This window comes from Acetobacter malorum, assembly GCF_001580615.1.
In the GTDB taxonomy this organism is placed as follows: Bacteria; Pseudomonadota; Alphaproteobacteria; order Acetobacterales; family Acetobacteraceae; genus Acetobacter; species Acetobacter malorum.
Window position 1 is genome coordinate 1 of the sequence record NZ_LHZC01000046.1, and the last position, 113276, is coordinate 113276.

The following is a 113276-nucleotide window of genomic DNA, read 5'->3' on the forward strand; positions in this document are numbered from 1 at the left end:
CATCCAGGCGCACGCCAAGGTTAACTTCTAAAATTTGGACGGCTTCTCTTACTTACGTGGGGAGCCGTCTTAACCACTGCCATGGAACCGTTATTCCTTGATATAGCAAGGCGCTACTTTATCCTTGCCGTTTTCTTAGTGGAGTTGTTACGTTGCAACGTCTTGGTAAAATCGAAACTTCATAGGATGAATGATTGTGTGTAAAAATATGAAAGCAAAAATAGAAAAATGCCCTTGTTGCGAAACACAGGATAGGCTTTCCCTTGTCACGGTCGAGGGAAAGCTGGCGGTTGAATGCAGTTTTTGTTCGCATAGAGGTCCAGAAGTGAATTGTGAGGAATTCCCGTTCCCCTCAAAGTGTTCCTCAGCAGCCACCTCAGCGTGGAACCAAGACTCAATTCGGCGTTTAGCCTTAATTCCGGAAATCCCATTATTTGGCCTCGCTGAGCCGCGCGCCTCAATGCAACCTATAAAGCGCCAAGCACTTTTGTGATTCCATGAGGCAGACGTCCCTGTGATAACAGGGACGTCGCTGGAGATAGGGTGCTGTATCGATTTCTGAGCGAACGAGTCATAAAAAAACGCCGCGAGAAGCGGCGCTTTAGTGACATGAGAGAATTAATACTGAACTTTGTACAGGATTTACGAACAGTATATCTCAACCTTCCATGAGTTGTTCTCTCGGGGTCAACATATCGCCCCTTTGTCGTTGAGAGGCTTTTTGCCAGCGACAGCATGGTCTGTCAACAGGTTATTAAGACTTTTCCTTGTGATTTGGCCTTGCGCATTTTCTTCAGCGCTCGACCGGCGCAATTTACCGGTTCGGACCAATCAAATGGAGCGGGTTGCTGGAATATGCGCATGGTCTCATACCATGGTGTCTCGACCTTGCCGCGCAACCAGCGCCAGCATTGATCGTAACGGGAGAGCATGATTACTGGCTTGCCCATGGCCGCTGCAAGATGCGCAGTAGAGGTGTCAACAGCGACGACGACATCCAGATTAGCTATCAGCCCAGCCGTATCGCTGAAGTCCTGTATGTGCCCGGTAAGATCGATCATTCGCATCTTGGCAGGCGGGGAGAGTGCCTGATCTGCTTTGTCACCAACCTGAAGACTGTAAAACACTGAATCTGGAACGTACTGCGCGAGCTTGGTGAATGTAGAGAGATCTGTTGAGCGCCGCCTATTGGCCAGTTCGGCTTCCCTAACCTCGCTATGCGCGCCTCCAGCCCATACCAGGCCGATATGCAGAGATTTTTTGAGCCTTTCCTCCGCTTCAGCTCCAAATTCTTTAAGCAAAGCCTCAGCCTGCAGCTTCTTCCATTCTGCTATGACAACGGGGGGCGGGGCTAGATACCCTCCGGCCATGGGGATGGAATCAATCGTTGCGCCCAGGGCGAAAGGCAGGCTCATTACGGACACTTGCGCCAGAGATTGACCCATGCCCGACTTTTGCCCGTGGGCAGGTTCTATATCACCTTTCTCTTCAATGATCGTAAATGTCGGGAATGAGTGTCGCAGCAGAGAGAGAAGTTCCGCGCGCGCGGTGAGAACCACATTCCCAGAACTGACTATTTCAGCCTGAGGCAGGAAGCGACAAAACTGAATCATGTCGCCGTAACCGCCCTCCGTGGTCACGAACAGCGTTCCACCGGGCATGCTTTCGCCCTGCCATGTGGGCACAGTGAGGCCAAGGCGCTTTCTGTAGGTTGTCCAGCGCCACTCGTATTCTCTGAACCCCTCCAGATAATTACCTTCTCTCAGAAGTGAGAGGGCGTTGTTGGTCCTGGTCTGCTCATTCTCCGGGTCGAGCCTGACTGCCATTTTATGGAGTTTTCTGGCGAGGGCAGGGTTGTCCCCAAGCTGGTCTATAGCGAATGCCAGATTGCTGATCGCTAGTGGATGGTTGCCATTCAGCTTGACGGACTGCTGATAAGCCTGGACGGCGCCGCGATAGTCCTGGAGGTGCGTAAGAGTGTTCCCCAGGTTGCACCAAGCGTCTGCCATTTCCGGGGCCACCCTCACTGCACGTTTCAGTGCAGTGAGGGAGCCTTGGAAATCGTTCGTTTCAGACAGGGCCGCGCCATAGTTGCTCAGGATAAGAGCATCATCAGGGTTCAGTTCCAGCTCAGACCGGTATAGGCGAAGAGCCTCCGTCATATCCTTTGCTCGATGGGCCTTGATGGCAGCCTCTGCAGCCGGTGATCTGGCTGTAGATGTTTTCCCTGTCATGCCGTAACCATTTTTGGGTCCGAGAAAACTGCATCTGCAAAGATGCGCACTTCCCGGCTAGACAGTCCGTTCTCCCTAGCCATATCGAGGACCTCAGGACGGGTGAGGCCCGCGTTAACGGCAATCTCTGTGATCAGCCGAACAACACTCATCTCCTGCCGGGAGAATGTATGAGCATAGAACGCATAATCCTCCCAGGCCTCATGCACATTAGGCGCCCATGCCATAAGAATTTTCAGGATAACCTCAGCATAAGCACGGATCTCAAATTGAGCGTGACCATCCACACGCAATCTGAGGAAGTGCAGAAGGTTATGGAGGTCGATCTTCCAGTACCATTCTGTGTAGGTGTTCAGAGTGAGATTGATCCTTGCGAGTTCGCGTGCAAGCTGCTTGTCGCCTTCAGGATTAATCATATCCTCGTAGTTCTTGTAATTTCGCTCAGCGTCAGCTTTGAGGAGGTCGATAACCTCCAGAGCCACTTCAGGCGCAACCCTTTCACCACGGCCCTGCTTGTTGCTCTTGCTCTGAGTGGCGATGTGCTCCGGTGCAGGCAGGTAGAATTCGTTGGCAAGGATTGAGTAGCGGGCCGAGTATTCATTCACGCTGGCCATTCTGTGCCGTATCCACTGCCGGGCAATGAAGATCGGCAACTTGATGTGGAACTTGATTTCGCACATCTCGAATGGACTGGAATGGCGATGCCGCATCAGATAGCGGAGGAGGCCGCGATCTTCGTAGACGCTTTGCGTTCCTATGCCATACGAGACGCGTGCAGCCTGCACGATTGCACCTTCATTACCCATATAGTCGACGACACGCACAAAGCCATGGTCGAGCACAGGCCAGCCAAGGCCGAGGATATCGTCCATTTGCGGGGAGGATACGCGAGCCTGGTGTGCGAATTTTTCACCCTGAATGGGGGTAAGGCCAAGATTTTTCATGACCGTGACCCCATCCATATCTCCAGTGATGGATGGTGCACCTTCTCTGCCGACCTTTCCGCCTCCTATCGGCGTAAAAATCGCACCGTCGTGGACAACGGGGGCCGCATCTGTTTGTTGGGCTGCGCCCGCGGTTACGTCGAGATTTGAAGGCGACTTAAGACCATTTCGGGGCGCAACGCTCCCACCATCAGTCACTTCGTTTGACAGGTCAGGGGTGCAGGCCCCTCCGCCGATATAAGATCCATCGTCAACCTTTTGAGCGGGGTTAATCCCTATCCCTCGAAAATTGGCATGTTCATTCAAGACATACTGTCCTTTTGGATTTTGGAAGATCTAAAGCCATACATTCCGCCCTCGCCAGCCTAGGCGCGAAGCAAAACCAACATGTCCATATCAAGGAAAATATGGTTTTTGTCCATCATGTGATGATTGGAACCATGGATAAAATTCATGGTATTCAAGGCCAGAGCGGCCGCCGGAGAGATAGGCAGGCGCATCTAAAGCCTCATCTCAAGATAAGGATCAGATTAATGGAATATAGTCAGCACTAACATCGTAAGGGCCAGAGCGGGCCCCAATGGGAGACCTTCCGGGTTTGCCTCACCTTTCTGGTCAGCTCCAAATTTATATGAAAGGAGGCAGAATGCGAGGTGAGACATTCCAACCAGCCCTACGAAGACGGCAAATTTATCAATACCAATCCATGCGCCACATGCTGCTGCCATCGTCATGTCCCCACCGGACATGAAGTTACGCTTGGCGATGATGGAATGAATGACCATTGTCAGTGTTATGCCAAACCAGAATGCCATAGCACCATAGATGGAAGCGCTGGTGATCTCACTGATCTGCGCGCTCAGAAGGCCAAGAAGAAGCATGGGCACGGTGAGATATCCGGGCAACCATCTGTCCTGTAGATCAAGCAGGGCAAGCGTGAGAGCGAACGTTAGCCCGATAATCTCCATACAGACCACTAAGGAGGGGGCAGACATCAGGAAGGCACGAACCCCTCCGGTAATGGCTATGGTCACTATGCCTAAGAAAATCAATGTTCTCTGGCCCGCCAGATGCATGGGGGCCGGCCTGATATCACCCACCACAGGAAGCCAAAGAACGGCAGCATTGATCATAAACGGCGCGAAAAGTGCCCAGAAGAATGTGAATATAACGAGTGTTGTGTGGTCGGTTATCATTGTTCACCATGCGGTCTTGAGGGAGGGAGGTGATTTGCAAGCGAGCGCGCTTATTCGTCGTCATCATCTCCGAACAGAGAAAGCATTCCGCCCTCAGCATTGGCGGTGACCTCCACCTGTTCCTCAGTCTTCTTCTGCTCAACTTTGACAATCGGCTCTTTCCCGGCGGGAGTAGATGGCTGGGCCGGGCTGTCTGTCCCCTGATGTTCACTGGCGGGATCTTCTTCGGATGCACCAGTGTCCTTGGAGGTGGTCTCCTCTGAAGAGGCTACTCTTTCCCCATCCTCTGCCTGATCTTCATCTGATTCAGGCTCATATTCTTCCTGATATGTGTCCGATTCAGAGAACCCTGTATCCTCATCTTCTTCCTCCGGCGGAGGATACTCAGCCGCGCCACTCGCACTCGGATGGTCCTCAATTTCCCCTTCGCTCTCTCCCGGTGCCTCGCCGAAATTACTCGCGCCCTGCTCAGATGAGAACAGGTCGTCGAGCATTGAAGAGCCACCATCGCTATTGGTCTCCGCACCTTCTTCAGTCGCTGCCGAAGTGCCGCCCCAGGCAAGGTCTTCGTCCGGATTTTCCGGGACGCCAGTCACGTCGCCGCTCTGGCTTGTCTCGGCGGCCGCCTCCTCTTTGTCTTCCTGATCGTCGTCCCGCAGCAATTCTCCAATCCTGTTGGCGTCTGCCAGGCCCTGCATGATTGATGGGTTGGCCGTGAGTTTGCTACCGTCGTCGAAAGGAATATGTTTCTCGTCGACCGTAGCCTCATGAGGCGTATTGGGTTTTGCCGTATCAGCCGCAGTTTCCCAGGTGTCAAAGCTAGGTGGCGGAGAATAATGGTCTGTGCCCATACCCCCGCGACGTGGTGGCATATCACCGTAGCCGCGTGAGGTCTGACGATCATAGCTGCCCATGCCCCGGCTGCTCCGTCCAGCGCTCGTCCAGTCTCCACTGGCAACGGGCGGCGCAGCTACGGCTGTCTCATCAGGAGCGCCAAAGGCTTCATCGCGCTTCATGACCATATATGCGATAGCCGAACAAGCGATCTCGATAAGAGGGCGGCTGGTACCACCCTCCGGGTTCACGGCGCATGCGAGGTCCAAGATATCGTCACGCATGAAAGAGCTGGACTCATCCTGACCATCATCTGACTGATCTTCAGGGTCATCAGAAGTGCGGAGGTCTTCTTCTCGATATCCCTGCATGTTTTGCAGGGCCTCTCGGGAGGCTTCCTTCATCTTGCTGATCTGATCATCAGCAAGCAGTTGAGCAAGGATTTGCGGGGAACGGATGTTTATCTGCAGATCTGTAGGGCTGGGGCGTGGGACCGGTATGAAATAGTTCGCAGAGAGCCGGATTTTCTTCAGATCAACGGTTCGTTCGGGAGCCGCGTAAAATGCCCGCATACGGATAAGCTGGCCGAGGTGCGTCAGATGCCCTTCGCCTGCTCCCTGTGATACGAGATCAATCATGTCGACGCGGCTGATGTCTTCATAACTGGACGTGTCGCCCATAAAAAACTGGTCTTTAGAGGGGTCGCGTCGATCAAAGGTCTGGGCGCGCGCCCTTGTAATCTTGCCGCCACGCTTAATGGCAAGATCCGCAGTCGAATTCGGATCTTCAATTTTCATGAAGAATTTCGTGGAGGTGTTGCCGATTACCGCGTTCGCAATTTTCTGGTCGATACGCCCCATGGAGTCCAAGTCCTGACTGGCGTAGATCAGGCAAAAACCACAGCCTCGGGCCTGCGCAGCGATCAAGTCCATGCCAGGAACCAGGTAATAGCCGACCTCATCGAAAACAACGACAACTGGTGAGTTCGATGTGGTTACCCGGTTTTCAACAACCTGGTCCCATGAACCCTCCACCACAGACCCCAGGGTCGCTGCCATCATCCCTTTCATAGTGGCGACGACGATCTTACCTAGAGCAATGATCTCTTCCATGGCTTTGCCGAGTGCTGGCAGCATGATGATCAAAACGCGGCGGTTAAGCACCACGTCATACATGTCTACTTCGCCGTACTGGGTCTCAAAGATATACCCGTAGACTTTGACCAGTGTGCCAAGCACCTTCTGGAACTGCATCAGAAGGTAAGTGTGCTGGTCTTTAGGCACCTTCTCCTGATCCATGGCCTTTTTGCGCATGTCGACGTTGATCGAGTTGAGGTATGTCTGGACACCTTTCCGGATCTTGGGCGGCATGTCGGGATAGTTGTCGGGACTGGCCAGCTCCATGAGCTTTTCCAGCGTCATGAAGTCCGAGATAACACCCGCGTCCAGTTCAATGATCCCGCGGTCGCGCAACCAGCAGAGAGCATCCATTTCGCCAGTAAGCATGTCGATGGCACGCGATTTCCACGTGGCGCCGTCACCACCCGCATCATCCATGAGACTGGCGACCATCTGAGTAAGGTCGGCCGCGCTTCCGGAGGCAAATGGGTTCGTCGTATTGGAAGATTTCCTTCTATAACCCGTCTGCCCTGGAAGGCTTGAGTTCATGAAATTCATGATTAGAAGGTTGTCTTCGAGACCTAACTTCCTGAGCATCACGAACGTCTTGGCAAAGAGGGAGACGTCGCCCTTGCCATCGACGTAAATGAAGCCAGACCCCCAGGATAGCGCGTTCGCCCCGTAACCGATCAGCGTCTCGGTTTTGCCGGCGCCTGTGGTGCCGATTACCGTAAAATGCTGCCGAGCATCGGAGTTCGTAAGCCAAACTTCCTCGCCGGTCAGAATGTCATTCCCGAGATAGAATATCCCGCCTGCTTTTCGCGCTTTCCCGCCGATAGTCTCTCTGGGATCTATTTCGCCAGACTGGATGGGCTTTTTCAGCGGAAGAACGCTTCTCTTTCCGCATGACATAAAATAGAGGACCAGGGAAAATAGCATGCAGGCCACCCCTGTCTGGGGCACAAAAACCAGCATCAGAACCGTGGCAAACTGCAGCATCTGCAGATTGCTGATCTGCCCCCACCATTTTCTCCGTTTTTGGGAAGCGGTCTCGATATTGATGGTTGTCAGGTCTGGAAGGATTTCCTGACCATCAACTGCGCCTCTGAAATCTTTCCTTGCCATTATTCTGCGCCACCCGCCGGGAAAGAATCTTCGTTTTCTGGATCATCCGCGAATAGCCCCCAATGATCCCCCCACATGGCGAATGATTCCATCAGGGGCGTCATATCGAGGGATCGGCCACCATCACCCCCGAACTGAACGCACTGCTCAAGAGAGGCGGCGATCGCCATCAGAAATGTTTGAGGGGATGAAAGCTCTAGGGCAGTAACAACGAACCCCAGAAGAGACGGGCCGTCTTCTTCCTGCGCGGATCGCATAGAAAAAGAGAACCCACCTTTCCCCTTTGTTTTAAGGACAAGTGGGCATGCCCACTGAGCAGCCGATACGAGTATGACGGGGAGCATGCCGCGCGCATCGGTCAGATCATGGATTGAATACTCGACGCCACTGAACATACAGGGGCTGCCGCCAATGATCGCAGACATAGTCGCCGCCATAGCCATAATTATCGCATCGGATGACGAGAGAGGGGGCGCGCCGCCTGTCGAGAGTGTGGGGATGCCAGAATTTACCGTGACGCTTTGTCCGGCGGGGATCGACCTGGAGGGGGCGTCATTTGGCATGGATGGGAAAGAACCCATGGCCGGAAGGCCGTCGTCTTCCTCATCCTCCTCTTCGGAATAGTCTTCTGGCTGAGTGTCCGGGTGGTGGCCCGCCTCAGGTTCATCCGCATCAGCTATCCCGTGCTGGCCTTCATCCGCATGAGAGGTAGAGACAGTGCCCTCATGAAGTGTGGTCCCCCTCTCTTCAGCTTGAGGAACTGCTTCGACTGACGGTGCGAAATGCTGTTCCTCCATAGGGGAAGGCGCAGGTGTGGGCGTCACAGGCTCAGTCTGGGACGCATCAGACGTTACTGACCGAGTTGCGCCGCCCTCTTCCTTCTGCTGGTCGTACGGGGCTATGCCGGGGAAGGTCTCCTCATTTATCCCAGAAGGTTCAACATCATCTGTCGGAAGATGAGAGGAGGTGTGTTCCGCTGTTTGCTCGACCGGCAGGCTGACGGCGTGATGTTCCTGCTCTGCGGACCTGTCGTTTGCATCCAGTGGCTGAGCAGCGGTGCTTTCGGTTTCTTTCTCCCTATCGTCACTTGTCTCTGCAGCTTCAGGGTGCGGGGTGCCTTCGCAGTCTGTGGTTTCGGCTTGCTGCGCGTGTAGGGGAGGGATGGTCTCCAGGGGTGGCAGATCGGGTTCTGACGGGGGCGATGTATTATCCCCCCCCGTCTCAATATCTTCCCCATGCGCATGGCTATGACCAACATCTGAGCCATCAGCCGCTTGTAACGGATTAGATACTGGTCTCTCGGCCATATCCCGGCACGGGACGGCAAGACCCTGAGCGATAATGTCTGCCACCTCTTCGAATGTTCCGCTGACCCATTCTGCGTAGGTTGCGCTCTCAGGAGAGGGGAGCGGGGTCTCATCCTTGTTGAATGATGACAAGAGGAAAAATTTGTGCCGGAGGGTGTCATCACCTCCGATTGTATCGAGTAAGGCCTGATGAGAAGGAGGCGGAGTATCTGCCGTCTCCTGCAGCCAAACACAAACCACCATATCCTGGAATTCAGCGTTCCGGGGGCGTATGGCCAGGATCATAGGCATTTCGGCTGATCCGGAAATATCCTGAACAATGTCAGTTTCCAGGACCTTAGATCTCAATGATGAAAGGATCTGCTCTCTCAAACTGGTCATCAGCCTTCACACCTAGCGCATAGCCCTTGAAACACCCCCCGCCAGACCATTACGCTTCTCTTCAGAAAGGCCTGTTGCTCGGGTATTTCGCCGTTATCCTTGAGAGTGTAGCGAACGGAACCTTGAGTATTTAGGGTAAAGTGATGGTTAGTTATAAAGTCATGAAAATGACCTGCTTTTTTTGCAATATTTCTTGTGACGGGGCCTGATAATGGACGACAAAACGATCTCAGCAGCAGTGTCGGGCTATGTTGAGCCAGCACCTTCTCGTGCAAATTATCGTCCGACAGTAAGGAGTATGCCGCGCATCAGGACATCCTCTTCTCATGAGGCAAATGATGTCGACAATCCTTTGGTTGTGTGGATTGCGGGACTGGATCAGATGCGGGGCTTAGAGGTCGTCAGGAAAGATACCTACGACGTCATCTACGCGAAACCGTCCGTTTCTAAGCGGTTCTCGCTTGGCGATGACGGGGCGGTAATGGAATTGGGGGTTCAGGAACAGGACTGCCCAGCCTTCTTGTCCGCAGGGTGGAGTTCAGCCGGGTTCGTTCGGAAATCCGGCGATTACCCATGGCTGGCGCTGTCTTCAGAAGGCGTGGTTGGCATGGCCGGACAAAGAATGTCGCGCGGTTTGAAGCTTTGGCTTCCCGTTCAGCCTGAACTTGCCAGATTTTGGGATAAGCCTCGTTCTGATGGGGCGCCACAGTCTTTGAGGGTGATAGGGATCAGTGTCACGCGACGCCGCATTTATACAGGCGAAGAGCTTGTTACGGTCCCTCTCTCCCTCATTGGCGGGTGGGGGTGCCTTTGATCACCCCTGATCGCGTCCCAGTCAAAGGTGGAAGTCTACGCCGATAGTCAAAGAAGCGTTGGCAAGCTAGTTAGGCAAGATCTAATAGTTCTTGTTTGACGGCCTCAGTTACAACCTGGGCTAATTTGCATGGTACTGCATTGCCAATTTGGGTGAATATTTTTGATTTAGGCCCGATAAATTCATAGTTCTCGGGAAAAGTTTGTAAAATTATTGCTTCATCTATTGTTAGTCTTCTAAGACGCGAAGGAACTTCTTGGTATTCCCGTATGCCTCGCCCGTCTAGTAAGGACTGGTGGAGCCCTTCAACCCAACTTGGCATGCCGAGATATAAATGGTCCTCGTCCACAATTGGCGTCCTGTTGCCCCCCATACTGGCCGGTAACGTGCTGGACCAAGTGTCAGGATTCAGAGGCCTACCTTGTCCGTTGAACAGCATTCCGGCGTAAGGTGACTTCCTGAGAATGGGGCTTTTGGCCAAGGTTATTTTTGCTTTAGTCGTTCTCGGATTTGTGGGGCAACCCGCTGGCCCCAGATGCATGATCGCCTCCCGCACGCAGACCGCTCTCTTTTTTCGGCCCTCGAAACTCTTTGCCGTCACAATGCGGGTTTTGGTTAAAGAGCCAATTATGAACATTCTCTCTCGGGATTGAGGAACGCCAAAATCCCTGGCATTAAGAATAACCATGGAAATTGTATATCCCAGAGAAGACATTCTTCTGAATATTTCTTCTCTTATGCTTCGGAATTTCTGAAAAGCGCCAAGAGCTTTGACATTCTCCATTATGAACGCCCTTGGCCTAACCAGATCAAGAGCATCGCAATATGAAAACACAAGCCTGGAGCGAGGATCGCTCAAATCCATTCTGCCGGCGACCGAGAAGCCTTGGCATGGCGGACCTCCGATCAGAAGATCGATGCCACTATAATTGGACAGAGCATTAAGGTTTTCGTCGAGACCTCCCTCATACAAGAGGGTTCTCTTATGGTTCGCCTTGTAGGTCCTGCACGCGTATGGGTCCAGTTCGTTGGCGGCCACAACCTTAAAGCCCGCATTTTGCACCCCAACGTCCATGCCGCCAGCGCCGCAAAAAAGAGAAATAGCTCTCATGGGGCCTCTTCAGATTTCGCAGGCCATGAATTCCAGAGTGAATTTTAGATGATTTCCGCTCTATAAACCCATGCACAGTCAAGGATAGACTGGTTCCACAAGGAAACGATATGAACGAGAAATCGATAGTCAAGGACAGTTTGAAATAACTCTGTTTGAGTCAAGTAAATGTCCTTGAATATGCACAAAGCTTCTCGCTTGCATGCACAAGGAATAAGATGAGTTCATCACTCAGGTATTGTGATGGGATTGGAATGTCTAGGGCTGTGGAGCAGGGAGCTCGTTTTACCAAGTTACCAGAGCATCACTCCAGAACTGAACCGGAGCATGACGTTTTGTCATCCCTGACCTCATCATCGCTCAAAAAATAAGGAGAGCGGCAACATGTCGCAGCACGAGAACCCATCTCAACCTCTTCCGCGTATTGAACGCCCGGAGCACCCGCTGTCTTTCCGACCGGTTCATGATGAGCGGGGGCGCCTGACGGTCCTGGAAGGTATCGGCCGCCTCACTGGCGGAGAAGAGCAGGTCCTTGTTGTGGGGCGGCCACAGGCAGCAGGAGATCTCACTGGGGTCTGGGAGATCCTGGACGCCGTTTCACCACGTTCACCCAAGAAGCTGGAAAGGGCGTGGGGCATGGATCTTTTGCCTCACGATACCCTGAAGCGGAGAATGGGGCAGGTTGTCGCAGATGTTGAACACTCGATACTTCACCCTGAAGTTCTGGGGCGGAAGCTCAGTTTGAAGGAAATCCGGGCTTCAGAACTCCAGAACACTCCGTGGGGCAAGCCGGATCATATTACCGTTTTCCGCGTTGATCCTGAATCTGGCGCTCCAGACATCATGTCCGTTTCCACTCCCGGACATGGTGGCTTCGTCCTGACCGCGAGGGCGCAGGCGGGCATGCCGCCCAGCTTGAGGCTGGGGGCGGGGAATGTTGGCTTCTACGAAGAAGACAGTGATTGGACACGAGTGGCCCTCGCTCATCCGGAACTCTTTGTGCCTGGCGATCTGGCAAAAGCTGAAGAAATCATCCGGCATTGGGATCCCCAGGCATGGGAGCAATTTTACGGGCAGAAGCTACAGCCTGGGCAGTCAAGCGTGAATGACCGGGCCAACTTCCTCTCATTGCACGAACATGATCTGATTGCTGTCTCTGCTTGTTTGGCTCCAGGGGATGAAAGCAATGTCCTGGTTACTGCTGTGCCCGGTGAAAACCGGAACCTGATGGGCACGGACAAAGAAAAGCAGTTCATTATTCCCTATGACGAATACCGAGCGGGCCAGGTCGATCCCGTCTCAGGTCGCAAGCTCGGGATTTTCGTGATCAATCCTATTGTTCATGCGGAGTATGACCCCGAGCCTTCTCACGCACCCGTTCCGGGAATGTGACTAACTTTAAGTCGCCCCTTGAGGGCAGGAGCAAAAGCTATGCTTAACGCGAAAAATAAGGCTTCTTCTAACCAGTTGCCGGAGCACCCTTTGTCTTTCCGATTTTCTTCCGGCAGTGGGAGAAGGTCTCCGACAATTGAAGGCCGGGGACGCCTCGCGGGCGGAGAAGAAAGGGTTTTGATAGTGGCCCGGCTCTTCACCCAAAGACCAGAAAGCTCACAGTTTTGGTCCATCACCGGGCTAGTAGCAAAAACCGGAGAGGATGAGCTTGAGCTCAACACGTCCCTTCACAGAAGGTTCGACCCCACTGAGCAGGGGGTCGGTCAACTGAAGCGGGAAATGAGCCAAATTATCGCTGATATCGAAGCCCAGATTACGACACCTGAATTCAGAGGCCATTCTCTCACGGCAGATGAAATTTCTGATATGGGACGCGAAGCGACCTGGGAGGGCGCGCAAGAAAGAATGGATGAGGTTCGCATTATTCGTGTGGATGCGAACTCTGGGAGACCCGACATTTTATATGCAGCTACAGGAGGTGGAGGAGGCTATATTTTACGGGGTTCAGCCCAGAAAAACATGCCAGAATATTTGCGCCTCGGGGACATAAAAGAGGGATTTTACGAGATTGGCACCGACTGGATGAGAGTTGCGACAATCTATCCCGATTATTATACGCCTCGACAGCAAAAAACAGCGGAATCTGGCCTTAGAAACCTATTCCCCTCTGCATGGGAGACTCACTACGATCAAAGGCTTCTCCCTGGGGAGTCTTTCGCGAGAGACAAAGAAGATTTCCTGATTGCTCATGCTGATGACCTAATAATGATGCAGGCAAGAGCCTCCCCAGGAAATGACAGTCTAATGATTGTGACGGCCGTTCCTGGGGGAGATCTAACCCTTATGGGCACAGATCAAGAGAAGACATTTGTGATGCCCTATTCAGATATATACGATGGTGGTGAGGCGGCGTCTCCTGGACGTGACCTGGGAGTGGTACTGGTCGATCCAACGAAATATCCTGAATACGTCCCGGAAGGAGAGCCTTCTCCCGGAATGTAATTCTGATCTCCGGCTTATGATGAAATGGGGCCTCTCCAACTCAAAACAGAGAAGCCTGCTGGCCACGGAGTTTGCTCTCCCTAATCTCCTTGATTGTGGCCAGCTTATCTTCGTGCCGTTTAATCCTGTCTTGCACCTTGGCTTTGTCAGCGTCATCAGAAGCTTTCAATGCGTTCAGCCTTCTGATGGTGGTGAACTCTACAGGGCCATATTTGTCGGTCTGAATGGCACCAGCCTTAACGGCCAGCGATCGCTTGCTGACGCAGATGTCAAAATGGACCCAAGACGCCTTGGGAGGAGTTTGTATCCACTTCCTAGGCACTCCAATCTTATCGGCCATGTCCAGCAGCTCAGCCTCAGTGTCTGCCCACATATGGCACATTAACATCCTGCGGTATGGAATGCGGACATCATCAACAAACACGCTCATATCAGTATATCCTCTCTGTCGTTGCCGCTGCGGCTTACCAATCACTCATCTCTTGCGGCGCAGGCCTCAAGGTCGATAGTCAAATGCGAGGCTGGCGAAACACAGACAGCCTTGTCTTTTCGGAGTTTTTCTCTTCCCAGCTCTTTCGTGACGGCATGACGGAGGGCGCTTACCGCCTCCCGAGCCAGATCAGCGTCGATATCGGCGGAGGTAAGGGCTTCCTTTAATGTCGGTTTCCCGGACATCCGACGGTTCCACACTCGGCAATATAACCGCAAAGCGCCATCGGCCTCATCGGAGAAGATCTGTTTAACAAGAAGAAGCCGCTCCAGAGCGGCCTGCTTTGGCGCATACGCATCAGATTGGAGCCAAGAATAAACTTCGCGCCTCTCGACCAGACCGACTTCCGCGATGGCAGAAATCGGCATTCCTGCATTTCTAATGTCAACAATGACTGCCCTTAAGGAAGGGAGCGTAGTGGCAAGAGTGGGCAATTCATCCCTCCGGTGAAGGAGGAAGGGCAGCATCGTCCTTCGCTGGCAGCGAGGCCTCGCCGACATCTGATCCGGGATGACTGCGGAAAACATTGGGCTTCTGCATCGCAAACCCTCTGCGCAGCATACTACCGGCCACGGCGATAAGTAGCGGAAGGTTGCGTTGACTGAATGTGCGGCGGAGCAACATGTTCATGTTGACACAGTCAAGCCTCTCGATCCCTCCGGGAATTTCGGCTCCTGGCGCAGCCATCGCTTCACGCTCAGACAGCCTTCCGCGCTCCTCTGCATGCAGCAGGGCGCGACGCAGGATCTCTATCTGCCGGTCAGACATATGCCCTTCCCAGGACTTTATGATCCGCTGAAGCTGCTCATGGCTTTCATTAATTCGTTTTTTTGTCATGAAAAATGCCCAATTTGAAAATTCGTTTCTGCAGGGAATTTGCCAGATGTGGCGTAAGGTCACGGCTTTCAGGACGGCATCCCGTTTTGCCGTGGCAGGGCGCCTTGGTCCTTGGATTAGACGATGCGCCCATATCTTTGCTCGTATCGGGGGGTCATGAGGCGTTTCCGGAAATCTGAGGGGGCTTAATCTCAAGGTGAGACCCCCAATAGTCCACACCATCCACTCTAACGCAGACCGTTTTTAACGACATCGTCTGACGATCGAAAGATCGGACGCCTCCCAACCTGCCGATGATATCGGAGGGGAACCCTTCTCGGCGCCCTCCGTAGGATATGATTAAGGGCGTTTTCGGTTTCGCTATTTCCACAAGCTCTCCAATCCTGAAGCCATGGAACTTGCCCTTGCCGATATCCGGCGAATAATGTGCCGCCACGCACTGAAGGCATTCTCGGATACTGTCGCCCCAGAAATCTTTCCCATCTGGTGCTATTGCACCGACCCCCCGTTCGTTCGCGGTGATGTTTAGGCTCAGGCGGTCAATAAGGTCGAGATAATCGCTGTCAGTCATATTCTGTTATTCCTGATTGGTTTTGGCGGTATCCGGTCGCAGTGAACTGCCCGCTTCCGCGATTTTATTTACTTCACGTGCCGTGAGAATATGCCCTTCGCGCGGGGTTTTGGACACAGCATTGATATCGGTCGTATCGAGATCGGCGGGGGTGCTGAGCGCATATCCGCTTACATCCGGATAGGCAAAAGTTTCCATCCGGATACCAAGCGAAAAACCAATGGGGTGCGCACCGGAGAGGAAGCCGAACGGCACGATAGGAGGCCCAGCCTCAAGAAACATCGGTCCCTGATCTGTTTCGATGAAATCCAGAGTGCAGTTATAGCCTCCAGGTGGAACCTCGCCTAAATAAGCCTCAAGGTCATTAAAATTCGGATGGTGCCGAACCGGCATATCTGCTCCCGCTGCCAATGACTTCCAATCGTCGACATCAAAGAAAGCAGGGCGCTGCTGGCGTAATTTAGCAGTATCAATGATCTTTTGTGCGGCACGCTCCACAGCAAGAGCCATGCAGGCATCTTCTTGCCCTCCGTCATGCGCCCAGGAGTAATACGACGAAACCCCCGTTACGATGCCGTCTTTGATGAATGCGCGCCACTCGGCCGGCCATGCGCCGGGGCCGGGTACTGGCGTATTCCTGCGGTGTGGATCAGATGCGACCATCCAGCGAGACGTCTTCACCCATGGACGCGCAACAAAAACGTGCCTGTAGTTTTCTGGGGTCATAGCAGCGCATTGAATAATCCTCTGATCGTGAACGTCGATGCGCCTCCGGTTCCCGTTTCGTATCCAGCCCGGCCCAGTTTCCAGATCCTGAGAGAAAGTGACTGGCGCAGGAGCAGGGCCAGCCAGTCCTGCCCCGGCCAGAACCTTGAGACCAGTTGCGCCACAGCGCACGTATCGGACCATTTCATTATCAGACACGGTATCCATCGCGTCCGTGATCTTTTGGATAGCCCGCTCATACAGCCGGTCAGAGTGTTCGCCCGTGGCGATGGAGAGGGAGCCTCGCCATCCCATTTTTTCAGCAACATCGGAAATCATTCTGAAAATGCGCAGTCGTTGAAGAAGTGACTGAGGAACTTCACCCGAAAGCGCGCCCATTTCGGCGGCGCTCAGATCAGCAATCGCACGGGCCGGGACGAATGGCACTCCAGAATTCTCAACGATGGGCATCCACGCAAGAAGGTTCATGCAATCGAAATCGCCATGGTGGCCTTCTGAAATATCCTCCGGAGAGAGATAGCTTCCTGCTACGGCTTCATAGTGAAGTGCTAACTCCTCTATCCCCTCAAGCTTTTCTCTCAAAGATGGGCCGCCAGCTCTCGGCTTCAACATCCAGGAGAGCCGTGCCAGGGCTTTGCGGGTCTCCGAATAAACAATACGATCTTTGACGCTCAAAGTCAGTGCAGACAGGGCCTTCCTTGTCGCAATCAGATACTCATAGAAGGTCATGCTCTTTCCAGGCTCTCTACAGGTTCGGCTGGCGGCATGAGGGAAAAGAGGCCAGGAAACGCCATTCTGACCCATTGAATGGGAAACCTGACCCGGATCTCACTCATATCATCTCTGTTTAACATTCTCGGGTAAGACATGATGATACTTGCCAGAGATGACCAGTCATCCGGGGGGTCATAGCTTGAAGGGGTGCCAGAGAGTTCTCTGTTAAGCTTATTCTCAGCCAGGGCGCATTCCGGGTGGTGACGGCTCTTCCAAAAAGTTCCGCAGTAACGCCCTCCACAAAGCATGGCCTTCTCGCCTTTCGCTATAGGGCCATTACAGCTTTCACAGCGATAAGTTTTTCGGCAGATAACTTCCTGGGGGTTTCTCCAAAAATCTCTCATTGGGGGGCCTCACAAACATGCTGGGACATGGATTGCATTCTATCCGACGCTTTCCACCCAAGGGGCGTATGCCGTTGGGATTTGCCGCATTTCTTCTTCAATGATCTTCTTTCCTGTCGCGCCAAGTTGCCCAACATAAACGCCTTGATTGTGAAGGAGATTTTTGCCCCCGTTGCGGCAATGATATCGCTCATAGTCTGCACTGCGATATCGCTGGCCTTTTCAGTTGTTAAGGAATTGGCCTTGATCCAATCCATTGCCACCAGTGAACAGGCATTGATGTCGGCATCCCAAGGCTCTTCAAGCCATCGTCTGATAGCGTAATCCATAGCATCCCCGCACAGAATGTAATTCAGACTAGCAAGGACCGTATCACCTGCCTTGCAGCGTGCAGTGAAGTCTCCACCGCCTGGCGCAAGAGACTTCAGCTCGGCTGATCGAGCTGAAGTTCTGCGGAGGGCAAGGTAGTCAGTCCTAACGGAAGCCATCTTCCGGGCTGCGTGAACGTCTTTCGTCAGGGCCAGTGTCAGGGCCATGCTAAAAGCGTCGCAGTAACCTTCTTCCAGAACATCCTGCCCGCTACCGCCACTCCTACGATTTTCCTGAGAGTGCTTGAGCAGAACATGGGCCATTTCATGATGCACTAACATCATCTGACCGAATTCCTCCTCAGAGGTGGAGATGGGGCAGCCCACGGATTGTGAGAAAATACTTGTGTCGTCATCCTGCAAAATAAGAGTGAAAGGCCTTGAATCTCTTTTCAGAAGGTTGCCCCACATCATAATTCTGGAATGCCGCCTACGAGAGCGGTTGAGATCACCTGCCTGCCGGTAAGCTTTGGGGATGCGACCGCCAGAGCTATGAACGACCTCAATATATACGGGCCATCGCACCGTGCGATCACGCCCTCGCCGCAATGGTCGCCATGTTGTTCCCATGGGGATTTCTATCAGTTCGAGTTTCCCGTTACGGTCGTAATGATAAGAAAAACCAGCCATGCTTAATTAAGAAACCCATGATTTCGACAAGGTAAAAACCTAACCTTGATCATGGCCATGGACAAGGATAAAAGCTGATGCCCGGCACAGAAAGTTTCTTTCTATATCTTTGATCGATATGGAAAGAGGCAATCCTTGCTAAAAACAGGCCGCGACTGATGCCACGATAGCGAAGGATACGGAAAGTGCAGATCTGGCGAAGTTGGGGATGCAGGAGGGCATCGCCTGTCGCGCCGGGGAGGGCCCGAGATCGATAATCGTTTCTTCCCCGCCTTCTGCGATGTAATCATCAAATGCCCCGTCTTCAGGGGGGGGGCAAGGATAAGCAATGATATTTCATTGCCAAAAGAAAGGATCTGTCAGAATGAGGAAGGCTATGAAGAAGCTAGGGATGTCTTTCCCTTTCGCGGTCGTCGGAGCCGTTGCTGCGTCTCTTCTCGTTAGAGGGGCGCTGGGTGACGTTCGGACGTTCAATTCATGTCAGGGTGGGGTATGCCGCAACAAGAAGTGCGAATAGCGAAGGTTGGGTGAATCTGCAAACAGAAGAGGGCTTCGCCATAAGCATCATCCCATCCACCAGAACATTTTTTATGCCCCCCCGAAATCTGATGACGTATGCATCGCCTGTGCTGCGCAGAGACGCATCCCTCATTCATCCGTATTCGGCGGAGGGATATCGGGGAAGATGCCCTTTTCAATGTTAGCTGCAATTCGGTCCAGGGCTTTGCGTGCGGCCACTTTAGCGGCCTTGAAGTCCTGCTCCTCGCCAACTTCAATAGCTTGCCCACGCTGGGCCGGATAACCATAAATCCCCCAGCTTTTGCTTCTCCCTCCGTTATAAGCGACTGCAACGCGGTCAGACACAGCGCATGGAAGCTCGTAAGAATCCATCCACTGAGAACTATGTCGTAAACGCCATCTGCGTGATGGAGGCTTATTCGCAGACATGATTTAACCTTCCATTCAACAATACAATCCTTTTTAACCGAGAATTTATCCATGTGCAATGCATGAAAATACATGCTATAATTAGGTATAAATTGAAATTAAGGATTAGGATAAAGTCATGTCTTCCCATGATGTAGATGACCAGGTTGTCATTCCCGGACTCGCGCTTGAGGCCGGTCTTTCACCGAAGGATGTGAAGACATCGTTTTTTGATGCTCCCGATATCGACCTCTCAATCTACGACAACATCATCGTTTGCATGTCAGGCGGAAAAGATTCCATCGCTTCTCTGCTCAGGATTTTAGAAATGGGCGCTGACCGCGATAAAATCGAGCTTTGGCACCATGAAGTTGATGGCAGAGAAGGCAGTTCCCTGATGGATTGGCGCTTTATGACATCCTACAACAAGGCGCTCGCGGCAGCCTTTGGATTTCCTCTTTACTTTTCGTGGCTCGAAGGCGGTTTTGAAGGGGAAATGCTGAAAAACAATAGCTATGGCCGCCCCCACAAGGTTGAAACCCCGGATGGCCTGATCACCCTTGAACGAGACACTACGCGGGCCAAGCCCTCGACCCGTCTGAAGTTCCCGCAAGTCTCTGCGAACCTCCAGACGCGCTGGTGCAGTTCTGCTCTCAAGATCGACGTGGGCCGTCGTGCGCTCAATAATCAGGCGAGATTCAACGGCAAGAAGGTCCTCTTCATCACGGGGGAGCGTCGGGAGGAGAGTGCCAACCGGGCGAGATACAGCCAGTTGGAGCGACATGCTTGCGATAGACGGGAAGGAAGACTGGCGCGGCACGTCGATGCCTGGAGGCCTGTTCTCGCGTGGTCTGAGGAGCAGGTATGGGATATCATCGCCCGTCATAATGTGATTAGCCCAGTCCCATATCGCCTCGGCTGGGGGCGCTCATCCTGCATGAAATGCATCTTCAACGACGCGACGATCTGGGCGACCATCAATAAGTATTTTCCCGGTGAGCTTGACGCTCTGGATGCTTATGAGGTGTCGTTCGGCACAACCATTCGTCGGGACAAAAAGGGGATCATGGACGTCGCTAAAATGGGCGTTCCTCTGGAGATCACGGACCTCGCCGCTCTCAGACAGGTCACCCAAGAGGATTACACCCTTCCGATCTTCTGTGGTGACGGAGAATGGGTGCAGCCTGCTGGCGCGTTCCTGCGCACTGGGTGTGGGCCTTCCTGACGGCAGACGGAGAGCGGGCTGCTATGATATTATCCCCGCCCTTCAGGGCGGGGCTTTGGGCGCATCAGGCTGTGAGTAAAAATCAGCCTTGAGGGGGGTGATCGCCTAAGATTTTACCACTGCCTTTTGCGGTAATCTCTCCTTTGAAATCCAAAATTTCGGGGAGATCTCGTATCTTCGGACAATTACTGATTGCCACACCTGTCGTAAAGGAAAGGCGCTGCGGAAGAGAGGTCAGATCCGGGCAGTCAATGAGGGTTAGTTGACAGACATCCACTTCTTCTGGAGGCACCATAAGAGAAGGGCAGCGGATGACTGTTAAGGTTCCGCCTCTCACAAACTTTGGAAGGGTAGAGAACTTATGGCAGTCCTCGACGTATATGCTGGCCGCTCCCCCCGCAATATCTCCTGCCTGTTTACAGGCAGGTTATGCTCCGCCTGCTCCCGATTAAGGACTGAGAGAAGTGTCCTGATCGGGGGCGGGCGAGACTGCAAAATTGTCTGGGTAGCGAATGTCTATGCCAGTGCTCTCCAACGCCTGCGGTATTTCAATGCCGTCGCAGTCTTCAATATAGATCGTCTGCCCCACCTTCAGGTCATCAGGAAGCCTGCGGATGTTTTGGCAATCATTAACCTCCAGATCCCCGCCAATACTGAAATTTTCCGGGAGAACAGATAGGGCAGGACATGAGGATAGTAGCAGGGACCCTTTGATGGTCCATCCTTCAGGGAAGGACTTGAATTCGCTGCATTCGCTGACCACCAGAACTTTATTAACGTTTACCCCACCCTCAATCGTCCTGAGCGAATTGCAGCCCACTATTCTCAGGTAATCGACATCAAGAGCGGTCGGCAGCTTCCCCAGAGACGGGCAGTCGGAAAAGCTCATGCCTTTGGGAGAATGAATTCCGTCAGCGATCTGCTTCAAAGAGTGGCAGGAGATCACTTCGATACGCTCAGCGACATGCAGATCAGCCGGAAGAGATTCCAGAGCGCCACATCTGTTGATCTCAAGGCGACATGGAACGGAGAGGCCTGCCGGCAACGCCTTAAGGCTTTTCAGGCCTGTGAGATATAAGCTTTTTTCCAGCTTCCAATTGTCTGGGAGCTGGGTGATGAACTCCGCCCCGGCGATTTTGTCGAATGACACCGAACCATCCGGCTTGAAGGCTTCTGGGAAGTTCCGCTTCAGTTCGTCAACGGTTTTGAACGCTGTTTGGGTCATGAAAAATACTCAATATCAGGGGGTTGGAGAACTTGCCTCAGGCTCGGGCGACCGCGCAATTTCATAGTCCGTATGAGAGTAGGCGATGATATTCGGGCAGGCAGCCGCAACATGCTCAGGGATTATCACCCCCTTGCAGCCGCGCATGATTAACGCTCCGCCTATCTCTGCTGTTGATGGGATTTCCTTAATCCCCGAGCATTTGGATATATCAAGATTTCTGCCCACACGAAGATCGACTGGCAATTCCTCTATCTGTGAGCACCCCGACATGAGAAGATCATACTTGAGATTGAGGCCATCAGGTATCGAGCGGACTTCCGGACACTCTGCAATGCACATCCATTCCCCCACATAAAGATGCTGGGGCAGGGACAGTAAAGCCGGGCAGGAACTGACCTCGAAATTCTTACGGGCAACCACTTTGTCCGGAAGGCTCCTCAGGGAAGGGCAGTTGCTGACAGTCAACCATTCAACATCCAGGGATGATGGGAGCCGCGCGAATTTCTCACACCCGAAGATAAAGAAAGAGTACGACGGTGATACGCCATCAGGGATAGCCTCGAAGGAAGGACAGTTTATCACCCGGATGCTTCTGCCGACAGAAATGTCCGCTGGAAGGGTCACGACTGAACGACAGTCTTCCAGCTCAAAATTTCTTCCGACTGACAATCCTTTTGGGATCTCGCGGAGGGCAGTTAATCCTTGTAGCTTAAGGTCACCATTTACCGTCCAGTTTTCTGGCAGTTCGGCGATGTCTGCAGCGCCGGGAACATTACCGAAATCAACGTTGCCAGTAGATTTGAAGGCAGTAGGGAAATCTTTCCTTAACTCTTCGACCGTCAGGTAGCGTTTCATCGCTTCAATTTCCTTTCTAGCAACATTCGCAGCTTCTCTTCTTATTGCCTAAGCCGCATAACACTTACGGTCAAAAAATAAGGTAAAGCGAAGGAGACAATACTGAAATCGAGTAATAACACGCAGGTGGTGCAAGGGACCACTACCAATTCAATCCCCGAATAGGGGAACGTATTTCTGCAAACGACAGAAGTTTTATATAAGGGTCATCCCCGGAAAATCAGGGTTATTTCTTAGTCTTTATTTCTTAGTCTTTAGCACCTCTACGCTCTAAACGAAGACGGGCGATCTCCTTGGCAGTTTCTTTTCGGCGAACTTTGTTTTCATTCATGTCTTTGTGAATTTTCGCCAGTTTCTCTTTGAGGCGTCGATCTTCTATGACGAGATGCTCCGCCCAGGACTGCGCGTCCCGCAGGGCCAATTCTATGATGTAAGCGCGATCTGGAGAGAAGGTGTTCTCGCTCATGAGCTCACCGTCATGCGTAACATTCGGCCAGCCTAGTTGCTCGCATGACTTTTCAAGTATGTCGCCGCCAGAGTATGTATAAACCTTGATATTTGAACCGAATGTGTCTTCGGCGGCAATAGCGGCTACGATCTCTCTCTGTGAAGCAGCCGCGAGCGCAGGCAGGTTCTGTTCCAAAAAGGAGAGAAATGCCTTTTTGCCCCTAATGCGCAGAGCGCTTCGCATCTCTCCCTCCGTCGTAACCCGGATCAGGGTCGGGTTCACGGGAGAGCCAATGCAGATATCGCCACTTTCTACTGACACGATGTAATCGCTGTTGCAGAAACGGTCTTTAAAAGTTTTCCAACCCATAACTAATTACTTTGCTCCTAAACGGCTCTACTCATCATCAGGAAAGCATTCCTGAGCTGGTATTGCTTCAAGATCTAATTTTGATACAACATTAGTGACATTATGCCATACGCAAAGAAGAAGAAGAACTATCGCAGCGAAGCCTTCTCCGGACCTGTATCCTCTGGCGCGTTTAGACCACAAAAAGAGGGCAACCAAAGAAAGAATCAAGAAGTAAAAATCGATAATCAAAGTGATCATACTCACTAATAAATTACCCTTTGAGCTAAGAATGGATCACCCAGGCTGTATTGGCCTTGCCAAACTGAGATAGTCAAAAAATAAGGCGAGGCCCCCTTCAGGAAGGCCTCGCCTTTATTCCGTGTTCCGTCGAAATTATTCTTCGTCGGATTCCGCTGAGGCGTTTTCTACAGTACCTTCATCATCGGTTTCAGATGCCTCCTCGCCCTCAGCCTCTGTGGCTTCGAGATCATCCTCATCTTCAAATTCGCCAGCGGTGGAGGCCTCAAGGATGCAGAGAGAGGCGATCTTGTCACCAGGCGGCACCTGGAAGAGAATCACCCCCCTTCCAGAACGCGCTATCCGACGGATACCCTTACAGCCAGTCCGGATAGCCTGGCCTCCACTCGTTACAATCAGAAGCCCATCAGTGTCGCCGGAGGGCAGAAGGCCCACCAGCCCCCCAGTCGCAGGAGTGAATGTCCCAATCGACACACCCTTGGTACCACGAGAACTGACCCGGACTTCGTGGCTGGAGAACCGCTTGCCAATCGCGCGTTCTGAGACAGTGATGAGCGTGACATCTGTCGCCGCCATGCTCTCCATCTGTTCCTGGGTGAGCTTGACGGTGAATTCGCTATCACCCTCTTTGATGACCTTCTCACCGCCAGCCAGGTAAGCCTGCCTTTCGTTCGGTGTCGCGTCCGAGTGATGGACGATACAGGCACTGACACACCGCTCAGCCGGGCCGAGCGTGATGCCGCGCGTTCCGGCAGAATCACGGGAAGCAAAGACGCGAATATTCTTGGCGTTGATCTGGAAGCGCACCGCGCGGCCAGAGCTTGATGCCAAAATGAGATCCTCAACGTCTTCATGACAGGGAAGGACGGCCAGAAGATTGATGTCCCCGCCATCCTGGGACTTCATAGCCTTTTTCCCGTTGCTGCGAATGTTCATGAAGTCTGACATCTTATTGCGGCGGACGCTGCCGGCAGATGTCACGAACATCAGATATTTATCCTCAGCTTCGGCCGTCGTTGCAGGCATCTTGATGACCGCAGCGATCTGCTCGCCGTCTTCGAGTTCGATACCGTAATTCACGATAGGACGCCCGGCAGAGCTGCTGGCAGTCATCGGGAAGCTACCGGCGCGCACCGCGTATGCTTTGCCGTAAGACGTGAAGAAGGTCAGCATGTCATGCGTCATGCAGGGAACGGTATGCGTAACGAAGTCTTCATCGCGCGGCACCGCACCAGCCTTGCGCCCTTTGCCACCCCGGTTCTGTTCGCGGAAGGAATCCTGCTCAGTGATACGAACGTAGGACCGGTGTGTGACAGACAGAACGACCGGCACGTTCGGATACAACTGGAAGTCCTCGACCTCATCGACACCACGCTGCAGCTCGGTGAGGCGAGGGCAGGAGCCATAGCCCTGAAGGAATTCCTCCATCTCTGAGATCATGACCTCATCCAGCGCGGCTGGGGTCGCGAGAAGGTGCAGGTTCCCTTCCATGGAGGCTTTGAGCTTAACCGCCTCATCCGCAATGTCGTTCAACTGCAGCTTAGTCAGGTTGATGAGGCGCATTTCCAGGATGGATTTTGCCTGATCTTCAGTGAGGCGGAAGACCTCCGGCAGATCATCGTCTGGCTCCACAGCTTGCAGATATTTTGCCAGATCAGCCTCTACTGGGAATTTCATTTCCAGAAGGGCGAGTTTGGCAGACGGGCCATCCTCACTGTCCTGAATGATTTTCACGACGTCCCGGATCTGAGTTCGAGCTGCGAACAGGCCTGTGAGCGTGCGGAGGCGCTTCCGCTCTTTCTCCAGCAGGAAGTTTGTGCGACGCCACAGCACCTCTCTGCGGAAGTCGATGAATTCGTCCATCACCTGACGGACACCCAGAAGCAGAGGCTTTCCGCCTGGACCGCGGACGGTCAGGTTGTAGTTCACGCTTCTGGAGAACAGAGTGCGTGATTCCAGATTTTTCAGGATCAGGTCAGCGTTGGCATCTTTCTTGAGATCGAGGACGATGCGGATGCCTTTTTGCGAACTTTCGTCCCGGATTTCCTGAATATCGCCAAATCCGAAGGATTTTTCACCCTTCGTGTTTTTCATCTCGTTGATTTTCGCAACCAGTCCGGATTTGTTGACCATGTATGGGATGGAGGTCAGGATGATCTGCTGACGACCGGCCTTCTTGCCGCTCTCGAATGTCTTCAGCTCGTGCGTCCCGACAAGGCGGACAGAGCCATTACCGGTCGCGAATGCCTTGGCATACCCTCCGTTGTCGACGCAGACGGCCCCGGTGGGGAAGTCCGGACCAGGCATGATCTGTCGGAGGGCTTCATCGGAGATGGATGGGTCGCGGATGACGGCAATCGTCGCCTGTATAACCTCTTCCGGATTGTGAGGCGGAATGCTGGATGCGAAGCCTACGGCGATCCCCTCCACACCGTTAATCAGCAGAAGAGGAATCCGCGCCGGCAAAACGGAGGGTTCCTGCTCGGATTCATCGTAGTTGGGCACGAAATCAACCGTGTCGAGGTCGATATCCTTCATGAGCGCGATATGCGCCTGCGGCTGAAGCTGAGCTTCAGTGTATCGCATCGCAGCGGGGGAATCCCCATCAATCGAGCCAAAGTTTCCCTGCCCAAGAATGATCGGGAGGCGCATCGTCCAGTCTTGCGCCATACGCACCAATGAATCATAGATCGAAGCGTCACCGTGTGGGTGATATTTACCCATCACATCACCGACGATACGCGCCGATTTGACGACGCCCTTGGAGATAAAAGGCGCTGCACCGTAAACGACCCGTCGATGCACGGGCTTTAGCCCGTCTCTTACGTCCGGCAGTGCGCGAGAAGCGATGACGGACATGGCGTAGTTCAGATAGGAAGTAGACATGCTGTCTTCCATCGGAACAATATTTACTGCGCCAATATCCTTGCCTTCGACTTCGTCGGCCAGTGTTTCATCGATGTCGTTCTGGTCTTCGATCATGTTATCAGAATTGCTCATAATGCTTTTTGGGCCTGCTTTTGAGTAAGTGATTGTGCGTTTGGAAGGAGGGCAGTGCTCAGCTACCGAGGTCGAGGATCGCCCGGTCGGCACCTTCCACGATGAACTCCTTGCGTGGCGCCGGGGAACTTCCCATCAAGCGAGTGACAAGGTCATCGGCCTCAATCGCATCGGCGATGGATACCCGCACAAGCGTGCGACTTTCTGGCTTCATGGTTGTGTTTGACAGATCCGCATAGTTCATTTCCCCCAGCCCTTTAAATCGGCCGATTTTCACGCCAGAGCGGCCACGATTAGTGATCGCGAAAGCAAGATCGGAGGGCGTGTGGAGAATGATCTTGTCTGTCAGTTCCCCATCTTTCCCGTAGATTTCGAGGTAGGAAGATGCCCCTGCTTCTCCATCGGAGTAGAGTTTAAGGATTTCCTCACGTGCTCCAGCAAGGTTTTGACCTGCGGGGGTATTCAGATCCAAAGCAGACACAGTGGAATTTCTGGTCACGTTGCGTCGTGACCACTCAAACTTCATCTCGCCATTTTCAAAATGGCCAGCGAATTTGATACGTGCGTCCCCAAGACGCGTCGGCATGCTCTCTGAGACTTTAGCGATGATGCCCTCAGCCCGCTCAGCGTCTTCAAATACGGAAGCGTCCCACCCGCCTGTTACGACCAGGCATGTGGTCAGTTCTGGTATTCCGATAGGTTCGTCAGCCTGTTTGATCATACTGGCAAGCCAGATGGCACGCTTAGCAGTGGCTGCCAGCGCGTCACCTTCAATACGCTCACCATCCCTTGTCACGAGGGTGCAGTTGACGATGCCGTCTGCAATAAGCTGGGTGCTGAGTTCATCATCATCCAGAACATAACGGTCCCGCTTGCCCTTCCGGATACGGTAAAGCGGTGCCTGCGCAACATACAGGTATCCGTCATTGATGATGGATGGGAAACAGCGATAGAAGAACGTGAAGAGAAGAACGCGGATATGTTCGCCGTCCACGTCTGCATCGGTCATGATGATGATACGCTTGTAGCGTAGTTTTTTGATGACGAACGCGATCCGCCCTTCTTCATCCAGCTCAAAAGAGCACCCGAGTGCAGACATCAGCGTGCCGATCTGTTCGCTGACGATGATCTTTTCCATGGAAGCGGATTCCACGTTCAGGATCTTACCGCGCAGAGGCAGAACGGCCTGGAAGGCTCTGTCTCGACCTTGTTTGGCAGATCCGCCTGCGGAGTCACCTTCCACGATAAAAAGTTCGGCCTTTTCCGGGTCTTTGGTCTGGCAATCTGCCAGCTTACCAGGAAGGTTGGCCAGCCCGATTGATCCTTTCTGCCGCACCCCATCACGAGCCTTTTTGGCGGCCAGTCGCGCCTTTGAGGCCTCCTCTGCTTTCGCAAGGATATCCTTGGCAGGGCCGGGATTTTCTTCCAGCCAGGCCGTCAGAGAGTCCAGGACCTGCGTGTAAACCGGGTTCTGCGCTTCATTGGAGATCAGTTTATCCTTCGTCTGGGACGAGAATTTCGGATCCGGCATCTTGATGGCGACGACAGCCGTAAGTCCTTCGCGGAAGTCTTCCGCAACGATTTCATCGGCTTTCTTTTTGCTCTGGTTGTTAGCCTGAGCATACACAGTCAGAGCGCGGGACAGTGCCTGACGGAAACCAGCGACATGAGTGCCCTGTGATCCGTCACCGGCCGTTTGCCGGATGTTGTTCGTGAACGCCAGAACAGTTTCGCTGTGTCCTTTGTTCCATTCAAACGCGACGTTGACCTCGACCTCGATATCCTTGTCGCCCTGCTTGGACGGCCGCGTCCCACATGCAACAATGGGTGCCTTCAGGATAGACTGGAAATCTCGCTGCTGATCGGTATAGGCGACGAATTCCGCCACGCCTCCGGTCGAAAGGTATTCCCGAACCACCGGCTCAGCACCGCGCAGGTCGGACAGGGTGACTTTTACGCCGGGGTTGAGAAACGACAGCTCCCGGAAACGGCGCTCAAGCCGTTTGAAGTCGAACGTAATGCTGGGAAACACTTCGCGAGACGGTAAAAAAGTGACTGATGTGCCGGAGGTGCCTGCGGTCTCAGGGGCGTCCTCTACCTTGGTCGGTGCATCGGTCTCGCCGTCATGGAAAGAAACGCTCCCGCGCTTCCCGTTACGCCATGCAGTCACAGAGAGGGTGGCTGACAAGGCATTCACCACAGCAGACCCAACACCGTGCAGGCCGCCTGATGTCTTGTAAGCGTTCTGATTGAACTTCCCACCCGCATGCAGCATCGTGAAGATCATTTCGAGAGTGGAAATCCCCTCTTCGTCATGGATGCCGAAAGGAATGCCGCGCCCGTCATCGGCGACTGTAACAGATCCGTCTGCGTTCAGAGTAATTTCAATTTTGGTAGCATGGCCGGCCTGAGCTTCGTCCATGGAGTTGTCGCCGATCTCAAACACCATGTGGTGGAGACCTGAGCCGTCATCTGTATTGCCGATATACATGCCTGGGCGGAGGCGGACGGCCTCCAGCCCCTTCAGCGCCTGGATACTTTTTTCATCATAATCAGAAGGGGAGGGCGGAGCGCCGTTTATTCCATCATTCATGGAAGGTGATGACCTTAAGTGGGATGCAAGGATAAAGCATCGGGCTGCAAGGATAATTGGGGGCACCAAGGTGAACGCATAGCGAGCACGCAAGGACATTCCCAACGATTACAGGACGGACCATAACCCCGTGATTTTATCCTTGCAAGCACCACCAGCCAGATTGACTGTGAAGTCAAGAAAAAAATAATGGATTGAAGGACAAGGAAAAAATTGATCTTATTTTTCCCTCCGAGATCTTGGAGGGCTTGTCAATATGCTGGAGTTCCCGGTTGATCCGTCAGGGGGAGGGAGCGTCTTCCTCCGCAGGCGCATTCTCCATAGCGAATGCCACAGCCTCGTCGTGCTCTTCCAGCGCTGACAGCTTTCCATGTCCACTCATGTAAGAGTTTTCAGTCCTTGGGATAGCGTCGTTCTGGATGAGCTGGCGCGTGGTGAGGCCGCCCCCGGCATTCGGGTAATCATCCCAGCGGATCGACTCAAGGCAGAAGTTAAGAGTTTTCCATGCTCCCCAGGTTTCGAGGGGTTCTCTGCCGTCCTCACTATAGCAATCGAGCCGGATCACCTTTTCCTCGGGATAGACGGATATCTCAGCGCCGTCGAGATTGCGCATGCAACTGGCCGATCCCAGCGCCCCGGCGACTTCATCATGAGACGTCGCCTTGAAAAGACTATCAATTGATCCGCCACGCGATTTCATCAGGTCACGTGCCACAGCAAGTGCCAATTGAGCGAGATCCGTAGTCTTCCAGCGATTTCCGGTCTGTGATGAATGTGGAGGGGTATTGTCAATTGCCCCAACAGCCTTGAGGCCGTTTTCGGTGACTGAGAATTCCAGGAAAGCAATCTTGACAATCTCAGGGGGGATCTGGCCAGAAGGGGATGTCGGAGCCTCTTCTGAATGGCTGAAGACAGGGCCTTCTCGGAAAGCCTTGAGCAACGCGTTGACACGCTGCGTGCTGTTTTTGACGCACGAGTCAAAAGACAGAGAAAGAGCCTTCCGGATCTGCTCGAAGGACGGTTCTGGGATCACCCACCCGCCGTGCGCGGAAAAAGAGTTTGTAGGCATTGATAAGGTGTGCTCCTGATGGCCCTGCGTTTGATCCCAGACCTAACTTGGGATCATGCAAGGAACCAATCAGGCTCTGGCGATCAGGTAATCTCTAATGTTCGGGCGACGTAATTGGCCACATCCCGCATTCCCATGGAGAATGGGGATGTGTCGGAGTTCCCACATTTCTCCCGGACATAATTGACGCCGTTATCAGAAAGACGACCTATAAAGGGATGATAGAGAAGATCACTGCTTTTGAGGACGTGATCGGTCTGACGGTGTCGATCTATTGCCCCCATCACGAACGAAAGAAGTGCAACTCTCCCAGCAAAATAGCTCCAGACATCTATCTCCGCGATAGATGCAAGAGAGGCTGTGCAGTTCCCAGCTTCAGCATGACTGCTGTCCTCGAAAGCCTTCAGCAAGATATTGCCTGTCATAATTGAGATGATGACGGGCTTCTTACTACGTTCAGTCATTTAATCATGTCCTCGTTTCAGCCTTTTTATCTGCAAGATGGTAGGAAATAGCCCAAGATAGAGCATCTAATTTCTTCCGGGCACTTTTTGTGTATATGTAGATACTTGTTCCCTCCAAATGTTGTGGGTTTAGGTTTTCAGGCTTTGCCTCGATCTCCTGCTTCATCTTCACGAGTTCTGAGGTGCTATAGTTCTGATAAAGTTTGACGGGGTCCCATCCGAAGACCCCTCGCTTTCTCTTTTTTCCGTCAGCCGTCGGAGTTTGTTTGGCCTCAATGTCAGACATGAAAAGCGTCCTCATAGGATGGACGGCGCCCACATGTGTAGTGATAAGGCCCAATGAGACGGTCTTTCTCAATGGTATGCTGGTAGAAGGTTTCACGTCTTTCGACGATCTCACCTTTCTCGTTAATTTTGTCGGAAAATATCCCGTTCCTGTTCTCGGGCGTGATCTCAAGACGGGGTTCTGAGGAGGCCGGTGACCACTGAGCCATGATATCAGGAAGCCGGGAATCATACCCTCCGATTTCAGGGCAGGTCGCATAGCAAAGTGCCAGATCTTCAGTGACAGCATCACGCTCTTCGTCAAGAACGATGTGATCGATAATATGTGTAGCTGTTCTGTCGCAGTCGATAACCCAGCGCGTGATGGACGTGTAATTTGTAAGACGCTTCTCGCACTCGACCAAAAAACCATTTACCGCAGCCCGTCCCTTATTCCGGCATGCAACCAGAAACCGCTTGTTAGGGTAGGGCCGTCTTGTGGTCAGATCCGCACCTTTTACATAACCGTCACCCAGCAATGTAATGCCAAGCTCAGGACAGGAAAAATCTATCAACCCACAATCTGGATGCTCTTTTCTTTCTGCGAACAATTTTGGATTGAAGTGATACAGCATAACGTTCTTTCCACAGACTGACTTCCAGGCAAGGCATTGAAAAGCCATTGCTGTGATTGCGAAAAATCGATTTCTTTGATATTACTCCATCAAACCTATCCTTGCAACCTGACTTTGGATCTTGCGAAAGGCCATTGGACAGTCCTTGAAAGCTGTATCATGAACAGTTCATCAGCCGTTTACTCTTGTTTCACGATTGATTCCGCTGGGTCTCTCGATTTGGATGATGCCTTCAGTGTTACGCGTGAAGAAGAAGGCTGGAGAATACGCTGCTGCATTGCTGACGTGTCATCCATCGAGAGAGGATCGCCATTAGAGGCGGCTGCGCGCAAAAACGTCGTTTCAGTCTATTCTGGCGATGCACTGCGAAAGGCCATGTTGCCCGATGAAAAGGTGGCCGAACGACTATCCTTGCTCCCAGAGAATTCTGGCCAGTCCGTAATGGGCGTCACATTCCTTCTCAAGTTAGATTGCAGTGGGAATGCGGAGTGCTCTGATGTGGTGGTTGAGAGAGCATCCCTGTCTCACCGTGGACGATTTTCTCAGAAGGACATTTCCAAGATCCTGAAAGATGCGTCACACTCACTTCATGTGGAAATAAAATCCTATTACGACCTTGCTATCAGGCTGATGCGCCAGCGCATGAGCAATCTTGGCGTCAATGTCGACCAGAGAAGCGATGTCTACGTTGATTCGTCCGGGACGTTCCGACCGATGCGCCCCCAGGACGAGGATGTATCCGGTTACATCATTGTCCAGGAAATCATGATCGCCACCAACATGGTCCTGTCCATCTGGGCATTGCGACAAGGCGTTCCTGTGCTCTTTCGGAACCACATTGAGAGGCGGGACCAGACGGGGGACGTCGTTAGCCTGGCTGATATGCCCTTCACCAAGCTTCATGATATGGGGCAGGCATTCCTTTCGGCCACGAACCAGGGGCATATTGCCCTCCAGGCCCCGGCCTATGGTTGGTTCACTTCCCCGTTGAGGCGTTTCGTCGATTTCGTTAATCAGCACAACATCATGGCTTATCTTGATGGGGTCGTCGTGTTCCCTTACGCCGGGGGCAAGCCCATGCGTGAACTGGCGGCCGAAATAGAACAGCACCTCGGTTCTGTAGACGATCATTATAAGCTGCAGATGAAAAAGCGGGTCGCCAGAATCCTGGAGAATGATAAGCCCCAGGGGTTCCGCCATCTCACTGATAACGTTCTTCTGAGGGTGGTAGATGAAGCCTTTAAGGCCGAAGTCTACCCGAAAGGCCTACTTGAAGAATGCGCTCGCCGTATGAAGTCGGATAACGCTTCATTACGGTTCCATCATGCATGCTTGGCGGGCAGCCCGGACTGGCAGCTAGTGGCGATGAAAGATATTGCGATGCGGCCAGTCCGCGCTGTATCCGTCGTCTCTTCCATCGGGGTGAACGACTCAGTATTGGATGTCGAATTCCACGACATCCCGTCTAATCCTGAAAATGGACTCTTGGGGCAGTCTGTGACGCTCTTGAGTGGACCTATCACCAAAATCGAACGACAAGGGTTCGGCAGGTCAAAAGCTATTGCCAAGCAGTGTGCAGCGATGCGCATGGTCGTCGAATACTATGACGTTCCGGACGGTGTTGGCGTCGCCAGCGGCGTGGCTACTTTCATCTCCCAAGCTGAAGCTTCAGGCAGCCAGAAACAGGCCAACAGAACGCCTGTGAAGAAGGGCTTCCTTGAGATGCCCTCCGATGGGAATTTCAAAGGGAAAATGCTGGAGTTCTGTCAGAAGTCAAAAGTCTCTGCGCCGAAGGCTGTGGTGCGTAAAGTGGAGGAGGGCGTTAAGGTCGAGCACTCGATAGAGCTGACTTTCCCATTCAAAGAAAAAACACTCACAGCTCAGGGGAAGGGATCAACGATCAAGGCGGCTGAGAAAATTGCCTACAAATCTCTGATGCAAAGTTTGTTCCCCGAAATCTGAAGGAAGTCCTGAACAGTCACACCGCGCCTCACACATGGCAGGGTGTGGCTCTGTTTTAGCGCGGACTGGCCTGCGTCACCCTGAAGAGCTGGTTGGTCAGAAACGATTCAGATATGGAATACATTGCTGACCTGGCCACATTCTGAGGCTTAGCTCTGTCTTTGTGGCGCAGCCGCTCCAGATCTTTATTGTGCTGGTTGTCTGCTATTTTGGCACACAAGGCCATGACGTAACTTTCAGAGGCAGGAGTGCTCGCGTCCCAGGACATGAGGTGCGAGATCTGCTTCTGATAATTATGCCATAGAGACAGGGGATCGAACCGGTCCACTTTGGCCGCATCAGTCTCCGGCTTGTCTTTTTTTGTAAGGAGGGCAACGGCTTCCACAACGACTGTTGGCAGGCCCATAGCCAAAAGATCTTCTCTGCAAAGGCGAAAGACCTCGCCACTCCCTTCTCCACGAATGGTCGCGTCTTCTATGCTATCGTGCAGCATTCCTACGGCATACTGATGAACCGAGCTAGTCTCGTTGATCCCATGAAAGATATGTCTGGAGAGAGCTTCTGGCCTGTTTATGAATGCATCCATCTTGTCTGCAATCCGTCTCACATCCTTCACCCTCTGCTGGAGCGGAGGGGGAGCGCAAGGCTTAGGCATCCGAGAACGCAGGATTCTGCAAGAGACCTCCGCGACAAACTGCAAATGCTCCATGTAATCATGACCGCCCCGATCCGTTTGTCCTGTGTGCAGAACCGATGCGATAACGTTCACTTTCGCGGGCGACAGAGGCATATCTTTAACAAATCGAACGAGGTTTTTGTAGTCGATCTCGGAAATCATCCTGTTTTCCATTCGGGAATCTGAAATTATTATGGGGAAAGTGAGTGTGAAGTGAAGGTCAGCTACCCCGGCGCGCGCCAGACATCCAGATCGTTCAGACCCCCGGTCATTGAGGGGACCACGGCTCTCATGAATGCCTGACAATCACGAACAAACCCTCGCGCCTGCAGGACGGAAGGGCGCAGGCCGCAACGGTCGCGCGCGCCGGTCAGAATAATCTTCTGCCCCGGCCTCAGAAGGCTGAGTGTCACATTCTCAGCAACGGGGTCCGGCCAGGATATCAGGACAGGCTTTTCGGGATTGGCCGCGAACATCTCTGCGCTATCGTTGAAGTCAGGCCGCCGCCATACTCCAATGCCATCATATCCCATATTGAAGCATTCTGAGGTTGTCATCTTGACGCCAGATGCATCCAGGACTGAAGCGAAGTAGCCGGTACCCTGGCCGAACTCCAGGAGATCCGTTATGCCCATCCGATCCCGAATGGCCTCTACCGTCTCAAGGGATGGAATGGACCACCCATACCAGTCGCGCAATGTGGTCCAAAGGCACTCTTCCGGCATGCTTAACACATACCCATCGACTGCCCCGTCCCATTTCCCTCTTCTTTCCGGAACCCCCAGTTCATTGACGTCGGAGGGAAGGAAAGGAGACAGATCTTTGTAAGGAAAGGCAGCACCCCGTGTCGCCCCGTCCAGCATTTCGATCAGGGCCTGCGGCAAGGCAAGTCTTCTCAGGATGGCGACATGCATTCCCCAGCACTCATCCTCCAGGAATGATCCGTTTACTGGACGGGATGGCTCGCCGCTATGATGGGTGGGTAAGAGGCCTTTGTAGGGAATGAACGCCTCTTCAGGTTCTGTCACCCTTGCGACCTCCGGGCAGAACCTTCACAAAAATCCATTCATCACTCGTTCGGGCCGCATCCCCGTACGGGGCGGTCACTGCATATCCCGCATCCTCTCCGAGCTTCTTCATGTCGATGGGGCAAAGGCAGGATCGGCCCACAAGGCTGGTTTCGCTGTAACCTTCCAGAAGGGGAAAAGACCTCACGCTCACTCCCAATGCCTTGCTCAGTTCATACTGAGATGAAGCAATGGTTGTGCATCCTTTATCCTTCACGAGACAGGCGTGGCACACGGAAACATCCTTCCAAAAGCGCATTCAGATGAAGTATTATAAAGCATTGTATCAAAAAACTCCTTGTGTGATAATACCAAAATTCAATTACACTATGCTTTTAGGTTCGGTCGGCCATGGAAAATGCGAAGAATGTTTATCTCGCTGGGCCTGGCGTGTTCCGCCAGGATGCGAATGAGTATGGGTGCAGACTTCAACAGATCTGTAGCGAAAACGGGATCAATGGCCTTTATCCACTTGATTCCGATCCGCCGCTCTTTGATGGCATGACACCAGAAGAACAGGGTCGGGCGATATTCCATGCCAACATTGCCCTTATTCGTCAGAGCCAGGCTGTCATCGCAGACCTGTCGCCATTCCGAGGGCCGAATGTTGACGACGGGACGGCTTACGAGGTCGGCTTCGCAAGCGCGCTAGGCATTCCCGTTTTCGGATATATCGAGAGTCCTGACCTCCGGGGCACATATACCTCGGAAGTGACCAGTCTATCCCCAGGCGGCACAATGGAGGATAACCTTGGGAACCCTATCGATGCAAAGGGCATGCTTGTCGAACAATTTGGAATGACTGCCAATCTTATGCTTGCTGCATCCATCAGGGAAGGCCGCGTCCTGACGTCCTTTACGGAGGCCGCTCAGGCTGCAGCATCGTATTTCTCCAAAGGAGCCTAGAACCTGTGATCAAGTCTGCAAGACAGTTTGTCGAGGATTTCCTGCCCTATAACAGAGTGGGTTTTGCAGACTTTGAAGCGTCTTCATTTCCCACAAGAGCGAAAAAAGAAGGCCCCGGTGTTTTCTCTTATCCAGTGCAGATCGGGATTGCCCAGTTCAATGCCAATTCTGAGACATTCGCGTCATGTATCCGCCCCACAGAGAAATGGGAAAAACGCGGGTTCTGGGATGTCCAGTCGGAAAAGATACATGGCCTTTCCAGGCAGCAGTTAGCCTCCGCGCCAAAGGCCTGTGATGTCGTTTCATCCCTAAAGCGTTTTCTGGAGAGCAATGAAATTGAGGTTTTGATCGGAGGTCACGAATTTGATCGCGATTGGTGGCAAACCCTGATCTCTTCGGTCCCCAAGATAGCCAAGCCGCAGGTCCGCTTTGTGACTTGGTCAGATATTGCTTATGATCTGGGAGGGGCACTATTGGCCCAATCAGTCGATTTGGAAGTCGCCGTGGAGGCGGCAATGTCGTTCCCAGCCAGGCCGCCATGGCTCAGCAAGGCACATGATGCTTTGGATGACGCTCTATACTTACGATACGCCGCTCTCAAGACGTTCTTCAGGTCATATGCCGCTTACCGCCGCAGTTTTCGACCAGCAAAGGCCTGAGAATTACGCTTTGACCGGTTCCTTGCATGCTGTCAGTCTATATTAGAGCACAGAATGCAAAGATCCAGGGGGAACAAATGCAGGTTAAGGTTAAAATTGAAAATATTCAGTGGGACACGGACGGCGTCTCTCCAGAAGAAATAGGCTTGCCGGCACATACTGAGGTGACAGTCGACGTTACGGGCCGCCTCCGGGCTGACGAAATCAAACCTAGTTTCTCTGAGATGTCCGAGGATGCTGCCAGAGTTCTGGATGAACTGGTAGCTGATGAAATTTCTGATGAGTTTGGCTACTGCGTTGTTGGCGGAAGCCGTTATCCGAAGGGCGCCATTTCACTGGTGAGCGATCCCGCTATTACCTTGAGCAAAGAACTCACAACCCTGCCGGAAGGTCTGCGCATCAATGATGATAATCTGGATCTAAGCGCAAAACCAGAGCCTGACGAAGACTCATCCCCCGCTCCGTAATAAACCTGAATATACAGGGGGGTGGCTTGCTTATGCTACATCCTCCTGTTATCCATGACGCATGATGAATATCGCATCATTTTCGTCTTCCGTCTGGCCCCGCGCTTAGAAAGCGCGGACAGTCGGGTAATGCCCTGTGCCGCTGTATCAAGCGGCATGGATGAACCCACGATGTGATGATGCAGCGGCTCCTACCAAATGGAGACCCCATCAATGTCATTCATCCCATCTTCCAGACAGACAATCCTTACAGGCGATCGCACCACCGGCCCCCTTCACATTGGCCATTACGCAGGCTCTTTACGCAATCGCGTGGCGCTCCAGTATGACCATGATCAGTTCCTTCTGCTGGCGAATTGTCAGGCGATAACAGACAATGCTTCGGAGTTAGGGAAGTCCGAAGGTTTCAGAGCCGGGAAAGGCCCGAACCATGTCATCGAGGTCGCGCTGGACTATCTTGCTGCTGGCATAGACCCTGCGGTGACAACAATTTGCGTGCAGTCAGAACTGCCCGCGCTGGCGGAATTGTCTCTCCTGTATCTGAACTTTGTCTCCGTCGCCCGGCTGGAGCGCAACCCTACCGTTAAAGAGGAAATAAAGTTGCGCGGCTTCATGCGTGACGTGCCTGCAGGATTCCTGTGCTATCCCGCCGCGCAGGCTGCGGATATCACGGCGTTCCGGGCAACCCTTGTTCCGGCCGGCGCCGACCAGGCGCCAATGATAGAGCTTTCCAATGAGATTGTCCGTCGCATCAATAGGCAGGTACAGAAGGATATCCTTCCTGAAGCGAAGATCCTCACACCACCCGTGGGAAGGCTGCCGGCGCCCAATGGCAAGGGCAAGATGAGCAAATCACTGGGGACGGTGATTTCACTGTCCGCCAGTGATGATCAGATTTCAGACGTGGTGATGAGCATGTACACGGATCCGGACCACATCAGGACCAGCGACCCAGGTAGGGTCGAAGGCAATGTCGTTTTCACCTATCTTGATGCTTTCGATGATCGCGCTGAAGAGGTCCAGGATCTGAAGATGCGCTATCAGCGCGGAGGGGTAGGGGATGTCACCCTTAAGCGCCGACTGATCGGCGTGCTGCAAGGCGTTATCGCTCCCATCCGTGAACGTCGTTTCGAGTTCGGCCGGCGCCCGGACTACGTCATGGATATCCTAGCGACGGGTGCCAGAAAAGGCAGGGCGATCACAGATGACACGAAACGATGCATAGAGGACCATCTCGGAATTTTCCGGTTGCGTTGAGTTTCAACGCTTTCCTGATTCAATATCCACTTGAAGCATTCAGCAGGCTTGTGAATGGAGGTTGACGGTCTGCATGTTTGGGAAGAAAAATGTGGCCTGACAAGAGTATTCCCCGCACGGGCGGGGATGATCCGGAACCGATGGATAGTGCCGGGTAAGAAACCACGTGCTCCCCACAGTCGTGGGGATAACCTGACGGGCCATAGGCTCTGGTAGCGCCACCCTGGTGGCACTCTTGCCAAGGGCAGGGGCGACGCGAATTAGTCAGTCGTCCGAACGTCTTTTTTGCAAATATGCTGAAAGGCGAAATGGTCAGGGTTGTCTTGTTCAGCTTTCCCCCAGATGGCAGAAATTTGTTCTTTTGTCAGAATTTTCCTTGCTGACTCAACGAATAATTCTGCCCTGGACCTGATTCTCTTCGCCACAAGCTCTGCGTAGGCCAGTTCTTCCTCGACTTTCTTTAAGCGGAGTTCCTCAGCAACGGCCTGCCTTCTTTCTGCAGCATGCTGTTTGTTCTGCCTAATGACCTGGCGCGAGATGGAGAACAGTTCGTGATACGCTCTCGCAATCCGGCCCTCCCTCCGCTTAATCGCCTGTCTCAGGGTGATGTTGTCCTGCTTCTGTTTGTCCGTGAGCTCAGGGGAGCGACAAAGGATCAATGAGAGCTTCACATTTCGATCGCTCTCATCGTTGATGACGCTAAAGAGGTCGCAGGGCGTCAGTTTCCGAAGGTCTTGTTGAGCCATTAGGCATACCTAGCTTGTGGATAGGATCTGTAATGGCTTGTTATTCAATTTTACGTTCTGCTTCAATGATATTTTTGATAAATATCCTTGATATGGATGATATTAGACCTTGCGGAAGGTTTGCTCTTTGTCGCTCGACACAAGGCCTTCCGTGACAAGTGAGGGTATTTTGGTGCGCCGGAGTGATTGAACCGAACGCAGGCCGCAACGCCACGTCATCCATCGGATTTCGGTTGCGCGGAATGTCCAGGTTGGAAGGCGAAGCGGGCCGTTCAAATGCAACGGTAAAAGGTTCTTCGACCTTTATTGCGCGTTAATTCCCGTGATTTTTTCCTTAAAAATCAATGGGCTAACCGGGTTTTGCGGGCAACTGTTGCGCAAGGATTTTCCTGTTAGGGTGAGGGAGGCTCTTCTTCAGGTGTGGAGGCCAGCAGAAGGTCGGGAGCCTCAATCGCCCTTTCTACAGCCTCGTGCATGTCCGAGGTTATGCAGCCCCCGCGCACGGATGTTGTAGCCATAAGGAAGGCTGACTGCTCATACAGAGGCAGTGCGGAAACCTTGTTCATGATAGAGACTACGTCACTATCAGGGATGCCCAGATCATTAAGGCTTCCCTCGATGATGATCCCAATTTCATTCACTGCAGAGAGCCTGTTTTGCTCGCCCCAGGCGGGCGCATCGGAAAACGCGTAGCTCAACAGCGCTGCAGCACCCGCCTGGCTTGGAGTAAAGGTTGTATTGTGCCTCAGCCTGTAATCCACAGTCATCTGGGTGGCGAGTGCAGTCATCCTCTCGCATCTTTCCGGATCAAGCCCGGCAAAGGCGCGCTGAAGGAAATACATAGACACACCACCGGACGGCGAGAAGATACGGTCGGGATTGGTACATTCCACTTTAACGCCCGGTTTACCGTGAAGATAATCGACGTTCAGCACCCATGATGGCTTCCGACAGTCGGTGGGGCCGCGGAAGATCCGGTGTATACTGAATGAGCTTACCAGCGGGCTATTGTCACCGAACAAACGTTGTGCCCCGTTCTTCGGTTTGTAGCTGAGGCTGGTAACATCGCTTGCCGCGTAATCAATGCCGAATTTACCTGGGTCCATCCTGGCATAGAATTTCTTATCGCCTGAGCCTTGCCGAGTAATCGTGACATCTGCCTTCGGTGCCAGATCCTTCACGTCAACCCCGGTAACGACGTTCCTGAAAGGAAGCTTAAGGCGTGCCTGCATATCCCGATTGGGATAGAACTGCACCGTGCCGGGCTTAGGTCCCTCACTGAATTCAATCGAATTTCCCAGCAGAAGGCTTTCTATGGTCTCATTTTTCTTGAATGTCATGCTGCGTCTCACAAAAGGAAGAATAGCGCTGTAGGCTGTCGTTGTTCTTCTTTGTAGCAAACGGAGGTGCAAAGGACGCTATGCAAACCATCTGTCTCCGGCGTCAGCCGCGCGGGCGCCGGTTGAGGCAAACGACCACTTCCTGAGGAACGTCTGCGAGCAGATTCATGACCATGGGCTTTACCTCCGCTTCCCAGTCCAGCCCACCGAAGCCGCAGCCCGGTGGAGGCATCGCAACTGTATGAAACCTGGCCGCCGCCCGCCTGAGTCCGGCAGCCAGTTCAGAAACCGATCTGGCCACTACATCCACAGAAGATGGACCACTCCATAGAATTTTCGTCGGCAGGTTGAGGATTACGGATGCGGAGGGGTGCGCGCCGCCCGGCGCAACTCGAACAGCCTGTACCGCACCCGGCCGCATCCTGTGTACGGAGCACGTCCTATCGAATTGTCCTTCACACAAGCACTGAGGTAAGCGGCTTTTAGGTGTCCTGTCGAATGAGGGCAGGGGCGAGCCGTCACAGTTCATCCGAAGCCCGCAAGCGGCTTCATAGGGGCTGTAGATAGAAGGAAATCGCTCAACGAACGCCTTGGCCAGTCCTGCTCCCATTGCTCCCTGACAATTCACGGTGTTGACCAGCACATCGGCATACCAAACGTCAAAGACAGACTTCTCCTCGGAAATGAAGAGGGGCATATTATCCCCGCTTGGTCCGCGTCGCGCTGGCTGGGGCGGATGTGGTCGGACACTCCTGAATCTGCCGAAGCGCGCGTCTCATGGCCCGCAACTCTTCCTTCACAGCAAGCTTTTCAAGTGTCTGGGAATGCAAGTCTTTATGGAGCTTTCCGATATACTTGCGGCACTCCTGCAGGGTTCTGGCCAAGTCTGCGATCTGTTCTGCGTGATCGCCCTCTAACGGTGTTCCGACGGCACGCAGGATCTGGCGAAAGTCCCACATAGCCGCGCCATAGGCGTCCGGGTCTCCGCCCGTGCATACCGCCCTCCGGGCGGACTCTTGCTTCTCTTTCGAGAGATCTGCGGGAACAAGATAATGTTGCGGTTTGGTGGTTCCAGTCATGAGTTCTGACTCCGGGGGATGAAAGAAGTAATGGAGACTGCGCGGTCCAGTATGTTGCGGGGTTCATATCCAGGAAGCGGCTCCTGCGCCTGAATGGCATCGAAGAACGCGTCTGAAGCGCAGCCGGGCAATCCCCCGAAAGGACCCATTGCGGGGTTTGGCATTTCCCCGATGAAGAAGATTGGCTTTTCCGGGAAGAGGCATGCCCAGAGACTTGCGCACATGAAGGCATTGGGAGATGTGGTTGGCCAGGACATCAGAAGGATATCGCTTTGAGAGGCATAGCTCAGAACCGCATCTGACGCTTCGATCTCTTCGACATCGTGGAACATTCCGAGATCATGACCGTCGTGCGAGGCAAGGAGTGACGTAGCAATAATGTCTACCCCGCGCTCACTCAGCAAAGACGCGAGATAACCGTTACCAGCATAGACCTCCAGCACGCGCCGGTCGCCAATAACAGAAGCTAGTTCGCGGACAAAGTTTTCAGTGAAATTTCCATAATGGGTGGGGGTCATGCTGCTGACACTTGCTTCGGATATGGACCGTCCTTGAGAAACGACCTGACTGTAGAGGGAGGCCGACCCTGCTGCTCGGCGAGAGCGACGACAGCGGCATGCCCAAGAACTGCGGCCCGGCAGGCCTCCTCTTTCGTGGCCGGGCGACCGTGTTTCCACCACAGGATTTCGACTACATTTCGCAGAGAGAAGAGCATCGTTGACCGGTCGAAGGACCAGTCATCCGAAATCGTAATGCCGAAGACCTCCGGGTTGTTCGTATCCCCTCCGGTCTCCAGCATCTCGCAGACCTCTGCCGAGACGGCTCGACGCATGTTTTTGCCGGTGACAATGTATGGGCAGACCTGAGCGGCGAACTCCGCGCACTCTTTATGGCACGGCGCTTCCGTATAGTGGCCGGAGGCCGCTGATTTTGGGCCGCCCACAAACGCGGCGAACCGCCCGAGCTTATTGCCGCAAATCCAGCAAAGCCGACCAGTCAGCGCCCGTCGAAAATACTCCGGATTCATGACAGCCAGATCCGGGACACCGTCTTTCCAGGTGGCAAATTTAGGGACAGGCATCCCGGAAGGAAGCCTCCGGAGGGTCATCATCTTTCCAGGGATGGTTACGCCGCGGAATGAGGAGGAAAGGACAGTGGTGCTGGTCATTATTTAAGGCCATCCCACTTCTCAGATGTCCATGCATCTGATGCGACCATTTTGGTCACGCCGCCCTCAAACAGAACAATCACCAGAACAATCGCCACGCACATGCTTACAAAGCGGATGAGAGTGTGGTCCCCACAGAAGCATGCAACCGCAAGAGAGGCGAGAACGCCTAAGTAATGAGCAAGATGGATAAGGGTGCTTTTTTTTGTGTTTCCGTTTTCAATGTCGGGGGTCATGATGCCTCTCAGCCGCTTATCCTGTGTCTGAAAACATTGTGTTTCCAGATGTCTGATTTCAGTGATAATTTTACATGGAAAAGGAATAAATGTCATTAGCAATAAACGGACAAATCAAAGGCTATCTCTCTCTTTCTGGCCTTGACAGCAAGGTTATTGCACATGATGGAGTGCAACTTGTCCCTTGCATCATGGATAAATATGATTCCGCTCAATCACAGCAATACGGCTAGAGCCGGTATAAGGGATATTGGGGTATGGACGAGAGAGCAGCAACCGTCTTGCAGAACTGTGGATACCGGAAGGACGATTCCTTCTCAGGTGACTTTGTTCTGCTTCTCAAGGATACCCCGGCTTTCCTGTGCCCTCCAGGGCCGGAAGTGAACTGTTATTGCGAGGAGCGGATTGAGATCTATCCAAATCCGGATGGGTCCTTTGATATGGGCCTTCTCTCCCTGGACGACGAAACTCTCACTCTCCTTTTGCTGGAGGCGCGGCTTGAGGATATCCCAATGTTTACCGTTGCGGCGGCAAATATAGCCGCGATGTCCGGTGATTTCACGACACTCTACAGCGTCGGGGGAACCGAGGTGATCAATCCATTCGCAAAAGATAATAACGGCGACTGGGCAGGTTCTCCTGGGATGGGAGGAACATTCGTCCTGACCCACCCGGATCTTCCTGAATACGAACAGGCGGCCAAAGATCTGCTTCAGAAAGTTGTGAATTACTCACCCGAGGATGACATGGAGCCACCGGAGGCGAGCCAAGGCGTTTCGCCTTAAGGCTTAATCTAATACTTCATCTGTGACGGTAAGGGATTGCCATGAACGCTCCAGTCAAAATCCAGCAGGCCCAGTTCGATCTGTTTGATTTCGGGGTTTCCTGTGACGTCAAAGATGATCAGGCATTTAACGGGATTCTGGATAGCCTGCGCTCACAACCTGTGGTGCCTGATTTCCAGCCGCACCATTTATTTGACGCGCCAGGGAAAGAAGAAATTATTCGCCTCAAGCAGAAAGCTGAGGCATTCCAGCGGGCCGGGAACAGGTTGCTTGAGGTTCCCGAGGCTGAGACCATTATCGACGGCTGGAAACAGCATACGGCCGCGCAGGGGGCAGACAGGAACTCTCTGAGCGCAAATTCTGAAAGGGTGGTCCTGTCCCTTTATGACCATACAGGGAACTGGTCGAAGCCGTGGAGGGAAGCGGGATACGACGTCTACCAGTTCGACATTCAGAATGACCCCGATATGGGAGACGTTATGAAGTTCTCTCCGGAGTTTTTTGCCGATTATTTCGGGGATTTCGGAGGTCGCGGCATATACGCCATCTTGGCTGCGGTTCCCTGCACGGATTTCGCATCATCAGGTGCCAGGCACTTTGCCCGAAAAGATGCCGATGGCACCACCGCGGCAAGCATAGCGCTGGCCAGACAGACGTGGGCTACCGTCGAGTATTTCCGCCCATCCATCTGGGCCGCTGAGAACCCGGTCGGCCGGCTGGGCAACCTGACCGGACTGCCTCATTGGCGGACCTCTTTCGACCCAAATCACATAGGATCGCCATACACGAAAAAGACGCTTCTGTGGGGCAGGTTCAACGGAGATCTTCCCATAGCTCCCGTCGAGGCGTCAGAGGGGAGTAAAATGCACTCCCAATACGGTGGGAAGTCCCAGAGGACCAAGAACGCTCGAAGTGTCACGCCGGAAGGGTTTAGCTACGGCTTCTTTATGGCCAATAATGCTCATGACCATCCTATTCTGGAGGTGGGCTTCAAATACGACCGCCTTGATCGGGATCTCTTGCAGCAGGCTCTCGACGCTGGCCTGTCGGCGTCAGAAATAGGCCACATAGTGGATGATTCCTACTACATGGATTTGGATGACGTTGGAGCAGAAAGGGTGCTGACAGAGCACCTCAACGGTCCACAGCCCCAGTTTCCGTCCTATTAGACTTTCGGCGATTTCCTGGGCGCCAGCATGGCGTGATGCACGGGTCATCTGTGGGGACACCGTTTGCAACTGCCATATCGTAATAGTTGTCGAACAGGTCGTGCCCTCCATCTTCTACGCCAGCGGTGGGATCCTCGTTAGACATGCGCAGCACCAAATTATGCCGGGAGGATTCCGCCAGCAAGAAGCCTGCACATGTCGACGGAGCCTCCAGTCCGGTTTGATGACAGGCAAAGATGGAGGGGCGCTCACTCAGCCGCACTGTTTCCGGGATGTCATATCCAGTGGCCGCTGAGTGGCGGAATGCTTCTGCAGGGAACTTGCCAACCCGATCTTTTCTCCACGGACAATTTTTACAGGGCTTCTTTTGCTTTTTCCGGCTGCGCCCTTCAACGGAAAAAGTCACGACTTGATGGTCGTCACCCGCTGGCCGCGTGAGAATAATTTCCTGTTTTGGCATGGCGATCAAATCCCGTGTAACTAACGAACAAATCGAAATAACATGCTACGGATTATACAGGATGAAGGCCTGAGCATCAAGGCGGCAGGAGGCGGGGCGGCCTTAATTCTGGGGGTTATCTATCCTTTATTTGGAAGCGATTTTGTCCTTGTAAAATACGCGAAAAAAGGAAATAACCTTGCCGAAAGGGCTGGATAAGTAAGGATAAGTCCGGGCGTTAGGGAGAGCAGGTGTTTCTAGATGTATGACATAAGGAGAACGGTGGCATTCGATGAGGCTATACGCACCTTCGCCACTGAGCGCCTCCGCAAGAAGAAAGTTATCCGGGAAGACGCCTTTGCTTCGCACAGGCAGATTTCCGAGATCCTTTTTGACATGGCGCTTCGCGGAAAAAGAGTGTTCCCGGCAACGCACATAGCAAAGGGAGGGCATCCGTCTTCTCGGTCCAGAAATATCTGGATGCGACTTCGTGAAACTCCTCGGCACACTTACATTGGCACTGCCACACTTCTGGAAAGTCGGAACTATACGATTGATGTCGCAGCAGATGCGACAACACAGGATGTCGCAGCATTTATCAGTGTCATAGTCGAAGATAAATCTGTCGCGGAGTGGATGATAGGACGCGACGAAAGTCTTGAAAGCGCCCTATCTACCTACATAGACCACCCGAAAAGATTTATGGAGGGAGTTGCCGAGCCGGACGAGCGCACGCCTACATCAGTTGATAAGCAGATTTACTGGCTCAAGGGGCCTTCGGCCGAGCAAGATGATGACTTTGTCATCCTACAGCCTGTATTCGCATCCTGCGTTGTCCAATTCGTGTATCATGCTGTCAGGACGGTGAACAGTAAGGCGAATGGGGAGGCCAGGACTGCGTGGCGTAAGGGTGAGGCATCCGACCTCTCTTTCTCCCTTATGCCGGGTCTGGCAATGCGCCAGATTGGCGGCAGCAAGCCACATAACGTTTCTTACCTGAATGCACGCAGGTTCGGAGAAAACTACCTCCTGCCATCCATCCCGCCTGCGTGGAACGCTATAGCCAGACCAGTCACCCTATCCCACCAGGAAAGCGGAGTGAGTGTGTTCCTGAGACTGAGCCGGGCAGTAACTGACATGCTGGATGCCTTATCAGAGGAAAACTCCATCGCGCAGGGGCGGGCAAGAAATGTTGAGAATGATCTGATAGGACGGTTCATCTCCTTTTCTGAGGATGTAAGGGGGTCCCATCCCTCCGAGTGGTTCAACAGCGACGATTGCACCCTGATTGAGACGGAGAAAAAATGGTTTCGCTACCCTCCAGGCAGAAGCGGAGAAATGTCTGATTGGTGCGCCACCGTCCTGATGGTTTCTGAAATTTTCGCCAGCTCCCTTTCTGCCCTGTCCGCATGCCGGGGTGAAGGTGGCGTAGGGTTCAACCCCTCCGAGTTCGCGAGCAGGGCGGCCCGCTATCTGATGCTTTCAACAGTCGGCCCTGCCGGCCTGGAGGAGTGTGAGCTGTGACCGATACGACGCATTACATCGTTCTTCCCCACGTTTCGATCACTGGTGCCAACGCAATTTCCAGTCCGATCACACACGGGTTCCCCTCAATAACGGCCTTTATTGGCCTCATGTGGGCCCTGCACAGGAGGGCGGGGCGGACCCCTCTGTCAGATATCGCGTTCCACGGCGTTGGGGTGGTCTGCCACAGGCATAGCGAACAGTCTCTACCATATTGGGCGGGCACTGGATCAGGCATGATCCGAAGTTTCTGCCAATCACGCAATCCGCTCACCTCAAAAGGTGAGATAGCCCCCATCATTGAAGAAGGCAGAACCAACCTGGATGTCAGTCTGATCTTCGCCGTTGAATGTCCGAGGTGGCTTTCCATTGAGAAGGCCGGCATCACGCGGGACCTTCAGAAGATACGGGATCTGCTTATGACGATGCGTGCGGCTGGCGGGGTTATGTTCGAAAGGGGCGACATTCCGGCCTCACTGACCCGTCCGTGGGCTGTAAAGCATATGCCTGACCGTGCGGGAAATGAGGCGACCTTCGCAGAACTGCGCTACGCCCTTTCTCCTGGGTTTGGGCTGGTCTCCCGACATCAATACCTTCTGGACACCATATCCGAGGGGGTTGGCACCGATGCTGAGCATGCACCTTCTGGCTTTGATGTCATCATGGCGGCATGCCGGCGTGAGTGGAAATATTGTCCGGACGCCGCGAAAAAATGGGTCCAGAGGGGAGGAAGTGTCCGCGAAAGCTGGATCGCACCGATCCCAGTGGGTTTCGCAGGTTTAAGCCGTGCGTCGGGTCCAGGAAAGCTTGATGGTGTCCGCGACCCCTCTCTGCGCCATCACTTCGTCGAAAGTGTTTTCTCTCTGGGCGAATGGGTGCAGCCTTTCAAGATAGGCAGCATCGAGGATCTCATCTGGTCATCGTCATCGGAAGAGCCAGATGGCGTGTTCGTCTGCAAGAACAATTACGAAGCCTCATTCAAAACCGCGCAATAAAAACAAGGACAACCTTCATGGCAAAAAAGCCTGCATCAAAAACTGCCCCCTCTCTTTTGTCAGTCGAGCGCAAAATAAATGTCTCTGACGCAATATTTTTTGCCGGTAAGTGGGAGGAGCGGGATCACCCTGAAAAGTTCCGACCTGTCCGCGTTATGGAAAAGTCTGTTCTGGGAACAATTTCAAACCGGGTCAAAGAAAACTCAAAACTGAATATTGAAAGTCCTAATCTCCAGACTGTTGATTCTGCAGCTCTCCCAGCCCAGGCTGATACGCTTCTGGTTTCCTTCAGCATGCGCATACTTCCGGGGATTGGCGAGACATCCTCCTGCAATGATCGATCCTACGCAGAACGACTGAAGTCGATTGTTCAGCAGTATATCCAGAAACATTCTCTGGGGGTGATTACATCGCGCTACGCTGAAAACATTGCGAATGGACGGTTCCTTTGGCGAAACCGGGTTGGCGCACAAAACATCAGCATCATGGTCACTACTAAAAGAAGCGACACTGTCGCAGCTCCACTAGCCTTCTCTGCCAGATCCTACTCTTTGAACAAATTTGGCGGTAATGGAGTGGTCGCCGGGTGCGGCACGACTGAGTGTTGCTCCATGCTGGCGGATGCCATTGCGGATGGCTTCAGCGACCCCTTTGGCTGCTTGCTTGAAATCAGAGCCTTTGTGCAACTCGGCACGTCTCAGGAAGTCTACCCTTCACAGGAACTGAACCTGAAGAAGGATTCCGCCAAGAAAAGCAAGATCCTCTATTCTGTCGATTATGATGGCGGAAAGGCCGCTGCTTTCCATTCCCAGAAAATCGGGAATGCAATCCGCACAATCGATACATGGTATCCCCATGACCTCTCGCCTGCTACGCCAATCCCTGTAGAGACGTATGGCACTGTCACCTCAGAAGGGGTGGCCCACCGGGACGTAAAGAGTGGGCGAGACTTTTACACCCTGCTGGACAAGTGGGTTTTGGACGGTGAGGCCCCGGAAGTCGACGATCAGCACTATGTTATCGCCATGCTCATCCGTGGCGGCGTTTTTAGCCGCGGGGGCTAAGGACGTGAGATTGCAGAAATACTGCGAATTCAAAGTTATTCCTCAGAATAGCTTTGAGATGAACAATGCGTTTATTGTCGGCAAGATGATGGAACTAATCCATCTTTCCCTTCATCACTTCCCGTGTCGGGTTTGCGTGAGTTTCCCTGGAAGGAAAGATAAGGATATCGGAGGGATAGTTCGCCTCCACGGCACCTCCGATGAGTTGGACCTGGTCCTGGGTGGCGGCGTGGAGGACGGACTAGAGGATTATTTTTCTTTCTCCGGTATTATGGAGGTTCCTGACAACATTATGGGGCACTGCACCGTCCGCCGTGTTCAGTCTAAGAGCAGCCCGGCTCGCATCAGGCGTCGGATTGTCAGGACTCAGAATGTTTCTGCAGAAGAGGCCATGCGGCTCTTCCCTGATAGTAAGCGTCAGCTATTGGATCTCCCGTTCTTCCTGATGAACTCTCGCAGCACTGGGCAAAACAACATTCGGTTCTTCGTCGAACATTCCGATCTGTGCCCGGAGCAGACCGAGGGGGCCATCACCAGCTATGGTTTCAGCCGGGAAGTAACAGTTCCTGTGTGGTGAGCCTCCTCTGCGCCAACTGCTGCTGATCAAGCAGTTAAGGCAAAACTTTGAGGCTCAGACCGACCACTGCCGCTCAGGCAGGTTCAGTAGGTGGGATGTCCCCATCGTTGCGCGCTATAGGTGTCATCAGCTCCATAACACCTATAGTGCTCATTTGCGTCTGTAACGACCTCTCCGAACGAGGTCTGCTAAGGTTAGGGGCGTCCGGCCCGTCCTATTTAGTGTCAGGCTCGTGAGTGGTGGTTGGGGCTTGCGTAGCCGATCCATCTGGTGCGTGCGAAAGCAGAGTGTCTTTCAGGCGCTTCATGCCTTCCATCGTCAAGCTGCTACCCTGAGTGGCTCCGTCAGCAGGCAAAGCCAGATAATGCACTAGCTGACTGGTGCGTATTGGGATCAGTATAAGCAGGGTGACGACGTAGATCCCTATGAAGCTGGAAACGCACCCCCGAATAAATGCGATCGGCGGAAGAGGTGGATGGCTTGTTTTTTTGAATATCGAGAGAACCTGATAGACCACAACACTGACGAGAGCGAGAGCGCCGACAAAAGGTGGAACGAATGATTCCAAGCTTGTCAGGATCGCATAAAGCGCGATCACGGGGAGCGGGATGTGAGCCTGAGCAAAGTGGGTAATAGTGGATATGCTTGGCATATATGAAACAAGGGCTGGCAAGCTGCTCATACATAATACCTAATGGTTAGAGACTGGCTTCCAGAATACACATGCCTGACGACTGGAGGCAAAGTTTGCATCCACTCGCTGAGCAGTCATGTCGGATCAAAGAGGTGGGTGGTTGAGTGGGGGGCTTCTGTTGCCCGGTGCCCCCCGAACCGCGCTTGCCGTCAAGCGACGGCAGCGAGTGCAACTCTGTTGTCGTTGGCACTTATAAGTTTAGCCCGATAACGGTGGTACCATGCCGAGCGAAGGAAAAGTCTTTACTACGCGCGTCGAGCCTATTTCATCCCCAGCGTGACTGTCCTGCCGCCTCTCACCGAGTTGGTAAGTGATGCAGGATGGAAACACCGCCCGACGGGCAAGCCTCCGACAACGAGGCGATCTCCCTTTGCAGGAAGAGGTGCTGTCAAATTGGTGGAGATGCAGGGTACTGCCCCCTGGTCCACAACGCTTATTCCACGTTTCGTTTATCGCCATATCCCGATCAGATCGGGCAAGAAATCTTTACTAGGATAGGGAAAGGTAGGCAAGGCCAAAAATTTGAATGTCGTATGCATGTCTTTCAGATACAAGAAAGATCACATGATCACCATGCGATAAAAGGGTTTGATAATGGATTTTTCAGCCGTAAATCTGGGCGAAGCGCCTACCTGCTACGGTTCTCTGGATGTGGAGGTTATTCTTTCTGCTCTTACGAAGAGCTCAAAAAGATTTGGAAAAGTTCTTTCAGATTCTGGCATCAATCCGGATGCAGCCTCTCTTTCTCAAGATGATCTGGCGCGTCTCAAGCAGGAAGCCCCTTTCTGGTCGCCCCATTCGATTATGAAGATGAGCGTCCCTGAAGCAGCCCTCTTGCATAGGATTGCCAATGACCCGTGTGCTCAGATTCCTCATGGTCTGAGGGAGGCAATCCATGAGGTTTTTCCTTGCGAAGAACCGTACATGAGGAATGACTCTGGCTACGTCGGATTGTCTCCAGAAGGCTTTAACTTGATAGCAAGGCATTTCCCCGGCATGGAGCATCTTCTTGTGCCGGAGATTACTGTTGCGCCAGAGAACATCCCGTCTGCTGCGCCGTGAATTCTACGCCCAACCGTCATTTGGCTTTAAGCCGTGGAAACCTTTAGGTCGGTTACAGTAAATTCACTGGGGCTGACTTAACCTCTTGCATCTAAAAGGACTGCCAGAATTATGACTAATGCCAACCAGAAAAAAGAGAACCGACTGTTCATCCGCGTGATCGGAAAGATCAGTGATGTGGCCAGTGACAGCGCCTATCTCAAACGATTTGAAGGGTCATCCTGTGATCCGGATATCTCACAATGCCTGCTGTTGAATGTGCCGGTCATCCCCGATGACACTTTCGAGGACACCAAGGATATTATCAGCAATATGGTGGAAATTGCTTCTCCGGCAGGAAAGGCTAATCCAGAGCCGGCAGGCCCCTTGAACTTGGAGGGGACCGGGACAAAGAAGCCTTACTCGAAAGAGGATTGGGAAGCGGCTATCAGTGCATTTGGTCGGCTCCACAAGGACTCAGAACTGACGGATGTGCAGTCCGCTCCATTCAACGAGGGGGAGGGTTACAGCCCGACAAATCTGGTCGTTCAGGTCATCCCGGTGGACAATGAGTCTGCGGCGCTGGACCTCTACATGGAGTGTCTGGATCGCTTTTCCAGAGGAGAGCGTGACTTCTCTGAGCAGATCCCGGAAAGCTATCTTGAAAACGACACGGCCTTCCTCTGTCCTGATGGAAAGCTCTTCTCTCGTGCTGAGGCTGCCGATGAGGCTGGGTATGATACCGGGGTGGAGATCTCGTTCCGGGACCTGATGAGCGGTGAGTATGAACTCCCTGCGCCGGCCGTAGAAAGCGATATGAAGCCCGGCGCTTAAGGGGGGGCTGGGCCTCAGGCGCGAATGTGCCAAGGCAAGATGTGTCGAGAGGAGCAATATCATCATGACCACGGATGCCGAGGCAGAGCGCGAGGCGCCCCGTCTGTTTATTCGCGCGATCGGGAGGATCAGCGATGCGACTGACAACGCTGCTTTCTCCAAGCGGTTTGACGGGGCATTCTGCAATCCAGATATCGCAGAGAGCCTCACAATGTATGTGCCTGTCGCGCCAGAGGACACCTATGGGGCCACGAAAGGCGTCATCAGGAAGAAAGTGGCAATGCTTTTGAGGGATGAGCGGGCCAGCTCAGCCCCGTCGGCGAGGCTGGCGCTTGGCGAGGGTGGCGTTCCTTACTCCGAGAAGGAATGGGACGCCGCCATCAAATCTTTTAGCAGACTGCACCGCGATACAGAGCGGACAGATCCTGGGGCCGCGCCCTTCAATGATGGACGCGGATACTGGCCGACCCATCTTGTTGTGCAGGTGATCCCCGTCGATGACGAGAACGCCGCATTCGATCTCTACATGGAATGCCTGAACAGGATAGCCAGGGGGGAGCGTGGTTTCGCCGAACAGGTTCCGGAGAGCTATCTGGGGAACGACCATACCTTCGTGTGCCCGGACGGGACCGTTTTCTCACGAGACGCGCCCCCTGCTAATGTGGAGGGCGCTGTTTTACTGCGTGATCTGATAACAGGGGACCATGAACTCCCAGAGACGGAGGTGGAAGTTGAGATGGCGCCCAGCCTTTAAAATGGCTGAGGCTGTTACGATGTTGCGTTAACTTCGGCAAGCAACCCTGCAAGCGCTTCGCGGCGCTCCGCAATGGTCATCCCAGCCACATCCATCACTGACCGCATCACCTTCATTACCTCGACCACGCCACAGGGGGAGGCAGCCTTCGGGTTGCTATCGGCTTTAGGGGCTGTTGTCATTGAAGAGTCAGGCGACACTGAGCCAACAACTTGTTCAAGGATGCGGCAAATCTCCGTCACCACCTCTTCTTTCGCCTTATCTAAAGGGGTGCAGAAACCTTCTGACGGCATGAATTCCTTCATACTCCCATTCGGGGGAATAATGTTGCCAGTGAATCCTGTCAGATTTCCAGAGTCCTTATCGGTCCACGGAATGATTTCCCCGTAAACCCGATCATTCCGGACAACCACCATCGCACCAGTCTGAGTGTCGTGTCGCCATTTAAAGTCTTCGCGTGATATCTGAGAAGACATTTCCTACCTCTTGTTTTTACAGTTTTTTTCATATTCGGCGCGAACGAGGTCATCTTTTTCAGACCAGCAAAGTCCAACCCACTGATTGAATTCGTCCGCCTCGGAATTCCATCTGGCCATTGCAGCGCTCACATAGGACAACTGCTCCTGAGGAACAGTCTTCAGCCATTCGGGGTCGTTACCATCCACCGTTCCCTGTTCAGCAGCAAGTCGCAATTCTAGGCGCTTGTAACGCTTGTAAAAGCCAGGGCGGCTCAGTCCCAGACTTGCTGCGACAGAAGTGACGGATTCACCCATATTAATGCGCCGTCTACCCTCCGCAATCTGTTCGTCGGAGACGATCGGCTTTGAGCCGCCGCGACCGCCCAGAGGTTTCATAATCGACAGGGCATGACCCAGTTCCGATTTTAGCTCCTTATCGATATTCGCCAGCGTGAGAATAACGGACAGGACATTAGAGAGGGGGATGTCATTCAGCTTTGCGGGCATGTCCAGCACACACAGCGAACAGCCAGCAGCGGCAATGGATGCTACGGAACTCAAAACTTCCGCAGCATCTCGGCCCAGTCGGCCCAGATCACAGACTATAACCTCATCGCCCGCCTTGAGCTTTTTGCGCATTGCGATCCATGCTGGACGCGTTTCGGGCGGAAGGATCTGTTTTTCAACGAGAATGCATTCTTCGCTGATCGCTGTTCGGGCTACGATTTCTCTGATCTGTTTGACGCAGGACGGATCGTCCTGAGCAGGCCTTACATACCCAAATTTTGCACATTCAGAATGACGGGAAGCAAGTTCTTGTTTTTCCATAACCATACCCTGAAGCAGCATTTTGCGTCGACCGCATCACTAGGCGACGTTACCCCCTCTTGCCGACAGAGCAAGAGGGGGTAGATCAATGCCCTTAATTCGCGTCAGGGACACTTTCGGACGGAGTGGGGGTCAGCGCAGCGGCCGCGCCGAGGGCCGGCTTGTTGGCCTGCGCCGCTTTCTGACCGCTCAGGCTGTTGAGATCATCGGCGGTCGCATTCTGCGGGATAACAACCTGACCCGTTTTCACCTGATCAGTGCCGTTAATGGCCTCCCGCGAAACATTGTCGAGAGAGATATTGCCGGCAGCATCGGTGGAAGCGGGTGTTGCCGCCTTTTCATAGATGGTCTTCTGGCCTGTGGTCGGGTCGGTCGTAACATGATCGATTTTCACACCATCAGGCACAAGCGTTTCGGGCTGGACGGTAATCGGCGCAGGCGCCAGATCAGCCGGTGCTGGAGGGTTCACGGACGTAACCCCGCCAGCAGTAGTGGCGGATGCAGCCGGGAGCATAGCGCTGGTGGCCTCAGCATCAATGGACGCGCCTTCGTCGGCAGAACCGTTAGCGGGGGTGGTATAGAGCGCCTTGTTGATCACCTTCACGACGGGCTTGCGAGAATTCGTCGGGTTTTTGTCGTAAATCTCAACCAACTGATTGTTGGAGGCATAGCAGAACAGCACTGTGTGCTGGTTGGGGTGCGAGCCAGCATTGACGGGCGCCCACACAGCCTGCGCCAGCCCCAGTGTTGCGATAGAAGTTACGACCTCCGCAGCTTTCACGCCGGCCCGGCCGCCAGCGCTAAGTCCGGCCGTGTAGAGCCGATAAATATCACATGCCCGACCGAGGTGCTTCACAGTCCCCATGGGCTGGCCTACGGCGCTAATGACATTGAAGCGGTCGTCGCCTGCATGGAACTGACCCATGTTCACTGGCTCAGTGTTACCGCTTTCGCCGGAGGAGCAGGCCGCAAGACCACCCATCAGGGCGAGGGCAATAACAGAGGAGGCGCGGGAGATAAAAGCCATCGGACTATCCATCGTTCTTTAAAATTGCATAGCATGGAAAAGATTTTCTCCATGTCATGACAAGGATAATACGAACGATGGGGAGCCGTGTCAATGTGGTTTACACTTTTAAATGCAATTTCAGAACAGATATTTCCCTGTGTTAATCAGGTCAAATTCTGTATCCGAAGCCCAGCATGACAACCGGGTAGACTGGTAGCCGGTCATCCATGTAGTTGCGAATGCGTTTATAAGCAGCATCATGCAGCCGGGCATAGGCCTTGGGGAACTGGTTCATCATGCCCCCCGGTGCAAGCGATACGCTTGCGTTATCATGAATCATCACACCCGCATCCAGATTTGCATAGAAATTCCCAGCTATCTGAGAGCTGAACCCAAGGCCAAAGTAGGGAGCTGCCGGAGCGTAATGGGCCTTTACTGCTACATATCCGGCATTAGGAATGTCAAAGGGCCTCGTCCCCATTCGTGCGGTCATGGAGCCTGTGGCGTGGCCAATGCCTTTCCCAGATATGAAGCTTCCGCTAAAGATGACGCCGGTTGTCAGACGGAAAGCAGATTTGCTCCATGGATAATAATCCCCCAGAATACTGCCGTTAATCAGCTTGGCATGCCCCCCGTAAGTCGCGGTGACGTGCCCCTCTTCGGTATAACCGGGTCCGACTGCAGAGAAGTTCGCATGGTCCCGCCTGATGTCAGAGATGCTGACGGCGTAATAATCGAAATCGCCTCTTACCCCCCAATGCGTGTTGCGCTTGTGATATTCAACTTCTGGTCCTATCCCCAGGGTCCCAGCTCGGGCGGAGAAGAGCAGGGGAGTTGATCTGGAGATTTGTGTGGCACTGGCATGATGGGCAAAAGCCAAAAGGCTCGCCATGGATAAAAGAGACTTTTTCAGCACAAATTGCGTTCCTAGTGGAAAGTGTTTGTCGAGGCGGGCCAATCCAAAGACAGGCCTGGGAAAGCTATGGAAAAACCCTCTTTTTTCAAAGCGTTTTTTAGCCAGTCCATCAAAAACCAACAATCTTGCTCAGAATTCTCGCGGCGCGTCCTTCAGCATAATTCTGATTTTTATCCTTACCGGAATGTGGGAAATTAGTGTGAACCATGATACAGGCATGCTGAAAGATTGCGACAGGGATCATACCCTTTCGAGGAAGCATGCGCCCCTATGGAAGATAAGACATTTCCAAAACATGGACAAATTACGTGCAAAGCCTGCTTTAAGGATAAAACAGCCCGTGAAATCGACATCGGCGATTGGCACGTCGTTAATGATCCTGGAGCATGGGGCGCTTCAGAGCCGAGAGTAATTGTCCTCGGTTTCTCGAAAGGCTTCACCCAGGCTAATGCCTTCAAAGATGGCCGGTTCGAAGATGTCCCGTTCAAGAAGATTCGGAGTAGATTGGAGGCTGCCCTCCGCAGAGTAGGCCTTGTCACTCCGTCCGATCCCGCCAGAACGCCTGACGAAAGGTTTGAGGCTACGGAGTTGGATTTTGCCTTTGGCTCCCTCGTGCGCTGCAGCCTTTCCCGACTGAACGGCAAAACTGGTCGATATGAATGCTCTGGGGCTGTGATGACCCAGGCCTTCAGGGAGCCTGTCAAAAGCGTCATTGATACATGCGCCAGGCGCTACCTTACTGACCTTCCCACAAGCGTTGCGGTCGTTGTCATGCTCGGCACCGGCACCGCTTACGTCAAGGCATGTAAGGACCTGATGAGGTCGATCCACCCGGATACCTTCCAAGACATCAATCCCGTTTCTTATTCAGCGGCCGGCGCGACATGGGTTCATCTCACTCATCCCAGCGGAATGAACGGAACCTTCAATGAATGGCTTTCCGGGTCGGGTCACACCTCGCCCTCCCGCAAGAGAGACTTCGCGATCATGGCGCTGCGACGAACTGGTGCTATCGCTGAGGCAAGTTCAGACGATCTCTTAGAAGCGAGGTTCAAGTCATGAATTTTAAAAGAAAAAGACCGAAAAACAGGCTGGCCGGATGTTTGCTTTGCAAGCCTCACAAAGCTAATGGCGCGTGCCCTCGACATGAGAATATGTCGTTCGGGAACAGGCGCAGAAGTGCCGCTGCGGAAGGCTCTAAGAGGATACAGAGACTTGTTTGCGTGGAAGCCTACTGATGCCGACCCCGATGACCATGACTTCCTCCGTCGATCAGTCCATCAATCATGTCATCCCTCAGGCGGATGGAGGATACTACGAAGCGCGCTTCGTCCGCCGTGTGAATGATTATTTCATCTGCTACCTCAGTTCGCACACTGGCTGTTCTAAGGCATGCCGCTTCTGCCACCTGACCACCACCGGTCAGACCATGATGCGACCCTCATCCTACGATGATTATATGGAGCAGGCCCGGCTGGTATTTGATGACTATCGCCAGGCACTTTCAAGGCCTGGAGCGGTACGGGCTGCGCGGGTCCACTTCAATTTCATGGCCAGGGGAGAGCCTCTGGAAAATCCATGCCTCACGGCTCCAAAAGAGTTTTCCCGCCTGCATGCCAGTCTCGTTGAACTGAGTAATGAGTTCGGTCTGGAGGCCAAGTTCAAGATCTCCAGCATCATGCCGGAGGGCTACAAGGGGGAGGTCGATGACTTCACAGCCCTGCAAGGGGTCCAGCTTTACTATTCCCTCTACTCTCTGGACCCGTCCTTCAGGAAGCGCTGGCTGCCTCGCGCCATGCCTCCGGAACGGGCGCTGGACATGATAGCCGAAAGCCAGAAGCTTACAGGCAGCATCCTCGTTCTGCACCAGGCCTTCATCAAGAACGAGAACGACAGTTTTAATGATGTTGATGCCATTGTCGATGCGGTCAATAAAAGAGGGATACGCGCCCGCTTTAACCTCGTCAGATACAATCCAGCAGCCCCCAAATACGGGTGTGAGCCGGAAGAAGAGAAGCTGGAGGCGCTCTTTGAGAGGATGTCCAATCGACTGACAGGTGGAGGGCGAGGGAAGATTGTCCCGCGTGTCGGCCCTGACGTCTATGCTTCATGCGGCATGTTCGTTCCCTGAGGGCCGGCATACCCTCCGAACGGGTAGCACTCACAAAGGCGTCGGGCCGGAGAGATCTGGCGCCGCGGGATGAGGGTGAGGCAGATACCTTACGAGATCGCGCTCAAAATAGGTTTCTGGGATCATCAGATCAGGATTGCCGCAATCCTTCACTCTCACCTTATCTCGCAGCAAGCCGGTACCGACGAACTCTATATCGTCTGGGATTGCTTCGATGTTCGGGCAATTTATGATTTCCAGGCACCCGACCGTCATGCCCTTTGGCAGTTTACGAAGGTTCTGGCACCCTTCTATCCGTAAGACGTTGCCGACAAAAATATTGTCCGGGAGATACTCCAGAGCCGGGCAATCACGCAGTTCCAGCCATTTCCTGACCGAGAAGCCATCCCCGATCCGTTGTAATTTCGGCAGATTCTGAAGCTTCGCATATTCATGGAATTTCACGCCGCTTCCGACGTGCTCAATGTGTTCGGCATCAGACATCATAAATGATCCGAACACCTCCATTCGATCAGGCAGGCAGGCGACGCCGGACCCGCTGAGCTGAGCCCACTGTCCGACCATAAGACCTTGCGGCAGCCTGCGGCCGGGGTAACCGGAAATATTCATGTCGTCGATAATAATGAACCCATCGGGCATATTTTCGACAGCAGTGGCCTGACCGGAATGATCTCGCCAGTCATATGAGCCAGAGAAGTGAGGGCGCCATTTAGCTGCAGCCTGAATGGGATGAACAGGCTTCTTCTGAGGCCCTTTGCGCCGAAAATTCTTTGTCCGGGATGCGAATTTTTTCTGGAACATGACCATTTTGCTTTTCACCTCCCCATTCAACGCGAATGAGGAGGTGTTTGGCGTTACAGGGAGGGTTCAGGAGATTCTTCTTCGAGTTCAGGCTCTATTGGCCCAACGCCGTTCGGAAGAGGTTCGCCCAATTTCCATTCCTCTTCCATTCCATGGCGTATGGCAGAGAACTGAAAATCCATCTCGCACTTGATGTTCTCAGGCTTGAGATCTTCATCCAGACACGTAACCAGCTTGTAAAGCTTCACCAGAGATGTATCCGGCAGGTCTTTCAGCCACTCGACAAAATCGGTCCGGTCATAGAAAGAAAGAGGTATAGCTTTTGAGGCAGGATCGGAAGGCGTGTTGCCGTCCCAATTCGTCAGGACCAGATGACCGCCAGACCGGCCTGCTGTGGTGAATTCATAGTCGCCCTGATCATCGCCCGTATAGGTTGTGTATTCCTTTTCCTTATACATGCACAGGGCATTTTCGCAGGCCTGACTGAAGACGTCAGCCTGAGAGACATAGGCTTCCCACGCGTCGTCATATCGAGCATCCACAGGACGAGCATCCACAGGATCTTCGCCATCCAACTTTCCGGTTGCGTCGAAGTTGTAAGCCTTGATATCCCAGGAAAGGCAGTAGTCACGCTGCCCGCCTGCGTCATGAAAACTATGCTGCCCCAAGGCAACGATGATATCTTCACGAGATTCCAGAGGAAACTTGTAAGGAGCCTCAGATGCCGGATCGTTACACCGCTTCATTTCCGGAAGCAGGTCAATCGGGGTGCGTGGCCCCACGTAGCGGCCGCGAGCGATGCCCTGGGCGATAAGATCCGGCATGTCGGGTGAAGCTGCACCGCGATCAATATCGGGCGCTGCGCCCTCACGGTAGCGCGGATGATCTCTGCAGAACTGTGAAAAATCTTTCCAGCCAAGCTTAGTGATGCGCTCAAGCTCTATGCTCTGGACGCCTGCGGGTACCCCCTGCATGTGCCGATCCAGAATGACCCGGCTGTTGTCATTATCGAGAACAACGATGCCATTGATCTCTGATCCGACAATGCCTTGGTTGTAGGCCGAACTCTGGACCACTGAGAAAGACCTGCCGCCCTCGAACGTCACTGTGACGTTGTCTTCGGGGCGATCATACATATAAGGGCCGATTTTTCTGCTAACCTGAGACATCAGTCATACCTTTACCTTGGACCCGCGCGCCGGGCGCTTCAGCTTTAAGCTATCCTTGGAATTATATAGAAAAGCCTTGCAAGGGACATACGGGCAAGGCCAAAACGTGATCCGAACAGGTTAGCACGAAAGAAATATGTCTTATGGCGATCATCCGCTCTCATTTAACTGGGCATCCCTATAAGCCAAGGCGAGAGTGGCCTGATCAGGCTCATGTCCAGTGGGGCGACCATGGCCTGGTTTTCGGAGAGGGCAAGAGCTACAACACCGCCTTCTTCGAGGCCTTTCCGCGTGATGGTACGGCCGGCTTTATTCGGGGAGAAGGAGCTACCATCGCTGACGCCGAGGACAATGCTTTCGCCCAGTGGGAAAAGTTCTTTGAGTGCAAGTCTCACGGAGGGCACCAGTGGGGGCGGAGCCGGCACCGCGTGGTCGGCGACAAGCCATATGCGAACGGAGGGTGCTTTTGTCGGCGATGCGGTGCTTTTGAGACGGTGATGCAGCCAATAGTGGAACTGGGGGGGTGGAAAGAGCCGATCTCTGATATGGAGCTCGACGCCATATCCCTTGGCTCAACCTGGAACATGAATTCCCAAAAAATTCCCAAAAAGTTCCAGAAAAGACTTTACCTGCGCGCCCGAGTTTTTGGCGTGAACATTCCCAAGCCACCTTCATTCGATGAATACGAGGAGTTCGCCGGAACGCGCAAAAGCGAGATGCGCGCTCTTTACCGCGAATATGTCAGTTCTTGCGAGCGCGCCGTGGCCCAATACCTCAAAGATAAGCCTGAACAGGAAAGCGCCGTGACTGAGGGGGTGGGCACGGAGCGACTGTTCTCCTGTCTGGTTGCATCTCGGCTCAAAAAACTCAAAGAGTCTTGACAAATTTACCATATGCATCAACGGTAAATTAAAATTTGCACGGACAGATCGGAATATGACCGCGATAAAATTAACCTCTGCGGGCAGGAGCTTCATCACCACTTCATGGACAGCCCAGGAAGTCCTGCGCAATCGCTGCAGTATCATATTCATGAGCCACGACGAATGGTCAGGCCCCAGCCATCAAAATCGTTCCCCAACCACTGTGGTTCTCGATGTGAGTGTCGATGATCTTTATGATTTTATGACCAGAAATAAAGGTCGATCTGTGATTGATCTTGCCCCTCTCCAGGATACAGCAAGCCACCGCGGTCCCGCGCAGCTATCCTAACCTCATTGAAAGTCTGGATTTCATGACAGCTCCCCCCTCTCTGGTTGTATTCGACGAATTTGGCCATTACGCTCGGGAAAGAGAAGACCTGAAGAAAAAGTTGCTTGATATTGATGGGATTCCGAAGAGCACGTTCGCCGTCCAGCGTGATGGAAGGGTTTTTGTGTTCGGGAAACTTCTTCAGTTGGTCAGCCACAGCAGGGCTGCGAACGCCGCGCCGGATAAAGATATTCGGAGCATCGCCAAAGACCTTCTGCCTCAGGCAATAATCTCACCTTCCAACGCGATCCTTGAATACGGGATAGTCCCAGTCCCTTATCGGATCAATTACGGCGATCCAGTCGCAAATATCGGTGAGCGCTGTCTCGTGCATGCCCCCTTCCAGGCGAGGATTCCCGAGATTTTTCCTGATGCAGAGTCCATGTGTCCGGCCATGTCTGCCATACTTCTTGGTGGCGTCTGGAATGAAGAGCTTCCTCATTCTTCTGAGCGCAATCAAGGCTTTGCTGGCCAAAAATTCAACTATCGAGGGCAGGATCTGATCCTCTTGCACCCTCTTGGCCTGGAACATCTTCCGCCGAAGCCAGAGATCCCTTCGATCCCTTCTTCGTCTCGGGTGAATGTTTCAGATGGGGGCGAACTGATGCAGGCGCTCACGATTGCTCAACAGCCGGAACTGGATCGAGCAGTTGAGTTCAGAAGCGGCTATCCACCGGTCGGGAAGACCTTTTTCGACAAGCTCCGCGCAATTGAAAATGATTGGCTGTCAGAAACATCTGGTGCGATCAGAGCCATGTTCAGGGCCGATGGTAGTGAAGACGCTCTGGCACAGAAACTCACGGGGCATCCGGAAATTTTGGAGCGACTAAATGCTGAGTTTTCGGAGGGCTGGAATTTTGACCAGGATGATGCAGAAGATCTGCGTGAGCTGCGAAAATCATACCCAGATCTCTCCGCTCTTTCAGATAGCGCGATTTACGCGCTGTATGACCAGTATCAGTCTTCAGATCGGCTAGTCTCAAGGAACTGGCCAACTGAACGAGACGTCCGCTTCTTTACCTATCTCGCTGGTCGTCTCTCTACCAGGGCGACACGCCCTGGTATCAACATTCCGGGTGATGATCGGTCCTTCGGAAGCATTGGGCGCTGGGCATCTTACGGTATTTTATGTGACATGGACCTGGACAGTGCCATGGCATTTGGTTGCGAAGTTCAACACTTTGACGCAGCCCTCCGCCGACAGGCTTCCACCATCCGATCAGCGATGCTGCATCTTGCTTCTTTGGCGGCAGAACCGGCTCCAGAGCTTATGGTTGGCATGCCCGTAATGACGCTCAGCGATATTCTTTCTATCGGCAGAAAAGGCAATATCATGGAGAGTAAGACAACGCCGGGGTAAGATCCTCAAGGGATGGTGCTGCCTTCTGAAGATCGCATTCCAGGATACCCCCCCCTGGATTAAGGCCATTTTAGAGAGGGTCCTTAGACGAACAATCAGATCGTCAGGGATCTTCTCGCAGGCCGTGATATGCCTGGAGTGGTGGGGGTGTTCGAGATCGAAAGGATAGACGTATTCCATGGCAGGACCGCTGGTAATCACGTTCACGGTCATTAGGACATTTGACTGCGTCCCGAAAAACCAACGGCATCATGACGGCTCGACAGACAATTCCTCGTTTACAGGACCTTGAATATTCATAGTTGGAACGTGCTCGGAAAGGGCGCACTCCGGGATAACCCCCCTCTCGATTAAGACCTTTTTCGTGAGCGTTTTCAGTCGATCGATCAGATCTTCCGGGATGCGCTCACAATGCTCCCTTTTTGTGGAGTGGGGCTGTCTTTTGAATATGGAAACGATGGATGTGTCCTGGATCGTCTTCGCCGTCGGGGCAGGGGAGAAGCCAAACTTCCCTGAAAATTCTCGACTACCCATCGGATAATTGCCATCGGCGGAATATAATGCCTGCAGTTTCCCTCTCCCTTGATTGGAGAGCGACATTATTTTCGTGACTTCCTTCCCAGCGATATTATAGGTTATGCCACGATATGACGATGACAGGAGATTAATCGCCCGACTGTCGTTCGTCGCTGCTAAATAATCAAAATCGCAGTCATAGACATTACTTTCAGGCGCAACGAATTCGCCAGGCAATTTCAAAATCGTCATTGCTTCATTTTTAAGAGAAACCGGGTCTTTCTCCTCAAGGAAAGGCTCCGCTGCTGGCGAGGCTACGATTGAAAATCCATGTGCTGCCGGATCTACAGAGACCACAAACCCAATGTTGTTGGTAAAATATTCCGCCATCTTTTTTTGAGCGGTGAAGCTCAGAACCGTATTTTCAGACAAACGGCCAAGCGGCCGTGACGTCAGGAGCAGGAAAGCCCCCTCTCTTTGAATGATGCTCAAAGCCATATTTTCGTATACGCTGTCCGTTCTGGATGCTGATGAAAAATGGCTTAACAGTTCGATATCAGAAGTAAGGATATTTGTTGCCCTTATTCCAATATTTCCCCACACATCATGTGTCCTGATGCCTCTATATAGCCGGCGTCTTTCATGATTGGGCACTGCAACATTCTGACGGGCTGCGTATGTTGTGAGGCAGCGCATGACATCGTTCACTTTCGGATCGCAAACGTCAGAAATTGTCATGCCGGGAGACGATCCGGCGACCATCACTGGCCGGCCATTTCTTGTGACGGGCTTCATCCCCCGCAGTTTTTCTAATTTGCACTTCGATAAAACAGAGTTCAGAGATACGAGAAATCTTGTTTGGTCGAGCAGATTATCGAAAATGGGAGCACCTGGGGACGGTGTATTTTTTAACGCGCGGAACAAAGATCTCGAAGGAGATACCACCCATTCACGCAGACTCTCCTTGATGATGCGATCGGAAACCTTTGGCGAAAAACCTGTTTGCAGGGGAGCGGCAGGCCATCCAGAAGGTGGGCGTTTCCAATGTTCGTCAAAAATAAGAGCGTCGCTGCGGGTTGGGATCTTTGTCATGATAATGGGTTGCTCTCTGTTAGGAAGTGACTGGCGCGTCGCGTTTTCCACGGTATTCATGAATATCAAAACGTGATGCAAGGATAAATATCACCTCGACGTTAACCCCCATTTGCCTTTCGCCGCAGTTTGGCCGGCATAGCATTCAGAAGTGCATCGCGCGCGGTGTCGCCCTTCAGGGACTGCAGGCGCTTAAGCATCGAGCTTTCCATCGCATACGTCATCTCACTCCGGCCCATCCCATTCGCATGGCAGTGTGATAGAAGCCAGTTCAGAATAACGCTGTCCCCTGGCCGTGAAGGAGAGAAATTCGGGCTTGAGTCATAAACAAGGAGCGTAATATCGTCGCGCGAACTGTCTGATGCGCCCATAACTTCCGCAACTGCGCCAAAGTATCTGTATCCTACTTCGTTAGGATCGTCATCAGGGTTCACGCCACATGAACTCACGTCCATGGAAACCTGCAGCCCATCGATCACAGAGCAGACCTCCGGTGAGATCCCATTTTCTGGGAAAAGGCGCTCGCGTTCCTTCCGTCGACCTTCCTCAACGAACACTTCAATTGTTTTGGCCACGGCGGCCTCTGCCTCTTCCTGGGCCATACCCATCACTACAAAAGCGGTGAGAAGCTCGCTTTTCGCCTCTTCAACAGGGTTCACGGGCTTTTTTGCCTTGGCCATAAATCTCTCCTTGAATTTCCTTTATTATATCACAAAATAATCCATTCGACAGTCCTCTTCGTGGACTTTAAACAATAATCCTTGTAAGCCATACGTCCCGCAATATGGAGCAAATACAATGCAGCAGGGTGTCGAGCAGACCATAGACAAGACCATTCGCCTGTTCTCCTCGAACGCTCGCTGCGCTCTGGAAAAAACCATACTGGAAAGCGATGCCGACGATCTCCCGTCCGAGGTAGAGAGACTGTATCGTCTGTCTTTATCGACAGAGCGGGCATTCGACCCCCTCACTTATGCTCTGGCCGAAGCTTTCGGTGAGAAGGTCACCGACCATCGCAAGGTCAGGCCCCCAGAAGAGAAGGATTATATCCTATTGTCTCTGCTGGCGCTGAAAAGCGGCAGGATGACCCACGATGAAGCCATCCGCATGGAAAGTTGGCTCTCACAAAGAGATATGCTCCAGACTTCCGAGTGCGTTTCAAATCATATTGCGCAGGTTCGTGAGGTGGCTGATGCTCCACTCATCATAGGCGCATCCAAAGCATGCTCTCACATCCGGCAAGAAGGAGTTTCCCTGTGACAGAGAGTGCCATATCCGAATGGCTGGCTATCGCACAGGCTGGGCAGGACAAACCGCCAAAAAAGGACATCGAGCGCGTTATCGCCTGGGTAAATGACCTCGTGGCTGAGCGTCATATAGAGGCCCTTGCCTGTGACCTCCACATACTGAACCCGGAGAAGATGTCGATTGCTGCAATGGTTGCCGTATATCGAACATCTGCCATCCTAAAAGACGAAATCCCGTTGTGGCAGGATTTCGAAAAGAAGCTGCGGGCTGAGCTTTCCAGACGAAACCGCGATGACGTAACGCTTGAGGTGGGGCCTGACGCGCTAGACAATGAGCGCGTGGCCATGTTCGAGGCTTTTGCTCTCACACTCCGGTCTACTCCTCCTGAGATTGATACTAAAATCCAAAAGGTTGCCCCTCTCAGCAGAAGAGCAAAGGTTAACCAGGCATTCGCAGAGGCCTGGCTCTCGAACCTTCTTGAAAAGATCCGGCTCTCCATCCCGGCCGCCGAAGGCATCCTGTTTCGCGGCGATCTGCCATCAGGAAAAGAGGCTGAGGCCAGTGATCTCATTGGAACTTACGATGTTATCTTTCAGGATAGCCTGGCGGCGAGAGCGACTGATTTTGACCAGTTTGAGCGGCAACTCCTCCAGACCCATGCCACCATCCTGAAAGCCAGAAGGGATAAACTGCCGGGTCGCTACAGAACATTCAGGGTCGGGGTAGGGCAATACGACTTCGTTGATCCCAACAAGGTGCGCCAGACATTGCAGGCCGGGTTCGAGATCCTGACTACGATCACAGCCCCTTTCTCACGCGCTATCTATCTAGGGTTCCTTATCACGGAGGTTCACCCGTTCATGGACGGGAATGGCCGCGTCTCCCGGTTGATGATGAATGCTGAGCTGGCCCGCGCATCCTTGCCGCGCATCGTGCTACCCGAGAATCTCTGGGCCGGTTACATGGAGGGGTTGATGGACCTCTCTCTGCACGGAGATACGGAGGAACTGGTGACAATCCTCGAAATCGCATTAGCGTGGTCATCCTCCGTGCCGTGGGGTAACAGGAAAAAAGTCTTGAAGGCGATAGGTGAGGCCAAATCCACAATGCACGACGAGAAAGAGACCAAGGCCTGGATCACGAAGTATCTGACCTGATTTGATCTGGCCGGAGGTATATGTGGATTTGGCAAGGTAATCATAAAACACTGTCAGAGACTCAGCAATTCCCATCAAGAGCGCGTTTCCGGCTTGACGCACCTCTTCCAAATGTTCTTTTTATGTTCTCATTATGTGGGGGTGAGGCATGACTGGATACGTGGGGGACAAGACAACCGGATTTGCATCGCCTGCTTCCGACGCCATCGAAGGGCCTATTGATCTGACAGAAATCCTGGATCTAAGGCGTCCAAGCCGATATCCAGTGCGCGTGCGGGGGAGAACATTCTTCTCTCGCGGCATTCTGGATGGGGATGTGCTCATAGCAGATACCGCGGGGCAGCGGGCATCTGGGCAGTTGGTGATTGCTTCCGTCTCCGGGCAGCCCATTCTGGCGGAACTGCGTCTCATAAAAGAACGATGGTGGCTCGTTTCTGGCGATGATAGTAGCTCGCCAATCCTGGTAGACCCGGCTCTGGATGTTGATATCTGGGCTTGCGTGACTGGCGTGGTGAGAGAACACCCATGACCACGGTTTACGGGCTGATTGACTGCAATTCCTTCTACTGCTCATGCCAGAGGACCTTTGAACCGCGCCTGAAGCGTCTCCCGGTTGTCGTTCTGTCCAATAACGATGGCTGCGCCATTGCGCGGACGCCCGAGGCTAAGGCCCTGGGCATAAAAATGGGGGATGCCTGGCACCTCGTGCGCGGCGAGCGCAAGCTGGCGGGGGTCCAATGGTACTCCAGCAATTACCCTCTCTATGCTGATATGAGCCGCCGCGTGTATCAGGTTCTTCTGGACCACGTGCCTCGCGTCGAGCCTTATTCTATTGATGAGATGTTTCTTGACCTTACTGGCCTCCCTGGCGATCTGACTGAGCGATGCGAAACGATCCGCCAGCAGGTCGAGCAGATCACGAAAATACCGACCTGCATCGGGTGGGGGCCAACCAAAACCATAGCCAAAATGGCCAATTACATCGCCAAAGATCGCCCCGAAATGGAGGGGCTCTGCGACTTAACCGACGCTCGCACCAGGCAAAGATTTTTCCGCAACCTGCCCGTTGGCGAGGTGTGGGGTATCGGACGGAGGTTGTTACCGCGGCTTAATGATGCGGGTATCCGGACGATAGAGCAATTCCTTCAGGCGGATACCGCACTGATCCGCCAGATCATGTCGATAACGGGGGTTCGCCTGCAAGCAGAACTCCGAGGGGAGTCATGCCTTCGTCTTGAGGAGATGGCCGGGCAGCGGCAAGGTCTTGCCTGCACTCGGTCGTTCGGCCAGCCGGTCACCAGCTATGAGGATATGCGCGAGGCGATATCGGGATTTGCAGCCAGAGCGTCCGAAAAGCTCAGGGCGGAGAAAATGGATGCCGGGCATGTGAGCGTTTTTATACAAACCAATCCTCATAAGCGGGCAGATGGCTGGTACGCCAATCATGCGGCAATGACATGCAGTCCGACAAACAATGCCCTGGCTCTGATTGACTTATCGACACGTCTTCTGAGGGCGATTTGGAAGAGCGGATACCGCTACGCCAAAGGCGGCGTCTTGTTGAATGATCTCGCTCCTGCTGGGCGTCAGGCAAGTCTTTTCGATGTGGCGGACCAGCATTCTCCCGATCTGATGGACGCTATGGACGCCATCAATCGGCGTTATGGTAAAGAGGCAATCAGGCCGCTGAGCACGGGCATTCAACGGTCATGGCGGCCGAGGCAGGGGATGCTCTCGCCCCGCTATACTACAGACATTCGCGAGGTAATGGAGGTCAGAAGCTTTTAATCACCAACCTTCATCATCTTGAAAGAGCAGTCTGCTTTTATGAGTATACTCCTGGGTGGAGGTTGACGATATTGGAGTTATGAGGGATAAAATAACCTAACAAACTTGGTAGATTTCTTTGCCAAGAAAATCATATTATGGATCAATAACTTGCAGGAAGAGTGTTCCCCACGTGCATGGGGATGAACCGTTCTCTCTATAATGCCGTAGGAATGAACGGGGGTGTTCCCCACGTGCATGGGGATGAACCGCCGTAGCCGCAATATTCGACGGCGGGCAGTGCGTGTTCCCCACGTGCATGGGGATGAACCGGGTCCTATCCATTGTGTCGCATAGCAAACCGCGTGTTCCCCACGTGCATGGGGATGAGCCGAGCACAACTATCTTCTCAACCCTACTGCTGTTGCGTTCCCCACGAGCACGGGGGTGAAGCGAAAAGCCTACAGACGACGCCCCCATTTGGAGGCGCATCGTCTGGCGTGACTGGAAATGTTAAATTGACGGTGTGCTCTCGGCTCTCGGTGGCGCGCATTCCGGGGAAGGCTTAGGGCAGGGCAGCATGAGGTTCATCTCACGTGGATCCACTTTAAGGATACCTGCTTCATAGGCCTCTTGCAGCAAGGCGTTGAAAGCGTACGGGCTGGTTTTGTAATCGTCCATATTATCGCCCTGCAGCGCAGGAGTGGGGAATATGGCGCGGCACGCATTCACGAAGCCCTCAGGCGCACTGGACGATAGAGCCAGCGTCTGAATAGCGAATGCTTCGATCTGCGTTATGCGAACGGAATCAAAAATGGATGTCGCGTCACCCTCAGCCGCAAGGCGCTCGCTAAGTTCACTCTCTTCCCAATCGCAGACATCCAGCGCCGGAGCGCCCGCATCGTAACAAAGGTCGTCGAACTTCTGAAACACCGAAGATGAGAGGACAGTCAAGGCAGTTCCGAGGCGTTCGTTATCGGGATTGTCCATCGTTTAAACCTCCTGGGCTTGATCATTTGTTCTATTGAAGTCGTAGGCTTGCTGCGGTCTTAGGCACTCAGGGAGCGGGGCTATCATCGGACGATGGCTCGCGATCTTGAGCCGGGATCACCTCGTAAGACTGAGGCAAGGTAATCCTGTCACCCATGCGTTCAATGACCTCCTCCGGGATCATAATGCCGTCACACCCCGTCAAAGATAAATGTCCCTCCACAATCAGGTCGGAGGGCAGCGCCTCAAGTGCCGGGCAGTCATTAAGGAACAGATCGCCTTTCACATATATGCCATACGGCAGATGCGAAAATGAATCACACCGCTGAACGGTGATGCTGTTTCCTACACGCAAAGATGTCGGCAAAGTCTTGAGAGATGCGCAGTCAGAAACGACCAGATTCTGAGCAAAAATGCCTGGAGGCAAGAGGGATAATGAACCGCAGCGCCTGATGGCCAATACGCCTCCTGCCGCCAGACCTGCTGGTAAGACATTCAGGTTGCGGCAGTTATCGATGTGAAGATTTTGGCGCACGTCCGGAGCGAGACAGATCGATGCAAGGTTTTCACAATGACGGATACTTAAATCTCTTTGTGTCGATATTTCCGCCGAAATTGTTTGCAGACCTTGCATAGAACTGATCTCGATCCCGCTGCGGCCCGCTATCTTATCGGGAAGGGTAGAGACTTTTGGGAGCCCGGAAATCTCTACTGAAAGAAATCCTTTCAAGTAGGACGGCAAATTCTCAATAAGTTGGCAATCGCGTATGGCTAGTCTTCCTCCTGCCTCCAGCTTCTTTGCGGGAAGAGATTTCAGAGCCGTGCAATTCACAAGGACAAGGTCCTCATCGACGCGAGAAAGATTAGGAGGGAGTGATTTCAGATTGTGAGCGTTTTCAAAGCGTAGATCCCCATCTGAAATTCGCCTCCAAGTAGGCGGAAGAGATTCAATGTTCGGGCACGCAGAAATTGATATTTTATCGGCCTTAATGGTCGGATGGAGAGTTTTTAGTGCTGAGCATCGACGGAGTTCAAGTTGCCGTAGCTTAAGACCAGGGGGAAGTTCCTCAAGGCGCGAATTATTCGTAATGCTCAAAGTGCTAGACAGGCTCAGACCGTCCGGAAGCTTCTCAACATTTCTACAGTCCTCAAGTATGAGGGACCTGTAGGGGCCATCTGCCGGAGGAATCTCTTTTAATCTGGGGCATTCAATAACCTGAACATAAGTGTCCGGGGTGACGCCAAGAACACCAGACGACAGGCTGTAAAAAGAAGGGCAGTTGTCTACGGTCAGGGCATCCTTATAGATAACCTCTTCAGGAAGATATTCAAAATGACTGAGTTTTTTAAGAGTAACATAACCTCCGATCTGAATGTCGGATGGTAGTGTCCGTATAGGCGTATTACCTGTCAATCTGAGGTAGCCAGCCGAAAAATTCTTGGGAAAAGATGTTAACGACGAACAGTTTGTGAAGGCAATGGCAAGGCCTTTCAAATTCAGCCCGTCCGGAAGCTCTCTCAGTTCAGGATCTGTGATCCCATCGTACGTCCCATATCCTTTCCCTCGAAACTGCTGAGCAAAATCATAGGGGGTAGGGGCAATGGATGTCATGACATGTGATCCCGAAATAGACGACTGATGGGATAATCTGTTCGATAGTGATGCAAGGAACAACAGGGGCGAAGCCGCCAGATCCTGTGATGAGATGATGCGGTTGGGTAGAGGGTTGACGGTATTGGCATTTTGCAGGACAAAGGTTTCCAACAATCTTGGTGGATTTTTCTGTCGGGAAAATAATCTTGTGGATCAATAACTTGCAGGAAGAGTGTTCCCCACGTGCGTGGGGATGAGCCGTGCCGCAATAGCGGTTGCAGGCGAGGGGCATTGTGTTCCCCACGTGCGTGGGGATGGGCCGCCGGTGCGCTGTAACCACGTTTCAACTGATACGTGTTCCCCACGTGCGTGGGGATGAGCCGGTGGGTCTTCTCCATCGTGTCACACAAAGCAAGTGTTCCCCACGTGCGTGGGGATGAGCCGATACTAATAAAGTTATCGTCCAAAAAATGAGAGTGTTCCCCACGTGCGTGGGGATGAGCCGAATGTGATGCCCCGCTGCTTCTTTGGTCAGATGTGTTCCCCACGTGCGTGGGGATGAACCTGGACTGTTCCGCAAACCCATTCTCAATGGCCCGTGTTCCCCGCGTGGGTGGGGGTGGATCACTTGGATTCTGCGGCTTCAAACAGATTTTTCAGAGTTCCCCGCACGCATGGAGATATAACGCTTCGACAGGCAAGAAATTGCCAGATGCGCCGTAAAGCCGGGGCCTTCAGGACTCTGTTCTGGCTTAGCTCTGGTGCCTTGCGTGCAGGAGAGATAGCGTTCCCATGCAAATACGGCTCTCCTGCAAACGGGGACATCAACTCGTTATGCAAAATAGCCAAAATAGAACCAACAAGGATTGTTATCCATGGCACAAGCAGCGACTGCCAACATCAACCATATGCTCAATTCGGCATTGGAAAAATTCCAGTGCCCCGAGGATGTGAAAGAGACAGGTCCGGGATCTTACCAGTTCTCCATGGACGTCGATGTTCATGATCCGGAGGTTTTTTACAAGGCGGCAATCGCCCATTACGTAAAGGAAAATTTGCCCACTGATCGGCCACTGACACCGGAAATTCTACGCGATCTTATCGCGCAGGCAGATTCGACCATTGGCGGCTCAATCGATGGCGCAGTCACCCAAATCTGCGACCCCGGCCAATCGCCACTTGGCACTCAGATCCTGAACAGCGGGACTGATTATGTCAGCGGGGTTGAGGGGATTGATCTGCGGGCACCTGATATGGATGATGAAGGGCCGTGCCCTTAACCTCCGGCGCAGATAAACGAAAGACCGGACAGGATTGCCTGCCCGGTCTTTTTTATGGCCGTAATGTCACTGCTTCATGAAACCGACGGAGGGTGGGAAATCGCTTAGAATTTGAGCGCGATCTTCCCTCTCACACCACTTTCTTCGTATTTACTGCCGTACTGACCGACATAGGACAGATTGACGTTCATCCGGTCAGTCAGGTCCAGTTTCACCCCGGCACTGACCACAGCCGCATCCTTGGCGATGACCGCACCTGCCGTATCGAAATCACCACCCCCAACAGCAAAGCGCTGATGAACGGTCTGAGTGACAGAGCCGAACGCGTGGCGATAACCGGCGCTCAGGGCGGGCACGAGAGTATACCGTCCTACGGCCAGGGACGTTGAGGCCCGCGTGCCGAAGGTGGAGTAGGTGATCCCCGTGTCGATACCGCGCCCGGACAAGTTGGCTACGCCAGCCCCATGCTCATGATACCCGTTGGTGTGAGTGTTGACGTAGGCAACATTGGCAAATGGCTCGACGCGGGTAAGCTTTCCGAAGCGAAAGCGATAGGCGAGGTCGCCGAAGGCCTGCGCGGTGCCCCCCAGATAATGACTATTGAGGCCCTGTCCGGAAACATTGCGCTTGGCAGACAGCATGTCCCAACCATAGAAGGCACCCGTCTTGAAGTAGATGTTCTTCCAGCGTAGGCGCCGACGGTAACATCATTGGTGTTGGCCGAAGAGCCGACCGCACCTGCCTTGAGGCTGGAGTGCCCGTAGCTGACAAGACCGCCTGCGCGCCAGTCGCGAAAGATCTTCCTGTCAGCCCCGATCACGAACCCGGTGACTTCACGAGACATGCCCGCGGCATTGCCATCGCTATGATTGTTGCCCCATGCGCCATAAGCCTGCCCCCACAGGGTCATTCCTGTCTGTGAGCAATGTCCGGAGCCGGGGGCTACAGACACAGAGCTATGGCTGACACCGCCGATGCAGTCGGCCGTATCAAGGCGGTCAAGAGCTGCATTGCGAACGTAAAAGGCGTTTTCAATCATCGCCGTTCGGGCAGAAGCGTGGATCTCCCCGGAAAGGGCGTTATAGGCGTGCGCCGCCTGCGTCTTGCCCATTTCCTGGACAGCAGCGACAACCCCTCCGCCACTCATTCTGTCGAGAGCGGAAGCAACGCTGCGCTGGTTCCGCGTGCCTGCGACAGAAGCAAAGGTGTTCCCGTTGCGCGTCATTTCCAGATAGGCTGCGTTCTCTGCATACTGCACTTCTGGAGAGAGGAAATAATAGGGGTTGCTCAATGGCATGGAGACTGTCGAGAACCGGCCATAAACCCCTCCGGACGCCTCCAGGAGCTGGTAATGGGTGTTGACGCTCAGAGGCGGCGCTCCGTTCACGGAAAGGGATACAGAGCTTCCATCGATATGAGCAGCCCCCTGAACCATAACACCACTGGTGGCACTGTTCGCTCCGATCGCGACTTTGTAGTCAGCCCCGCTCGCCAGTGTCAGATCACCCTTGACGGTCAGCCCATTACCAAGGCCGTGGGAAGCTGTGTCCAGTTCACCGCCAGATGCGACGTAGGCTGACCCGACTTCACCATTGCCGGCCAGAGCAGCACCTGCGGAGACGGTTACTGCGGACTGAGCGATGGAGCCTGTGACATCCAGGCTTCCGCTTTCGACCAGAGTAGGGCCGGTGTAGGTGTTGTCACCCGACATAGTAAGCGCGCCGCTGCCGTCCTTGATAAAGCGTCCTGTACCGGCCACCGCGTTCGAGAAATTGGCGTCGTCGTTTTGGGCAATGCGGAGTGAGGCGTCGTTGACAATCGTGAGGCCGGAGAAGTTTTTGGCTGCCCCGGTCAGCGTTCCGTCTGCGATCCTGATCGTACTGTTGGCGAGTGTGTCGCCAGTCAGCGTGACGTCACCCGTTCCGCGCTTAATGAATGTGCCTGATCCTGACAGATCGCCGGCGAGGCTGCCATCAACGTTCTGGTCGATAACGACAGTGCCATTGTTCTGTATCGCGCCAGAGGCCAGATTTAGGGTTGTTCCTGTCAAGACGCCGCTATCGATGATCATCCGGCCGGTCATGCCACTTGCACCGTTCAGCGTGAGATTGCCGGTTCCTTCCTTCACGAAATCTCCACCCCCGGAGACCGGGCCGCCCAGCGTCGCGTCCACATTCTGGTCAACCACAACTTTTGCGTTGTCGATGATCTGTGCCGTGCCGAAAGATCCTGCAGAGCCGGTCAGTGTGCCAGCATTGACCATTATCTTGCCGGACAGTGTGCTGTCGTCGCCCAGGGTCAGATTCCCAGCCCCTTCCTTGACGAAGTCACCTGATCCGGCCAGTACGTTCCCAAGCGTTCCATCTACAGCCTGATCAGCCACAACCGTTGCATTGTCGACAATCTGGCCTGTGCCAAAAGCCCCGGCACTCCCGGTCAGCGTGCCACTACTTACCAAAACCTGACCGGTAAGGTCATTGTCCCCAGCAAGCGTAAGGTTGCCGGTTCCCTGTTTGATAAAGTCTCCCGCGCCAGAGAGTGCATTGTTGAACGTCGCATCGGTGTTCTGAGTAACCACGACCTTCGCATTGTCGATAATCTGCGCCGTGCCAAACGCTCCGGCACTGCCGGTCAGCGCGCCCTCATTGACCAGAAAACGACCGGACAGGCCATTGCCGTTGTCATCCGTGAGCAATCTCATTCGACCAGTCAGGTCATAGCTGACGGAGAGCGTAAGATTTCCCGCTCCTTCCTTCACGAAATCGCCTGTTCCGGAAAGAGCACCGGCCAGCGTTCCATCGGTGTTCTGAGTAACCACGACCTTCGCATCGTCGATAACCTGCGCCGTGCCGAAAGATCCTGCGGAGCCGGTCAGTGTGCCGGTATTGACCTGAATAGTTCCTGAGAGAGTGTTATCGTCACCAAGCGTAAGATTGCCGGCTCCTTCCTTCACGAGAAGGCCTGTCCCGGACACCACGCCACCCAGCTTGCCGTCCACAGTCTGATTGAGCGTGATTTTGGCATCGTCTTCAATCTTCGCCGTGCCAAATGAACTTGCGCTCCCGGTCAGCGCACCCTCATTGACCAGGAAGCGTCCGGAAAGGTCATTGCTATCCGCGAGCGTAAGATTTCCTGCCCCTTCCTTGATAACGTCGCCGGACCCACTCAACGCATTGGAGAGTGTGTTATCCTGATCCTGTTTGATGATAAGGGTGCCGTCGTCAGCAATAGCCCCATTGCTGAAGCTGTCTGCCTTACCCACCACCGTGGCGCCCGCGTCAACCTGGGTGCCGCCCGCATAGGTGTTGGTGCCGGTCAGAGTGATGCTGCCGGTGCCGGAAATCTCCAGTTTGCCGCTATTCTCGATATCCGATCCGACCGTGATGTCGTCCCCCGTGGCCAGATTCAGTGTCCCATCTGTGATCAGTTTGCCCGTTACAGTGGACCCGGAATGTATCGTGAGGTTGAGGAGGGACTGAGAATCAACGTAGACCGCATTGTAGTCGCCATTGAGGGTGCCGTAGTTGTCGAGATTGACGACGGTTCTGGTGTCGGTGCTGGTGCCCACGACAACGGCGTTATTTCCGGTCACTGTCCCATAATTTACCACATCAGACACAGAGAACAGGCCCAGGCCATGATCATCGCCGTGGATCAGGCCGTAGTTCGTAATGACGTAGCTGGCCGTGGCGGTGCAGCATGCAGTAATGCCGGCAGAAGCGGAGGTGATGACTGCACCCACGCCATTATAAACCATACCCCCGCCGCTTAAAGCCAGACCTTCGGATACATTCCAGCGACCATCGCTTTTTTGCCCGGCCGCGCCCGTCGCCTGGATTGTCCCGTAGTTCGTGACGGTAGCCTTGTCGTCGATGTCTACCCCATCGCCGTCACCAGTACCTGATCCGTCATAAGCGCCGGTAATCGTCCCGTAATTTAAGACGGTGCCGGTCCCATCCGATCCGACCCCCGACCCATTACGTCCGGTAATGGTCCCTCCGGCCTCGTTCACGACGTTCACGTCCACGCTGGAGGTAATGCCGTGCCGTGCTCCGGAAATGATACCGCCAGACTGATTGTCGACTGTCCCGGCGTAGCTTTGGAAATCGATCCCGTCGTGACTGTTGCCCGGATCCCCGTAAGAGAAGATGCTGCCAGCGTTTATGACGGTTGCATTCGATCCGGGTCTGACACCATCGGCATCGTCAGCGACGATTTTTCCTGTTGCTGTGTTGATAATGGTGGACTTTGAAGATGCGCTCACATCGTCCAGATCAATGCCTTGCCCGCCATCCGTGCTTTCCAGAGATCCACTGTTCGTGATTGTTATGGAGCCGGAGGGGGCAGTCGTCGCCTCGCCATGGATAGGATCATCTTTTGACGTAACAGAGGCCCCCTCCTGAATGGAGATGCCAAGGCCATTCGGCTGCGTTATCGTGATGGCCTTCTTTTTCCCGGTATCGACTGTGGCGCCGCTTTGCACGGAAAGCTGGTCGTCTCCGGAGACAGAAATGGCTGACGTCTTGTTCCCGGTTACCGTAATCCCCTCCGCGCGGGCGGCGATGGGGAATGAGGTTATTGCAGAGCACAAAAGAAGGATTTTGAGCTTAGGCTTTGGTCTTGATATGTACAAAAACTTTCCCTCACGTTTTTGGGTGACATACGTGCCGAAGAGAACGGAGGGATAGCCACTCTAAGGCAAGGGGTGGGTCATCACCTCTTACTGGCGACCTGCGTGTCCCGACCTACCTGCCATAGTATGAACAAATCCTTACAGCAAGATTTGATGAAATTTTTTTACCTTGTCAGAACTATGATATTAAAGGACAGGCCTCTAATGCCCTCTTTGGCCGGCTTGATCTTTTTGTTCCAAGGATAATTTTCCGTGTAACCATAACGAGCGATAGCTACCCCATCTTAGACAACCCCTGAAGCTCAGATAAAGGAAAGCGAAATTCCCCGCATGATTACTGTTTTGGAACCCTCGGCCCAGATGTCACTCAATTTCCATAACGTGGCGGCCGCCATTGAAGGCGTCGCCGAAAGCAAGTTTCGTGACAAATCAGAGCTAAGCAGCACAATCACAGTTGAGCGTATTGGTCGGCTGGAATTACTCCTCGTCGAAAATGCCACGAAGCACGTAGATCCGGAGTTTGCCTGGTCAGCCCTGTGGTGCGTGCGCTCAGCGGGGCATGTCTTCCACGCTCAAGATCGATGGGAAAAACCGACGACCCAAAGCGCTGTCGTGATGACGCCGGGACTCATATATCTGTTCGATAGCCGGAAGCCTCACTGGACAACCAACGGAGCCTCTGTTCTGGTATGTGCTGGTGAGGAATTTAACGAAAGGGTGGGGGTTGATACGGTGCACCAGGCGTTCGACCAGAAGCTGCAAAGCTTACATGGGAACTGGCCGAGGATCTTGGAGGGTCGGAAGGATCGCGCGAAATCAATCCCTCATTAGATGCGTCGGAGATTGTTGGATGAGTCATCTCGGCATTGTGGTCGAGCATTATCCTCAGCTTAAGTTTTTATGCTGGAACCGTACAGACAAGCAGATCTCCCGCCTGGACGCATTCTCCTTGTATGACAGGAACTGGCGACACGTCGACGCCTCAGCCCTGGATGATCTCGAAAAGAGGCTGATTCGAGAGTTGTACAATGAGCACGGGGGAGGCATCAGTCCGGTCTGATGCCTCTCAGCTCAAAGAGCCAGAGAGAAGAATTTACCGTCCGTTCAGGCCTGCTTGGGGATGATGGAATAATTGTCAGGGAAATTGATCAAGGCTCCATTAGCATGCCGGTCAATCACCTCCTGAGGGATGCGAATTCCTTCACATCCAGTGAGTTCGATGATCCCGCTTTCGACGTGCAGATCCTTAGGCAATTCAGTCAGGCTCGTGCATCCATCCAGATATAATCCATCGCCGACCTTGAGACCCTCACCGATCAATTCCAGTCCGGAGCAACCGCTGAGTATGAGCCGGCCAGGGATATACATGTTGTCTGGAAATGATTTCAGAGAAGTACATCGCCGCATAGATAAGCGATCACCTACGACCAGATCTGGCGCGATTGTCCTGAGGTTCGGACAATCGTCAACATTGAGATCAAACGGAACATTTACTGCACTCGGAATCTCCACCAGCCCCTTCTCACCGCTATAGTTGACATTCATGTTTACATTGCAGGCAAAAGTGAAGGTTTCCATCTGGGACCCGCAGTTAAATTGTCCGGTAGACCTAGTTAGCAAGGTTAGGCATGCCCACCAAGAAATAAGGATAATGTTTCTTGCATGCCTCTGATCTACCCTTATCAGACAGGGGCTGAAGAAGTCTGCATCTGAGAGGGAAAAAACTGATGACCATGAACTTCAAATGGGACGTCGATTCAGACAATATCAGAGAATTCAGTAACTTGCTGGGTTTCAGGCAACTGAGCCAGGATGATGTTTCTCTTATCTCACCAGATCTTCTGGAAATGGAGATCGTCCACTGGACAATGACAGGCAAGGCCCCCGAGCGGGTGGCTCTGAGTCATGGGGTCGCTTTCGATTTCGATGGAAACACAGCTTTGGATGAAGGCGGGCCAATCGCGACGCGTGCGACCAGAGTGAAAAACTACATTGATACAGTTGTCGCCGAAGAAGTGAATGATGAGAACGGGATAATCTTGACGCGTGTGACCACGGTGAGAGACTACATTGAGTCCGTACTTGGCCTCAATATCCCTGATCCACCATCGACAGCCCCAGAACCCTCATGATCAACCTGATGTCGCCCTCTCAGGCCTCTCCATTTGTAGAGGCCTGCCACACATCAACCACCTGCCGGGGTAGGTGCCAGTCCGATCTGAAGTGGGGGGTATCGCCAGACAGATTATCGTTCATCCTTTGCAGCGCTCATGGCAGAGGGCCGTGATCTTCATTACTGAAGTCCATTGCATCATCAACCTCCTCTTGAGGGGTTGGTCCATCCCTGTCAGCAACGATAGGCAGTCGCGCGCCATCTGCACGAAAAAGGGGAGCGACCTGCCACTGTTCGAGTTTTTCTCTGAAAAACGGTAGGGATCTCTCACAAGAGGATATGGACTGCATGAGGGAGTATGCACGCTCTTTCTCAGCAGCCTCCCACCTGGGATGGTCTCTCGTTATTTCGACGTGAGGGAAGGGTGCGTGTCGAGTTTCTGGCACAGAAAGGACTGTCCAGCCTGGACGGCCGCTCAACCGGTGCCGGGCATCTGATAAAGCCTTCTCCAGCAACTTGATCTCGTAAGAGACCCCTTCAGGAGACCGCTCGTATGGCGAGAAGTCTATCCCATGGCAACTCGCGCTCTGCCCTCCGGCATAGGGCCGCACATACCCATGGTGTGCCATCCGCCCGGAAGGCATTACCGCCTGATTGCTGAAGCAGCACGGGCACGTTCCACGAATTTGATGAGGGTTCGACGGAGGTGGCGCAGGCCTTGGCACTCGACCTTTCACGACCACCTTACCCAAATTTTGCACTGCAATGGCCATCTCACTGAGCTCAGACTCAAATGACTGGATAGCCTCGAAAGCTGGGCCTGACGCACCTCGCGCGCGCGCCGTATCGATTTTCTTTCTTAAGAACCGGACTTCGTTTAAGCTCGACAGAGTGATGTCATCGTAGAGCTGGTTCGTCGCGTGATCGCATTGCTTGTATTTCCCAGCATAAAAGAACGGCTCGCCGGCGGTCGCAGCCCATGCGCGGGAAACAGCCTGGTTGAGAACGCTTTTCGCTTCCTTGTAATCTGTATTCCTGATCGAACCGTTTTCTTTGGCTTCGAGAACCACCCTCAGTGCCTCTTCAAGCCTCCTCGCGCCGTTACCTCCGGCACCAGCGCCATATCGCATCAAAATCGGGAATTCTGCTGCACTCATCGCAATGCTCTTCATGGAACAATCTACCTTGGATCTACCTGGTGCGTTCCGAGGCTCAAAGGGTTAGGCCTGGCAGATCATTCTCAGGCTCGGGAGCCTGTAGAGTAGGGACGATGGCATTTTCCAGCCAGCTCGGAATGTCCTGGTGGATATGATACTCACCCGGATCGCTACCAATGTCTGACAGGATGATTGAGGCCGGCTTTTCTCCGCATTTACGCAGGCAGGGGGTAGATCCGTCCAGAAAGGCTACGGTCGCGACCCACTCGTAATCATGATCGTCCCCTAATGCGGATTGAATGACCTTGTGGCAGCCTGCTGAAGCCAGGTCGCTCCATGGCGCTTTAGAGTATCGATGGCAGAAGTCGCTCTCAATCCCATCCGCTGCATCGCAGGATATAACCGCGTCGAAGTCGCAGGCCCGCAGGAGTTCGCCTAAGATCATCTCGCGCTGACTAGCAAACATGTCGAGAGGTAAGGCGTCGAGATCATCGTGTAGCACGCGAAGCCATGTGGCTCCCTTTGCCTGCCCACCATAGTAGAAATTGCTTCCACATAGATCCAGGAATGCCTGTGGTTTCAACAACCCTCGGGAGCGCAGATGCTCAGCGATGGTCTCAATATGCTCCTCCGAGATCGGACAGTTGTGACGCCCCTCAGACCAACGTCCGTCCAGAATAGACGTGCTGTCCTCTCCATGACCGGAGAAGCGATACACGGCACCATCAGGGCCTGCGTACAGAGCCGCCACACCAGGATCTGGGGTGGTGAAGAATGATTTCAGGCGCGCGCCGGGCTTCCCTGTAACTTTGAAGCCGTCGTCAAACAGGCCTTTGTGCGGGGAGCCGTGGTAGAGAAACATGATCTGACGCCTCTATCAACAGGCCGGCCCAGGCTCTGTGCCGCCAGGCTCGGAAATCGTGATTTGGGAACCGCGAAGGTCAATGTGCTCGCCCATTCTGTCGAGCAGACGCGGTGAAACGGTAAGGCCCTCACACTTCCGGGCAATAATTTCGGAGGCGCTGACATCATCACCCAATTCGAGGCCGCGAGTATCGCTGACGTCCAACTCCCCATCGACGGTCATGGGTGAGGGAAGGGTTTGCAGGCCGGTACAGCCCATAAGTCTGAGGTGACCATTCACGTGATGCCAGGGTATAGCGGTCAATGCATGGCAGACGGTGATGCTAACGCTCCTGGCGACCTGAACAGTATCCGGGATGCTTGCAAGGTTTCCACACAGCGCGATCCACAGAGAATTGGCTTTCAGAGTGTTGCTGACCTCATGAAGTCGAGGGCAAAAAACCACTCTGAGCATTCCATGGATGTTTGCGTCGCCTATTTTTTTCAGTGCCGGACAGTCTGTTAAGCTGACACCCTCTTTGACGATCAGCCCATCCGGGGTCTCGACAAGATTAGAGCAGTCGTCCAGAAAAAGTTGCCCGTCAACGGTCATATCTCTGGGGAGGGTACGGATACCGCTCTGTCCACTGAAGTCCACGCTGCCGTTGGCCAAAAAGGCGGAGGGAAATGCCTCCCTCAGTTCGGCAATAGTCTTGAAATCTTTGGCCTGCATTTCACTCACACCCTTCTCATATGCCTATCATCGCCCCCGGACCGTTAGCCGGGACCTGGAGCCGGCTCCTCTGCGATGGACGGGGCGGTGACAGTGTATTCAGACCCATCCAGATCTATGTTGCCCTGCATCCGTTCGATCAGACCTTCAGAGACGGTAAGCCCTTCGCATCGGCGAGCAAAAATCAGTGGAGAAGTTACGTCATCACGCAGTTCCAGCCCCCGCGTGCCGCTAATATCAAGGCATCCCGCTACCGAGAATGGAGAGGGCAGATCACTCAGGGATGTGCAGCCCACAGCACTGAAGGTACCTCTGACAGTTTCCCAAGGTCCCAAGGCACCTCCTTAAGCTCCGGACAGAATGACAAACTTACACTCCGTTCCACCCGTACTGTGGGTGGGATGTGAGACAAACTTGCGCAATAAATAATCAGTAGTTCGCCTGACTTCAGATCCGGGCTTATTTCATGCAGGCGTCCGCATGCCGTCACTTGAAAGCTGCCTGTGACTTCTGCCTTCCCGATTTTTTCGAGAGAGTGGCAACCGCTGATACATGCCCATCCTTTAACCTTCAGTCCGTCAGGGGTCTCAATGAGGTCAGGACAATCATCAAGGATCAGATGTCGTTCGACCGTCATATCTCTGGGAATCGTGCGAATGCCCCGCTTTCTGCTCAGGTCAACGGTACCGTCAGCCAAGAATGCGGAGGGAAATGCCTCCCTTAACTCTGCAACAGTCTTGAAATCCCTGGCTTGCATTTCACTCGTGCCTCTCGTGTTTTCTCGGGAAAGTATGGGAGGCAGTGATGCAAGCTACAAATTATTGCGTTGGGGCGCGACCTATTCCACTCCAATCCCACTCCAATCCACCCCTCCGCACTGTGGCGGTGTTGAAAAGGTTTCTGCTGCACGCAGCTTATCAAGATGACTGCCCAATCCGTCATGCGGGACCAGGAGAGAACTCTTCAGTCGGAGGTGCCGTGAGAGTGTATTCGGAGCCAGTCAGATCTATGTCGCCAGACAGTCGCGCAACAAGGCCCTCTGAGACTTTGAGATCTTTACACCGCCGAGCAATTATCCGACCGCATATCACGTCGTCACGCAATTCTAAGCCATGTGTGCTGCTGATATCTATGAAGCTTTCTACAGAGAACTGAGAGGGAAGGTCGTTCAGTCCGGTGCATCCTACCGCGTTGAAATAGCCCTTGATCTCTTCCCATGGAACGGCGTTAAGCCCGGTACAATACGACAAGCTGACGCTTCCCCTCACTCTTACTGCGGGAGAGATGTATTCCAGATTGGCGCAATGGAATAATATGAGTCCGCCGACCGCGACGTCTGGACTGATCTCATCCAAACTGTCGCATCTTGCTATGGAAAGATCCTGCCGGACGTTTGCTTGTCCTATCCTTACGAGAGAATTGCAGCGGCCTCCACGCATTGAACCCATAACTTCCAGGCCGTCTGGCGTTTCAAGAAGGTCTGAGCATCCGTCAAATCTCAGATCCCCCTCCACAATCATATTACGGGGGAGGGTGCGAATACCGCTCTGTCCGGAAAGGTTTAGCGTACCGTCAACCATGAATGCGGAGGGAAATGCATCCCTAAGTTCGGCAACAGTCTCGAAATCTCTGGCCTGCATTTCAGTCACCTTTTCTTCATATCATCAGAAGAATGTTGAGAGCGGGCGTGATATATCTGCGAGCAGGGCCGTAAGATTGAGCGTCAGAAATCATCATCAATCTCAGTTGGTTTCCCTGAAATACGGGAAGGGAAGATCGCATTGATTTCTTTGCCCCGCTCGAAACGCGTAATGGCCGTTGGAGGGCCTCCGAATACATCCAGCCCAACCATATGAGCCGCCTCAAGGACGTGCCCTATAGCCACAGTAGGTTTCCCACCTTCAATGGCGACGATTGTCAGTCTGGAACAACCAGTTCGGGAGGCAAGCTCTGCCTGAGTCCACCCCTTTTTCTTGCGGCCTACTTTAATCTCCATGGCCAGCGCGCCGACACCATGTCTCGTTGTTCGCGTCAAATGGTCAAAACCTCGCTTCTCTTTTTGCACTCATGTCTCCTATGGCATACCTAAATCGTGTTTGGGTATGCCATAGCAGACTTTCAGGAGATCGGCGAGGATATGGGGAAAGGGTGATTTAGACGGGGGAGGGGCCGTCCATTTCTTCGGTCCACTCGGCGGCGCTTTCCATATCCATCAGCAGAGCGTCAGTCATCAGGCCGGGAACATCCAAATCGACCTGCGGGTATTCTCCATAGGCGTAGGAGCGAATGACGGCGCAAAGGCAAGGGAGTTGCTCAAACTCGCGAACAAGCTCTTCCTGATCAATCCCGGACAGTTCGGAGTCAGCAACACCAATGAGCTTTTCATACAGCTTATTGGCAGAGTCTTTGATGTCGCCCGCAATGCGCAGGCGATCTTGCAGTTCTGCTTTTCGCTCTGTCTCATTGCTGGCCGAAATCGGAGGCAGCCCCTCATAGCCTGAAACTGCGATCCCAACAGCATCAGGAGTCATCCCTCCAATGGTGGGGCGTTTATTCGCCGGTAAGCCATCGGCACTACCTGATAGATAGGCCAGGCTGATAATGTGGCCGTCAGCATTATCATGGCCTTTGCAGAGCGCGGCGAAATCTTTGCAAGCGATCCGTTTTGCATCGTTTACAAGCTCGCGAGCTTCTTGCTCCAGCGCGACAAGATGTGGGTTCAGTTGGTTGTCAGACATGCTCGGACTTCCTCTTTTCCAGTGACAAGAGGCTACCTGGTCCAGATGCAAGATACTATTCCAGAGATACCTTCACAGTTGAGGGTATTAGCAATTGGAGCTATCAATGGCGAAGGTTGCAGTGATGCGCCGCTGCCAGAGCTCACGCTGAAAGGCGTGAGCTACTGTGTTCTTCTGCGATCAACAAGGCGGCATGAGAGCACAAAAAAACCAAACCGTGCATATTGCAGAGGGCTTGGCCATGTTGGTTTTGAGGGCATGGGAAACCATATTCCCAGCCAGCACTGGAGCATACACATCAAGAGTGGTTTTCTTCCGTGAGGTGCCTCCAGTCGCCGCTTGATGCCTTAGATCCCGCTGAAGGCTCTTCGATATGGAACTCAGACGTCAGCGAGCCATCCGCGCAGTTGTTTCCGGTGGAAGCCAATCCCCGGACCATCTGTCTCAGCGATATCAGAACCTGCCTGAATTACCCTCCGCATAACCTCTCTGTAGGCCTGGCCGCCCGCGAGCAGGATCTTATGGGCTTTCCCCGTCGCATCCCGGAATGCGTTATGGTTCGACGTTGGCAGGCGAACAAGCTCCTGACCGCGCTTGGTAGTCAGCAACTGCTCATAGGAGGAGATGGGAAGATCGGCGCGATGAAACCCATATTTGGCAGACAGAAACCAGATATCCAGTCGGTCTTTCTGCTCGGCGGTTAAATCGGAAAGGGCATTACGCAGAGTGCGCCACATAGGCCCATCATACCGGTCGATCGCGAGCATCCTGCCAGCGTTATCTTTCTTTGTTGCTGAGCAGGCAAGGACAAGCATATGCGTCTTCAAATTTGAAGTTTTTCCCATGAAAATGAGAACCTTATATCTGTCGTTTGATGTTGAATTATTATAATTCCCTTTTATATGAATGTAAAATTAAAAACAAGTATCAGACAGGGGCGGGAGGAAACGGGCAAACCCCTGCAAAACTGTCCTTTGCATCGGCCCGCCATTACCCTGACCTTTAACGATTAAACTGTGCCAGAAAGGACAGTGTCTTGAAGATCACCTTCTCACCGATACAGCATGCGATTGATCTCATCGATCAGATTGCCGCAGATCCATCCGACCCAAGGCACGCCGCTGCCACGGCCGTCATGAAAGAAATGGAAGAAGCCATTGCTCCTCCCGCTCTTACCGCGGCTGTAGGAGGTAACGATGAACTTGAGGTAGACAGTGGCACCTTTATGAGCCACACCGACGAGGGCGCATGGGTGCAAACGTGGACGTGGGTTCCGCGTGATCGTGTGCCAGAGCTTTACCCAGATGATGGCGAACCAGAGCCTTCTGATGAAGAAAGCCCTGAACCTTAATCTCACGCGAATTGCAGCAGTAAGGCGGCCTGGACGCCACTATCACCTTGATTACAAGAGAGGTGGCGTCAGGCGGTCCATTAAGGTGCGGGGGGTTCCGCTTCTGTTGAGGTTGAGGCGGGGACGAAGTCGGGGAAATCCCGCTGCAGCAAGACCGCGACCTCAGGATCATTGACAGATGCGGCCTTGAGTTCATCCAGCTTGTCGCCCCGAGCACGAGCGGCTAAAGCTTCAGGTTCCGCAACACACTCTTTTATCGCCTGGGCTGCAGCCTCACGCGACGAAAAGAGATATGGCGTTCTCGTGCCATCCGGGGCTTCCTCTCCCCAAACAGCAATCATCTGCCCATCGGATGAAAGGGGGCAGATGACGAATTGCTCGTCGACTTCCGACAAATTGGTGGGGATGGGCATTTTGGTCCTCGTGGTGGCAGTTTCTGGCAAGATTGCCTTGCACGAGGGAGTGTAAACAATATCCCTTGCAACGGACAGTTCTCGGGCTAGAGCGCAACCAGCGCCCGACCCGAACGTCTCCGTCGATGGTTCATGTGGCGGCGACTGGGCCACCACATTTTACCTTCATAGCGTCGGCTGATCCTCAGCGGAGATGCTGGGCGCATCTTGCGCAAGGTCCGGGAATTCTTCGAGAAGCATCGCAGCAATTATTGGATCGGTTGAGTCCAGGACTTTGAAGTCATCCGCGTCAAATGCCGAGGTTAAATTGCCAGCTAAGTGTTCAATTTTTGAATCGGTGACCACTTCATTGATCTCAGCTTGAGCCTCTGCTTCTGAATCGAACCTCTGAGGCATATACCGACCATCATTTTGATCCTCACCCCAGACCCCAACAATTCTATCATGAAGAGAGACATTTCCGACGACGTATCGACCTTCAGGTTGATTGGACATTCTTAACTCCGGATTTGCTTCAAGCGATGCCCGTTAAGCTTGCATATGGACACGCAAGGAACAATTCCACGCATCGAGAGGAATTGGCTATCGTGGCGGCAACTGGGCCGCCACATTTTAACCTCATGGTGTCGGCTGTTCTTCAGGGGAGACACTGGGTGCGTCTTGCACAAGATCAGGGAACGCCTCATCAAGCATAGTCGCTATTACTGGGTCAGAAGCATCCACAACCGTGAAATCATCAATCGAAGAGGGGGAGGCCATATCGCCGCGGCGGTAGGCTTCCATCGTCTTGTCTGCCATCTCGCGTATCGCAGCGTTGGCTTCATTTTCAGAATCAAACCGTCTTGGTAAATGGCGACCGTCATCAAGATCTTCGCCCCAAAAGCCGGTAACAGTGTCATCGCAAGAAAGGGAGCCTACGGCATATCTCCCGTTAGTTTGCTGGCTCATCACATTGCCTCTCAATGATTAGTGTGCAGCTTAACGTAGCGCTCGCGCATGGAAAGGAGGAATGCTTTATGACCTATGGCTGCGACCAAATTACAAAGAAGATCAACGAGACCTGGGATGCTGTCGAGCGCGCCGAGCGGCAAGCAGCACCTGAAAGCGTATAACTATACGGCTGATCGACTGAGGTCGTCCGTTAGGTAAGCGCCGGAGGTCAGGCGGGAAAGGTAAAGACCGGTTTTCCCGGCCTCTACATGGTCAAGACGTGATAACTGCCATTATCACGTCTTACAAATAGCGGCAAAAGTCCTTCCTAATGGCCAAAACTGACCTTGGCGGTTTTTTATGTATAGTTATACGGCCAGGCCATTGGTCGCTTGCATGGCGATGTGCTGCAATGGGTGCCCAAACATCCAATCCTCGGAGGACCTCCGCTATGAGCATTACACCCGCGGCTCATCAATCCAGCATAGGCACGGAGACGGGCTTTTCTCGATTTAGCCTCTCAGAACGACTTGTCCTGACGGCTATTCAAGCCGCATCAAGCCGCCTTGAAGAAGTTCTGAGTAACCTGGACTCCCCAAATCTTGATGGTCCGGAGCCTTACCTCACTGATGACGATTTGGAATGCCTCGAAGATCAGGGATACACCATTGATGGATTGGTTCGCATGCCCATCACTGATGGTTACCTCCTGCGCCAACTGGCGCTGAGCGAAGACACCGAACTTCCAAAGCCGCTGAAAGATGCCATTTTGGCCGTTTTCCCTGACGAAAGAGCATTTTGTGTGACCGGGTCTGTCGCGATGTCTCCGGAAGCGTTTAATGCCATCGTGGCTCATGCCCCCAAGGATCTTACTTTCGACTACAGCTACGCCGCGCCGGAGCTGAGAGTGGAAGCACCGGAAGATAGTCCGTCTCCTTAAAGTCTGCGAGCAATCGACCCCAACCACTCCTACTATCAGAAAGCCAAATCTCATGACGCAACACTATTCAGTTCAGCTAAGCATCTTCGTGGGGGCCGACAATGAAGCAGAGGCATGCGATGCATTAGCCGAAGGCCTGCGCGAAGTCGCGCCCGACTGGGGGTATCTGGAGTATGGTGAGCCAAAACCGTGCCATACGTCCGCAGGCCAGCATGTCGCCCGCATAGCCGTTTTGGTCCCCGGCGATAACGAACGCGAATGCCTTCAGCACCTCAATGAAATGCTGGAGCCTGTCGCGATTTCCTGGGCTGTGTCGCCAGATGGCCCTTCAGTGTCGGAATACGATCCGACCTGCCCCAGCTACGATGAGGGCGATTTCCTCGCCTCATTCAGAGAGCCAAACCCGGAGGATCTACACATCCTGATGCAGGCTCCGGGGGAATGAGCTGCCCGAGCGGCCGGACAACAAGCCGATCGCTCGTAGCAAGCCTTAGCAATTCACATCGGCTCAATTACGGCGCTGGGGATTCAGATATTTTTGGCTCTGGCGCCATATCGCTAACAAGCGACTGAATGGAGAGCAGAGAGAACGCATTACTGTGCGGCGATAAAATGGCAGAGAATTCCTGGCCCGACAAAGTCCTCTCAACGATCTGTCCGTCAGAAAATTCTATGGACACCTCCATTTCTCCGCGGACCCCCCGTTCAATCGAAAAGCTGGATATTCCCAACTCCTCGGCTTGAGGACTTGGAGCGATTGCAGCGCTATATCGAATGCTGCTCACCCCATCAGTGGGGTGCGGAATATCCAGCCCGTATACCCCCCAATGTGCCACGCTTCTGACCTCTTTATGGCCTGTGCGCACGATTTCAACGTTGGCAGGAAATTTCGCCAGTTCCTTATCTGTCGGATACATCGCGCGGACACTTCTCATTAGATGATCGCCGCACGGGTCCAGAAAAAATGATGCTCCGATGCCAAAATCCTGCAGGAGAGATATGGAAAGACCTGTCGAATAGACGCAAAGGTCTTTCTCTCGTCTTATCAACTCCACGCCTGTCGCAAGCATGGCCTCGCGAATATTCTCAACACCTTCTACAGAAAGAGTATCTTTGAGATTTTTAGAGATGTCCGGACTGGCCACTGGAGACGCTCCTGCTTCTTGGGTAAGATTCTTCATTCTTCAAAGATATTAACCTAGAAGCATGCAAGGAACGCGGCTGGAATCCGCGCACTATGGCACGGGTGAACCTGGCTCGTCTGCCGATGGGACATCATGTTCGATAGCGGCGGGTGGTGTTGTGATCGCCTCGGCTTCCGGCCGGATATCGATCCATCGCGCACCAGCAGAATACATCGCCATCAGTTCGCCGAGCGTGTAAACGTCATTGCCCATGACGCCTTTAACGCCAGGTCTCACAGACAACTCAACCGTAACAGGCTCTCCGGTGACCGAGCAGTAGATCGGTCTGCCGTCTTCTCGCTCATATAGCGACAGCCGCCCCTCCTCATCTATGCGTGTGTATGCGCCGACCGCCAAAAGAGAGAATATTGATCGTGAGAAAGGTGTGGGCTGCCAGGCTCTCAAGCCTGGCTCAATCATCTCCTGAGTTGAGGACACCCACTTTCTGCCCATCTTCCAGCGACCCGGCTCCGCCTGCGTGTTTGGAAGAAACCGTCCGCCCTTGTAGAAATGCCCGTTAACCCCGATTGTCCCGCCCACAGGCGCTCGGACACCACTGTTTTTGTTCATGAATTAGCCTCTCCCCTCGGGCTGGAGAACGCGCTTCACGACATCAAGAGCGATCAAGGATTGTGGGATGATGTAGCCTCGGATGCCGGACTTTCGTCGAGCGACCATTCTGGGCCGCATTCAGCTTTCGCGTAATCAAACAACTGCTCTTCAAGATCTGAAAGTGAAGTCGTTTCATTCGTGATGGTCTCTTCGTTTCCGATGAGCAGGTTATAACGACCATCTCCAAGCACTTCGATGTAGAAGGAATCATCATAAACCAGGAATTTTTGTTCCGGTTTATCATCCCACATCATATCCCCGACAAGTTTCCCGAACTCCCGGTTCGTCATCTCTTTGCGGGAATTTACAAATTCTTCATAGGTCATTTCAGTCATCCTTTCTAAGCGTTGTGATTGGGGGTTTATTGCGCCCCTTTAAGATGGCGAGTGCTCTTGGAGGTATTCTTGAGGGCTCTTCCGCTCCAGCGCAATATCCGGAAGAACTTCCTCAAAGAGCCTTGCCAGCCGATCCTGAAGAGAATTGTCAGCAATCTCGCGCGCATCCATCAGATCGTTTTCATCATTGAGCGGGCGAAATCCAGCACATGCGGCGTGTTCATTTTCGTTGAACCGCATAATGAACTGAGCGGGAGGTAGAGGACCATCGAAGTCCCAAAGCTGCCCATCCTTCAATACTGCAGCATGTTCAGCGAAGCCATTCTGTCGGATCAAGACGACCAGGTCGCCCCCGATAACCGATTGCAGTGCGCCGGCCACCAGGAGGCATCCGCCATCGAACGGGCCGCAGCCTGCGGCAATGTCGAGATCGGAGTGAAACCTATCCCGGATAGAGGATAGCCGCTCTTGCCAGTCGGGAATAAGAGCATCCTGCTTTGGCTGCTCCCAGACTTGCTTCTGGGAAAGGTGAAAGACGTATCCAAACGTAGTGCCAATGTGAGGCTTAATCTTGTCCGGAACCGGGCGTTGCACCCCTCTTCCGTCGAAAGCCTTCCGCTCCAACACCGCTCCATCTTTGCTAAATTTCACATCGAACTTCAGCCTGGAGATGTCTTCGTTAACTGTGAGGCCAGTCACCTTGTAGGCACCATCCTCATAAACGGCACGGCACACCGATCTGTCTATGTTATCAGTCACTGTATACAACCCTGTTGACCTTCCGAAGAAGGTATTTAGACGGTCAGCCGGAGCGAAACCATTGCTCCTCCGACCGAGTCAATTAGACTGAAGGCGCTTCCGGATCGTGCGTCGGCTCTGGCATCTTCGGCGAGAACGGCAGTGCCAGAAGCTCGGGCATCTTGTTGGCGATGATGTTGCGTAGACCGGTCAGAGCCATAAGACCATCCTTATCCTCGGTCATCGGGCTGATATCACCATCAGCAAGGCTGAGCGTTGTCTTAAGGCACCATTCCAGGCTGCCTGGATCAAACTCTTTACCTGGCTCCATATCCACCTGCAGAGGGGTTGGCAGAGAGAAGTCCTCTTGGATGCGTCTGATGGCATCACCATTATCAGCGAACCAGCTTTCAACATTCTCAATAGCAAATGCCTGCATCCTCTGACGCTCATCAAGTGAGCTATCGCCTGTGGCGTCAAAATCGTTTTGGAATGTGGCATGAGAGGTTGCGATATCAAGGCAATATCCAAGATTCATGTTTTTCGCTCCAGGGAGTGCGCTTCGTCGGGAAAGTCTGCTTATGAAAACAAAAATACACCAGCCGCCTGCAAGGGACATCTCGCAAGGAGTAGACAGGCCGCATTCACTGCGTTAGTCGACCACCACATTCAGCGCTTCAGCACCACCCTTTGATCCCCTCGATGCATAGTCTTCATAATGACCATCAGACCCGCTGATGACCATTTGTGACAACTTATGAGGCACATCTTTGGGCGACCCTCGGCGAATAGATGCGGAACCCCCACTTTCTGAGATCGGCGCCCTCCCCCTCAGATGCTATTCCTATCCGTGTCTCCGCTACTTCATGATGGAAGAACATGTGGCTCAGTGCAGTCATCCGTTAGCAGTCGAAAATGATGATTCCTATGACGGACACGCTCTCGCTCTATTAGAGACTCTGCCAGATCGATCCAGTTCAATCGAGGACGGATCTAACAATCCGTCGACAGCACTTCCCCGGCCGGCCTGACTGTGGCAAGGCTCCAAGGGGCGGTCACTTAACGTCTCCAATTACGGTCAAGAAGCTTTTTGGTATCCAGGCCTGGCCTGTGGGAAGGTGATAGCCACCGAAATTTGGCAATGGTTTACCGAAGTCGACGATAACCTCTGCCCCGCCCTCATCCCAAACCACTTTTCCCTTTGATCCAGCAGAAAGAACTTCCCCACCCAGTGTCGAGGACAGCGGAGAGTTCGTTTCCACCTCCCTACCTGGGCAATAGGCCACTGACTGCCAAGCTTTAGATGTCATTATCGCTGCTCGGAAAGAGAATTCCAAACTTAGATTTGATAACTAAAAAGCAGCAACTAGAAAAACCAAGAAGGATAACGCCAAAGGCGCGAAGATGTCCTTCCACGTCAGGCCTGAACACCCCCCGATCTGCACCGGCAAAGGATAGGCCCAACAGTAGAGTTAAAATTACGATTAGGGAGAAACTAATAGGAAAGACAAAGAAAAATGCGAATGATCGGAAAAGATTTTTAACCTGGACAGTTGATATCTGCCTCACGCGAAAAACTCCTTCTAAATTGAAAAATATCAATCAAAACCTAGCATAACGCTTGTTATTGAGCAATTCATACTCTCATATGTTAGGGATTCACTGCAAGGATACATTTGGTCAAAATTCAGAACTGGTATTGCCCCGTCTTGAAAGAACGAAGAGAAAATAAGTTTTTGACGTCTCTTAATCTTTACCGGCCTGGGCTTTCCCGCAATTCTTATCCCGCCGAAAGTCTGGATCAGGTTGGGGGCATGCTTGCTGCAGCCTGCCAGTTTGATCTAACTCATGGCTCATACGGCTATCCGATCTCGCAACCAGAAGAGATAGCGCACCTCCTAAGATGAGATTGACGAATGAAAGGAGCCGCCGCCATGGCGATGCTTTTTGAAAAAGAACAACTACCGCGAAGAACTCCATTAAGGCGAATGCATGTAGTGGATGCCGGCAACATGCCGGGAGGGGGTAAAGCGATACGCTTTAAGTGCAGTCGCTGCGGGCATGATACGGGCTGGATAGTCGATGAAAGCTCCATTAGCGAAAACAAACGCGGTCGCCCCTGCCCTGCATGCAATTAAGACCGCGTGGACGGAGGGATTGGTTGTGTCTCGCCAGAAAAAGGAGCTGATACAGCGCTGGGCGAAGCGTAGCCCCGCCCGCGTGCCACATGCGGTTTGATGGCCTTGGCGGCCACTACTGCGTCCTAAAGGTTTACATAGCCCACTTCATACTGAGAGCTGGCAGAGCCGCATCCGCGCTCAGGAAGCTTGTCAGGGGCACCCGAAAAAAACCGTGGATACCACTATGGCGAAGGCATATCGGATTGAGGTGGCTCAGCATCTGAAAGTCCAGTTGGACAATAATTACCTGTGAATGAGTAGGTCTTTAGAGGAAAAAGTGTCGAGAGAACTTTTTCGCATCTGCTAGTCGTAATGCTCGAAAGCTTTTCCATCCACTCTGGATTGAGGCCTTCTTTAATGGTTTTTTCCGCCACGGCCGGCGCTTTCTCTCGAATGTCACAAATTACTTTTTCCAGCCATTCTGCCCCCTCCGCTGGAAAGAACCCTGCCCGGTCACACGCAGTGCGCCAGTGCCTCTCATGGATTTGGGAGAATACATATTTCCCGCCAACAGACATGGACATTGTCCCCTTGTTCCATGACGCTTCCGGGTATGGAGCGAATGTATTCACGTCGTATAGCGGAGCAAGCGCGGCCGCTGGACGTTCAGCGCCAGGAAGAACAAAAACAGAATAGTTTTTCGCGTGGGCGTCAGTTCCCATCAACACCCAGTTCGTAACCATGGCTTGCATGAAGGTTTCACGATCCGCATCCGCGCGGACCGACCGGCTCAGAACTTCCCCACAAATCTCCGTTGCGCCGGGTCCGCCGTCGGACTGATATTTCCGCGATGGAGGCACACTTAAGGCCTGGCACATATCCTCGACATGAACGCGGCTAACCTCCTCATTGCCAGCGCTTAACCGATCAAATCTCTCGACGCATATAACGGTTTCAAGCCCGAACTCTAAAACTTCACTCCTAGCGGCTGAAAGCCCTGTTGCCCGGCACAATCGAAGACAGAAGTGCTCGCCCTCAACCTGGCCGGGCATGTCAGTGATAGGAGGTTTCATAATGTGCGTGGTTGGCTCCCTTCCGTATGGAATGCCCCAAGAGCCATCTCCAAGACGCCTCAAGGCAGTCTTTTTCTGGGCACCAGCGAGGCTAAATCTTCCCTGAGAACTTCCTGGGAAGCGGCCAGCGACGGCCCGTCCTAAGCGAACCTCACGGATCATCTTTTCAACTTCAGCATCGGAAACAGGATCTATGCCGCCTGCATTTAAAACCGCATCTAAACGCTCTACTCGCACAACCTGTACTGCTCCTGCGCAATCCTCGCCGATCTTCTCCAGCATGCGCAGGGGATTTCTGGTGCTGCAGGCTTTCATACCGCCAGAGGTGTCTCTCGCAATAGCCTCCAGATCAAGCCTGTTCTCTGGCAGCAGGTTTTCCAGCCAGTTCTGGACACATCCCCCTCCGTAAGCCTCTGTACGAGGAGGCATAGACAGAGAGATTGCCAGCCCCGCCCGAACACCTTCTGAAGACATATCGTAGTGAATTCTGGGAGTCCCCCCACGATCGGAAGCACGTGCGCAACGCTTCCCCGCTACAAGGATGTGTAATTCAGTCACCGCATTGCCCCCGCTGCATAAACCTTCTGACAAATATGTAACACACATTGAACATTGCTGTAGTGTTCATTTTAAGTTACATCTGCAAGAAGTTCATTTTAGGTTACATGTACCAGCGCGCAAAGGTGGCTAATATGCAGGTGAAAACAGCATTTGAAGTCGGCATCAGCATCCGCAATGCCAGACAAGCCATGGGCTGGACACAATCAGAACTCGCCCAAAGAATGGGTGTCACAAGACAATGGGTTATCCGCACAGAAAAAGGTAATGACGCGGCGGAGCTGGCACTCATCATGAAAGCATTCGCAATGCTGAATGTCGGAGTGATGGTAACGCCGAGGTGGCAAATTAACCACAACCAAAATCCCCCGGTACAATCAAACTTTGACGAATTTACCAATGACATCCTGCGCAAGATAGATAGCCTGAAGGAATAGAATTTTAAGAGTTTCTGGCCTGTCATGGCAGAGAGAGAAATCTCTAAAATCTTGCATGGGTGAGAGTTATCTTGCGTTCAGTCCGGAAGATGCCTCTCGAACTTATGGAGATTGAAATTGCCTAACACTCTCACGGCAATAGCCGATGACACATTATCTGAATATTATGACGGCCTTACGGTATCGGGGTGTGACCCACAACTAAAGCGAGACAATGAAAGCAAAGCTCTGTTTGGTATCCGACTGATTCTGTTGTGTGTCCAGCACAGGTATTTCCAAACCCTCGACGAATGCGGCCAGTCGCCGTGCCCCCCGGCAGCGTTGGATGACGATATGGAATGGCTTTCTGAGACGCCATGTCGCCTCGAACCTGCTGAAGCTATGCTTTTTCATCTTTACGGAGTGGCAGGATCCGACCTGACCGGCCTAAGTCAAGAACTGACGTCAACGTTCCATCAGGTGTTCGGAGATCCGAGTGCGCTGGAAGGTGGTGCAGTAAGAATGACGGAAGAGGCTTTCGATTTGCTGTGTCATGCTGCAGGGCTGAGTGAAGAATTGTCCCTGAACCCGGACAGATGGCCAAGCCGAGAACATGCTCCCTCCGCCCAGACCTGGGATCCGGAACCTTAATTTATCGAATAGAGGCTCCACTGAAACAGCAACCGCCATAGGTTGAGTGGAGCCTCACGAATGATAAAATCAGGCTTTATCGTTCAGAGCAATCATAAGGGTATTGGAGTGGTATTGCTGGCTGAAGTTTGTGCCATTCAGAGATCCGAGAAGATCGACACCTCCATCATGCACTTTGTGCAGAACGATGCTTCCCGGCCCTCCGGACTCAGAGATATAGGCGTTGCTGTCATGGTAGCTCACGGCGACGTCTGAAAGAGACTTGAGATTGGTCGCCAGCAGTTCACCGTTCGCGGGATTTAAGCCAGCCACATCAGCCATGTCAGAAGCCTGCATGTTGACTTCTGTGGCTGTGTAGCCTTGCCCATATGTCAGGTAGGCATTGCCCTGCCCCAGAACGATGGTCGCATTCACGTTGGTTTCCGCCTGGTAGTTTATCTGCCCTCCGTTGGCATTGATATACAGGTTTCCACCATTGCTATCGACGCCAGTAATATTCGCTGAGGCCTGGTTGTTCAGCGTGATCGAGCCAGCCCCCGCGGTGAAGTAGTCATACCCTGCCCCATCAACTGTCATGTTGCTGGAGCTCCCGGCAAGCGTAAGTCCGATTGTGCCGAGACTATAGCTCAGGTGCCCTATGCCATCCAGCGTGGCCCCGACATAGTTGCTTTTGCCACCATAAAGGAACATCGAACTCATTTCACCGAACACTGAGGCAGACCCATCGCCGGTTTTGGTCAGGACCCCTCCGCCATTTCCCTGGACACTGACATTGCCGCCCGAGACCGTAAGATTGGCTCCGGCCCCCTCAAGGGTAATGCCCGGCGTTCCAGCCACGTTGTTCAGCGAACCTGAAGAAGACAGGGACGCCGCGATGTTTGTCTGGCCAGTGACCGCAGAGAGATTGAAATCTTTATAGCCCCCAACCATGACCAGACTGTTGGCGGACGTGAGATTCAGACTTCCGCCGCTTGATACAACCGTAGCGGTATCTGCAGAGAAAGAGGTCGTTTCAGTTGCACCGCTGGCTATATTCAAGCTGGTGGATGTCGTTGGGGTCTGATTATTGCCACCCCCGCTTTCTGAAGACTGATCCCCACTGCTGATGACCGGGAGGGCTGATAAATAGTCCCCCTTGTCAGTCCGGGCGTCTTCAACACTCCCCACGTTCCCGCTTAGATAGACGGCTCCGGTCCCGGTCAGCTTTACGCTCTCATTGCCAGTGCCCTCGATTTCCACGCCTCCGATCACATTGCTCAGGTCTATTGTGGCGTCATACCCATTCAGGTGAATGATATCGTTAGTGCCCTCCGCGTCTACGGTGATAAGCACCCCCTCGGGGCTTCCATTATAGCTTGAGAGTGCCACATTTGAGGTACCGTCGGAGGGGAGATGAATGGTACTCACTGTGGTGGGGCTTACCGGATCCACCCTTACATAGCTCGGATCTTCATCTGAAACGGAAACTTCTTTCTGGGCTGCCGTTGAATATGTGACACCAGCTTCGTTGGATGACGTGATCCGAACATGGTTCACATCCATGGTCGCGGTGTATGGGGCGCTGGTGGACCCGTAAGATGCTCCCTCAGGCCCGATGTAAGCCCCACCCAGAGACCAGGCTGAGACATCCTCGTATTCGCTTGCGTGTGTGGGGTCATTCCTGACCAGTCTGGCGATCAGAGAGTTCACGCAGGCGTTCAGATTGATGGTCACCTGATGGAACGGTTGATTGTTTCCACCATCCAGAGGGAGAGAGTCTTCGACTTCCGCTGGGTCGCCGTGCCACGTGCCGCTGCTGTCCTGGTAGATGTAGTTATTGGACAGGTTGTAGATGCCGGCAGGAAGGGATGTGCCCCCACCCGATGTAGTAGCCAACTGACCGCGATCATCCGCCATAACCGCCTGCATGAAGTAGCCCGCGGCCGGGATTTCAGAATACTTCCCGTTCAGATTGAAAAACACCTGGAAGGCGTTGTAAGTGAACCACGCGCCGTTATAGCCGTTCTCCTGAACGTTCGTGATTTTTTCATTGGCGGTGAAGGTTATCTGGTGATCGAAAGTATCGGCTACTCCGGACACCTTGTTTTTGGTCTGCAGGAACACATCGGCATTGCTCCCTCCGCCCTGCGTTAGCGCATACGTGTATCCGTACTGTGCTGAATCATAAATGGCGAGCTTGCTTGTATTGCCCGGCACTGACTCTTCCCACTCGCCAATAGGCACGCCCCCCAGTGACGCATCTGCATCGGCTGTATCACTGGTGTCTACCTCCGACGGCTGGAAATACCCTGGCGCAGACCATTGGGTGATATCCCACCCCGTATCGACACCACCGGGGAGTTTTGACATTTCGGGATTGAAAACCTCTTCTGTCCCGGTCACCTCACCGGTATTAAAAGCGAGATTTGGCCCGCTCACGCTTGGATCGTCGAAAAGGAGTTTTGAGTCTGAACTGTCGGAGGATGATGACATTTGGGTAAGCCGACAAAGTCGACCCTTCTAACATTGGACCTGCTTTAATATTGTAACGACAGTTATTACGAGGATATTAATAGAGGGCTATTATATTTCGTTTACACCAATGTATAAAAAGGTAAATAGGAAATTAATATTCAAAATAAACCGGTCTAGGTATTATGCAAAAATAAGATAGGCGCTCCCTGAAAAGGCAAAAAAAACTCCCTCTCCAGGAGGAGAAGGAGTCTCAAAGGAGGAGTGCTCCGATTAAGGGGATGGCCCATCTTCGTCAGCAGAGGGGGGTGAAGACCCCGCGCGCTCCATTGCTCCGCAAGGATTTTCCTCCGGGCGGATAAACGCCTGAGCGTGATAGGCAAACTCCCCATCAACTAGCGTTTCACCATCATGCTGCACCAGGCGCAAAACCGTATCATGCCCTTCACGTCTATAGAAGCAGCCATCACTGCCCTTCCCTTCGGAAATGCGGACATTCTGGCCGTCTTCATTAACGATCCAGTATTGGGCTTTATCTTGCTCTCGCGTCACACTCATAATCGTCCCTTTCAGCAGATCTATACCGAAAATCCTAGCAAGATGCACAGCAAGGGACCATGAGAATATTCTTACATGGGCCGGAGGCTGATAGACCGCCCCGGATGGTTTACATGAAATGACAAATCACCTAATTTATCCTTGCTTTATTTAAACTTGTTTCCTGATGGGGCTTGATTGATGACCGACTACGAGAGGCGTTCTAAACCGAGGTCAGAAAACCCCAAAAATCATCAAAACTCCCAGTTCCTCATGATCCAAATTTCATGGTTTCTGGCTGCCTGCTCCTGCTTTTTCTTCCTCTTAGGAATTCTTCTCCCGGCCACTTACCCTTATTGGCGCATTTGGCTGCTTGTGGCGGCCTTGGCTTCTTTCGCACTATTCGCATCCTTCGTGTATCTCCACTTTTCTGACATCGAGATATTGGATGATTACCTAACGAGACGAAGGCGGAGTGCCGAAGCACTCAGTGATATTGAGCGTGAGTTTCAGGCTATGCGAGATCATGTTTTGCGCCAGAAAGAAATGGAAAATGAAATTTATCGCGAATTTCAGGCCATGAGAGATCATATTCATATTTTACGCCAGAAAGAGCAAGCTCAGAGGAGATTTGAGCACGATTTCAAAAGACATAATGCAGAGGGAAGCGCCGACTATCATCAGCCGCGGTCCAAATATGAAGAGGCCATGTCCATTCTTGGTCTCGAACATGGATTTTCTCAGGGGGATCTGAAGAAGGCATGGAAAAAGAAGGCCTTTGACACGCATCCTGACCACGGCGGCAGTAGCGAAAAATTTCAGGAAGTCACTGACGCATACAATTTTCTAAGAGCGTGAGAACGCTGCGTCTTTCCTGTGCTTGAAGATAGAGCGGCCGGCCAGGCTCTCAGCCCGATATAAACCCGTTGTCATGATTATAGAGAGAAGGCCTCTCTCCGACCTTGTTACCTTCGCCTCCGGAGGCAAGTCGGAAGGAAAGCCTTCTGCCCACAGATAAGCCGCCGTCACAGGCGGCCGCCATTTGGCCAGATCATGGTATTTGAATATTTGAAGACGGAATCATCAGGCCCAGAAAGTCCATATCCGACCGGCGACCACATTCGCCTGGGGGCGGCTTTGCCATGGGGCGCGGTAAGCTGATGAACGAACGGGAATAACATCGCATAGGCGATGAAATAGCCTGCAGTCTCTGCCACGCGGAAGAGCGCCTTAGCGGAGACGGCGCCTGACGTTGCTCTCACGAAGGGATATTCCCTGACGAAGCAGCACGGCGCAAGAGCATGCACCCTTCCCTGTGAGGTCGTGCGGCTCATTCAAAAAAAACGGGGTGGTACCACATTGGCACTACCCCGTCTGTTTTAGCGGGCCAGCATTTCTTCCCGCATATACAACTCCCACAAACCGCCTGTTCTGAAGACGATCATTTTCTCGGTTCTGGTCAGATCCCGGAACCTTTTCCCGGCCAGCCGCTTTTTCCAGAATTCGGTTTTGGCGGGTCGCGCAGGCAAATGCAGAAGATGCCTCATCGCGAAGTAGGGAGACCGGATTGCCTCTTCCATGGAGAAGTTTTCCGGTATTGCCTGGTCGAAATGCTCATTCATTTTCCGCGTTGTGAGGAGAACCTGCCCTTCCGGAGGCATGTCATGCTCACATTCAAACTGGTCCTGTGCCCAGCCCATTTTTTCCATTAGCGGGAACCGCTGGCTTGTAAACCTGGAAACGACTGGGGAGAAAATAAGCCCCACAACAGGCGGCCCCATCCAGAACAGTATCCAGAACGGCGATATGCCAAGGCGATGCAGTGCGCCCGGCGTCGCATACGGAAGGATCTGCTTCCAGATATACACCGCCAGCAGGATACCGAACACGCTTGAAAGCGTATAGGCGGCAAACGCCTCAGACCAGGTTACAGTCCGCCCTTCCCGGTTCTGTGACCCCCAGACCATCTTTTTCCCAGTGGCCCATTTCACAAGGATTGTGTTGACGATGATCATCATTGTGGCTGAGGTGAGCCAGCCATTGGCCATAACCAGAAATGATGACCAGATCAGTTTAACCGGCCCGCCATAACGATGAAGGTTGCGCGTCTTGTAGTGGTACAGAAGGTTCGCGCCAAGCGGCAGGAAGATCATGACGAGGAACAGGCTTAGCACCACAGGGCCCAGTGCACTGAACTTGGCAATGATCATCTTGGTGCGCAGCGGATGGTGCAGCATGTAGGCAAAGCCTACAAAGCTCATGATGAAAAACACCATGCCGATGATAGCGTTGAAATAATTTAGCGTGGACATCAGCAGGTTAGTCTTGCCGAACATAGTCAGGCGCTGAAGCATGAAAATGCGTAGCCAGTCCAGAGCGCCATACATCCACCGCGTCTCACGCTTTGCAACGTCAATGATGTTGTGAAGCTGATCATCAAAGCTGGGGAAATGATGCATTCTCCAGCACTCATAGCCAGCGCCTTCCAGCAACATCGCCTCGATATAATCGTGCGACGTGGGCTTGCCTGCTGCGAACGGACCCTTCTTGTTGAATCGCGGCAGATTGCAATGCTCTTGCATCGCCCGGACGTTCAGGATGGCGCCATGGCCATAGAATGTCGCCCGGTTCAGGCGATAGTGGTTCTGCGCCGCCGTGCCGATGACAATTCCGATATTGTGCCCGAAGCTTTTGATCCGCCCGAAGAGCGTTTTGGAATTCACCTCGTAGCTGATGCCCTGAATGATGCCAATGCGATCATTGCCCTGCATGGTCCGCGCAAGATCAATAGCGGTTTTTCCCGGCATGATGGTATCGGCGTCGAAGACAATCATGAAGTCGTACGAATTACCCCACCGGCGCAGGAAGTCATCCATGTTGCCGACTTTGGCGTCACCGTTTACCACGCGGTTGCGATAGGCGATCCGCGCGTTAGGGAACATGTCGTTCATCACGTAAACGGCATGCTTCTCCTGCGCGATAACGTCCTCTTTGCGGCTGTCAGACAACAGTATCCAGTCGAACTGGTCGATTTCCGGATATTCCTGCATCTCGCTCATTGTGGCCGTAACAGAGGCGCAGACCCGCCGGGCGTCCTCATTGTAAACCGGCACAACGACAGCAACCCGCGTCTCCGGCCTTAGCTGTACAGCGTAGTTGGTCGGATTCAGAGGGTCTTTTGAGGCCGGTCGGAGCGCATCCCACAAGCCGAAGACTGTGGAGAACAGGTAAGAAGATGCCACAAAGCCAAGGATTGTTGACACCGTGATAAGTGGAACGAAAAGCCACGGGCTGACGTTGTAAACAAACATCCACAGCATGGAGAGCGCGGCGGTTGTAAGCGACAGCGAAGCGGTAAGGATATTCAGGATGATCACGCGCTTTCTTCGAGCGCGATCCAGGTCATCCAAAGAGGGCGGCATGCGCTCGTCTCCAGCAGAAGGTCGGTTCAGTTTTAGTATATGAGGCGCTCTACAAGCATCTGCGTGTGATGGTCGTACTGCGTGGGTGGCTCGCCCAGGCTTGCCTTGTTGACCGGAGGTGCCCACGCAACAGCCGGAGATTGGGCCTTGAGGAGATCAAGGAGGAGCGCCAGCGTCAGATCTTCCTCGCGGATGTGCTCCGGGATGTATATGCGCGCTTCACGAGCTATTAGCGCAAGGCGTGTGCCCTCATTGGAGGTCTCTGCCCTGCGCCCCGCATTCCCGTGATGATATTCATCCGCCTGATACATGTCGCTGTCAGTTCGCCGCTCCATGGTGTCACAGGAATTTAACACCTAGTCCTCCTAGCAGGTGCCCCTCCGCCTCTTTGAGACAGAGAGGCCACCAATCAGATTGCTGCGCCCATCATTGCCGGATAAGCAGCGGTCATGATGATCCCGACGGCCTGCTGAAGCGTTACGCTGCGGCTGACGGGAATGTAGACCATGTCCCGATCTTCAATCGGGAAGTGCTGAGCAGCTTCCATGCCGTCCGGCCGATCAAAATTGATCCGGTAGATGATGCGCTTATCGTGCTTGAAGATGAATATGGCCCGTCCCTGAGCAGTCGTAGCGTTCATGTCGCCGCCGCCCGAGAGAACCTCGGCCAGAGTGGGTGCCGTGTCGAATGGAACCGCAGTGGGTGTTTTCCAGCCACCGCCAAGACACAAAGCGCGCACTGCGGGCTTGTGCTGCAGAACAATCCGGTCGCCGGGGTGCAGAGGAATGGGGCGCTCAAGAGCACTCTTCATGGGAATGTCGAAATTCTTCCCGGTGCGGACCAGAAGGACATTATTGACCGCCAGATCGCTTCCGGCCTTGCTGGGGTCGAAGACCTTGAAGCCACCAGCTTTCGCAACGGCCTCGGCAAGATCAACGCCACCCTCTGACCAGTTCAGCACAGTCGGAGTGTTGACGGCACCCATAACAACAATGTTCTGGCTTTTGTTCTCTTCGACCTGAAGAGAGGCGACTGCCTGCGGAAAGAGACTGATACCGGCATATCGCCGTGCGATAACGGTCTCTGCCTGTGCCGGCGTCATATTGCGAACGCTCACATTGCCGACGTAGGGGAGATCCACGCGTCCCTGGAGATCAACAGGATAGTGGCCGAATTCCTGAGGCTTGGGGGCGGAAGAGACCCCCGTCTGGCTGTCAGAGGTCTGAGACCAGAGAGCCAGTTGCACGATATCGCCAGGCGAGAGAACAATGCGGCTCTGCTCGGGGATGGAGACCTCTGCGATAATCCGCTGAAGGGCGGCCTCCTGCGATGTGCTATAATCCGCCTGCAACTGCTGGGCGATCTGATCTGTCACATCCACAACGGGCACATCATTGTATTTCGGATCCAGAATCAAGGACGCATGCGGACCGGCAGACGGCATAAAGGCGCAGGCGCTCAGAGACCCCATCAGAGGCAGAAGGGGCAGAACTTTCAAAAGTCGCCGCGTTGAATTCCAAGCCATGTTTTTCATAGAACCCTCGTGTAAAATACTGTTTTTTCTATTGAGTTTTAAGTCTGCGGGGCCACAGGCTTAAGGACGGCGTACACCAGATAAGAGGCCACAAGAGTGATCAGGAACCACTTCAGGAAGCGCGGTTCTGTGGGGTCACTAGGGGAGACAGGTGCTTCGATAACGTCCATGTAGTAAGCATTCTGCACGGCGCGCTCTTCAGCCTGCAGCAGGCTCTGGTCATCAAGAAGAACGACTGAGGCCAATTCCTTGATGGCGGACTGCAACTCCGTGAAAGATGCATAGAACGGAGCCATCTTCTGAGACACCGCGCTACGGCTGGCCTCAATATCCGCGTCAATCGACCTTACCTGCGCGCGCAGCGCTTCGAGTTGCTGCGAATGTGCTGCCAGATAGCTGGATGCCGCGGCCTTGGATGAAACGTTAATCCGGGCTTCCTGGAAGGTATCGATGGTGTTGAGGAGAGACTGATAGGCAGCATCATAGTCTGCAATGCCGTGCTCTTTCTGGAAGTTCTGCATTCGCTCAAGAGTTGAGGCCAACGAGGCCTTGTCGCGAGACGTCTTAGCCTTAAGCATTTCCATGTCGGCACGGTAAGCTTTAACGCCAGACTGCTTCAGCTCCTCTTCCGCGAGCTTCAGAACCTTCTCGTTGAGACCGTGGACGAAATCACGGCTATAGCCATCAACATTCAGCTTCACAGTGTTAGAGGTTTCATCGACCTCCACCGTAACGTGCCCACGGTAATAGTCCCACAGGCGCATGTTATTCGTGCTGAAGAAGGAGGCGACGCTGCCAAACCCGGACAGAATATCCCCTCCGCCCCAATGGCTTTTGAGAGCCGGGATATCAAGGAGGGACAGGCAGTCATTGCCGTTGACGAAGGTTTTGAAAACGTAGCTTCCGGGAGACGCAGACGAACCTCCAGCGGCCGCCGCCGCACCGCCGCCAGCGGAGGGCTGATCACTGGCGCTGTAGATTTTAACGACACTCTCGCTCTCGTAGCGTGGCGTGGCAACCAGACCAAGGTAAGCCCCCACAGTAAGTGTCGGAAGTCCGCAAAGAAGCCAGAAGGACTTTCTCCGGAAAAATATCAGTTTGTTATCAGCCATCATTTCTCGGTATGTTCACGGGTCATCCCGCTATTAATTGTGAATCCTGCTGCGCAAGATCGATCTGTTGGGTTTTGGCACATGCCTTTCAGACCATTGCGCCCATCCATCCTCCAATATAATCCAGTCCTGGCTATAAGCTGAGGTCACCACCTGATCTTGATATCAGAAGGCAAATCAACTTTTCCTTTCTAAAGACAAGGTATATTGCCTTGAGCGCGTCTTGTCGGCAAGGCTTTTTGCCCGAAAACAGGGAAAATCAAGATCATTTAATGCAAAATGACCTTGTTGCCCGAATGTTTCCTATAATCCTTGAGATACTTTAAGGAGAAAACTCGTTTTCCGGCGTTCTGGTGGGGTGGCCAGGGGGTGAATCCAACACCACTTCCGACAGACTGAGAGAAATTTCCATGTCAGGAACAGGCACTAAATCATCCATTTCGTGAATATGGATAGAGGCAAGTGTTTCCGTGAAAATCACCCCTCTTGGCGCGGACAGCCCTATTGGGTCGAAAATATCCTCCCACCAGCATCCCACAATGCGATCATCGTTAGGCTTTGCCACATCTTCGGCCCAGAGGACCGCGGCCATCTGCCAGCCGTCTATGCTCGTTAGTCCGCTCCCTCTGGCCCGACGCTGTCCGGCTGGTGTCAAACGGAGCATATTTTCGCAAACGACGGCTGCCTCAGTCGCTCCGGATTTAATCAGGGTGGTGGCCCGATCCAAACTGGCGCACTCGCTGTATTCGTATTCTTCGAGCTCTTCTATCGCGCCTTCACGGGTATCGGACGCCATGAAGCGGCAGCAATCGCATTCGTCGTCAAAAAATACGCTAAGCCACTGCTCGGATTGTTCCGCCAAGCCATTCTCAATGGCCCAGTCCGATATGGCGCTATGCAAGCCCCGGTCTGCCTGAGCGCGATGGATATCAAAAAACAAAAGCGGGCTACCAGAGCAGGTTTTTACCTCCCAGGTGGGTGCATCCCCCAGCCTGGCTATCTCCCTCCAGGCTTCTGGACACGGACTGACGGAAAGACCATCCCCTTCATAGGACAGGGCCTTGCGATGCGTTGGCTCCATAGTGCCTACGTGGAAAACCTCAGGCAGTGAACAAACCGGGACAGTGACTGACATAGCTAAGCTCTGAATGTGGGTGCTGTTTTCAAAGTCTCTGTTTCGCGTGCAACCCACAACAAGGCGGGCGGCTCAACAGAGAGCCTGTCGTTCCATTGGCCAGGATTTGCCTGTTTCTGCGCGTCTTCGGATATCCCTGGTTCTGAATAGGGTATTCTTGTCAGAAGACAAGAGATCCAGAAGCTCCCGGTCTACCGTCAAATCTGAAAGCCGCTTCTCTGCTTCCCCTGCGTGCAGATCCATACCTATCCAGCGCCGCCCGGTCAGCTCCGCTGCGACATAGGTGGTTCCGGATCCGCCGAACGGGTCTAGAACGACACTGCCGGGGTCCGTCGCCATGGAGAGCACCCTATCCAGGAGCTTAAGAGGCAGGGCGTTAGCCTCTCGGTTCTTGAACTTGGCATGCCTTACGGGGCTAATGTCAGTCCAGACATCCGAAAGCGAGACGCCGGAGGGGTTCATGACGGATTTCTTCCCGCCGTAGTCGTGGACCTCCCCGCCGCAATGCCGGCAGCACTGTAGGGGAAGCCTATCGGGATGGAAGATGGCAGGGCGCTGCCCTTTGACGAAATACAGTAGAGAGTAGTGGGCGGGATACAGGCGCCCTCTTACCGGCATGCCGCACTTGAAGTCGACAGCGATTGAATGCCTGAAAGTGAGATGCCGCATGAGGTAGCTGCCAAGGGAAATGTTCCACTTCGGCAGGTTCCAGAGAAACAGGGAACCTCCGTCACGCAGTAGCCTCACGCATTCATCAAGCCAGTTTTCGCACCATTCCAGATAGCGCGAACTGTCGATGGCATCGTCCATTCCCGATGTATAGGCCTTGCCGAGATTGAACGGAGGGTCGGCAAAGATAAGGTCTACGCTACTGCTTTCGACCGACCGCATGATGTCCAGACAATCGCCCTCGTAGAGCAGGCCAAGATCAGTCGTCTTCAGCAGGCGGCCTTCCGCTTTAGTTTGCGCCATCCCAGTTCAAGTCCTATCCGGCCATTTATTCCTTGCTGGATAGTCCGTGAGCGCCAATCAGGCAAGGAATAAACCGGCGCACCGGGATGCCTATTCAATCCAAAGCCAGTTACCGCATTATGCTACGTTACCGGCAAGGGATGGACACTAACCCGGTATTTCTTGGTTAGGGTGCAGGACTGTCTTCCTCCGGGGAAGGTGTGCTTACCTCCGGATCAGGGTCCATGGAGTAATGACCAGCCCCATACGCCTCCTGGACGCATCCCTCCGCAGTAGGCGCGCGATAGGCTGGCCGTCCGGCATCTGTCACATCATACATCACCCAGTCGCCTTCCTGCCCGACCAGGGGTGTGCCTTCAAATTTTGATTTCCTCGCGAAGTCCGCGTAGTGAACGAAATCAAACCCATTCTCCACGACTACGGAGTGGAAAGCTTGCCAGAGCTTTTCTTTTTTGTCGCGCACCTGCGCCTGCGCCGATAAATACTCAGGCCTCATGTATCCCAGAGTTACCATTTCTCCTGATGAGGGGAGACGGAACTCCTGTCCCATTTTTTTCTCAAGCTCACTCGCCTTCTCTTGTATGACGCCGCGAATTTCGTCCGGGCAGTCTTCTTCAATCCATGGCGTCAGCATGGCGAAAGGAATGGCGCCGCATCGGGCATAGCCTTCAGCGTCTTTAAACTCCGTTCGTGGTCGTGATCGGTCATAGTATTCAATACCGACAGTCCCGATGCGGATTAACAGACGGCTTTCAAGAAGTGATGCGGGCTTAGACATTATGGAGAGTATCCTGTAATGGGGTGCGCAGGGTCATATTATGACTTTTGATGCATAGGACCAGAGGACTAGCCAGCGTTGGAGACTTTAATGAGCACTTCCGCCGAAGATTTGTGCAACTTACTTCTCCCTGAGCAGAAAAGCAGAACCATATCGGACATAATCGTTGATTCTATGGTCGCGAGCGCGTGCTGGATGATCTCTGAGGTTTGCGCTAAGGTGGATACCATGACGCCGGAGGAGCGAAAGTCCTTTGGTATCGGGAGTAAAGAGCGCCAGATCACTCAGCATTAAGGCGATGGCCCCTCCGGGAAGAGGGCATGCTGTGATGGAGCCATGTCGTATTCAAGCTTATCCATCATAATCGTGCGAGGGATTGAATCTGGGGTCCGGGCAATCAGATCCATCAAACCTTCCCGATCAAATCTCCGCTCACAGTCCTCAATTAGCGGTTTCAGAAGACCGAGCATGTCATCACAAGCGCGCTGCAACTCGTTCACGGAATTTCCCCAGTCGCGGAGGGCCGCCGCGCGGTCCCAGTTGTAAGGCTCAGGACTTTCGCTCTGCAGAATGAGGCGGATATTGCTCTCACCATGCCGGGTTGCGATTTCATACATCTTGCTCCCTGCCTCGTAGCGCAGGGCGCATGAGGGCATAGACTTCAGCAGAGCACAGGATTTCCAGAAGTCTTTCTTTTCAGCAAGGCGAAGTATCTCATCAGTGAACACGCGCTGCATAGTGTTGACCGCGGCATTCAGTCTCGCATCGGCCTGCGTATAGCGCTCAAAGGATTGCTCCAGCGAAAGCCCCTCCGCCGTCACGGATGGTGCACCTCTGAACTCTTTGGCTTCTGGCGCATTATCTGGCTCTGCCTGGGCCTGTTGATCGATGTGGCCGGACAGGAAGTAGTCCCTCAGGGTTTCCATGCTGAAAGCCAGCAGAATGCGCCCGTTCGGACACATCTTTTTCCCGACGGCCAGCGATAGCTGTGGGCGAGTGTTCTTGAAATCGGAATCACGAGGAATGCTTGCCCTGAATGGTGCGTTCTGCGGCGCGCGGCCGGCGCCGGGGGCGGCTCTGGGTTCGTGACGGGAGTTCATCGGTGTAACGTCCGGCATCCATGCAAGAGAATGAGCTCTTATCGGAGTTTGCTCAGTAAAAATGATATCCGATAAGCCATGCATAGTAGAGAAAATTTAGCTCATTTTGTTGGTGACTTGCATAATCGGCGATTATGATCTCAAGGATACTATTCTAAGTGAGGTAGAAAACGATGGCTCGCAAGACACCCGAACAAAGACTGTTCGTTGGAAACTTCCCTTCCGGCATAGTCTTTGCTGACAGATCGCGCGAAAAATGGGGCGATTACGCCCGATGTGCGATGATCTCATTCAGCGATCTGAAAGTCACTATCGAGAAAGACTGTCCGGATGCGCTGCGGCCACTCATTGAAGAGAAAAGCCTGGCATACCAAAGGATGGTGGGGCAACAGTTCCCCTACTCATCAACGCAGACAATTACGATGGGCTATGATCTGCCTGATGTAAGGCGCCAGAACACCGATCCTCGTTCCCCCGAGCACTGGCGGGCTGAAAATGAATTGGTGAGAAACAACGGATATGCATTCACCGATCTTGAAAAGTGGGTGAATGGCCTTGGGGATGGCCGCGCAGCGCCCCACGGTGATGAGGGCGGCACTATCATGTATGACCCCACCGGCCAAAAACCTGCCTACCGTCGCGTTTCTGCTGTCGAATGTATCGACGCAGCCATTTCAGAAGGACATTTCTCTCGTTACCCGGATTACATTCAGGAAGCGCTGCCCACAGAAGCCCTGCAACCTCTTGACGCGGATCTTGACGAGCCGGAGCTGCCAGAAGATGACGCTCCATCTCCTTGATCCTGAGACTTCTGGTGAGAAGAAAGGCGATGAAAGACAAAGCCTAAAATTCTCTGCGCACTGTTAATCGTTGGTTTCGCTTTGAGCGTGGGTGCTTTAGAATGCACCCATAGCAATAATTCCATAGCGAACGATTATGACAAGAAATAGCAAGAGAACTTCTTTTATCATCATCCCAGAGAATGACACCTTACATGGCATCATGGCGTCATTCTCCGACGATCCCTCCGAACTCCACAAACTCGCTTTGGCATGTGCGCTGACGCAAAGTCTGGCCGAAAGCGGGATTGATCCCGATCTCGCCTCCCTGATCGATGCGAACATCGCTAATGCCTATAAATCTGCGGACCCCATGGCCATCCTCGACTATGCGAATAGCATCGTTCGCCAGGATAAATCCGGAGGGATGGTCAATTTCCTTCGTGCAGTTGAAGAGAACGGCGTCAGTGCGCTCCGGCAGGGTCTTCTTACGCTCGTGCCCAACACAGTGCCTCTAAAGGCCCTTGCGACGAAGTATGGCCTTACTCTCAAGTCACATGCATCATCTGACGCCTGGGTGACAGGATTGGCGTCCATTCATGCCACAGCTTAGTCAGGAAGAGACGGATATGCCTGATATTGATAATTATTGGTCCGGAATGCCTCCGGGGGCAATGAGTTCTCTGGCCGGGAAACATTCTCTCAGAGACCGGGTTATGGGCAACCTTCTCACGGCGGATTACTCCCCGGAAAAACGCGGCTGGACCATTGCCGGCGGGCAATTGCCCGAGAAGACGACGGGGCGGCTTTATGAGTATGTCGGTCCTGTCAGCCTGACTGTCACCGTCAGCACATTAAAGGACAACGCCGCGACACAGCGCGTGCAGGCTTCAGTAAGGATGTTCGATTTCCAGACCCGTGCGGACCTGAGCAGGTCGCCTCATGAGGCGCAGACGGTTTAACCCCATCCGGTGCCGGACTTTTCCTTGGATCAGGAATAGCCCGACAGAGATCGGTCAGGGTGTGGGGGTAACGTCATCCTCAGGGGAAGGTCCCTCCTCCAACTTTGGAGCCTCCCAGTCAGAAGCCTTTGTAAGCTTCCCGCTGTTTGGATTGATCTTGTAGGTTTCCCCAGGAATTTCTGAACAAAGCAGGACTTCACCGCTGGGAAGCGCTCTCATGCTGGCATCGAAAGTTGGGGAGCCTGCTGTGGCCAAACTGATTGAAATACTGCCGGCGTCCAGCTCTATCTGAACGACCTCCGAATGCCCCTCCGGCTGGCCCGGCCGCGTGACGTAAGCCGTCAGTTTACCTTCTTTCAGGGCGTCCATATCGATGGTCAGCTTGCCCTGTGTGCCGATCTCAGGCGGCAGTTCCCCTTCTCTGCCCGCCGCAACGCGCCAGTCTGTTAATGATTGTGTCGGGCTGACAGAAGGCGCTATTTTTGAGGAGTCCATTTCTCTGCTCTTTCAGTGAAGTCTTCAGGCAAAAATCCCATCATCTGATGCAAAGGACAAACGCCTGAAGATGTATCTTGCATGGAGATTTGATAGTCTGATTACTTCAGAGAGTAAGGAAGAGAAGAGTGATAATTCCTATCCAGGCGCAGGCAAGTCAGTTTGGACCGTACAATGGAGAGGCCCCTCGTGCGGGCAATGGTGCTGAGGTCTCCTTCCGGAAGAATGACGAGGAGCCAAACGACTACCTCTACGCTATCCGTGGGGTTCTTTTCCAAGCGCACAGAGCTTATCTCGACCTGCTAAGCGACTGCGCAGAGAATTATGCGGCACCATCTTCTTTCATATCCAGTCCTTCACTGAACTGGATCGGGGAACAGCCTGGCAGGATCTCACCACAGGATGCCACCCTCCTTTTCATGTGCGGACAGATCGGACAAGAGCGCCTTGGCCTTTCAAAAGAAATGACAAGCGCTCTCCAGCGTGTATTCCCGGACAATCGCGCGCTGGGTTCCGGAGAGGTTATGTTCTCGGAAGAGGCCTATGATCTGCTTTGCGAGGCGGCTGGCATGGGGCCTGAGCTATCCTTCGATCCTGCAAGGTGGCCGGACTACGACTATGACAACGCTCCCTGTGATGAAGCACCATCTCCGTGATTGCTAACGCATGCCCTGCACCGCCACTTCCAGTGCAGGGGCTATCCCCTGCCCTTTTTGAGCCGGCGCGGGAGGTTTTAGAGAGCCTGTGGGAGTCTTACCGGTTTGAAAATGACCTGCCCGATTGCGACCGCCCCTCGACCAATATGTGCGTTCTAACGTCCCTGGCGCTTCTCAGGCATCTTCAGCAGAATGGCTATTCCGGCTGGTATGTCGACGGAGGGAGTCCAGAAACCGGATCTGGCTTCAGACCGTCAGATGGAGAGGATCTTGAATGGCATGTCTGGATCACAGATGGGGAGGTCATCGTCGATCTTACGGCCGACCAGTTTTCTGACCGGATACCAAGCGTGCTGATAACTGCGGCTGGTGATCGCCGCTACGCCACGACCGTGGCGTCGAGAATAGAACTTCCGGATCTGCTCAAGCTGGAGCCTGACGGGCAAGAGGCCGTAGATGACTGGGCCATTGCGATCAATGAGTGCCTGGCTCCTCAGGTGGCGCCCGTGGAGGATATTAGTCCGGTTGCTTAGGCTGCATCGACATCAGTGATTGCATACGCGGGATCATGAAGCGTGCTGAAGCACGCACAAATCTGCTCGGCAAGAATCTCAACCGTAGACTCTTCTTCCATGAAGAATTTTACATCGAGGGCTTGTCTTCCATTCCGGGGGAACAGGAAATCCAATGCTCGATTTACGGTCACAGATCTTCTGTCCACTGGCATAGTGCACCTCTTTTCAATTCAATCTCGTATCAGACCATTGAAAGTGTAGGCACACTTCTGACGAAAGGGAAGCTTGCCGTGCACCTTACGAGGCTCAGTTCAATGCTGAGCATCTTGTCTCACCCGAGGCCAAAACGGTAGGCAAGTCTTGTCATCAAAGGAACGCGACACTTAGTGTCCCGCAGACCCGTGCCTTTGAATGTTGAGATTGCTTCTTCCACTGCCCGTTCAAACTTGTCCTGTACTAACCCGAAAATCCAATCAATGGGGGCGATTTTTGTGCGGCCATAAGCCATTTGGGTTGCGTACCAGAAAATTCCCTCGTTCAAATCAGGCCCAGAGAACGTATCAAAGTGCACAAAATTCCTATCTAAAATTAATGCTTGCGGATCTTCTGATAAGACTTTTTGCTTAAACTGTTTTTTACGCTCTTCTTTTTCCGCCCACGCCTTATGGCGCTCTATCGCTAATTCGGCCGATTGCTTTTCATAGACCTC

General features: G+C 53.2%; 116 protein-coding genes, 1 other RNA gene, 1 pseudogene and 2 CRISPR repeat arrays (1 of these 120 running past the window's edge). Of the genes and pseudogenes, 41 read left to right on the forward strand and 77 right to left on the reverse strand.

Going from position 1 to position 113276, the window contains the following annotated elements; all coding sequences use genetic code 11:
• Positions 1-743 precede the first annotated feature (743 nt).
• The 5 genes from AD930_RS06200 to AD930_RS06220 all read right to left on the reverse strand — a co-directional run bounded on the left by AD930_RS06200 (position 744) and on the right by AD930_RS06220 (position 9049).
• Positions 744-2162: a tetratricopeptide repeat protein gene (locus tag AD930_RS06200; protein ID WP_061505515.1), complete on the reverse strand. Its 1419-nt coding sequence runs from the start codon at positions 2160-2162 to the stop codon at positions 744-746.
• 68 nt (positions 2163-2230) lie between these two features.
• Entirely contained in the window at positions 2231-3178 is a 948-nt protein-coding gene (thyX, locus tag AD930_RS06205) for an FAD-dependent thymidylate synthase (protein ID WP_156476911.1), read from the reverse strand.
• Positions 3179-3708: 530 nt separating this feature from the next.
• Positions 3709-4374: a prepilin peptidase gene (locus tag AD930_RS06210; RefSeq protein WP_061505516.1), complete on the reverse strand. Its 666-nt coding sequence runs from the start codon at positions 4372-4374 to the stop codon at positions 3709-3711.
• A 50-nt stretch (positions 4375-4424) separates the two neighbouring features.
• Complete coding sequence (locus AD930_RS06215) at positions 4425-7451, reverse strand: TraM recognition domain-containing protein (RefSeq protein ID WP_061505517.1); 3027 nt, start codon at positions 7449-7451, stop codon at positions 4425-4427.
• Positions 7451-9049 carry a hypothetical protein gene (locus tag AD930_RS06220; protein ID WP_156476882.1) on the reverse strand — a complete coding sequence of 533 codons (1599 nt, stop codon included), beginning with the start codon at positions 9047-9049 and terminating at the stop codon, positions 7451-7453. The genes AD930_RS06215 and AD930_RS06220 overlap by 1 nt, the downstream gene beginning before the upstream one ends.
• A gap of 301 nt (positions 9050-9350) precedes the next feature.
• Between AD930_RS06220 and AD930_RS06225 the strand changes: the two genes are divergently transcribed.
• Complete coding sequence (locus AD930_RS06225; protein ID WP_156476883.1) at positions 9351-9953, forward strand: hypothetical protein; 603 nt, start codon at positions 9351-9353, stop codon at positions 9951-9953.
• Between the two features lie 70 nt (positions 9954-10023).
• Here AD930_RS06225 and AD930_RS06230 read toward each other — a convergent pair whose 3' ends face one another.
• Positions 10024-11064 (reverse strand): DNA cytosine methyltransferase, encoded by a 1041-nt coding sequence (locus AD930_RS06230; protein WP_061505520.1) that lies wholly within the window; start codon positions 11062-11064, stop codon positions 10024-10026.
• 384 nt (positions 11065-11448) lie between these two features.
• Here AD930_RS06230 and AD930_RS06235 point away from each other — a divergent pair, with 384 nt between their 5' ends.
• Together AD930_RS06235 and AD930_RS06240 are read left to right on the forward strand one after the other, a co-directional pair.
• A complete protein-coding gene (locus AD930_RS06235) occupies positions 11449-12456 on the forward strand; it encodes a DUF7007 domain-containing protein (protein ID WP_061505521.1) in 1008 nt (335 codons plus the stop codon).
• Between the two features lie 39 nt (positions 12457-12495).
• Positions 12496-13518, forward strand: coding sequence for a DUF7007 domain-containing protein (locus AD930_RS06240; RefSeq protein ID WP_061505522.1), 1023 nt, complete (start codon positions 12496-12498; stop codon positions 13516-13518).
• A 40-nt stretch (positions 13519-13558) separates the two neighbouring features.
• Here AD930_RS06240 and AD930_RS06245 read toward each other — a convergent pair whose 3' ends face one another.
• From AD930_RS06245 to AD930_RS06275, 7 genes are all read right to left on the reverse strand, one after another.
• Positions 13559-13948: a DUF4031 domain-containing protein gene (locus tag AD930_RS06245; RefSeq protein ID WP_082781729.1), complete on the reverse strand. Its 390-nt coding sequence runs from the start codon at positions 13946-13948 to the stop codon at positions 13559-13561.
• A 41-nt stretch (positions 13949-13989) separates the two neighbouring features.
• Positions 13990-14376, reverse strand: a complete 387-nt coding sequence (locus AD930_RS06250) for a hypothetical protein (protein ID WP_061505523.1) — start codon at positions 14374-14376, stop codon at positions 13990-13992.
• Positions 14377-14443: 67 nt separating this feature from the next.
• Positions 14444-14845: a hypothetical protein gene (locus tag AD930_RS06255; RefSeq protein ID WP_061505524.1), complete on the reverse strand. Its 402-nt coding sequence runs from the start codon at positions 14843-14845 to the stop codon at positions 14444-14446.
• Between the two features lie 154 nt (positions 14846-14999).
• The gene (locus AD930_RS06260; RefSeq protein WP_061505525.1) at positions 15000-15416 is read right to left on the reverse strand and encodes a hypothetical protein; all 417 of its coding nucleotides are present in this window, start codon (positions 15414-15416) and stop codon (positions 15000-15002) included.
• Positions 15417-15422: 6 nt separating this feature from the next.
• Positions 15423-16871: a hypothetical protein gene (locus AD930_RS06265; protein WP_061505526.1), complete on the reverse strand. Its 1449-nt coding sequence runs from the start codon at positions 16869-16871 to the stop codon at positions 15423-15425.
• 385 nt (positions 16872-17256) lie between these two features.
• Positions 17257-18042 (reverse strand): hypothetical protein, encoded by a 786-nt coding sequence (locus tag AD930_RS06270; RefSeq protein WP_061505527.1) that lies wholly within the window; start codon positions 18040-18042, stop codon positions 17257-17259.
• Between the two features lie 864 nt (positions 18043-18906).
• Positions 18907-19149 carry a hypothetical protein gene (locus tag AD930_RS06275; RefSeq protein ID WP_061505528.1) on the reverse strand — a complete coding sequence of 81 codons (243 nt, stop codon included), beginning with the start codon at positions 19147-19149 and terminating at the stop codon, positions 18907-18909.
• A 175-nt stretch (positions 19150-19324) separates the two neighbouring features.
• Here AD930_RS06275 and AD930_RS06280 point away from each other — a divergent pair, with 175 nt between their 5' ends.
• Positions 19325-20410 carry a phosphoadenosine phosphosulfate reductase domain-containing protein gene (locus AD930_RS06280; protein ID WP_061505529.1) on the forward strand — a complete coding sequence of 362 codons (1086 nt, stop codon included), beginning with the start codon at positions 19325-19327 and terminating at the stop codon, positions 20408-20410.
• Positions 20411-20858: 448 nt separating this feature from the next.
• On the opposite strand, the gene AD930_RS06285 is transcribed toward AD930_RS06280, so the two are convergent.
• From AD930_RS06285 to AD930_RS06325, 9 genes are all read right to left on the reverse strand, one after another.
• Complete coding sequence (locus tag AD930_RS06285) at positions 20859-21635, reverse strand: hypothetical protein (protein WP_061505530.1); 777 nt, start codon at positions 21633-21635, stop codon at positions 20859-20861.
• A gap of 15 nt (positions 21636-21650) precedes the next feature.
• Positions 21651-22493 carry a hypothetical protein gene (locus tag AD930_RS06290; protein ID WP_061505531.1) on the reverse strand — a complete coding sequence of 281 codons (843 nt, stop codon included), beginning with the start codon at positions 22491-22493 and terminating at the stop codon, positions 21651-21653.
• A gap of 247 nt (positions 22494-22740) precedes the next feature.
• The gene (locus AD930_RS06295) at positions 22741-23310 is read right to left on the reverse strand and encodes a hypothetical protein (protein WP_061505532.1); all 570 of its coding nucleotides are present in this window, start codon (positions 23308-23310) and stop codon (positions 22741-22743) included.
• 375 nt (positions 23311-23685) lie between these two features.
• On the reverse strand, positions 23686-26550 hold the full coding sequence (locus AD930_RS06300; RefSeq protein WP_061505533.1) for a DNA gyrase/topoisomerase IV subunit A: 2865 nt from the start codon (positions 26548-26550) through the stop codon (positions 23686-23688).
• A gap of 58 nt (positions 26551-26608) precedes the next feature.
• Positions 26609-29143, reverse strand: a complete 2535-nt coding sequence (locus AD930_RS06305) for a DNA gyrase subunit B (protein ID WP_061505534.1) — start codon at positions 29141-29143, stop codon at positions 26609-26611.
• Positions 29144-29423: 280 nt separating this feature from the next.
• Positions 29424-30212: a hypothetical protein gene (locus AD930_RS06310; protein ID WP_061505535.1), complete on the reverse strand. Its 789-nt coding sequence runs from the start codon at positions 30210-30212 to the stop codon at positions 29424-29426.
• An 83-nt stretch (positions 30213-30295) separates the two neighbouring features.
• The gene (locus tag AD930_RS06315; RefSeq protein WP_061505536.1) at positions 30296-30676 is read right to left on the reverse strand and encodes a hypothetical protein; all 381 of its coding nucleotides are present in this window, start codon (positions 30674-30676) and stop codon (positions 30296-30298) included.
• 4 nt (positions 30677-30680) lie between these two features.
• A complete protein-coding gene (locus tag AD930_RS06320; protein ID WP_061505537.1) occupies positions 30681-30962 on the reverse strand; it encodes a hypothetical protein in 282 nt (93 codons plus the stop codon).
• Complete coding sequence (locus AD930_RS06325; protein ID WP_061505538.1) at positions 30955-31575, reverse strand: DUF6012 family protein; 621 nt, start codon at positions 31573-31575, stop codon at positions 30955-30957. Before AD930_RS06325 ends, AD930_RS06320 begins: the two co-directional genes overlap by 8 nt.
• A 159-nt stretch (positions 31576-31734) precedes the next feature.
• Between AD930_RS06325 and AD930_RS06330 the strand changes: the two genes are divergently transcribed.
• On the forward strand, positions 31735-33537 hold the full coding sequence (locus tag AD930_RS06330; RefSeq protein ID WP_082781730.1) for an RNB domain-containing ribonuclease: 1803 nt from the start codon (positions 31735-31737) through the stop codon (positions 33535-33537).
• Between the two features lie 55 nt (positions 33538-33592).
• Here the strand turns inward: AD930_RS06330 and AD930_RS06335 are convergent, their stop codons facing one another.
• The 3 genes from AD930_RS06335 to AD930_RS06345 all read right to left on the reverse strand — a co-directional run bounded on the left by AD930_RS06335 (position 33593) and on the right by AD930_RS06345 (position 35515).
• Entirely contained in the window at positions 33593-34375 is a 783-nt protein-coding gene (locus tag AD930_RS06335) for a hypothetical protein (protein ID WP_156476885.1), read from the reverse strand.
• A gap of 62 nt (positions 34376-34437) precedes the next feature.
• Positions 34438-35127, reverse strand: a complete 690-nt coding sequence (locus AD930_RS06340) for a hypothetical protein (RefSeq protein WP_061505541.1) — start codon at positions 35125-35127, stop codon at positions 34438-34440.
• 100 nt (positions 35128-35227) lie between these two features.
• Positions 35228-35515, reverse strand: coding sequence for a hypothetical protein (locus AD930_RS06345; protein ID WP_156476886.1), 288 nt, complete (start codon positions 35513-35515; stop codon positions 35228-35230).
• Between the two features lie 116 nt (positions 35516-35631).
• On the opposite strand from AD930_RS06345, the gene AD930_RS06350 reads away from it, so the two are divergent.
• From AD930_RS06350 to trpS, 4 genes are all read left to right on the forward strand, one after another.
• A complete protein-coding gene (locus AD930_RS06350) occupies positions 35632-36186 on the forward strand; it encodes a nucleoside 2-deoxyribosyltransferase (protein ID WP_061505543.1) in 555 nt (184 codons plus the stop codon).
• Between the two features lie 5 nt (positions 36187-36191).
• Positions 36192-36845: a 3'-5' exonuclease family protein gene (locus AD930_RS06355; RefSeq protein ID WP_061505544.1), complete on the forward strand. Its 654-nt coding sequence runs from the start codon at positions 36192-36194 to the stop codon at positions 36843-36845.
• Between the two features lie 26 nt (positions 36846-36871).
• Entirely contained in the window at positions 36872-37312 is a 441-nt protein-coding gene (locus AD930_RS06360; protein WP_061505545.1) for a hypothetical protein, read from the forward strand.
• A 213-nt stretch (positions 37313-37525) separates the two neighbouring features.
• Positions 37526-38569, forward strand: a complete 1044-nt coding sequence (gene trpS / locus AD930_RS06365; RefSeq protein ID WP_061505546.1) for a tryptophan--tRNA ligase — start codon at positions 37526-37528, stop codon at positions 38567-38569.
• Between the two features lie 260 nt (positions 38570-38829).
• On the opposite strand, the gene AD930_RS06370 is transcribed toward trpS, so the two are convergent.
• The 6 genes from AD930_RS06370 to AD930_RS06400 form a co-directional block, all read right to left on the reverse strand.
• Entirely contained in the window at positions 38830-39315 is a 486-nt protein-coding gene (locus AD930_RS06370) for a hypothetical protein (protein ID WP_061505547.1), read from the reverse strand.
• Between the two features lie 392 nt (positions 39316-39707).
• Positions 39708-40655: a hypothetical protein gene (locus AD930_RS06375; protein ID WP_061505548.1), complete on the reverse strand. Its 948-nt coding sequence runs from the start codon at positions 40653-40655 to the stop codon at positions 39708-39710.
• Between the two features lie 698 nt (positions 40656-41353).
• Positions 41354-41734, reverse strand: a complete 381-nt coding sequence (locus tag AD930_RS06385) for a hypothetical protein (protein ID WP_061505550.1) — start codon at positions 41732-41734, stop codon at positions 41354-41356.
• Positions 41731-42252, reverse strand: coding sequence for a hypothetical protein (locus AD930_RS06390; protein WP_061505551.1), 522 nt, complete (start codon positions 42250-42252; stop codon positions 41731-41733). The genes AD930_RS06385 and AD930_RS06390 overlap by 4 nt, the downstream gene beginning before the upstream one ends.
• A complete protein-coding gene (locus AD930_RS06395) occupies positions 42249-42815 on the reverse strand; it encodes a hypothetical protein (protein ID WP_156476887.1) in 567 nt (188 codons plus the stop codon). The genes AD930_RS06390 and AD930_RS06395 overlap by 4 nt, the downstream gene beginning before the upstream one ends.
• Positions 42816-42901: 86 nt before the next feature.
• Entirely contained in the window at positions 42902-43138 is a 237-nt protein-coding gene (locus tag AD930_RS06400; RefSeq protein ID WP_156476888.1) for a hypothetical protein, read from the reverse strand.
• Positions 43139-43395: 257 nt separating this feature from the next.
• Between AD930_RS06400 and AD930_RS06405 the strand changes: the two genes are divergently transcribed.
• Positions 43396-43923: a hypothetical protein gene (locus tag AD930_RS06405; protein WP_061505554.1), complete on the forward strand. Its 528-nt coding sequence runs from the start codon at positions 43396-43398 to the stop codon at positions 43921-43923.
• Positions 43924-43964: 41 nt separating this feature from the next.
• Positions 43965-45092 carry a hypothetical protein gene (locus AD930_RS06410; protein ID WP_208598579.1) on the forward strand — a complete coding sequence of 376 codons (1128 nt, stop codon included), beginning with the start codon at positions 43965-43967 and terminating at the stop codon, positions 45090-45092.
• Here AD930_RS06410 and AD930_RS18485 read toward each other — a convergent pair.
• Entirely contained in the window at positions 45058-45552 is a 495-nt protein-coding gene (locus AD930_RS18485) for a DUF6283 family protein (protein WP_082781731.1), read from the reverse strand. The genes AD930_RS06410 and AD930_RS18485 overlap by 35 nt on opposite strands.
• Before the next feature lie 240 nt (positions 45553-45792).
• On the opposite strand from AD930_RS18485, the gene AD930_RS06415 reads away from it, so the two are divergent.
• From AD930_RS06415 to cas6f, 4 genes are read left to right on the forward strand one after another with little or no spacing between them, the layout of a single operon-like run.
• A complete protein-coding gene (locus AD930_RS06415; protein WP_061505555.1) occupies positions 45793-47055 on the forward strand; it encodes a type I-F CRISPR-associated protein Csy1 in 1263 nt (420 codons plus the stop codon).
• Complete coding sequence (gene csy2, locus AD930_RS06420; protein WP_082781732.1) at positions 47052-48050, forward strand: type I-F CRISPR-associated protein Csy2; 999 nt, start codon at positions 47052-47054, stop codon at positions 48048-48050. The genes AD930_RS06415 and csy2 overlap by 4 nt, the downstream gene beginning before the upstream one ends.
• A gap of 17 nt (positions 48051-48067) precedes the next feature.
• Positions 48068-49114 carry a type I-F CRISPR-associated protein Csy3 gene (gene csy3 / locus AD930_RS06425; RefSeq protein ID WP_061505557.1) on the forward strand — a complete coding sequence of 349 codons (1047 nt, stop codon included), beginning with the start codon at positions 48068-48070 and terminating at the stop codon, positions 49112-49114.
• 10 nt (positions 49115-49124) lie between these two features.
• On the forward strand, positions 49125-49691 hold the full coding sequence (cas6f, locus tag AD930_RS06430) for a type I-F CRISPR-associated endoribonuclease Cas6/Csy4 (RefSeq protein ID WP_167375145.1): 567 nt from the start codon (positions 49125-49127) through the stop codon (positions 49689-49691).
• A gap of 214 nt (positions 49692-49905) precedes the next feature.
• Here cas6f and AD930_RS06435 read toward each other — a convergent pair whose 3' ends face one another.
• Both AD930_RS06435 and ssrA read right to left on the reverse strand, forming a co-directional pair.
• On the reverse strand, positions 49906-50373 hold the full coding sequence (locus AD930_RS06435; protein WP_156476889.1) for a hypothetical protein: 468 nt from the start codon (positions 50371-50373) through the stop codon (positions 49906-49908).
• A 115-nt stretch (positions 50374-50488) separates the two neighbouring features.
• Positions 50489-50901, reverse strand: a transfer-messenger RNA (tmRNA) gene (ssrA, locus tag AD930_RS06440).
• Positions 50902-50979: 78 nt separating this feature from the next.
• Between ssrA and AD930_RS06445 the strand changes: the two genes are divergently transcribed.
• The 3 genes from AD930_RS06445 (at position 50980) to AD930_RS06455 (ending at position 53014) form a co-directional block, all read left to right on the forward strand.
• Entirely contained in the window at positions 50980-51447 is a 468-nt protein-coding gene (locus tag AD930_RS06445) for a hypothetical protein (RefSeq protein WP_061505560.1), read from the forward strand.
• 111 nt (positions 51448-51558) lie between these two features.
• A complete protein-coding gene (locus AD930_RS06450) occupies positions 51559-52260 on the forward strand; it encodes a hypothetical protein (RefSeq protein WP_061505561.1) in 702 nt (233 codons plus the stop codon).
• A 64-nt stretch (positions 52261-52324) separates the two neighbouring features.
• Positions 52325-53014, forward strand: coding sequence for a hypothetical protein (locus AD930_RS06455; protein WP_061505562.1), 690 nt, complete (start codon positions 52325-52327; stop codon positions 53012-53014).
• Between the two features lie 14 nt (positions 53015-53028).
• Here AD930_RS06455 and AD930_RS06460 read toward each other — a convergent pair whose 3' ends face one another.
• From AD930_RS06460 to AD930_RS06475, 4 genes are all read right to left on the reverse strand, one after another.
• Positions 53029-53490 (reverse strand): hypothetical protein, encoded by a 462-nt coding sequence (locus AD930_RS06460; protein WP_156476890.1) that lies wholly within the window; start codon positions 53488-53490, stop codon positions 53029-53031.
• A gap of 3 nt (positions 53491-53493) precedes the next feature.
• Positions 53494-54300 carry a recombinase family protein gene (locus tag AD930_RS06465; protein WP_167375146.1) on the reverse strand — a complete coding sequence of 269 codons (807 nt, stop codon included), beginning with the start codon at positions 54298-54300 and terminating at the stop codon, positions 53494-53496.
• A gap of 94 nt (positions 54301-54394) precedes the next feature.
• The gene (locus AD930_RS06470; protein WP_061505565.1) at positions 54395-55327 is read right to left on the reverse strand and encodes a hypothetical protein; all 933 of its coding nucleotides are present in this window, start codon (positions 55325-55327) and stop codon (positions 54395-54397) included.
• 151 nt (positions 55328-55478) lie between these two features.
• The gene (locus tag AD930_RS06475; RefSeq protein WP_061505566.1) at positions 55479-56201 is read right to left on the reverse strand and encodes a hypothetical protein; all 723 of its coding nucleotides are present in this window, start codon (positions 56199-56201) and stop codon (positions 55479-55481) included.
• A gap of 294 nt (positions 56202-56495) precedes the next feature.
• Between AD930_RS06475 and AD930_RS06480 the strand changes: the two genes are divergently transcribed.
• Together AD930_RS06480 and AD930_RS06485 are read left to right on the forward strand one after the other, a co-directional pair.
• Positions 56496-57287 (forward strand): hypothetical protein, encoded by a 792-nt coding sequence (locus AD930_RS06480; protein WP_061505567.1) that lies wholly within the window; start codon positions 56496-56498, stop codon positions 57285-57287.
• Between the two features lie 175 nt (positions 57288-57462).
• Entirely contained in the window at positions 57463-58356 is an 894-nt protein-coding gene (locus AD930_RS06485; RefSeq protein WP_061505568.1) for a radical SAM family protein, read from the forward strand.
• Positions 58357-58386: 30 nt separating this feature from the next.
• On the opposite strand, the gene AD930_RS06490 is transcribed toward AD930_RS06485, so the two are convergent.
• Both AD930_RS06490 and AD930_RS06495 read right to left on the reverse strand, forming a co-directional pair.
• Positions 58387-59157 (reverse strand): hypothetical protein, encoded by a 771-nt coding sequence (locus AD930_RS06490; RefSeq protein WP_156476891.1) that lies wholly within the window; start codon positions 59155-59157, stop codon positions 58387-58389.
• Positions 59158-59210: 53 nt separating this feature from the next.
• Complete coding sequence (locus tag AD930_RS06495; protein ID WP_156476892.1) at positions 59211-60326, reverse strand: hypothetical protein; 1116 nt, start codon at positions 60324-60326, stop codon at positions 59211-59213.
• Between the two features lie 143 nt (positions 60327-60469).
• Between AD930_RS06495 and AD930_RS06500 the strand changes: the two genes are divergently transcribed.
• Both AD930_RS06500 and AD930_RS17725 read left to right on the forward strand, forming a co-directional pair.
• A complete protein-coding gene (locus AD930_RS06500) occupies positions 60470-61207 on the forward strand; it encodes a hypothetical protein (protein ID WP_061505571.1) in 738 nt (245 codons plus the stop codon).
• 353 nt (positions 61208-61560) lie between these two features.
• Positions 61561-62937, forward strand: coding sequence for a hypothetical protein (locus AD930_RS17725; protein ID WP_156476893.1), 1377 nt, complete (start codon positions 61561-61563; stop codon positions 62935-62937).
• Positions 62938-63186: 249 nt separating this feature from the next.
• Here the strand turns inward: AD930_RS17725 and AD930_RS17730 are convergent, their stop codons facing one another.
• A complete protein-coding gene (locus tag AD930_RS17730) occupies positions 63187-64545 on the reverse strand; it encodes a hypothetical protein (protein WP_156476894.1) in 1359 nt (452 codons plus the stop codon).
• 101 nt (positions 64546-64646) lie between these two features.
• Entirely contained in the window at positions 64647-65225 is a 579-nt protein-coding gene (locus tag AD930_RS06525) for a hypothetical protein (RefSeq protein WP_061505576.1), read from the reverse strand.
• A 118-nt stretch (positions 65226-65343) separates the two neighbouring features.
• On the opposite strand from AD930_RS06525, the gene AD930_RS06530 reads away from it, so the two are divergent.
• From AD930_RS06530 to AD930_RS06545, 4 genes are all read left to right on the forward strand, one after another.
• Positions 65344-65805: a hypothetical protein gene (locus AD930_RS06530; protein ID WP_061505577.1), complete on the forward strand. Its 462-nt coding sequence runs from the start codon at positions 65344-65346 to the stop codon at positions 65803-65805.
• Positions 65802-66950 carry a Fic family protein gene (locus AD930_RS06535; protein WP_061505578.1) on the forward strand — a complete coding sequence of 383 codons (1149 nt, stop codon included), beginning with the start codon at positions 65802-65804 and terminating at the stop codon, positions 66948-66950. Before AD930_RS06530 ends, AD930_RS06535 begins: the two co-directional genes overlap by 4 nt.
• Before the next feature lie 148 nt (positions 66951-67098).
• Positions 67099-67479 carry a S24 family peptidase gene (locus tag AD930_RS06540; RefSeq protein WP_061505579.1) on the forward strand — a complete coding sequence of 127 codons (381 nt, stop codon included), beginning with the start codon at positions 67099-67101 and terminating at the stop codon, positions 67477-67479.
• Complete coding sequence (locus AD930_RS06545; protein ID WP_061505580.1) at positions 67476-68738, forward strand: Y-family DNA polymerase; 1263 nt, start codon at positions 67476-67478, stop codon at positions 68736-68738. The genes AD930_RS06540 and AD930_RS06545 overlap by 4 nt, the downstream gene beginning before the upstream one ends.
• A 161-nt stretch (positions 68739-68899) precedes the next feature.
• Positions 68900-69172: direct repeats of the CRISPR family, unit length 29 nt; unit sequence GTGTTCCCCACGTGCATGGGGATGAACCG.
• 58 nt (positions 69173-69230) lie between these two features.
• On the opposite strand, the gene AD930_RS06550 is transcribed toward AD930_RS06545, so the two are convergent.
• Positions 69231-69707, reverse strand: coding sequence for a hypothetical protein (locus AD930_RS06550; protein ID WP_061505581.1), 477 nt, complete (start codon positions 69705-69707; stop codon positions 69231-69233).
• Positions 69708-69774: 67 nt separating this feature from the next.
• Complete coding sequence (locus AD930_RS06555; protein ID WP_061505582.1) at positions 69775-71319, reverse strand: hypothetical protein; 1545 nt, start codon at positions 71317-71319, stop codon at positions 69775-69777.
• A 214-nt stretch (positions 71320-71533) separates the two neighbouring features.
• Positions 71534-71923: direct repeats of the CRISPR family, unit length 24 nt; unit sequence GTGTTCCCCACGTGCGTGGGGATG.
• A 253-nt stretch (positions 71924-72176) separates the two neighbouring features.
• On the opposite strand from AD930_RS06555, the gene AD930_RS06560 reads away from it, so the two are divergent.
• Positions 72177-72581 (forward strand): hypothetical protein, encoded by a 405-nt coding sequence (locus AD930_RS06560; RefSeq protein ID WP_061505583.1) that lies wholly within the window; start codon positions 72177-72179, stop codon positions 72579-72581.
• A gap of 104 nt (positions 72582-72685) precedes the next feature.
• Here the strand turns inward: AD930_RS06560 and AD930_RS18420 are convergent, their stop codons facing one another.
• Positions 72686-73222, reverse strand: coding sequence for an autotransporter outer membrane beta-barrel domain-containing protein (locus AD930_RS18420; RefSeq protein ID WP_082781736.1), 537 nt, complete (start codon positions 73220-73222; stop codon positions 72686-72688).
• Between the two features lie 104 nt (positions 73223-73326).
• A pseudogene (locus AD930_RS06570) lies at positions 73327-76338 on the reverse strand (autotransporter-associated beta strand repeat-containing protein); the annotation flags it as partial.
• A 1206-nt stretch (positions 76339-77544) separates the two neighbouring features.
• Between AD930_RS06570 and AD930_RS06575 the strand changes: the two are divergent.
• On the forward strand, positions 77545-78045 hold the full coding sequence (locus AD930_RS06575; RefSeq protein ID WP_061505586.1) for a hypothetical protein: 501 nt from the start codon (positions 77545-77547) through the stop codon (positions 78043-78045).
• Between the two features lie 273 nt (positions 78046-78318).
• Here the strand turns inward: AD930_RS06575 and AD930_RS06585 are convergent, their stop codons facing one another.
• Complete coding sequence (locus AD930_RS06585; RefSeq protein WP_061505588.1) at positions 78319-78792, reverse strand: hypothetical protein; 474 nt, start codon at positions 78790-78792, stop codon at positions 78319-78321.
• Between the two features lie 149 nt (positions 78793-78941).
• Here AD930_RS06585 and AD930_RS06590 point away from each other — a divergent pair, with 149 nt between their 5' ends.
• The gene (locus tag AD930_RS06590) at positions 78942-79346 is read left to right on the forward strand and encodes a hypothetical protein (protein ID WP_061505589.1); all 405 of its coding nucleotides are present in this window, start codon (positions 78942-78944) and stop codon (positions 79344-79346) included.
• A 136-nt stretch (positions 79347-79482) separates the two neighbouring features.
• Here AD930_RS06590 and AD930_RS06595 read toward each other — a convergent pair whose 3' ends face one another.
• From AD930_RS06595 to AD930_RS06630, 7 genes are all read right to left on the reverse strand, one after another.
• Positions 79483-80499 carry a hypothetical protein gene (locus tag AD930_RS06595; protein WP_156476895.1) on the reverse strand — a complete coding sequence of 339 codons (1017 nt, stop codon included), beginning with the start codon at positions 80497-80499 and terminating at the stop codon, positions 79483-79485.
• Positions 80500-80539: 40 nt separating this feature from the next.
• A complete protein-coding gene (locus tag AD930_RS06600; protein ID WP_061505591.1) occupies positions 80540-81346 on the reverse strand; it encodes a hypothetical protein in 807 nt (268 codons plus the stop codon).
• Between the two features lie 15 nt (positions 81347-81361).
• Positions 81362-82060 carry a hypothetical protein gene (locus tag AD930_RS06605; protein ID WP_061505592.1) on the reverse strand — a complete coding sequence of 233 codons (699 nt, stop codon included), beginning with the start codon at positions 82058-82060 and terminating at the stop codon, positions 81362-81364.
• Between the two features lie 44 nt (positions 82061-82104).
• Complete coding sequence (locus AD930_RS06610) at positions 82105-82395, reverse strand: hypothetical protein (RefSeq protein ID WP_156476896.1); 291 nt, start codon at positions 82393-82395, stop codon at positions 82105-82107.
• Between the two features lie 603 nt (positions 82396-82998).
• Positions 82999-83700, reverse strand: a complete 702-nt coding sequence (locus AD930_RS06620) for a hypothetical protein (protein WP_061505595.1) — start codon at positions 83698-83700, stop codon at positions 82999-83001.
• 83 nt (positions 83701-83783) lie between these two features.
• Positions 83784-84125, reverse strand: coding sequence for a helix-turn-helix domain-containing protein (locus AD930_RS06625; RefSeq protein ID WP_061505596.1), 342 nt, complete (start codon positions 84123-84125; stop codon positions 83784-83786).
• An 88-nt stretch (positions 84126-84213) separates the two neighbouring features.
• A complete protein-coding gene (locus AD930_RS06630) occupies positions 84214-84798 on the reverse strand; it encodes a hypothetical protein (protein WP_061505597.1) in 585 nt (194 codons plus the stop codon).
• 45 nt (positions 84799-84843) lie between these two features.
• On the opposite strand from AD930_RS06630, the gene AD930_RS17735 reads away from it, so the two are divergent.
• Positions 84844-85119, forward strand: coding sequence for a hypothetical protein (locus AD930_RS17735; protein WP_156476897.1), 276 nt, complete (start codon positions 84844-84846; stop codon positions 85117-85119).
• Between the two features lie 59 nt (positions 85120-85178).
• Here AD930_RS17735 and AD930_RS06635 read toward each other — a convergent pair whose 3' ends face one another.
• Positions 85179-85565 carry a hypothetical protein gene (locus AD930_RS06635; RefSeq protein WP_156476898.1) on the reverse strand — a complete coding sequence of 129 codons (387 nt, stop codon included), beginning with the start codon at positions 85563-85565 and terminating at the stop codon, positions 85179-85181.
• A gap of 269 nt (positions 85566-85834) precedes the next feature.
• Between AD930_RS06635 and AD930_RS06640 the strand changes: the two genes are divergently transcribed.
• Positions 85835-86149, forward strand: coding sequence for a hypothetical protein (locus tag AD930_RS06640; protein ID WP_061505599.1), 315 nt, complete (start codon positions 85835-85837; stop codon positions 86147-86149).
• An 80-nt stretch (positions 86150-86229) separates the two neighbouring features.
• Here AD930_RS06640 and AD930_RS06645 read toward each other — a convergent pair whose 3' ends face one another.
• The 3 genes from AD930_RS06645 to AD930_RS17740 form a co-directional block, all read right to left on the reverse strand.
• On the reverse strand, positions 86230-86562 hold the full coding sequence (locus AD930_RS06645; RefSeq protein ID WP_061505600.1) for a hypothetical protein: 333 nt from the start codon (positions 86560-86562) through the stop codon (positions 86230-86232).
• A gap of 165 nt (positions 86563-86727) precedes the next feature.
• Positions 86728-87057 (reverse strand): hypothetical protein, encoded by a 330-nt coding sequence (locus AD930_RS06650; RefSeq protein ID WP_061505601.1) that lies wholly within the window; start codon positions 87055-87057, stop codon positions 86728-86730.
• A 123-nt stretch (positions 87058-87180) separates the two neighbouring features.
• Entirely contained in the window at positions 87181-87510 is a 330-nt protein-coding gene (locus tag AD930_RS17740; RefSeq protein WP_156476899.1) for a hypothetical protein, read from the reverse strand.
• A gap of 433 nt (positions 87511-87943) precedes the next feature.
• Between AD930_RS17740 and AD930_RS06660 the strand changes: the two genes are divergently transcribed.
• Both AD930_RS06660 and AD930_RS06665 read left to right on the forward strand, forming a co-directional pair.
• Positions 87944-88432: a hypothetical protein gene (locus AD930_RS06660; protein WP_061505603.1), complete on the forward strand. Its 489-nt coding sequence runs from the start codon at positions 87944-87946 to the stop codon at positions 88430-88432.
• 52 nt (positions 88433-88484) lie between these two features.
• Entirely contained in the window at positions 88485-88877 is a 393-nt protein-coding gene (locus tag AD930_RS06665) for a hypothetical protein (RefSeq protein ID WP_061505604.1), read from the forward strand.
• Between the two features lie 67 nt (positions 88878-88944).
• Here AD930_RS06665 and AD930_RS06670 read toward each other — a convergent pair whose 3' ends face one another.
• From AD930_RS06670 to AD930_RS06695, 6 genes are all read right to left on the reverse strand, one after another.
• The gene (locus AD930_RS06670; protein WP_167375147.1) at positions 88945-89613 is read right to left on the reverse strand and encodes a hypothetical protein; all 669 of its coding nucleotides are present in this window, start codon (positions 89611-89613) and stop codon (positions 88945-88947) included.
• A gap of 54 nt (positions 89614-89667) precedes the next feature.
• Positions 89668-90186 carry a hypothetical protein gene (locus AD930_RS06675; protein ID WP_061505606.1) on the reverse strand — a complete coding sequence of 173 codons (519 nt, stop codon included), beginning with the start codon at positions 90184-90186 and terminating at the stop codon, positions 89668-89670.
• A gap of 53 nt (positions 90187-90239) precedes the next feature.
• Positions 90240-90554 (reverse strand): hypothetical protein, encoded by a 315-nt coding sequence (locus AD930_RS06680; RefSeq protein WP_061505607.1) that lies wholly within the window; start codon positions 90552-90554, stop codon positions 90240-90242.
• 48 nt (positions 90555-90602) lie between these two features.
• Positions 90603-91322, reverse strand: a complete 720-nt coding sequence (locus AD930_RS06685; RefSeq protein WP_061505608.1) for a hypothetical protein — start codon at positions 91320-91322, stop codon at positions 90603-90605.
• 82 nt (positions 91323-91404) lie between these two features.
• Positions 91405-91839 carry a hypothetical protein gene (locus AD930_RS06690; RefSeq protein ID WP_061505609.1) on the reverse strand — a complete coding sequence of 145 codons (435 nt, stop codon included), beginning with the start codon at positions 91837-91839 and terminating at the stop codon, positions 91405-91407.
• Positions 91840-93663: 1824 nt separating this feature from the next.
• Positions 93664-95100, reverse strand: coding sequence for a type II toxin-antitoxin system HipA family toxin (locus tag AD930_RS06695; protein ID WP_244150516.1), 1437 nt, complete (start codon positions 95098-95100; stop codon positions 93664-93666).
• An 86-nt stretch (positions 95101-95186) separates the two neighbouring features.
• Here AD930_RS06695 and AD930_RS06700 point away from each other — a divergent pair, with 86 nt between their 5' ends.
• Together AD930_RS06700 and AD930_RS17745 are read left to right on the forward strand one after the other, a co-directional pair.
• Complete coding sequence (locus AD930_RS06700) at positions 95187-95489, forward strand: helix-turn-helix domain-containing protein (protein ID WP_167375148.1); 303 nt, start codon at positions 95187-95189, stop codon at positions 95487-95489.
• A gap of 117 nt (positions 95490-95606) precedes the next feature.
• The gene (locus AD930_RS17745) at positions 95607-96119 is read left to right on the forward strand and encodes a hypothetical protein (RefSeq protein ID WP_156476901.1); all 513 of its coding nucleotides are present in this window, start codon (positions 95607-95609) and stop codon (positions 96117-96119) included.
• Positions 96120-96188: 69 nt separating this feature from the next.
• On the opposite strand, the gene AD930_RS06710 is transcribed toward AD930_RS17745, so the two are convergent.
• Both AD930_RS06710 and AD930_RS06715 read right to left on the reverse strand, forming a co-directional pair.
• A complete protein-coding gene (locus AD930_RS06710; RefSeq protein ID WP_156476902.1) occupies positions 96189-98468 on the reverse strand; it encodes a hypothetical protein in 2280 nt (759 codons plus the stop codon).
• A 375-nt stretch (positions 98469-98843) separates the two neighbouring features.
• Entirely contained in the window at positions 98844-99128 is a 285-nt protein-coding gene (locus AD930_RS06715) for a hypothetical protein (protein WP_061505613.1), read from the reverse strand.
• A 180-nt stretch (positions 99129-99308) separates the two neighbouring features.
• Between AD930_RS06715 and AD930_RS06720 the strand changes: the two genes are divergently transcribed.
• Positions 99309-99965 (forward strand): J domain-containing protein, encoded by a 657-nt coding sequence (locus tag AD930_RS06720; protein ID WP_082781738.1) that lies wholly within the window; start codon positions 99309-99311, stop codon positions 99963-99965.
• Positions 99966-100132: 167 nt separating this feature from the next.
• On the opposite strand, the gene AD930_RS06725 is transcribed toward AD930_RS06720, so the two are convergent.
• From AD930_RS06725 to AD930_RS06770, 9 genes are all read right to left on the reverse strand, one after another.
• Positions 100133-100324: a hypothetical protein gene (locus AD930_RS06725; protein WP_156476903.1), complete on the reverse strand. Its 192-nt coding sequence runs from the start codon at positions 100322-100324 to the stop codon at positions 100133-100135.
• A 162-nt stretch (positions 100325-100486) separates the two neighbouring features.
• Entirely contained in the window at positions 100487-102529 is a 2043-nt protein-coding gene (locus AD930_RS06730; protein WP_061505616.1) for a glycosyltransferase family 2 protein, read from the reverse strand.
• Positions 102530-102561: 32 nt separating this feature from the next.
• Entirely contained in the window at positions 102562-102885 is a 324-nt protein-coding gene (locus AD930_RS06735) for a hypothetical protein (protein ID WP_156476904.1), read from the reverse strand.
• A 53-nt stretch (positions 102886-102938) separates the two neighbouring features.
• On the reverse strand, positions 102939-104054 hold the full coding sequence (locus AD930_RS06740) for a polysaccharide biosynthesis/export family protein (RefSeq protein WP_167375149.1): 1116 nt from the start codon (positions 104052-104054) through the stop codon (positions 102939-102941).
• A gap of 47 nt (positions 104055-104101) precedes the next feature.
• On the reverse strand, positions 104102-105178 hold the full coding sequence (locus AD930_RS06745; protein WP_167375150.1) for a hypothetical protein: 1077 nt from the start codon (positions 105176-105178) through the stop codon (positions 104102-104104).
• Positions 105179-105497: 319 nt separating this feature from the next.
• Positions 105498-106115, reverse strand: coding sequence for a hypothetical protein (locus AD930_RS06750; RefSeq protein ID WP_156476905.1), 618 nt, complete (start codon positions 106113-106115; stop codon positions 105498-105500).
• 267 nt (positions 106116-106382) lie between these two features.
• Positions 106383-107282: a DNA-methyltransferase gene (locus AD930_RS06755; RefSeq protein ID WP_061505621.1), complete on the reverse strand. Its 900-nt coding sequence runs from the start codon at positions 107280-107282 to the stop codon at positions 106383-106385.
• A gap of 166 nt (positions 107283-107448) precedes the next feature.
• Positions 107449-108060 (reverse strand): hypothetical protein, encoded by a 612-nt coding sequence (locus tag AD930_RS06760; protein WP_061505622.1) that lies wholly within the window; start codon positions 108058-108060, stop codon positions 107449-107451.
• A gap of 290 nt (positions 108061-108350) precedes the next feature.
• Positions 108351-109178 (reverse strand): hypothetical protein, encoded by an 828-nt coding sequence (locus tag AD930_RS06770; RefSeq protein WP_156476906.1) that lies wholly within the window; start codon positions 109176-109178, stop codon positions 108351-108353.
• Positions 109179-109333: 155 nt separating this feature from the next.
• Here AD930_RS06770 and AD930_RS06775 point away from each other — a divergent pair, with 155 nt between their 5' ends.
• The 3 genes from AD930_RS06775 to AD930_RS06785 all read left to right on the forward strand — a co-directional run bounded on the left by AD930_RS06775 (position 109334) and on the right by AD930_RS06785 (position 110901).
• On the forward strand, positions 109334-109960 hold the full coding sequence (locus AD930_RS06775) for a hypothetical protein (RefSeq protein ID WP_156476907.1): 627 nt from the start codon (positions 109334-109336) through the stop codon (positions 109958-109960).
• Between the two features lie 136 nt (positions 109961-110096).
• Positions 110097-110552: a hypothetical protein gene (locus AD930_RS06780; protein ID WP_156476908.1), complete on the forward strand. Its 456-nt coding sequence runs from the start codon at positions 110097-110099 to the stop codon at positions 110550-110552.
• Positions 110539-110901, forward strand: a complete 363-nt coding sequence (locus AD930_RS06785; RefSeq protein ID WP_061505627.1) for a hypothetical protein — start codon at positions 110539-110541, stop codon at positions 110899-110901. Before AD930_RS06780 ends, AD930_RS06785 begins: the two co-directional genes overlap by 14 nt.
• A gap of 54 nt (positions 110902-110955) precedes the next feature.
• Here the strand turns inward: AD930_RS06785 and AD930_RS06790 are convergent, their stop codons facing one another.
• A complete protein-coding gene (locus AD930_RS06790; protein WP_061505628.1) occupies positions 110956-111396 on the reverse strand; it encodes a hypothetical protein in 441 nt (146 codons plus the stop codon).
• A gap of 128 nt (positions 111397-111524) precedes the next feature.
• On the opposite strand from AD930_RS06790, the gene AD930_RS06795 reads away from it, so the two are divergent.
• Positions 111525-112052 (forward strand): hypothetical protein, encoded by a 528-nt coding sequence (locus AD930_RS06795; protein ID WP_061505629.1) that lies wholly within the window; start codon positions 111525-111527, stop codon positions 112050-112052.
• Complete coding sequence (locus AD930_RS06800) at positions 112049-112585, forward strand: hypothetical protein (protein ID WP_061505630.1); 537 nt, start codon at positions 112049-112051, stop codon at positions 112583-112585. The genes AD930_RS06795 and AD930_RS06800 overlap by 4 nt, the downstream gene beginning before the upstream one ends.
• A gap of 313 nt (positions 112586-112898) precedes the next feature.
• Here AD930_RS06800 and AD930_RS06810 read toward each other — a convergent pair whose 3' ends face one another.
• Positions 112899-113276 carry the final stretch of a hypothetical protein gene (locus AD930_RS06810; protein WP_156476909.1) on the reverse strand. 411 nt of this gene lie beyond the right edge of the window, so 378 of the gene's 789 nt are visible here — the last part of the coding sequence; the start codon falls outside the window, past its right edge — the gene reads right to left on this strand; the stop codon is at positions 112899-112901.

Excerpts from the sequence above, each read along its gene's own strand:
- AD930_RS06315 (WP_061505536.1), bottom strand. The coding sequence starts at position 30,676 with ATGACTGAACGTAGTAAGAAGCCCGTCATCATCTCAATTATGACAGGC.
- AD930_RS06630 (WP_061505597.1), bottom strand. The coding sequence starts at position 84,798 with ATGTCTGACAACCAACTGAACCCACATCTTGTCGCGCTGGAGCAAGAA.
- AD930_RS06280 (WP_061505529.1), top strand. The coding sequence starts at position 19,325 with ATGTCTTCCCATGATGTAGATGACCAGGTTGTCATTCCCGGACTCGCG.
- AD930_RS06360 (WP_061505545.1), top strand. The coding sequence starts at position 36,872 with ATGCTGTCAGTCTATATTAGAGCACAGAATGCAAAGATCCAGGGGGAA.
- AD930_RS06590 (WP_061505589.1), top strand. The coding sequence starts at position 78,942 with ATGACCATGAACTTCAAATGGGACGTCGATTCAGACAATATCAGAGAA.
- AD930_RS06260 (WP_061505525.1), bottom strand. The coding sequence starts at position 15,416 with ATGACTGACAGCGATTATCTCGACCTTATTGACCGCCTGAGCCTAAAC.
- AD930_RS06700 (WP_167375148.1), top strand. The coding sequence starts at position 95,187 with ATGCAGGTGAAAACAGCATTTGAAGTCGGCATCAGCATCCGCAATGCC.
- AD930_RS06665 (WP_061505604.1), top strand. The coding sequence starts at position 88,485 with ATGACGCAACACTATTCAGTTCAGCTAAGCATCTTCGTGGGGGCCGAC.
- AD930_RS06560 (WP_061505583.1), top strand. The coding sequence starts at position 72,177 with ATGGCACAAGCAGCGACTGCCAACATCAACCATATGCTCAATTCGGCA.
- AD930_RS06730 (WP_061505616.1), bottom strand. The coding sequence starts at position 102,529 with ATGCCGCCCTCTTTGGATGACCTGGATCGCGCTCGAAGAAAGCGCGTG.
- AD930_RS06775 (WP_156476907.1), top strand. The coding sequence starts at position 109,334 with ATGGCTCGCAAGACACCCGAACAAAGACTGTTCGTTGGAAACTTCCCT.
- AD930_RS06370 (WP_061505547.1), bottom strand. The coding sequence starts at position 39,315 with ATGGCTCAACAAGACCTTCGGAAACTGACGCCCTGCGACCTCTTTAGC.
- AD930_RS06250 (WP_061505523.1), bottom strand. The coding sequence starts at position 14,376 with ATGCCGATTTCTGCCATCGCGGAAGTCGGTCTGGTCGAGAGGCGCGAA.
- AD930_RS06305 (WP_061505534.1), bottom strand. The coding sequence starts at position 29,143 with ATGAATGATGGAATAAACGGCGCTCCGCCCTCCCCTTCTGATTATGAT.
- AD930_RS06310 (WP_061505535.1), bottom strand. The coding sequence starts at position 30,212 with ATGCCTACAAACTCTTTTTCCGCGCACGGCGGGTGGGTGATCCCAGAA.
- AD930_RS06350 (WP_061505543.1), top strand. The coding sequence starts at position 35,632 with ATGGAAAATGCGAAGAATGTTTATCTCGCTGGGCCTGGCGTGTTCCGC.
- AD930_RS06605 (WP_061505592.1), bottom strand. The coding sequence starts at position 82,060 with ATGCAGGCCAAAGATTTCAAGACTATTGCCGAACTGAGGGAGGCATTT.
- AD930_RS06435 (WP_156476889.1), bottom strand. The coding sequence starts at position 50,373 with ATGAGCAGCTTGCCAGCCCTTGTTTCATATATGCCAAGCATATCCACT.
- AD930_RS06225 (WP_156476883.1), top strand. The coding sequence starts at position 9,351 with ATGGACGACAAAACGATCTCAGCAGCAGTGTCGGGCTATGTTGAGCCA.
- AD930_RS06200 (WP_061505515.1), bottom strand. The coding sequence starts at position 2,162 with ATGACGGAGGCTCTTCGCCTATACCGGTCTGAGCTGGAACTGAACCCT.
- AD930_RS06720 (WP_082781738.1), top strand. The coding sequence starts at position 99,309 with ATGACCGACTACGAGAGGCGTTCTAAACCGAGGTCAGAAAACCCCAAA.
- AD930_RS06525 (WP_061505576.1), bottom strand. The coding sequence starts at position 65,225 with ATGGCCAAGGCAAAAAAGCCCGTGAACCCTGTTGAAGAGGCGAAAAGC.
- AD930_RS06530 (WP_061505577.1), top strand. The coding sequence starts at position 65,344 with ATGCAGCAGGGTGTCGAGCAGACCATAGACAAGACCATTCGCCTGTTC.
- AD930_RS06320 (WP_061505537.1), bottom strand. The coding sequence starts at position 30,962 with ATGTCTGACATTGAGGCCAAACAAACTCCGACGGCTGACGGAAAAAAG.
- AD930_RS06335 (WP_156476885.1), bottom strand. The coding sequence starts at position 34,375 with ATGATTTCCGAGATCGACTACAAAAACCTCGTTCGATTTGTTAAAGAT.
- AD930_RS06555 (WP_061505582.1), bottom strand. The coding sequence starts at position 71,319 with ATGACATCCATTGCCCCTACCCCCTATGATTTTGCTCAGCAGTTTCGA.
- AD930_RS06235 (WP_061505521.1), top strand. The coding sequence starts at position 11,449 with ATGTCGCAGCACGAGAACCCATCTCAACCTCTTCCGCGTATTGAACGC.
- thyX (WP_156476911.1), bottom strand. The coding sequence starts at position 3,178 with ATGAAAAATCTTGGCCTTACCCCCATTCAGGGTGAAAAATTCGCACAC.
- AD930_RS06245 (WP_082781729.1), bottom strand. The coding sequence starts at position 13,948 with ATGAGCGTGTTTGTTGATGATGTCCGCATTCCATACCGCAGGATGTTA.
- AD930_RS06495 (WP_156476892.1), bottom strand. The coding sequence starts at position 60,326 with ATGTCTCAGGTTAGCAGAAAAATCGGCCCTTATATGTATGATCGCCCC.
- AD930_RS06715 (WP_061505613.1), bottom strand. The coding sequence starts at position 99,128 with ATGAGTGTGACGCGAGAGCAAGATAAAGCCCAATACTGGATCGTTAAT.
- AD930_RS06405 (WP_061505554.1), top strand. The coding sequence starts at position 43,396 with ATGGACGAGAGAGCAGCAACCGTCTTGCAGAACTGTGGATACCGGAAG.
- AD930_RS06255 (WP_061505524.1), bottom strand. The coding sequence starts at position 14,845 with ATGACAAAAAAACGAATTAATGAAAGCCATGAGCAGCTTCAGCGGATC.
- AD930_RS06770 (WP_156476906.1), bottom strand. The coding sequence starts at position 109,178 with ATGCCGGACGTTACACCGATGAACTCCCGTCACGAACCCAGAGCCGCC.
- AD930_RS06670 (WP_167375147.1), bottom strand. The coding sequence starts at position 89,613 with ATGAAGAATCTTACCCAAGAAGCAGGAGCGTCTCCAGTGGCCAGTCCG.
- AD930_RS06710 (WP_156476902.1), bottom strand. The coding sequence starts at position 98,468 with ATGTCAAAACTCCCCGGTGGTGTCGATACGGGGTGGGATATCACCCAA.
- AD930_RS06600 (WP_061505591.1), bottom strand. The coding sequence starts at position 81,346 with ATGTTTCTCTACCACGGCTCCCCGCACAAAGGCCTGTTTGACGACGGC.
- AD930_RS06295 (WP_061505532.1), bottom strand. The coding sequence starts at position 23,310 with ATGGGTTGGAAAACTTTTAAAGACCGTTTCTGCAACAGCGATTACATC.
- AD930_RS06325 (WP_061505538.1), bottom strand. The coding sequence starts at position 31,575 with ATGCTGTATCACTTCAATCCAAAATTGTTCGCAGAAAGAAAAGAGCAT.
- AD930_RS06540 (WP_061505579.1), top strand. The coding sequence starts at position 67,099 with ATGACTGGATACGTGGGGGACAAGACAACCGGATTTGCATCGCCTGCT.
- AD930_RS06385 (WP_061505550.1), bottom strand. The coding sequence starts at position 41,734 with ATGACTGGAACCACCAAACCGCAACATTATCTTGTTCCCGCAGATCTC.
- AD930_RS06275 (WP_061505528.1), bottom strand. The coding sequence starts at position 19,149 with ATGGATTCTTACGAGCTTCCATGCGCTGTGTCTGACCGCGTTGCAGTC.
- trpS (WP_061505546.1), top strand. The coding sequence starts at position 37,526 with ATGTCATTCATCCCATCTTCCAGACAGACAATCCTTACAGGCGATCGC.
- AD930_RS06550 (WP_061505581.1), bottom strand. The coding sequence starts at position 69,707 with ATGGACAATCCCGATAACGAACGCCTCGGAACTGCCTTGACTGTCCTC.
- AD930_RS06485 (WP_061505568.1), top strand. The coding sequence starts at position 57,463 with ATGCCGACCCCGATGACCATGACTTCCTCCGTCGATCAGTCCATCAAT.
- AD930_RS17735 (WP_156476897.1), top strand. The coding sequence starts at position 84,844 with ATGCAAGATACTATTCCAGAGATACCTTCACAGTTGAGGGTATTAGCA.
- AD930_RS06690 (WP_061505609.1), bottom strand. The coding sequence starts at position 91,839 with ATGAATCTTGGATATTGCCTTGATATCGCAACCTCTCATGCCACATTC.
- AD930_RS06760 (WP_061505622.1), bottom strand. The coding sequence starts at position 108,060 with ATGTCTAAGCCCGCATCACTTCTTGAAAGCCGTCTGTTAATCCGCATC.
- AD930_RS06240 (WP_061505522.1), top strand. The coding sequence starts at position 12,496 with ATGCTTAACGCGAAAAATAAGGCTTCTTCTAACCAGTTGCCGGAGCAC.
- AD930_RS06285 (WP_061505530.1), bottom strand. The coding sequence starts at position 21,635 with ATGACCCAAACAGCGTTCAAAACCGTTGACGAACTGAAGCGGAACTTC.
- AD930_RS06575 (WP_061505586.1), top strand. The coding sequence starts at position 77,545 with ATGATTACTGTTTTGGAACCCTCGGCCCAGATGTCACTCAATTTCCAT.
- AD930_RS06790 (WP_061505628.1), bottom strand. The coding sequence starts at position 111,396 with ATGGACTCCTCAAAAATAGCGCCTTCTGTCAGCCCGACACAATCATTA.
- AD930_RS06475 (WP_061505566.1), bottom strand. The coding sequence starts at position 56,201 with ATGGCGAGCCTTTTGGCTTTTGCCCATCATGCCAGTGCCACACAAATC.
- AD930_RS06645 (WP_061505600.1), bottom strand. The coding sequence starts at position 86,562 with ATGCCCATCCCCACCAATTTGTCGGAAGTCGACGAGCAATTCGTCATC.
- AD930_RS06290 (WP_061505531.1), bottom strand. The coding sequence starts at position 22,493 with ATGAAACGCTACCTGACGGTCGAAGAGTTAAGGAAAGATTTCCCTACT.
- AD930_RS06445 (WP_061505560.1), top strand. The coding sequence starts at position 50,980 with ATGGATTTTTCAGCCGTAAATCTGGGCGAAGCGCCTACCTGCTACGGT.
- AD930_RS06480 (WP_061505567.1), top strand. The coding sequence starts at position 56,496 with ATGGAAGATAAGACATTTCCAAAACATGGACAAATTACGTGCAAAGCC.
- AD930_RS18420 (WP_082781736.1), bottom strand. The coding sequence starts at position 73,222 with ATGCTGTCTGCCAAGCGCAATGTTTCCGGACAGGGCCTCAATAGTCAT.
- AD930_RS06585 (WP_061505588.1), bottom strand. The coding sequence starts at position 78,792 with ATGGAAACCTTCACTTTTGCCTGCAATGTAAACATGAATGTCAACTAT.
- AD930_RS06500 (WP_061505571.1), top strand. The coding sequence starts at position 60,470 with ATGGCGATCATCCGCTCTCATTTAACTGGGCATCCCTATAAGCCAAGG.
- AD930_RS06465 (WP_167375146.1), bottom strand. The coding sequence starts at position 54,300 with ATGGAAAAACAAGAACTTGCTTCCCGTCATTCTGAATGTGCAAAATTT.
- AD930_RS06660 (WP_061505603.1), top strand. The coding sequence starts at position 87,944 with ATGAGCATTACACCCGCGGCTCATCAATCCAGCATAGGCACGGAGACG.
- AD930_RS06215 (WP_061505517.1), bottom strand. The coding sequence starts at position 7,451 with ATGGCAAGGAAAGATTTCAGAGGCGCAGTTGATGGTCAGGAAATCCTT.
- AD930_RS06695 (WP_244150516.1), bottom strand. The coding sequence starts at position 95,100 with ATGTGTGTTACATATTTGTCAGAAGGTTTATGCAGCGGGGGCAATGCG.
- AD930_RS18485 (WP_082781731.1), bottom strand. The coding sequence starts at position 45,552 with ATGCCAAAACAGGAAATTATTCTCACGCGGCCAGCGGGTGACGACCAT.
- AD930_RS06460 (WP_156476890.1), bottom strand. The coding sequence starts at position 53,490 with ATGTCTTCTCAGATATCACGCGAAGACTTTAAATGGCGACACGACACT.
- AD930_RS06400 (WP_156476888.1), bottom strand. The coding sequence starts at position 43,138 with ATGACCCCCGACATTGAAAACGGAAACACAAAAAAAAGCACCCTTATC.
- AD930_RS06740 (WP_167375149.1), bottom strand. The coding sequence starts at position 104,054 with ATGGCTTGGAATTCAACGCGGCGACTTTTGAAAGTTCTGCCCCTTCTG.
- AD930_RS17730 (WP_156476894.1), bottom strand. The coding sequence starts at position 64,545 with ATGACAAAGATCCCAACCCGCAGCGACGCTCTTATTTTTGACGAACAT.
- AD930_RS06340 (WP_061505541.1), bottom strand. The coding sequence starts at position 35,127 with ATGCATGTCGCCATCCTGAGAAGACTTGCCTTGCCGCAGGCCCTGATC.
- AD930_RS06755 (WP_061505621.1), bottom strand. The coding sequence starts at position 107,282 with ATGGCGCAAACTAAAGCGGAAGGCCGCCTGCTGAAGACGACTGATCTT.
- AD930_RS06745 (WP_167375150.1), bottom strand. The coding sequence starts at position 105,178 with ATGATGGCTGATAACAAACTGATATTTTTCCGGAGAAAGTCCTTCTGG.
- AD930_RS06595 (WP_156476895.1), bottom strand. The coding sequence starts at position 80,499 with ATGAAGAGCATTGCGATGAGTGCAGCAGAATTCCCGATTTTGATGCGA.
- AD930_RS06620 (WP_061505595.1), bottom strand. The coding sequence starts at position 83,700 with ATGCAGGCCAGAGATTTCGAGACTGTTGCCGAACTTAGGGATGCATTT.
- AD930_RS06545 (WP_061505580.1), top strand. The coding sequence starts at position 67,476 with ATGACCACGGTTTACGGGCTGATTGACTGCAATTCCTTCTACTGCTCA.
- AD930_RS06330 (WP_082781730.1), top strand. The coding sequence starts at position 31,735 with ATGAACAGTTCATCAGCCGTTTACTCTTGTTTCACGATTGATTCCGCT.
- AD930_RS17725 (WP_156476893.1), top strand. The coding sequence starts at position 61,561 with ATGACAGCTCCCCCCTCTCTGGTTGTATTCGACGAATTTGGCCATTAC.
- AD930_RS06470 (WP_061505565.1), bottom strand. The coding sequence starts at position 55,327 with ATGGCTTTTATCTCCCGCGCCTCCTCTGTTATTGCCCTCGCCCTGATG.
- AD930_RS06650 (WP_061505601.1), bottom strand. The coding sequence starts at position 87,057 with ATGTCCAATCAACCTGAAGGTCGATACGTCGTCGGAAATGTCTCTCTT.
- AD930_RS06635 (WP_156476898.1), bottom strand. The coding sequence starts at position 85,565 with ATGCTCGCGATCGACCGGTATGATGGGCCTATGTGGCGCACTCTGCGT.
- AD930_RS06455 (WP_061505562.1), top strand. The coding sequence starts at position 52,325 with ATGACCACGGATGCCGAGGCAGAGCGCGAGGCGCCCCGTCTGTTTATT.
- AD930_RS06220 (WP_156476882.1), bottom strand. The coding sequence starts at position 9,049 with ATGCCTATGATCCTGGCCATACGCCCCCGGAACGCTGAATTCCAGGAT.
- AD930_RS06680 (WP_061505607.1), bottom strand. The coding sequence starts at position 90,554 with ATGACCTATGAAGAATTTGTAAATTCCCGCAAAGAGATGACGAACCGG.
- AD930_RS06785 (WP_061505627.1), top strand. The coding sequence starts at position 110,539 with ATGCCACAGCTTAGTCAGGAAGAGACGGATATGCCTGATATTGATAAT.
- AD930_RS06300 (WP_061505533.1), bottom strand. The coding sequence starts at position 26,550 with ATGAGCAATTCTGATAACATGATCGAAGACCAGAACGACATCGATGAA.
- AD930_RS06270 (WP_061505527.1), bottom strand. The coding sequence starts at position 18,042 with ATGATGTGGGGCAACCTTCTGAAAAGAGATTCAAGGCCTTTCACTCTT.
- AD930_RS06675 (WP_061505606.1), bottom strand. The coding sequence starts at position 90,186 with ATGAACAAAAACAGTGGTGTCCGAGCGCCTGTGGGCGGGACAATCGGG.
- csy3 (WP_061505557.1), top strand. The coding sequence starts at position 48,068 with ATGGCAAAAAAGCCTGCATCAAAAACTGCCCCCTCTCTTTTGTCAGTC.
- AD930_RS06390 (WP_061505551.1), bottom strand. The coding sequence starts at position 42,252 with ATGACCCCCACCCATTATGGAAATTTCACTGAAAACTTTGTCCGCGAA.
- AD930_RS06415 (WP_061505555.1), top strand. The coding sequence starts at position 45,793 with ATGTATGACATAAGGAGAACGGTGGCATTCGATGAGGCTATACGCACC.
- AD930_RS06375 (WP_061505548.1), bottom strand. The coding sequence starts at position 40,655 with ATGACATTCAAGAAAAATGAGACCATAGAAAGCCTTCTGCTGGGAAAT.
- AD930_RS06210 (WP_061505516.1), bottom strand. The coding sequence starts at position 4,374 with ATGATAACCGACCACACAACACTCGTTATATTCACATTCTTCTGGGCA.
- AD930_RS06265 (WP_061505526.1), bottom strand. The coding sequence starts at position 16,871 with ATGACCTTCTATGAGTATCTGATTGCGACAAGGAAGGCCCTGTCTGCA.
- AD930_RS17740 (WP_156476899.1), bottom strand. The coding sequence starts at position 87,510 with ATGAGCCAGCAAACTAACGGGAGATATGCCGTAGGCTCCCTTTCTTGC.
- AD930_RS06490 (WP_156476891.1), bottom strand. The coding sequence starts at position 59,157 with ATGTTCCAGAAAAAATTCGCATCCCGGACAAAGAATTTTCGGCGCAAA.
- AD930_RS06395 (WP_156476887.1), bottom strand. The coding sequence starts at position 42,815 with ATGCCTGTCCCTAAATTTGCCACCTGGAAAGACGGTGTCCCGGATCTG.
- AD930_RS06780 (WP_156476908.1), top strand. The coding sequence starts at position 110,097 with ATGACAAGAAATAGCAAGAGAACTTCTTTTATCATCATCCCAGAGAAT.
- AD930_RS06450 (WP_061505561.1), top strand. The coding sequence starts at position 51,559 with ATGACTAATGCCAACCAGAAAAAAGAGAACCGACTGTTCATCCGCGTG.
- AD930_RS06410 (WP_208598579.1), top strand. The coding sequence starts at position 43,965 with ATGAACGCTCCAGTCAAAATCCAGCAGGCCCAGTTCGATCTGTTTGAT.
- AD930_RS06230 (WP_061505520.1), bottom strand. The coding sequence starts at position 11,064 with ATGAGAGCTATTTCTCTTTTTTGCGGCGCTGGCGGCATGGACGTTGGG.